Annotated in this window: 100 protein-coding genes, 7 tRNA genes and 5 pseudogenes (2 of these 112 only partly in view); 36 read left to right on the top strand and 76 right to left on the bottom strand. The window is 72.1% G+C overall.

The window, feature by feature from the left end; translation table 11 throughout:
- Both ACGF2V_RS10345 and ACGF2V_RS10340 read left to right on the top strand, forming a co-directional pair.
- Positions 1-1651, top strand: the 3' portion of a protein-coding gene (locus ACGF2V_RS10345; protein WP_362704946.1) for an elongation factor G-like protein EF-G2. Its footprint begins 575 nt before the window's first position; the window shows 1651 of its 2226 coding nt (coding positions 576-2226); the start codon falls outside the window, past its left edge; its stop codon occupies positions 1649-1651.
- Between the two features lie 159 nt (positions 1652-1810).
- A complete protein-coding gene (locus ACGF2V_RS10340) occupies positions 1811-3481 on the top strand; it encodes a hypothetical protein (RefSeq protein ID WP_362625929.1) in 1671 nt (556 codons plus the stop codon).
- Positions 3482-3767: 286 nt separating this feature from the next.
- Here ACGF2V_RS10340 and ACGF2V_RS10335 read toward each other — a convergent pair whose 3' ends face one another.
- A complete protein-coding gene (locus ACGF2V_RS10335; protein ID WP_362625932.1) occupies positions 3768-4328 on the bottom strand; it encodes an HIT domain-containing protein in 561 nt (186 codons plus the stop codon).
- Between the two features lie 84 nt (positions 4329-4412).
- Between ACGF2V_RS10335 and ACGF2V_RS10330 the strand changes: the two genes are divergently transcribed.
- Entirely contained in the window at positions 4413-5090 is a 678-nt protein-coding gene (locus tag ACGF2V_RS10330) for a potassium channel family protein (protein ID WP_362625935.1), read from the top strand.
- 135 nt (positions 5091-5225) lie between these two features.
- On the opposite strand, the gene thrS is transcribed toward ACGF2V_RS10330, so the two are convergent.
- Positions 5226-7211, bottom strand: coding sequence for a threonine--tRNA ligase (gene thrS / locus ACGF2V_RS10325; protein ID WP_362704949.1), 1986 nt, complete (start codon positions 7209-7211; stop codon positions 5226-5228).
- A 963-nt stretch (positions 7212-8174) separates the two neighbouring features.
- On the opposite strand from thrS, the gene ACGF2V_RS10320 reads away from it, so the two are divergent.
- A complete protein-coding gene (locus ACGF2V_RS10320) occupies positions 8175-8900 on the top strand; it encodes a 3'-5' exonuclease (RefSeq protein WP_362625944.1) in 726 nt (241 codons plus the stop codon).
- A gap of 106 nt (positions 8901-9006) precedes the next feature.
- Here the strand turns inward: ACGF2V_RS10320 and ACGF2V_RS10315 are convergent.
- A tRNA-Val gene (locus tag ACGF2V_RS10315) sits at positions 9007-9078 on the bottom strand.
- Positions 9079-9117: 39 nt separating this feature from the next.
- Positions 9118-9564 carry an SRPBCC family protein gene (locus tag ACGF2V_RS10310; protein ID WP_362625947.1) on the bottom strand — a complete coding sequence of 149 codons (447 nt, stop codon included), beginning with the start codon at positions 9562-9564 and terminating at the stop codon, positions 9118-9120.
- 67 nt (positions 9565-9631) lie between these two features.
- Here ACGF2V_RS10310 and ACGF2V_RS10305 point away from each other — a divergent pair, with 67 nt between their 5' ends.
- The gene (locus ACGF2V_RS10305) at positions 9632-12214 is read left to right on the top strand and encodes an SCO7613 C-terminal domain-containing membrane protein (RefSeq protein WP_362704951.1); all 2583 of its coding nucleotides are present in this window, start codon (positions 9632-9634) and stop codon (positions 12212-12214) included.
- Positions 12215-12686: 472 nt separating this feature from the next.
- Here ACGF2V_RS10305 and ACGF2V_RS10300 read toward each other — a convergent pair.
- Together ACGF2V_RS10300 and ACGF2V_RS10295 are read right to left on the bottom strand one after the other, a co-directional pair.
- Positions 12687-12758 (bottom strand) — tRNA-Val (locus ACGF2V_RS10300).
- A 54-nt stretch (positions 12759-12812) separates the two neighbouring features.
- Entirely contained in the window at positions 12813-13304 is a 492-nt protein-coding gene (locus tag ACGF2V_RS10295; protein WP_362704954.1) for a TIGR02611 family protein, read from the bottom strand.
- Positions 13305-13494: 190 nt separating this feature from the next.
- Between ACGF2V_RS10295 and ACGF2V_RS10290 the strand changes: the two genes are divergently transcribed.
- Positions 13495-13908 carry an SsgA family sporulation/cell division regulator gene (locus tag ACGF2V_RS10290; RefSeq protein WP_003959770.1) on the top strand — a complete coding sequence of 138 codons (414 nt, stop codon included), beginning with the start codon at positions 13495-13497 and terminating at the stop codon, positions 13906-13908.
- Positions 13909-14268: 360 nt separating this feature from the next.
- Positions 14269-14841 (top strand): CGNR zinc finger domain-containing protein, encoded by a 573-nt coding sequence (locus ACGF2V_RS10285; protein WP_362704957.1) that lies wholly within the window; start codon positions 14269-14271, stop codon positions 14839-14841.
- 4 nt (positions 14842-14845) lie between these two features.
- Here the strand turns inward: ACGF2V_RS10285 and ACGF2V_RS10280 are convergent, their stop codons facing one another.
- The 3 genes and pseudogenes from ACGF2V_RS10280 to ACGF2V_RS10270 form a co-directional block, all read right to left on the bottom strand.
- Positions 14846-15001, bottom strand: coding sequence for a hypothetical protein (locus ACGF2V_RS10280; RefSeq protein ID WP_362625958.1), 156 nt, complete (start codon positions 14999-15001; stop codon positions 14846-14848).
- A 343-nt stretch (positions 15002-15344) separates the two neighbouring features.
- Positions 15345-15490: pseudogene (locus tag ACGF2V_RS10275) on the bottom strand (LacI family DNA-binding transcriptional regulator); the annotation flags it as partial.
- 159 nt (positions 15491-15649) lie between these two features.
- Positions 15650-16108, bottom strand: coding sequence for a hypothetical protein (locus tag ACGF2V_RS10270; RefSeq protein ID WP_362704960.1), 459 nt, complete (start codon positions 16106-16108; stop codon positions 15650-15652).
- A gap of 287 nt (positions 16109-16395) precedes the next feature.
- Here ACGF2V_RS10270 and ACGF2V_RS10265 point away from each other — a divergent pair, with 287 nt between their 5' ends.
- Positions 16396-16920, top strand: coding sequence for a DsbA family protein (locus tag ACGF2V_RS10265; protein ID WP_362704963.1), 525 nt, complete (start codon positions 16396-16398; stop codon positions 16918-16920).
- 356 nt (positions 16921-17276) lie between these two features.
- Here ACGF2V_RS10265 and ACGF2V_RS10260 read toward each other — a convergent pair whose 3' ends face one another.
- The 3 genes from ACGF2V_RS10260 to ACGF2V_RS10250 form a co-directional block, all read right to left on the bottom strand.
- Positions 17277-18116: a GNAT family N-acetyltransferase gene (locus ACGF2V_RS10260; RefSeq protein WP_362704966.1), complete on the bottom strand. Its 840-nt coding sequence runs from the start codon at positions 18114-18116 to the stop codon at positions 17277-17279.
- 84 nt (positions 18117-18200) lie between these two features.
- Positions 18201-19022, bottom strand: a complete 822-nt coding sequence (locus ACGF2V_RS10255; RefSeq protein ID WP_362625969.1) for an aminodeoxychorismate lyase — start codon at positions 19020-19022, stop codon at positions 18201-18203.
- The gene (locus ACGF2V_RS10250; protein ID WP_362705174.1) at positions 19022-20056 is read right to left on the bottom strand and encodes a chorismate-binding protein; all 1035 of its coding nucleotides are present in this window, start codon (positions 20054-20056) and stop codon (positions 19022-19024) included. The genes ACGF2V_RS10255 and ACGF2V_RS10250 overlap by 1 nt, the downstream gene beginning before the upstream one ends.
- A gap of 162 nt (positions 20057-20218) precedes the next feature.
- Between ACGF2V_RS10250 and ACGF2V_RS10245 the strand changes: the two genes are divergently transcribed.
- The 5 genes from ACGF2V_RS10245 (at position 20219) to ACGF2V_RS10225 (ending at position 20666) form a co-directional block, all read left to right on the top strand.
- Positions 20219-20291 (top strand) — tRNA-Gly (locus ACGF2V_RS10245).
- Between the two features lie 38 nt (positions 20292-20329).
- Positions 20330-20403 (top strand) — tRNA-Cys (locus ACGF2V_RS10240).
- A gap of 1 nt (position 20404) precedes the next feature.
- Positions 20405-20476: transfer RNA gene (locus tag ACGF2V_RS10235), tRNA-Val, on the top strand.
- Positions 20477-20496: 20 nt separating this feature from the next.
- A tRNA-Val gene (locus ACGF2V_RS10230) sits at positions 20497-20568 on the top strand.
- A 23-nt stretch (positions 20569-20591) separates the two neighbouring features.
- Positions 20592-20666, top strand: a tRNA-Val gene (locus ACGF2V_RS10225).
- 197 nt (positions 20667-20863) lie between these two features.
- Here the strand turns inward: ACGF2V_RS10225 and ACGF2V_RS10220 are convergent.
- The 3 genes from ACGF2V_RS10220 to ACGF2V_RS10210 form a co-directional block, all read right to left on the bottom strand.
- Positions 20864-21109, bottom strand: a complete 246-nt coding sequence (locus ACGF2V_RS10220; protein WP_362625972.1) for a zf-TFIIB domain-containing protein — start codon at positions 21107-21109, stop codon at positions 20864-20866.
- Positions 21110-21180: 71 nt separating this feature from the next.
- Positions 21181-22152 (bottom strand): aminoglycoside phosphotransferase family protein, encoded by a 972-nt coding sequence (locus tag ACGF2V_RS10215; RefSeq protein WP_362704969.1) that lies wholly within the window; start codon positions 22150-22152, stop codon positions 21181-21183.
- 234 nt (positions 22153-22386) lie between these two features.
- The gene (locus ACGF2V_RS10210) at positions 22387-22596 is read right to left on the bottom strand and encodes a hypothetical protein (protein ID WP_362625977.1); all 210 of its coding nucleotides are present in this window, start codon (positions 22594-22596) and stop codon (positions 22387-22389) included.
- Positions 22597-23171: 575 nt separating this feature from the next.
- On the opposite strand from ACGF2V_RS10210, the gene ACGF2V_RS10205 reads away from it, so the two are divergent.
- On the top strand, positions 23172-24512 hold the full coding sequence (locus tag ACGF2V_RS10205) for a serine/threonine-protein kinase (RefSeq protein ID WP_362625980.1): 1341 nt from the start codon (positions 23172-23174) through the stop codon (positions 24510-24512).
- Between the two features lie 136 nt (positions 24513-24648).
- Here ACGF2V_RS10205 and ACGF2V_RS10200 read toward each other — a convergent pair whose 3' ends face one another.
- From ACGF2V_RS10200 to ACGF2V_RS10165, 8 genes are all read right to left on the bottom strand, one after another.
- Positions 24649-25467 carry an RNA methyltransferase gene (locus ACGF2V_RS10200; RefSeq protein WP_362704973.1) on the bottom strand — a complete coding sequence of 273 codons (819 nt, stop codon included), beginning with the start codon at positions 25465-25467 and terminating at the stop codon, positions 24649-24651.
- Between the two features lie 98 nt (positions 25468-25565).
- Complete coding sequence (gene cobA / locus ACGF2V_RS10195; RefSeq protein ID WP_362625987.1) at positions 25566-26828, bottom strand: uroporphyrinogen-III C-methyltransferase; 1263 nt, start codon at positions 26826-26828, stop codon at positions 25566-25568.
- 187 nt (positions 26829-27015) lie between these two features.
- Entirely contained in the window at positions 27016-30834 is a 3819-nt protein-coding gene (gene cobT / locus ACGF2V_RS10190; protein ID WP_362704976.1) for a nicotinate-nucleotide--dimethylbenzimidazole phosphoribosyltransferase, read from the bottom strand.
- A gap of 334 nt (positions 30835-31168) precedes the next feature.
- Positions 31169-32398 (bottom strand): precorrin-6y C5,15-methyltransferase (decarboxylating) subunit CbiE, encoded by a 1230-nt coding sequence (cbiE, locus tag ACGF2V_RS10185; protein WP_362704979.1) that lies wholly within the window; start codon positions 32396-32398, stop codon positions 31169-31171.
- 103 nt (positions 32399-32501) lie between these two features.
- Complete coding sequence (locus ACGF2V_RS10180; RefSeq protein WP_362704981.1) at positions 32502-33179, bottom strand: GNAT family N-acetyltransferase; 678 nt, start codon at positions 33177-33179, stop codon at positions 32502-32504.
- 115 nt (positions 33180-33294) lie between these two features.
- Positions 33295-34155 carry a MetQ/NlpA family ABC transporter substrate-binding protein gene (locus ACGF2V_RS10175; protein WP_362704984.1) on the bottom strand — a complete coding sequence of 287 codons (861 nt, stop codon included), beginning with the start codon at positions 34153-34155 and terminating at the stop codon, positions 33295-33297.
- Between the two features lie 102 nt (positions 34156-34257).
- Positions 34258-34929, bottom strand: coding sequence for a methionine ABC transporter permease (locus ACGF2V_RS10170; protein ID WP_362626002.1), 672 nt, complete (start codon positions 34927-34929; stop codon positions 34258-34260).
- Positions 34926-35999 (bottom strand): ATP-binding cassette domain-containing protein, encoded by a 1074-nt coding sequence (locus ACGF2V_RS10165; RefSeq protein WP_362704988.1) that lies wholly within the window; start codon positions 35997-35999, stop codon positions 34926-34928. The genes ACGF2V_RS10170 and ACGF2V_RS10165 overlap by 4 nt, the downstream gene beginning before the upstream one ends.
- 586 nt (positions 36000-36585) lie before the next feature.
- Between ACGF2V_RS10165 and ACGF2V_RS10160 the strand changes: the two genes are divergently transcribed.
- Entirely contained in the window at positions 36586-36945 is a 360-nt protein-coding gene (locus ACGF2V_RS10160; protein WP_362626009.1) for a hypothetical protein, read from the top strand.
- A 25-nt stretch (positions 36946-36970) separates the two neighbouring features.
- A complete protein-coding gene (locus ACGF2V_RS10155; RefSeq protein WP_362626012.1) occupies positions 36971-37408 on the top strand; it encodes a hypothetical protein in 438 nt (145 codons plus the stop codon).
- A gap of 207 nt (positions 37409-37615) precedes the next feature.
- Here the strand turns inward: ACGF2V_RS10155 and ACGF2V_RS10150 are convergent, their stop codons facing one another.
- From ACGF2V_RS10150 to ACGF2V_RS10140, 3 genes and pseudogenes are all read right to left on the bottom strand, one after another.
- Positions 37616-38119 carry a GNAT family N-acetyltransferase gene (locus ACGF2V_RS10150; RefSeq protein WP_362626034.1) on the bottom strand — a complete coding sequence of 168 codons (504 nt, stop codon included), beginning with the start codon at positions 38117-38119 and terminating at the stop codon, positions 37616-37618.
- Positions 38120-38167: 48 nt separating this feature from the next.
- Positions 38168-38722: pseudogene (locus ACGF2V_RS10145) on the bottom strand (sigma-70 family RNA polymerase sigma factor); the annotation flags it as partial.
- A 110-nt stretch (positions 38723-38832) separates the two neighbouring features.
- Positions 38833-40023 (bottom strand): glycerophosphodiester phosphodiesterase, encoded by a 1191-nt coding sequence (locus ACGF2V_RS10140; RefSeq protein WP_362704990.1) that lies wholly within the window; start codon positions 40021-40023, stop codon positions 38833-38835.
- A 234-nt stretch (positions 40024-40257) separates the two neighbouring features.
- Here ACGF2V_RS10140 and ACGF2V_RS10135 point away from each other — a divergent pair, with 234 nt between their 5' ends.
- Positions 40258-40929 carry a lysophospholipid acyltransferase family protein gene (locus tag ACGF2V_RS10135; protein ID WP_362626017.1) on the top strand — a complete coding sequence of 224 codons (672 nt, stop codon included), beginning with the start codon at positions 40258-40260 and terminating at the stop codon, positions 40927-40929.
- A gap of 113 nt (positions 40930-41042) precedes the next feature.
- Here ACGF2V_RS10135 and ACGF2V_RS10130 read toward each other — a convergent pair whose 3' ends face one another.
- Positions 41043-42587, bottom strand: coding sequence for an MFS transporter (locus ACGF2V_RS10130; RefSeq protein WP_362626019.1), 1545 nt, complete (start codon positions 42585-42587; stop codon positions 41043-41045).
- Positions 42584-43135 carry a helix-turn-helix domain-containing protein gene (locus ACGF2V_RS10125; protein ID WP_362704993.1) on the bottom strand — a complete coding sequence of 184 codons (552 nt, stop codon included), beginning with the start codon at positions 43133-43135 and terminating at the stop codon, positions 42584-42586. Before ACGF2V_RS10125 ends, ACGF2V_RS10130 begins: the two co-directional genes overlap by 4 nt.
- A 156-nt stretch (positions 43136-43291) precedes the next feature.
- Between ACGF2V_RS10125 and ACGF2V_RS10120 the strand changes: the two are divergent.
- Positions 43292-43809, top strand: a pseudogene (locus ACGF2V_RS10120) (hypothetical protein).
- 112 nt (positions 43810-43921) lie between these two features.
- On the opposite strand, the gene ACGF2V_RS10115 reads toward ACGF2V_RS10120, so the two are convergent.
- The 3 genes from ACGF2V_RS10115 to ACGF2V_RS10105 form a co-directional block, all read right to left on the bottom strand.
- Positions 43922-44893 carry an aldo/keto reductase gene (locus ACGF2V_RS10115; protein ID WP_362704997.1) on the bottom strand — a complete coding sequence of 324 codons (972 nt, stop codon included), beginning with the start codon at positions 44891-44893 and terminating at the stop codon, positions 43922-43924.
- Positions 44894-45006: 113 nt separating this feature from the next.
- Entirely contained in the window at positions 45007-46443 is a 1437-nt protein-coding gene (argH, locus tag ACGF2V_RS10110; protein ID WP_362705000.1) for an argininosuccinate lyase, read from the bottom strand.
- Positions 46444-46532: 89 nt separating this feature from the next.
- Positions 46533-47726, bottom strand: a complete 1194-nt coding sequence (locus ACGF2V_RS10105) for an argininosuccinate synthase (protein WP_362705003.1) — start codon at positions 47724-47726, stop codon at positions 46533-46535.
- Between the two features lie 296 nt (positions 47727-48022).
- Between ACGF2V_RS10105 and ACGF2V_RS10100 the strand changes: the two are divergent.
- Positions 48023-48181 (top strand): annotated as a pseudogene (locus ACGF2V_RS10100) (pyridoxamine 5'-phosphate oxidase family protein); the annotation flags it as partial.
- Positions 48182-48276: 95 nt separating this feature from the next.
- Here ACGF2V_RS10100 and ACGF2V_RS10095 read toward each other — a convergent pair.
- The 7 genes from ACGF2V_RS10095 to ACGF2V_RS10065 form a co-directional block, all read right to left on the bottom strand.
- Positions 48277-48813 carry an arginine repressor gene (locus tag ACGF2V_RS10095; RefSeq protein ID WP_362630589.1) on the bottom strand — a complete coding sequence of 179 codons (537 nt, stop codon included), beginning with the start codon at positions 48811-48813 and terminating at the stop codon, positions 48277-48279.
- Positions 48814-48823: 10 nt separating this feature from the next.
- Positions 48824-50020, bottom strand: coding sequence for an acetylornithine transaminase (locus ACGF2V_RS10090; RefSeq protein ID WP_362630587.1), 1197 nt, complete (start codon positions 50018-50020; stop codon positions 48824-48826).
- On the bottom strand, positions 50017-50931 hold the full coding sequence (gene argB / locus ACGF2V_RS10085) for an acetylglutamate kinase (protein ID WP_362630584.1): 915 nt from the start codon (positions 50929-50931) through the stop codon (positions 50017-50019). Before argB ends, ACGF2V_RS10090 begins: the two co-directional genes overlap by 4 nt.
- Entirely contained in the window at positions 50928-52082 is a 1155-nt protein-coding gene (gene argJ, locus ACGF2V_RS10080; protein ID WP_362705006.1) for a bifunctional glutamate N-acetyltransferase/amino-acid acetyltransferase ArgJ, read from the bottom strand. Before argJ ends, argB begins: the two co-directional genes overlap by 4 nt.
- The gene (gene argC, locus ACGF2V_RS10075; protein ID WP_362630578.1) at positions 52079-53107 is read right to left on the bottom strand and encodes an N-acetyl-gamma-glutamyl-phosphate reductase; all 1029 of its coding nucleotides are present in this window, start codon (positions 53105-53107) and stop codon (positions 52079-52081) included. Before argC ends, argJ begins: the two co-directional genes overlap by 4 nt.
- 174 nt (positions 53108-53281) lie before the next feature.
- A complete protein-coding gene (locus tag ACGF2V_RS10070) occupies positions 53282-54481 on the bottom strand; it encodes a homoserine O-acetyltransferase (RefSeq protein ID WP_362705177.1) in 1200 nt (399 codons plus the stop codon).
- Positions 54478-55830: a bifunctional o-acetylhomoserine/o-acetylserine sulfhydrylase gene (locus ACGF2V_RS10065; RefSeq protein ID WP_362630575.1), complete on the bottom strand. Its 1353-nt coding sequence runs from the start codon at positions 55828-55830 to the stop codon at positions 54478-54480. The genes ACGF2V_RS10070 and ACGF2V_RS10065 overlap by 4 nt, the downstream gene beginning before the upstream one ends.
- Before the next feature lie 386 nt (positions 55831-56216).
- Here ACGF2V_RS10065 and ACGF2V_RS10060 point away from each other — a divergent pair, with 386 nt between their 5' ends.
- The 3 genes from ACGF2V_RS10060 (at position 56217) to ACGF2V_RS10050 (ending at position 58199) form a co-directional block, all read left to right on the top strand.
- Complete coding sequence (locus ACGF2V_RS10060; protein WP_362630572.1) at positions 56217-56714, top strand: peptidylprolyl isomerase; 498 nt, start codon at positions 56217-56219, stop codon at positions 56712-56714.
- A 186-nt stretch (positions 56715-56900) separates the two neighbouring features.
- A complete protein-coding gene (locus ACGF2V_RS10055) occupies positions 56901-57671 on the top strand; it encodes a Clp protease N-terminal domain-containing protein (protein ID WP_362630570.1) in 771 nt (256 codons plus the stop codon).
- Between the two features lie 315 nt (positions 57672-57986).
- Complete coding sequence (locus tag ACGF2V_RS10050; protein ID WP_362630744.1) at positions 57987-58199, top strand: DUF1918 domain-containing protein; 213 nt, start codon at positions 57987-57989, stop codon at positions 58197-58199.
- A 93-nt stretch (positions 58200-58292) separates the two neighbouring features.
- Here ACGF2V_RS10050 and ACGF2V_RS10045 read toward each other — a convergent pair whose 3' ends face one another.
- Positions 58293-59576, bottom strand: coding sequence for a family 10 glycosylhydrolase (locus ACGF2V_RS10045; RefSeq protein WP_362630747.1), 1284 nt, complete (start codon positions 59574-59576; stop codon positions 58293-58295).
- 250 nt (positions 59577-59826) lie between these two features.
- Between ACGF2V_RS10045 and ACGF2V_RS10040 the strand changes: the two genes are divergently transcribed.
- Entirely contained in the window at positions 59827-60687 is an 861-nt protein-coding gene (locus ACGF2V_RS10040) for a 3-hydroxybutyryl-CoA dehydrogenase (protein WP_362630742.1), read from the top strand.
- Between the two features lie 198 nt (positions 60688-60885).
- Here ACGF2V_RS10040 and pheT read toward each other — a convergent pair whose 3' ends face one another.
- The 7 genes from pheT to infC form a co-directional block, all read right to left on the bottom strand.
- On the bottom strand, positions 60886-63399 hold the full coding sequence (gene pheT / locus ACGF2V_RS10035; protein WP_362630740.1) for a phenylalanine--tRNA ligase subunit beta: 2514 nt from the start codon (positions 63397-63399) through the stop codon (positions 60886-60888).
- Positions 63399-64526 carry a phenylalanine--tRNA ligase subunit alpha gene (pheS, locus tag ACGF2V_RS10030; RefSeq protein WP_362705008.1) on the bottom strand — a complete coding sequence of 376 codons (1128 nt, stop codon included), beginning with the start codon at positions 64524-64526 and terminating at the stop codon, positions 63399-63401. Before pheS ends, pheT begins: the two co-directional genes overlap by 1 nt.
- A 202-nt stretch (positions 64527-64728) precedes the next feature.
- Positions 64729-65922, bottom strand: coding sequence for an ATP-binding protein (locus tag ACGF2V_RS10025; RefSeq protein WP_362705011.1), 1194 nt, complete (start codon positions 65920-65922; stop codon positions 64729-64731).
- Between the two features lie 178 nt (positions 65923-66100).
- Positions 66101-66934, bottom strand: a complete 834-nt coding sequence (locus tag ACGF2V_RS10020) for an RNA methyltransferase (RefSeq protein WP_362705014.1) — start codon at positions 66932-66934, stop codon at positions 66101-66103.
- Between the two features lie 143 nt (positions 66935-67077).
- Positions 67078-67464 carry a 50S ribosomal protein L20 gene (gene rplT / locus ACGF2V_RS10015; RefSeq protein WP_073787782.1) on the bottom strand — a complete coding sequence of 129 codons (387 nt, stop codon included), beginning with the start codon at positions 67462-67464 and terminating at the stop codon, positions 67078-67080.
- Positions 67465-67572: 108 nt separating this feature from the next.
- Complete coding sequence (rpmI, locus tag ACGF2V_RS10010; protein ID WP_362627802.1) at positions 67573-67767, bottom strand: 50S ribosomal protein L35; 195 nt, start codon at positions 67765-67767, stop codon at positions 67573-67575.
- A gap of 120 nt (positions 67768-67887) precedes the next feature.
- The gene (gene infC, locus ACGF2V_RS10005) at positions 67888-68592 is read right to left on the bottom strand and encodes a translation initiation factor IF-3 (protein ID WP_362705179.1); all 705 of its coding nucleotides are present in this window, start codon (positions 68590-68592) and stop codon (positions 67888-67890) included.
- Between the two features lie 328 nt (positions 68593-68920).
- On the opposite strand from infC, the gene ACGF2V_RS10000 reads away from it, so the two are divergent.
- Positions 68921-69283, top strand: a complete 363-nt coding sequence (locus tag ACGF2V_RS10000) for a DUF1844 domain-containing protein (protein ID WP_362627799.1) — start codon at positions 68921-68923, stop codon at positions 69281-69283.
- A gap of 112 nt (positions 69284-69395) precedes the next feature.
- Here ACGF2V_RS10000 and ACGF2V_RS09995 read toward each other — a convergent pair whose 3' ends face one another.
- From ACGF2V_RS09995 to ACGF2V_RS09985, 3 genes are all read right to left on the bottom strand, one after another.
- Positions 69396-70124, bottom strand: a complete 729-nt coding sequence (locus ACGF2V_RS09995; protein WP_362627797.1) for an SseB family protein — start codon at positions 70122-70124, stop codon at positions 69396-69398.
- 67 nt (positions 70125-70191) lie between these two features.
- On the bottom strand, positions 70192-71397 hold the full coding sequence (mycP, locus tag ACGF2V_RS09990; RefSeq protein ID WP_362627794.1) for a type VII secretion-associated serine protease mycosin: 1206 nt from the start codon (positions 71395-71397) through the stop codon (positions 70192-70194).
- Entirely contained in the window at positions 71394-72119 is a 726-nt protein-coding gene (locus ACGF2V_RS09985) for a hypothetical protein (RefSeq protein ID WP_362627791.1), read from the bottom strand. Before ACGF2V_RS09985 ends, mycP begins: the two co-directional genes overlap by 4 nt.
- 513 nt (positions 72120-72632) lie before the next feature.
- Here ACGF2V_RS09985 and ACGF2V_RS09980 point away from each other — a divergent pair.
- A complete protein-coding gene (locus tag ACGF2V_RS09980) occupies positions 72633-73835 on the top strand; it encodes an amino acid deaminase/aldolase (RefSeq protein WP_362627788.1) in 1203 nt (400 codons plus the stop codon).
- 26 nt (positions 73836-73861) lie between these two features.
- Here the strand turns inward: ACGF2V_RS09980 and ACGF2V_RS09975 are convergent.
- A pseudogene (locus tag ACGF2V_RS09975) lies at positions 73862-74210 on the bottom strand (SDR family oxidoreductase); the annotation flags it as partial.
- 151 nt (positions 74211-74361) lie between these two features.
- Between ACGF2V_RS09975 and ACGF2V_RS09970 the strand changes: the two are divergent.
- Positions 74362-75126 (top strand): gamma-glutamyl-gamma-aminobutyrate hydrolase family protein, encoded by a 765-nt coding sequence (locus tag ACGF2V_RS09970; protein ID WP_362627785.1) that lies wholly within the window; start codon positions 74362-74364, stop codon positions 75124-75126.
- Between the two features lie 114 nt (positions 75127-75240).
- Here the strand turns inward: ACGF2V_RS09970 and ACGF2V_RS09965 are convergent, their stop codons facing one another.
- Entirely contained in the window at positions 75241-76170 is a 930-nt protein-coding gene (locus ACGF2V_RS09965; protein WP_362627782.1) for a LysR family transcriptional regulator, read from the bottom strand.
- 70 nt (positions 76171-76240) lie between these two features.
- Here ACGF2V_RS09965 and ACGF2V_RS09960 point away from each other — a divergent pair, with 70 nt between their 5' ends.
- Positions 76241-77419, top strand: coding sequence for a TDT family transporter (locus ACGF2V_RS09960; RefSeq protein ID WP_362627779.1), 1179 nt, complete (start codon positions 76241-76243; stop codon positions 77417-77419).
- Here the strand turns inward: ACGF2V_RS09960 and ACGF2V_RS09955 are convergent.
- From ACGF2V_RS09955 to ACGF2V_RS09940, 4 genes are all read right to left on the bottom strand, one after another.
- The gene (locus tag ACGF2V_RS09955) at positions 77358-78065 is read right to left on the bottom strand and encodes a helical backbone metal receptor (RefSeq protein ID WP_362705017.1); all 708 of its coding nucleotides are present in this window, start codon (positions 78063-78065) and stop codon (positions 77358-77360) included. The two genes, ACGF2V_RS09960 and ACGF2V_RS09955, sit on opposite strands and share 62 nt — an antisense overlap.
- Before the next feature lie 13 nt (positions 78066-78078).
- Positions 78079-78705 (bottom strand): XRE family transcriptional regulator, encoded by a 627-nt coding sequence (locus ACGF2V_RS09950; protein WP_362705020.1) that lies wholly within the window; start codon positions 78703-78705, stop codon positions 78079-78081.
- Between the two features lie 267 nt (positions 78706-78972).
- The gene (locus ACGF2V_RS09945; RefSeq protein WP_362705022.1) at positions 78973-80979 is read right to left on the bottom strand and encodes an ABC transporter permease/substrate binding protein; all 2007 of its coding nucleotides are present in this window, start codon (positions 80977-80979) and stop codon (positions 78973-78975) included.
- Positions 80972-82072 carry a glycine betaine/L-proline ABC transporter ATP-binding protein gene (locus ACGF2V_RS09940; RefSeq protein ID WP_389044775.1) on the bottom strand — a complete coding sequence of 367 codons (1101 nt, stop codon included), beginning with the start codon at positions 82070-82072 and terminating at the stop codon, positions 80972-80974. Before ACGF2V_RS09940 ends, ACGF2V_RS09945 begins: the two co-directional genes overlap by 8 nt.
- Before the next feature lie 383 nt (positions 82073-82455).
- Here ACGF2V_RS09940 and ACGF2V_RS09935 point away from each other — a divergent pair, with 383 nt between their 5' ends.
- The 5 genes from ACGF2V_RS09935 to ACGF2V_RS09915 all read left to right on the top strand — a co-directional run bounded on the left by ACGF2V_RS09935 (position 82456) and on the right by ACGF2V_RS09915 (position 87668).
- The gene (locus ACGF2V_RS09935) at positions 82456-83364 is read left to right on the top strand and encodes a 5'-3' exonuclease (RefSeq protein WP_362627812.1); all 909 of its coding nucleotides are present in this window, start codon (positions 82456-82458) and stop codon (positions 83362-83364) included.
- 48 nt (positions 83365-83412) lie between these two features.
- Positions 83413-84258 (top strand): siderophore-interacting protein, encoded by an 846-nt coding sequence (locus ACGF2V_RS09930; protein WP_362705025.1) that lies wholly within the window; start codon positions 83413-83415, stop codon positions 84256-84258.
- A 349-nt stretch (positions 84259-84607) separates the two neighbouring features.
- A complete protein-coding gene (locus ACGF2V_RS09925; RefSeq protein WP_362705028.1) occupies positions 84608-85969 on the top strand; it encodes a deoxyribodipyrimidine photo-lyase in 1362 nt (453 codons plus the stop codon).
- A gap of 121 nt (positions 85970-86090) precedes the next feature.
- Positions 86091-87089, top strand: a complete 999-nt coding sequence (locus ACGF2V_RS09920) for an ADP-ribosylglycohydrolase family protein (RefSeq protein WP_362705031.1) — start codon at positions 86091-86093, stop codon at positions 87087-87089.
- A gap of 84 nt (positions 87090-87173) precedes the next feature.
- Complete coding sequence (locus ACGF2V_RS09915) at positions 87174-87668, top strand: SPW repeat protein (protein ID WP_362627755.1); 495 nt, start codon at positions 87174-87176, stop codon at positions 87666-87668.
- Between the two features lie 253 nt (positions 87669-87921).
- Here the strand turns inward: ACGF2V_RS09915 and ACGF2V_RS09910 are convergent, their stop codons facing one another.
- From ACGF2V_RS09910 to ACGF2V_RS09855, 12 genes are all read right to left on the bottom strand, one after another.
- The gene (locus tag ACGF2V_RS09910) at positions 87922-90750 is read right to left on the bottom strand and encodes a DEAD/DEAH box helicase (RefSeq protein ID WP_362705033.1); all 2829 of its coding nucleotides are present in this window, start codon (positions 90748-90750) and stop codon (positions 87922-87924) included.
- Between the two features lie 44 nt (positions 90751-90794).
- Positions 90795-91703, bottom strand: coding sequence for a diacylglycerol kinase (locus tag ACGF2V_RS09905; RefSeq protein ID WP_362705036.1), 909 nt, complete (start codon positions 91701-91703; stop codon positions 90795-90797).
- Positions 91704-91746: 43 nt separating this feature from the next.
- Positions 91747-92697: a twin-arginine translocase subunit TatC gene (gene tatC, locus ACGF2V_RS09900; RefSeq protein ID WP_362627746.1), complete on the bottom strand. Its 951-nt coding sequence runs from the start codon at positions 92695-92697 to the stop codon at positions 91747-91749.
- Positions 92698-92762: 65 nt separating this feature from the next.
- Positions 92763-93044, bottom strand: coding sequence for a Sec-independent protein translocase subunit TatA (gene tatA, locus ACGF2V_RS09895; RefSeq protein WP_362627743.1), 282 nt, complete (start codon positions 93042-93044; stop codon positions 92763-92765).
- Between the two features lie 252 nt (positions 93045-93296).
- A complete protein-coding gene (locus tag ACGF2V_RS09890) occupies positions 93297-93494 on the bottom strand; it encodes a hypothetical protein (protein ID WP_362627740.1) in 198 nt (65 codons plus the stop codon).
- Positions 93495-93639: 145 nt separating this feature from the next.
- Positions 93640-93909: a hypothetical protein gene (locus tag ACGF2V_RS09885; RefSeq protein WP_362627737.1), complete on the bottom strand. Its 270-nt coding sequence runs from the start codon at positions 93907-93909 to the stop codon at positions 93640-93642.
- Between the two features lie 19 nt (positions 93910-93928).
- Positions 93929-94885, bottom strand: a complete 957-nt coding sequence (locus ACGF2V_RS09880) for a WYL domain-containing protein (protein WP_362627734.1) — start codon at positions 94883-94885, stop codon at positions 93929-93931.
- Positions 94886-94897: 12 nt separating this feature from the next.
- Positions 94898-95854 (bottom strand): WYL domain-containing protein, encoded by a 957-nt coding sequence (locus ACGF2V_RS09875; RefSeq protein WP_362627731.1) that lies wholly within the window; start codon positions 95852-95854, stop codon positions 94898-94900.
- Between the two features lie 113 nt (positions 95855-95967).
- Complete coding sequence (locus ACGF2V_RS09870) at positions 95968-96342, bottom strand: FKBP-type peptidyl-prolyl cis-trans isomerase (RefSeq protein ID WP_362627728.1); 375 nt, start codon at positions 96340-96342, stop codon at positions 95968-95970.
- Between the two features lie 43 nt (positions 96343-96385).
- A complete protein-coding gene (locus tag ACGF2V_RS09865) occupies positions 96386-97300 on the bottom strand; it encodes an FKBP-type peptidyl-prolyl cis-trans isomerase (protein ID WP_362627724.1) in 915 nt (304 codons plus the stop codon).
- Between the two features lie 289 nt (positions 97301-97589).
- Positions 97590-98951 carry a Pup--protein ligase gene (gene pafA / locus ACGF2V_RS09860; protein WP_362627721.1) on the bottom strand — a complete coding sequence of 454 codons (1362 nt, stop codon included), beginning with the start codon at positions 98949-98951 and terminating at the stop codon, positions 97590-97592.
- Between the two features lie 9 nt (positions 98952-98960).
- Entirely contained in the window at positions 98961-100220 is a 1260-nt protein-coding gene (locus ACGF2V_RS09855; RefSeq protein WP_362627718.1) for an MFS transporter, read from the bottom strand.
- 130 nt (positions 100221-100350) lie between these two features.
- On the opposite strand from ACGF2V_RS09855, the gene ACGF2V_RS09850 reads away from it, so the two are divergent.
- Positions 100351-101391, top strand: coding sequence for a LacI family DNA-binding transcriptional regulator (locus tag ACGF2V_RS09850; protein WP_362627716.1), 1041 nt, complete (start codon positions 100351-100353; stop codon positions 101389-101391).
- 49 nt (positions 101392-101440) lie between these two features.
- Here ACGF2V_RS09850 and prcA read toward each other — a convergent pair whose 3' ends face one another.
- The 5 genes from prcA to arc all read right to left on the bottom strand — a co-directional run bounded on the left by prcA (position 101441) and on the right by arc (position 107242).
- Complete coding sequence (gene prcA, locus ACGF2V_RS09845) at positions 101441-102256, bottom strand: proteasome subunit alpha (RefSeq protein WP_362627714.1); 816 nt, start codon at positions 102254-102256, stop codon at positions 101441-101443.
- 58 nt (positions 102257-102314) lie between these two features.
- Entirely contained in the window at positions 102315-103160 is an 846-nt protein-coding gene (gene prcB, locus ACGF2V_RS09840) for a proteasome subunit beta (protein WP_389044768.1), read from the bottom strand.
- A 245-nt stretch (positions 103161-103405) separates the two neighbouring features.
- Entirely contained in the window at positions 103406-103624 is a 219-nt protein-coding gene (locus ACGF2V_RS09835; protein WP_073787958.1) for a ubiquitin-like protein Pup, read from the bottom strand.
- Positions 103625-103744: 120 nt separating this feature from the next.
- Entirely contained in the window at positions 103745-105256 is a 1512-nt protein-coding gene (dop, locus tag ACGF2V_RS09830; RefSeq protein ID WP_362627711.1) for a depupylase/deamidase Dop, read from the bottom strand.
- 216 nt (positions 105257-105472) lie between these two features.
- Entirely contained in the window at positions 105473-107242 is a 1770-nt protein-coding gene (gene arc / locus ACGF2V_RS09825) for a proteasome ATPase (RefSeq protein WP_362705040.1), read from the bottom strand.
- A gap of 247 nt (positions 107243-107489) precedes the next feature.
- Here arc and ACGF2V_RS09820 point away from each other — a divergent pair, with 247 nt between their 5' ends.
- On the top strand, positions 107490-107795 hold the full coding sequence (locus ACGF2V_RS09820; protein WP_362623221.1) for a ferredoxin: 306 nt from the start codon (positions 107490-107492) through the stop codon (positions 107793-107795).
- 63 nt (positions 107796-107858) lie between these two features.
- Here ACGF2V_RS09820 and ACGF2V_RS09815 read toward each other — a convergent pair whose 3' ends face one another.
- The 3 genes from ACGF2V_RS09815 to ACGF2V_RS09805 form a co-directional block, all read right to left on the bottom strand.
- Positions 107859-108434 (bottom strand): hypothetical protein, encoded by a 576-nt coding sequence (locus ACGF2V_RS09815; RefSeq protein WP_362623223.1) that lies wholly within the window; start codon positions 108432-108434, stop codon positions 107859-107861.
- A gap of 257 nt (positions 108435-108691) precedes the next feature.
- Positions 108692-109600 (bottom strand): tRNA (adenine-N1)-methyltransferase, encoded by a 909-nt coding sequence (locus ACGF2V_RS09810; RefSeq protein WP_362623225.1) that lies wholly within the window; start codon positions 109598-109600, stop codon positions 108692-108694.
- A 76-nt stretch (positions 109601-109676) separates the two neighbouring features.
- A complete protein-coding gene (locus tag ACGF2V_RS09805; protein ID WP_362623433.1) occupies positions 109677-110927 on the bottom strand; it encodes a site-2 protease family protein in 1251 nt (416 codons plus the stop codon).
- A gap of 170 nt (positions 110928-111097) precedes the next feature.
- On the opposite strand from ACGF2V_RS09805, the gene ACGF2V_RS09800 reads away from it, so the two are divergent.
- On the top strand, positions 111098-111943 hold the full coding sequence (locus ACGF2V_RS09800; RefSeq protein ID WP_362623436.1) for a PD-(D/E)XK nuclease family protein: 846 nt from the start codon (positions 111098-111100) through the stop codon (positions 111941-111943).
- A gap of 9 nt (positions 111944-111952) precedes the next feature.
- The gene (locus tag ACGF2V_RS09795; RefSeq protein ID WP_362623227.1) at positions 111953-112624 is read left to right on the top strand and encodes a response regulator transcription factor; all 672 of its coding nucleotides are present in this window, start codon (positions 111953-111955) and stop codon (positions 112622-112624) included.
- 83 nt (positions 112625-112707) lie between these two features.
- Here the strand turns inward: ACGF2V_RS09795 and ACGF2V_RS09790 are convergent, their stop codons facing one another.
- Positions 112708-112792: the end of an ABC transporter substrate-binding protein gene (locus ACGF2V_RS09790; RefSeq protein WP_362705043.1), read on the bottom strand. 1514 nt of this gene lie beyond the right edge of the window; only the last 85 of its 1599 coding nucleotides appear in the window; its start codon lies beyond the right edge, outside the window; the stop codon is at positions 112708-112710.

Below are 112792 nucleotides of genomic sequence, written 5' to 3'. Positions count from 1 at the left end.
CGCCGACGGGCACGCCCCGCTCACCGGACTCACCGGGCTCCTCACCCGGCGTGTCCTCGACTACTCCTCGGGCGAGCGCCGGGAGGAGTCCCCCGACGAGAACGGGCAGGCCCCGCTCCGCGAGGCCCGGAACCGGCTCATCGAGGGGATCATCGCGCAGAGCGAGGACGAGACCCTGATGGACCGCTATCTGGCCGGCGCCGACATCGACGTCGAGACGCTCCTCGGCGACCTGGAACGCGCCGTCGCGCGCGGCGGGTTCCACCCGGTCCTCGCCGCGGCCCCGGCCGCCGAAGGGGCCCGCCAGGGCGTCGGCACCGTCGAACTCCTGGACCTGATCACCGGCGGTCTCCCCGCCCCGCGGGAACGCCCCCTTCCCAGGGTCACCCCGCTGCACGGCGCCCGGCCGCCGGCCCTGACCTGCGACCCGGACGGCCCGCTGCTCGCCGAGGTGGTCAAGACGTCCTCCGACCCGTACGTCGGCCGGATGTCTCTGGTGCGCGTCTTCTCCGGCACGCTGCGCCCGGACGACACGGTCCACGTCTTCGGCCACGGACTCGACGAACCCGGCCGGGAGACCTTGCCCTTCCACGAGTCCGAGGTACGCGTCGGGGCGCTTTCCTCGCCCTTCGGCGCGCAGCAGCGCCCGCTCACCGCGTGCGTCGCCGGTGATCTGGCCTGTGTCGCCAAGCTGGGCGACGCCGGGACCGGGGACACCCTTTCCGGCAGCGACCTGCCGCTGCTGATGGAGCCCTGGGCGGCGCCGGAGGCACTGCTGCCACTGGCCGTCCGGGCGCACGGCAAGGCGGACGAGGACAAGCTCTCCCAGGGGCTCGCGCGGCTCGTCGCCGAGGACCCGACCCTGCGTCTCGAACAGAACCAGGACACCCATCAGGTGGTCCTGTGGTGTCTCGGCGAGGCCCATCAGGACGTCGCCCTGGACCGGCTGCGCAGCCACTACGGCGTCCGGGTCGACGCCGTGCCGCACAAGGTGGCGCTGCGCGAGACCTTCGCCGCGCCCGCCGGCGGACGCGGCAGGCACGTGAAACAGTCCGGCGGACACGGCCAGTACGCCATCTGCGAGATCGACGTGGAGCCGCTGCCACCCGGATCGGGCGTCGAGTTCGTCGACAAGGTCGTCGGGGGGGCGGTGCCCCGCCAGTTCGTCCCGTCCGTGGAGAAGGGGGTTCGCGCCCAGGCATCCCGCGGAGTGGCGGCCGGGTATCCGCTGGTCGACGTACGCGTCACGCTGCGGGACGGGAAGTCCCACTCGGTGGATTCCTCCGATGCCGCGTTCCAGACCGCGGGCGCGCTGGCCCTGCGCGAGGCGGCGGCGGGGACCCGCATCCAGCTCCTCGAACCGGTCGCCGAGGTACGGGTCCTGGTGCCCGACGAGTACGTGGGGCCGGTGATGAGCGATCTGTCAGGGCGGCGCGGCCGGGTCGTCGGCACCGAACAGTCCGGCCCGGGGCGCACGCTCGTGCGGGCCGAGGTCCCGGAGCTGGAGATCGGACGGTACGCCGTCGACCTGCGCTCCCTCACGCACGGCACCGGCCGGTTCGACCGGGCGTACGCCCGGCACGAACCGATGCCCCCGCGGCTCGCGGAACGCATCCGCGAACAGCAGGAAACCAGCCCCGTTGGCGTGTAATCGCCTACGCTGCCCTTCCTCGTCCCGCGTTTGTCCACAGGGGGCGGACGGCACGGCGATCCGGACGTTACCCTGTGGTCCCAGCTCAGAAGGTGTGCGGGACACGGCAGTTGGGAAACAGCCGCAGGAGTGGTTCCTCGGCGGTGAGTGGGGGCGACGGTGGCCAACGAAGGATTCGATTTCTCTCCCGGAGCACAGATCCCGATCCAGGGTTCGGGCGGAGCGGCGGTGGCGACGAACGCCCTCGCCTCCGCCGCGTACCGCGACAGCCCCGTGGAGACGATCCTCGACGCCAACAGCGAGTGGCACAAATCCGAGGTGAAGGCGGGGCGTTCGAAGTTCTTCAAGTCCGACTACTTCAAGCCCAACCTCGGTGAGGCGTTCTCCCGCGCCGTACAGGAACGCACGCTGGGCGGTGCCCGCAAGGCACTCATCCAGTCCTTCGGGAGCGACCCGCGGATGGTCGTCGAGCACTGCCTGTCCGCGACGCGCCTGCGCAGGACCCGCGACATCAAACTGACCGCCGTCACCGTCCTGTTCGGCATTCTCTTCCTGCCCGGAATGCTCCTGTGGATCATCGCCTTCCGGCTGCGTGACGGGCTCGGCAGGACGAAGGACAAAGCCCTCTCCTCGCTGGGCAACATCCTGCTGCCGATCGTCGGCATCGTGGCGCTGCTCCTTCTGCTCAAACTCCCCCTCACCGGTTTTCTGGCGATCTACGCACGGGCGATGATCGTCGCGCCCGTCATCGGCTGGTTCATCGCCAAACGGATCGCCGAGTCCTCCGCCAAGGATCTGCGCGCCCGGTGGGAGGGGCTGCTCTCCGGCGGCGGCGTCGTCGCCAAGATCCCCGAGGCATCGCCGAAGAACCCCAGCGAGACCTCCCGTGAGGCGCTGCGCCAGAGCCTCGAAAAGCTCGCCGCGGAGCAGCAGTCGAACTCGGTGTTCTACGCCGGCCCCAAGGGGATCCTCGGCATGGGCACCCGCTGGGGAAGCTGGCAGCTCGCAGAGGAGCTCGTCTCCAAGGACCCCGACAAGGAGTTCAACCGGTTCCGGAGCTGGGACCTGGTACGAGCCATTCACGACCAGCTCAAGGTGCTGGAGCGCGGCCCGCTGAACACCGGAGGTTTCCCCACACCGTCGGTCACCCACTGGATCGTCTCGCCCGTCGGTGAGAACGCCGACTCGGTGTCCCGTCCCGATGGCGAGGACGTCGCCACCTTCCAGGTCAAGCCGCACGAGATACAGCGGATCTGCAACCACCAGCAGTTCGGGGGCGGCGACCGGCACTACCTGGGCGTCCAGTTCACCCTCTGGGACGGCCAGTTGGTCATCACCATGATGATCACGGTCACGGTGCTCTACGAGACCCTGCGCATCGAGGTCACCGGTCATGCGCTGGGCCCGGTCCATTCGCTCTTCACCAGCAAGCCCTCGGCGAAGACGAAGACGGTCAACAAGACAGTCCGGTTCTGGGAGACGCGCGACATCTCCCTTCCGCTGGTCGACGCCTCGGAGGTCGTGCGTCTCGCTCTGCGCGCCCCGCTGACCTGGTATCCGCCGCTGCTCGACTACCTGGGCGGCAAGATCGCCCTGCCCGAACCGTTCGGTCTGCGCCACGCCTGGGCCGAGAAGCCGTGGCGTCACCGCTTCATGGCGGACGACGCGATGCGCGCGGCCACTCCCGTGCTGCGCGCCGTGCACAGCGCCGCCCTGCGCGTCCTGGAGGAGAACGGCGTCGACACGGAGCGCTTCGACAACCGCTCGATGGTGCTGAGCGGACTGGTGCAGGACCCGACCCCGCGCAAGGCCGATCTGTACGACGCGTGATTCCCCGTGCGGATCGCGTCGGGTGCCCGCGGCCCGGCGTCGGGTCGCGGGCACCGATGCCACCCCTCGGGCCCGGTCCGCACTGCGGGTCCGAACGCGGACGAACGCCCCCGGCCGGACGGCTCATGGCCGAACGGCACGCGGGGCGGCCTGCCGCATGGATCACGACCGGACTCGCACCGCGGACCGCGTCCGGTCCACCGGCGGACGGGCCGGGCCCGGCATCCCACCCGGGCCCGGCCGGCGGGCCCGGGCAGGCCGACCGGGACCGGCCCGTCCGCCGGAATCAGTCCGTCGGCCAGACTCCGGCCAGCATCGCGCGCGTGTCGGCGAGCAGCTGCGGCAGCACCTTCGTGTGCCCGATCACCGGCATGAAGTTGGTGTCACCGCCCCAGCGCGGCACCAGGTGCTGGTGGAGATGCGCGGCGATACCGGCCCCCGCGGAAGCCCCCTGGTTGAGACCGATGTTGAACCCGTGCGCCCCGGACGCCGCCCGCAGGGCGACCATCGCCCGCTTGGTGAAGTCCGCCAGCTCCATGGTCTCGGGACCGTCCAGCTCCGTGTAGTCGGCCACGTGCCGGTACGGCACCACCATGAGGTGCCCGCCGTTGTACGGATACAGGTTCAGAACGGCGTAGACGCTTCTGCCGCGCGCGACGACGAGCCCGTCCTCGTCCGATTTCGACGGGATCGCGCAGAACGGACAACCGTCACCGGCCTCCGAACCGGTCGGCTTGTTCTCGCCCTGGATGTACGCCATCCGGTGGGGCGTCCACAGGCGCTGAAAGGCGTCGGGCGTCCCCACTCCGATCTGCTGCTCCGGCTCACTCGTCATGCCGATCAGCATATTGCTTCGCTCCGGGGCAGCGTATCGCCGGGGCCGCGCCCGCCCGCGCGCAGCGATGCCGAGGCCATGAGCGATGCTGGGGCCATGAGCGACCAGTCGGCACCTTCGCCCCCTCCCCGTCTCCGGCGCTGGGAGCAGCGCACGGAGGTGCTGCTCCTTTGCGCCTCGCTGCTCTTCCTGGCCGGCTACGCGGTCCGGGTCCTCGCCCCGCACGACGCCCAAATGTGGCGCGACTTGGCGCTTGCGCTGGTCTGCGCCACCTGGCTGCTCTTCGTCGTGGACTACGCCGCACGGCTCCGTCTCAGCGGCCTCGGCCACCGCTTCGTCCGGGTCCACTGGCTGGACACCGTGGTCCTGGTCCTGCCGCTGCTTCGGCCACTGCGTCTGATCCGCCTGTACGCCGCGGTCCAGCGCCGCCGGGAGCGGCCGCGGATGAGCCTGTACGCCCGGGTGATCGCCTACGCCGGCACCAGCGCGCTGCTCCTCGGGCTCTCCGCCGCGCTCGCCGTCCTCCACCTGGAGCGCGGCGATCCGGACGCCTCGATCCGGACGTTCGGTGACGCGCTGTGGTGGGCGTGCGCAGCGCTGACGACGACGGGGTACGGAGACGCGGCGCCGGTCACCCCGGGCGGCCGGCTCGTGGGGTCGGGCCTGATGGTCTGCGGGCTGGCGCTGCTGGGGGCGGTGACGGGTTCGTTCTCGTCGTGGCTGTTGCAGGTGTTCCGGCACGAGAGCGAGAAGCGGCCCCCCGAGGGCGGTTAGGCCGTGTCTTCGCATCGGCGTCTGCTCGTACGCCGCCGATGCGAAGACGCGGCCCGGCTCCCGGGGGGCCGTACTGTCGGCGTTCTCCCGCGCGGACCGGACCGTGTCCGATGGTCCGCTCCCGGACACGGGTGGTCACACCTGCACGCGACGCTCCACCACGTCGACGAGCTTGGCGATCGCCTCGTCGCGGGCGATGCCGTTCTCCTGCGAGCCGTCGCGGTACCGGAACGACACCGTGCCCGCGTTCATGTCCTCGTCACCGACGATGATCATGAAGGGAGTCTTCGCCTTCTGCGCGTTGCGGATCTTCTTCTGCATCCGGTCGGACGAGGCGTCCACCTCGACCCGCAGGCCCCGCTTGCGGGCCTGGGCCGCGAACTCCTGGAGGTACGGGATGTGGGCGTCACCGATCGGGACACCGACGGCCTGCACCGGGGCCAGCCACACCGGGAACGCACCCGCGTAGTGCTCCAGGAGCACCGCGAAGAAGCGCTCGATGGAGCCGAACAGGGCGCGGTGGATCATGACCGGGCGCTGCTTGGAGCCGTCCGGGCCGGTGTACTCCAGGTCGAAGCGCTCGGGCAGGTTGAAGTCGAGCTGCACGGTCGACATCTGCCAGGTGCGGCCGATCGCGTCCCGGGCCTGCACGGAGATCTTCGGGCCGTAGAACGCGGCGCCGCCCGGGTCCGGGACCAACGGGAGGCCCTGCTTCTCGGCCACCTGGCGCAGCGTCTCGGTGGCCTCCTCCCACACCTCGTCGGAGCCGACGAACTTCTCCGGGTCCTTGGTGGAGAGCTCCAGGTAGAAGTCGGTCAGACCGTAGTCGCGCAGCAGGTTCAGCACGAAGGTGAGGGTGCGGTCGAGCTCGTCCGCCATCTGCTCCTTGGTGCAGTAGATGTGCGCGTCGTCCTGCGTGAAGCCGCGTGAACGGGTCAGACCGTGCACCACGCCGGACTTCTCGTACCGGTACACCGTGCCGAACTCGAAGAGTCTAAGCGGCAGTTCGCGGTACGAACGCCCCCGCGCGTCGAAGATCAGGTTGTGCATGGGGCAGTTCATCGGCTTGAGGTAGTAGTCCACCCCGTCGTCGAGCTGCATGGGCGGGTACATGCCCTCGGCGTACCAGTCCAGGTGACCGGACTTCTCGAAGAGCTTGCCCTTGGTGGCGTGCGGGGAGTAGACGAACTCGTAGCCCTCCTCCTCGTGGCGCCGCCGCGAGTAGTCCTCCATCGCCCGCCGGACGACGCCGCCCTTGGGGTGGAAGACCGCGAGGCCGGGGCCGATCTCGTCCGGGAAGGAGAACAGGTCCAGCTCGTTGCCGAGCTTGCGGTGGTCGCGCTTGGCGGCCTCCTCCAGGAACTCCAGGTGGGCCTTCAGCTCGTCCTTGGTGGGCCAGGCGGTGCCGTAGATGCGCTGGAGCATGGGGTTCTTCTCGCTGCCCCGCCAGTACGCCGCGGCGTTCCGCATCAGCTTGAACGCCGGGATGAACCGGGTGGTCGGCAGGTGCGGACCGCGGCAGAGGTCCTTCCAGCACAGCTCGCCGGTCTTCGGGTCGAGGTTGTCGTAGATGGTCAGCTCGCCGCCGCCCACCTCGACATCCGCGCCGTCGCCCGCGGTCTCGACGGAACCGGAGCCCTTGATGCCGATGAGTTCCAGCTTGTACGGCTCGTCGGCAAGCTCGTCGCGGGCCGCGTCGTCGGTCACGACCCGGCGGGAGAACCGCTGCCCCCGCTTCTGGATCTCCTGCATCTTCTTCTCGATGGCCTTGAGATCCTCGGGCGTGAACGGCTTCTCGACGTCGAAGTCGTAGTAGAAGCCGTCCTTGACCGGCGGGCCGATGCCCAGCTTGGCCTCGGGGAAGAGCTGCTGCACGGCCTGCGCCATGACGTGCGCGGTCGAGTGCCGCAGGATGTTCAGGCCGTCCTCGGAGGAGATCTCGACGGGCTCGACGACCTCGCCGTCGGCGACGGCGTACGCGAGGTCCTTCAGCTCACCGGCGACCCGGGCGGCGACGACGGTGCGCTCGCCGGAGAAGAGCTCGGCGGCCATAGTGCCCGTCGTCACCACGCGCTCTTCCCGCTCGGAATCGCGTTGGATGATCACACGGACGTCTGACACCGGTCTCTCCTGACTCAGGGGGAACGCACGCTCTCGTCATGGACGTGCGTTACGAATCGTACCGAGCCGCGGGCCCCCTCTGCTAAACGGTTTGGCGGCGAGGCCCACCGCTTCCCGCCGGGCGCCCTCCCGACCGGGTCCGCGCGGGCGACGGGCGGACGGGCGGCGGGAGCGACGGGCGGCGGGAGCGACGGGCGGCGGGAGCGACGGGCGGCGGGAGCGACGGGCGACGCTGTTCGCCCGCGCGCTCCTCCGCTCCCCTCCCGCGCGCAGCTCCTCGACGGAGCCGACGCCGCCCTGGAGCGATCTCATGAGCCGGTCGCGTTCCGCCTCGTCGACCCGCACGGGCGCCGGACGGGAGAACCGAGTGAGGCGCCGGAATCCGCACCCGGCTCTCCCGCCCGCCCTCCACTCGGACCGGCAGCCCGCCGGATGGACGTGGTCCGCGATCCGGTGCGCCCCTCGTCCGGCTCCGGCCGCACCTGGTTCGCCTCGGCACCGGTCCGCACCCCCGGCCGCACGATCCCCGCACCACGCGGCCGCGGACGGCGCGGCCGGACGGCGGTATCGGTGATCGTCGGGCACCGGTCCGGCGCAGGGCGGGGAGATCGCCGGGGAGAAGGGCTGCGACAGGGAGCATCCGGCCGCGGCGGGAGCGGGATCCGCCTGCAGGTGACCCACCCGAAAGGACTCCAGGCAGGGATGGCGGCGAATGCGGCGGGCGGCGGTGCGTCCGCCGCAGCACCAGCCCGCTCGGTCCTCAGTGCGCGAGCGCCACGCCTGCGGGCGCCTTCCGGGCCATGAGGGTGGCTCTCTTCGAGGGGCCGAGGACAACTTCCTTTCTCATCACCCGGTTTGCTACCGCTCTGAGCGCACAGCAGACGGCGTACGGGACCACGGACGCGGGTATCAGCGTTGCGGGCGCGGACCGCCATCCGCCTTACGGATGCGAGGAGTTCGGGGATGACTCACTGGTACGAGGGGCCATTGGCCGCTTTCGACACGGAGACGACGGGAGTGGACGTCGAGGAGGACCGGATCGTCTCGGCCGCCCTCGTCGTCCAGGAGGCGGCGGGCGGCCGGGTGCACGTCACCCGATGGCTGGTGAATCCGGGGGTTCCGGTACCGGCCGTGGCCACCGAGATCCATGGACTGACGGACGATCACCTCCAGCGCAACGGCCGTTGGCCGTCACCGGTGATGGACGAACTGGCCCGTGCGCTGGCCGAGCAGTGCGCGGCCGGGCGGCCGCTCGTCGTGATGAACGCTCCGTTCGACCTGACGTTGCTGGACCGCGAGTTGAGGAGGCACCGGGCGTCGTCGCTGTCCGGACGCCTGCGGAACGTGCCGCTGTGCGTGCTGGATCCGCGCGTGCTCGACAAGCATCTGGACCGTTACCGCAAGGGGCGGCGGACGCTCACCGATCTCTGCGCGCTGTACGGCGTGGCGCTGGACGGCGCGCATGACGCCGCGGCCGACGCGACGGCCTCGCTGGAGCTGGTACGGGCGGTCGGGCGGCGCTTCTCGTCCCGTCTGGAGCGGCTCACGCCGGCGGAACTGCACACCTTGCAGGCGGTGTGGCACGCGGGGCAGGCGCGTGGCCTGCAGGCGTGGTTCGCGAAGAGCGGCACGGAGGACGTGGTGGATCCCGCGTGGCCACTGCGCCCGGAGCTCCCCACCGCGGTGTGACTCCGCCGATGCGCGTCACGGGCACGTGGCAGAACAAGGCACGGGTGTGGGTGGCAGAACGCAGAAGGCCGGTCCGTCGTTTCGCTGACGGACCGGCCTCTCCCGGTGGGCGATACTGGGTTCGAACCAGTGACCTCTTCGGTGTGAACGAAGCGCTCTCCCACTGAGCTAATCGCCCGGGAACGGGTTGAACCATACAGGGCTCGGCGGGTCCGGTTCAAACCGCTTCCAGCCGGGCCGTGAGACCCCGGCGTCCGGCACGCATCATCAGGGCGTGGTTGGCCCGGAACACGGCGCGGCCTGGCACCGCGAGAATCCGCATCAGCCGCCTGCGCACCTCCACCTCCTGCTCGTAGACGACGCGGCTGCCCGTGCCCTGCACGGTGACCGTCCACCGGGCCCAGCCGTCCAGGTCGCCGTCGAGCACCGCCTCCAGGACCCCGGCGCGGGGGTCTCGGCGACGTTCGCGCATGGTCACGACGAGGTCGTACGGGAGGACGGAGCGGATGCGGGTGGCGCGGGTGACGGCGTCGAGCGGGGTGACCTCGCGGACCTGCCGCCACCAGCGCGGGTAGTCGTCGGCCTGTTCGAGGACCGCGTAGACGGCCGTGGGCGGGGCGGGCAGGTCCCAGCTGCTCGTGAAGTGGTAGCGGTTCCAGTCCATGCCCCCAAGTCTCCGCTTGCCTCCGCACGTCTGCGCGTACTCATCCGGGAACTGAGTATGCGCACGCATGTCCGAAGCCGTGGCCGCGGCCACACTCCCGTTCATGGAACACGTGCCGCCGCCCGCGGAGGAATTGGCGCTCCTCGATCACGAACTGGCCCGCCTGGACGCCCGCCGGTCCCAGTTGCTCGTCCGCCGTGCCTGGCTGGTGGGCGTGCTGTCGCAGCCCGCCGTGCCGCCCGCGGCGCCGTACGCCCCTGCGTCCGCGCCGCCTCGGGGCCGGCCTCCGGTCCCGTTCGCGGCTCCGCCGGGTGCACCGGGCGCGCCGGCCGGGCAGCGCGGCGCGCGGAACGTACTGCTCACCCTGGGCGGTCTGCTGCTGACGGTCGCGGCGATCGCGTTCACCCTGGTCAGTTGGGGCGAGATGGGCATCGCAGGCCGTTCGGCGGTGCTGGCGGTGGTGACGGTCACGGCGCTGGGCGTGCCCGCCGTGCTGCTGCGGCGCGGCCTGCCCGCGACGGCGGAGTCGGTCGCGGCCCTGGCGTCGGTGCTGATGGTGCTGGACGCGTACGCGCTGCATCGGGTGGCGGTGCCGGACGCCGACGGTCCCGGCTTCGCCGCGGTGGCCTCGGCGGTGCTGGCCGCCCTCTGGGCCGGGTACGGCCTGTTGCTCGGCCGGCTGCGGCTGCCGCTCCCTCTGGCGGTGGTGAGCGCGCAGTTGCCGCTCCCTCTGTGGGCGTGGTCGGCGGGGGCCGGGGCCTCGGCGTTCGGCTGGGCGCTCCTGGTGACGGCGGCGGTGCACGGCGCGATCGCTTTGCGGAGCACAGGTCTCGAAGTGCGGGTGACGGCCGGCGCGGGGTGCTGGGTGATGGGCCCGGTGGGGCTGCTGATCGGCCTCACGTTGTCGCTGACGTCCGATACGGCGGGGGCCGCGCTGGCCCCGGCGGCGCTGCTGCTCGCGGGGGCGGCGGTCGCGGTGTCGGCGGCGTGGCGCGCTCCGGCCGGGTTCGCGGTCGCCGGTGGTGTGGTGGCCGGGTGGTGCGCCGTGGCCGCGGTGGGCGGCGTGCTGCGCGCCGGGCAGCCCTGGGGGTGGTCGGTGCTCGCCTATCTGCTGTGCGGGCTGGCGCTGTCGACCGTGGTGCGGGCCCCGCTGCCGCGCCGGGTCGGACAGGGCGTGGTGTGGTCCTCCGCGTCGGTGGTCGCGGCGGCGGTGCTGGCCTCGCTGCCGCCGGTCGTGCTGTCGCTGACGGGCGCCGTGTCGCAACTGGCACGGGTGTGGGCCGGTGCGCCGGACGGAGGGGCCCGGGGCGCGGTGGGCGCGGCGGACCTGGCGTGGTCCCAGATGGCCTCGGCTCCGGTGGTGCTCGTGCTGGTGGCAGTCGCGGCGGGGGCGGCGCACCGGTGGTGGACGCGCTCGGTGCGGGTCGCCGGTGTGGCGCCGCGCGCGGCGTGGCGGCGGGCGGCGGGGGCCGTGGCGGTGGTGCTCGGCTGGGCGGGGCTCACCGTGACGCCGGCGGTGCTCGGGCTGTCGTACGCGGCGGCGGTGTCGGTGTGGCTGGTGCTGGTCGTCGCGCTGTTCGCGGGGGCGGTGCGTGCGCTGCGTCGCGGGAACGACGCGGTGGGACGGGCCGCGCTGGTGTGCGGTCTGGTCGGGGCCGGGGGTACGGGCTTGCTGTCGCTCGCGGCGGAAGCGGCGACGTACACGGTGTTCGGGGTGCTGCTGGTGGTGGCGGGCGCGGCAGCGGTCATGATCGGCGACGGTGCTGCGTCGGCGGCCCGGGAGCTGCCCGCGGAACCTGCCGCTCGGGCGGCGCGACGGGTGGACGTCCTGCGGGTCGCGCAGGCGGTGGTGGCGTGCGGGGCGGTGGCGTGCGCGACGGTGCTGGCGCTCGCGGCCGGGGCGTCGCTGGGGCTCGACGGGCATCGGGCGGCCCCGGTGGTGCTCGTCGTCCCCGCGCTGACGGTGCTGGTCGGGGCGCGGCTGCGGGGCCGGCCGCCGGGGCTCGCGGTCGAGGCGTCCGGGGCCCTGGCCGCGGTGGTGGCGGTCGGCATCGCGGTGCCGGACCAGGCGTTCCTGGCGCTGGTGCTGGCGCTGTGCGGGGTGCTGGCGGCGGGCACGGCCCTGCGGCCCGAGCGGCGCCCGGTGGCCGGGTACGCGGCGACGACGCTGTTCGTCCTCGCGGCCTGGCTGAGGCTGTCGGCCTCCGGTGTCTCGGCCCCCGAGGCGTACACCCTGCCGGTGACGTTGCCCGCGCTGGTGATCGGCGTGCTGCGCCGCCGCCGTGATCCGGAGGCGTCGTCGTGGACCGCGTACGGGGCGGGCCTCGCGGCCACGCTGGTGCCGAGTCTCCTCGCGGCGTGGACCGATCCGCACTGGCAGCGCCCGCTGCTGCTGGGCACGGCGGCGCTGGTGATCACGCTGGTGGGTGCGCGGCTGCGGCTCCAGGCCCTGCTGCTGCTCGGCGGTGCGGTGCTGGCCCTGGACGCCGTGCACGAACTCGCACCGTACGTCGTCCAGGTCGTCGGCGCACTGCCGCGCTGGGTGCCGCTCGCGCTGGCCGGGGTGCTGCTGCTGGCGGTCGGTGCCACGTACGAGCAGCGGCTGCGCGACGCACGGCGCCTCAAGGAGGCTCTGGGCCGCATGCGCTGACGGTCCCCGTACGGGCCGGTCCGGTCGCCCCCACGGGCCACGGGCCGGCCCGCTTCCCGTCCGTACGCCATCGACGCCCGCGCACGGTGCCGGCCCGACGAGAAGACCGCCCGGCCGAACTGCCAGCGGTCCAAACCGAATTCAGTGAATTCAGACGCACCGCCGGGGAATGCGGCGGAGTTCGGGAAGCCATCGGGGAACTCCCGCTCAAACGGTCCCGTACGCCGGACTTCAGGAATTCCGCTCGACCCGGAAGACCGTTCCCTCAGCATTGCGCGAGGGAAGTGCGGATGAGGCGCGCCGGAAGCCGTATCGGCCCGGCGCTCGAACAATAGTTCTCGGGCAATGAATTCCGCCGTCACGCACCTCGATGACGGCGCAGCGTTCTTCAGCCCCGCCCGGCGCCCGGCATTCCGTTACGACGCGGAGGGGCCCATGAGACTCTTCCGTCTCATGGGCCCCTCCATCCCGGTGGGCGATACTGGGTTCGAACCAGTGACCTCTTCGGTGTGAACGAAGCGCTCTCCCACTGAGCTAATCGCCCGGGCGCAGGCCAAACATTACCGCATGTCAGTGGCACCCCATGACCACCCCTGGGTCACTCGTGGATCTTCCAGGGCATGGTGATGCCGAACTTCCAGACGTAGACCGCCACCAGCACCGCGGCGATCACCAGGCCGACCACCGTGAGGATGACGTTGCGCCGCCGCACCTTGGGGTCCAGGGCCCGCTGGGCGGCCTCGGTGACCTTCCGCCTGGTCCAGCGCAGCACCAACTGCGCCCAGACGAACTCGGTCGCCCAGATCGCCATGCCACCGAAGATCACCAGCCAGCCGGGACCCGGCAGCGGCAGCATGACGACCCCGGCCACGACCACCGCGAGGCCGACCACGAAGACACCGACCTGCCAGCTCAGGTGCAAGGCCCTGGACGCCTTGATGAAGCCGGGCGCCCGGGAGCCGAGCACGCGGCCCTCCTCCGTCACGTCCTCCGAGGCACTTCCCGGCGCCCGCTCGACCATGTCCCCCGTGGCGGGTCCGGGCTTCGCCGATGCGGCGTCGCCGCCCCGCTTGTCGCGCTGCACATTCACGCCGACCAACCTACCGGAACGGCCTTCATCACCGGAATGGCCGTATGACTCGAAGTTACACAGCGCCGTACGAGCGACCCGAAGGAACACAAAAAGGTCAGAGGGGTTTACAACGCCACCGTAGGTGGCATGTCGATTTCGCCGACGTGCGAATCCCCGAGCGCACACTGAGCGAAAGGCCCTGGCGCTTATGAACACCACGGTCAGCTGCGAGCTGCACCTGCGCCTCGTTGTGTCGAGCGAGTCATCACTGCCTGTACCTGCGGGCCTGCGGTATGACACGGCCGATCCTTATGCCGTGCACGCCACCTTCCACACCGGAGCGGAGGAAACGGTCGAATGGGTATTCGCCCGCGACCTCCTCGCCGAGGGGCTGCACCGGCCCACCGGCACCGGAGACGTCCGCGTCTGGCCATCGCGTAGTCACGGCCAGGGCGTCGTCTGCATCGCGTTGAGCTCCCCGGAGGGCGAAGCCCTTCTCGAGGCCCCGGCACGAGCCCTGGAGTCGTTTCTGAAGAGGACCGACGCCGCGGTTCCACCGGGCACCGAGCATCGTCACTTCGACCTCGACACGGAGCTCTCACACATCCTGGCCGAGAGCTGAGCCAGGCCGAGAGCTGCACGGCGCCGTCCGACTCGGGGAGACGGCGCCGCGCGGAAAACCACACAGGTGACACCGACGCCGTCATCACGGAATCCACCGTGGTGACGGCGTCGGCGCATGCCCCGCCGCTCCGCAGCCCGCCGCCCGGCCACCGCCCGCCGCCGCACGATCCCTCCTCCTCGCCGGCCCGTCCCGGGCCCTGACGGGCGCCGCCGTTCCCGGACCGCCCCGGCATGGCCGGTATGCGCTCATCGGGCGCTTCGCGGGCCCTCTCGGCCCTCTGTACGCCGGGACCGAGCCAGTAGAGTCAGCCGGCATCGACTGCGGGCGACCGCCCGCCGGAGGCCAGGGAGCGGAAGCGTGCTGATCCCCCACGACACCCGGATCGCCCTCGACACGGTGGTCGATCTGCTGAACACCGCACCGGCGAGCGGGCGGCCGGAGGGCGGCCAGGCCGACGGCCTCCCCGACGTCGCGGCGCTCTACGACTTCGCGCGGCGCCATCGCATCAGCGGCGTGGGAGAGCTGCACGAGAAGGACCTGCGGGCCGTACAGGACGTGCGGACACGCTTCGCCGCGGTCTTCGCGACGGACGACGGGCAGACCGCCGCCACGCTCGTCAACGCCCTCGTGGCCGCTGCCGGCACCACACCGCAACTCAGCAACCACGACGGCTACGACTGGCACGTGCACTACTTCGCGCCGGACGCCTCGATCGCCGACCACCTCGCGGCCGACTGCGGCATGGCGCTGGCCTTCATCGTGGTGGCGGGCGAGCAGGAGCGGCTGCGCCGATGCGAGGCCCCGGACTGCCGGCACGCCTTCGTCGATCTCTCCCGCAACCGCTCACGCCGCTACTGCTCGAGCCGCACCTGCGGTAACCGTCTGCACGTGGCCGCGTACCGGGCGCGCCGCAAGGAAGCGGCCGGCTGACCGCTCACAGCATGAACAGATCATGCAACGCGGCCATCAGCAGCAGGCTGCCGACCACCCCGAGGAAGATCATCAGAGGCGGCTGGGACAGCGCGAAGAGGCAACCACGCGGCTCTTCGGCAGGGCTTGCGGGGGCATCGCCCCGGGAAGTGTCGACCATCTCGGAACGATCATGACTCACACCTGAGTCTGCTCATGGCCAACCGACCTGCCCGGAAGGGGAGTTCACCCGCTTCGGGGACACGCGCGTTCGCTTCTCCGTCCGATCTTCCCCCAGTCATTCGGGGCCGCCGCCCCTCCGACGGCCTGCTGTTGACGCTCGTTACGCTCAACTTGGCCTGCTCAGAGCCGGATTGAAGGACGCCGGAAAGATGACCGGCCGAGGAGGGAAAGGCCGGTTTCCGGCCCGGTCAGCTCGGCAGTGTGCTGGTGGAGGGGCGCACCACGAGCTCCGGCCGCAGCGCCACGCTGCGGTGCTCGTGCGTGCCGTCGCCGTCGTCGGGCTCGCTGCGCACGTGGCCGAGTTCCTCGACGGCGGCCAGGACCCGGGCCCGGGTGTCCGGCGACACCGCCTCGGGCCGGTTGATCACATGCGACACGGTGCCGACGCACGCCCGGCCTGCCGGGCCACATCCTTGATCCCTGCCACGCCCGCCGCTCGCCCTGCCCCACTGATGCCCTGGCCGCACCGGTCCACGGCGCCCCCCATCGCAGGGAGCGGGCGCACGGACCCCCGCGCCGCGGCTTCGGCAGGCCGTCCACCGGGCGTGCGCCGCCCCACCGGGTGGAGGGTGGGACGGCGCGCCGTTCAGATGCCGTGCTTTCTCAGAATGGCCTCGATGTCGCTGAAGTCGTCCTCGGCGGACGTGGACGACCGCCTGGTCTTCGCCCCCGGAACCGGCTGCGTACGCGTACCCGAGGCCCCGGACCCGAGCGAGGGGGCCGACCCGGCGGCGACGGCTCCGCCGCGCGCCGCCCGTTCGGCCGCCTTGCGTTCCTTGCGGGTGCCGGACCCTCTCCGTTCGACGGCGCGGGTCGTCGTGAACAGCACCCAGGCCACGGCGAGGAGCCCGAAGCCGAGCCAGACGGTCGGCCTGAAGGCGATTCCGGCGACCCACCCCACGACACCAGTCAGGACCAGGCCGATCGGGACCAGCGAGTAGGCGGCGATCCGCGTCGCGGCGAGGAAGCGCTTCCGGTACCCGGTGACGGCGGCGATGCCCAGGCCCGCCGCGGACACCGCGGAGCAGATGGTCTCGGCAAGCATCGGTGCCTCCAGGTACGAGGGAAACGTCTGACGCCCAGGGGATACGTCCCTTCCATCCTGCACCGGCCGACGGCCGGGCGGCCACGGTCCCGGATCACTTCAGGGTGTTCTCAGGGCCGCAATCCTCCCCAGGTGCCGATCCGGGCACGCCCCGGGGAGGTTCGGCGACGGCCCCGAGGGGTCCTCCGCCCGGTCGGGCACCCGGTCCGTCAGCCCGTCGGCTCCCGGTACGCATCCGGCCCCGGAGCCGATTGGGCCGTCGCAGCGGGCCCTGCGAGACTGGCCGCATGAGCGATTCGACCCCCGCGACCCCACTCGTCCTCGATGTCTGGTGCGAACTCCAGTGCCCCGACTGCCATCGGGCCCTCTGCGATGTACAAGCCCTTCGGGCCCGGTACGGAGACCGGCTGGAGGTGCGACTGCGGCACTTCCCACTGGAGAAGCACAAGCACGCCCACGCCGCCGCGCAGGCCGCCGAGGAGGCCGCGGCCCAGGGCAGCGGCTGGCCGTACGTCGAGGCGGTCCTGGACCGTTGCGGCGACCTGGACCGCGCCGGTGAGCCGCTGCTGATCGAGGTGGCGCGCGAACTCGGCCTGGACGCCGAGGAGATGGACACCGCGCTGATCGACGGACGCCACATGCTGATCGTCGACGCCGACCAGGCCGAGGGCAAGGCGATCGGGGTCACCGGTACGCCGACGTATGTGATCGGTGGCGAGCGGCTGGACGGCGGCAAGAGCCAGGACGGGCTCCGCGAGCGGATCGAGGAGATCGCCGACCGGCTGCTCGCCGAAGGGGCCGAGCAGGGCTGACCCTCCCGGACACACCATCTCCGAGCCGCCGGCGGTCTCTCCGGAGGGATGCCCGGCCCTGTCTTCGAACTGTCGTCGTTCGGCCGGAGGCCGGGCCGCACGGCGTCCGACACCGTGCGATCTCGGAGTGGAGGACCGTCCTCGTACGGGGAGGTACGCGGATGGCTCCGGCAAAAAACGCCACGAGGGATGGGGCTCCCCCGCTCGAACGGAGCTGAGAGCTCGGGGAAGTGCGCCGGGCAGCGCGACGGCGCAAACGCTGCCGGGAGGGTCACCAGGGCGTGTTTCGAAAGCAGCGTCGTCCGCCCGAAGGGCGGGGCCCGGACGAGACTTTCGAAACACGCCCTAGAGATGCCCTAGAGAGGCTTGGCCAGGTGGTACCGCGTGGTGCGGTAGCCGAGCGATTCGTACAGCCGCAGCGCCGGTGTGTTCTCGGCGAAGACGTGCAGCCCGAGGCTGCGGGCGCCCGCGCCCAGGGCGATGCGTTCCGCCTGCAGCATCAGGGCGCGTCCGAAGCCGTGGCCCCGGCTGCCCTCGCTCACCTCGACGTCGAAGACGTACCCGGCCGGTTCGCCCCGGCCGGTCTCCCGCACCGTCACCCAGACGTGCCCGACGACCTCGCCGCCGTGGACGAGGACATGGAAGTGCGCGCCCGCGGTGCTCAGGCCGTTCGGCAGGTCCCGGGTGTGGTCGGACCGGGACTTGCGCATCGCCTGCTCGGGCGGGACGCCCCGGTCGGACCAGGACCGCGCGTACCGATCGACGGCGGCCTCGCTCCAGCGCGCGAACTCCTCGGGCGTCATCGGCCGTGCGGCGACGCCCTCGGGGAGCGGCGGCGCCGTCGGGCCCAGGTCCTTGATCATGTTGCGGCCGCGTTCGACGTAGCCGAGGGCCGCCGCCAGCCGCGCGGCCGGCTCGTTGTCCGCGGGCACCTCGACGGACACCCGGGCGCAGCCCCACGCCCGCAGCGCCTCCTCGGCGGCGAGGACGGCGATGGTGCCGCGCCCGCGCCGCCGCCACGCCGACTCGGCGATGCTCAGCGAGCGCAGCACACCGGCCGTGGTGCCGAACGCCGGATCCGTGCCGATCTCGACGGTCCCGACGGGCCGTCCGTTGTCGCACACGTCGTACGCGCGGCTCTTCGCACCGTCGGTGCCTTCCTGAATCGGCCCGGTCGGCCGGAGGGTGGTGGTCATCGACGTTGTTCTATCCACCCGCGACCGGCTCGTCACCCCGTTTCACGGATTCGCTGCCATGGACCCGGCCCGCGGGGCACACGGCTACGGGTCGAGGTCGTTCCCGGCCCGCTCATCGAAGATGCGCATGGCCTTCGCGGTCACCGGCCCCGGAGCGCCCGGCAGTTCCCGGCCGTCCACCCGGTGGACGGCCTGTACGTCGCGCAGGGTGGACGTCAGGAAGATCTCCTCCGCCCGTTCCAGGACGTCGAACGGCAGGTCGGTCTCCTGGGCCCCCGTCCACTCCACGGCCAGCGCGCGGGTGATCCCGGCGAGGCAGCCGGAGGCGACGGGCGGGGTGTGCAGCTGCCCGTCGAGCACGACGAAGACGTTGGACCCCGTTCCCTCGCAGAGCCGTCCGGCCGTGTTGGCGAAGAGGGCCTCCGAGGCACCGTGCTCGTGGGCCCGGGCCAGTGCCACGACGTTCTCCGCGTACGACGTGGTCTTGAGCCCGACCAGCGCGCCGCGCTCGTTCCGCGTCCAGGGGACCGTGATCACGGCCGTGCTGTCGGGGCGGCGGGTTGCCTCCCCCAGGGCGACGAAGAGGCCCGGACCGGCGTCGCCGCGGTCGGAGCCGAGCGGCGAGACTCCTCCGGTGTACGTGATGCGCAGGCGGCCCAGCGGCATCGGGTTGGCGTCGAGGACGGCGGCGCAGGCGCGGCGCACCTCGTCGAGGTCGGGCTCGGGCAGGCCGAGGCCGCGGGCCGAGCGGGCCAGCCGGTGGAGGTGACGGGTGAGGGCGAAGGGCCTGCCGTCGGCGGCCCTGACCGTCTCGAAGACACCGTCCCCCACGGTCAGCCCGTGGTCGAGCACGGACACCCGGGCCTCGTCGGCGTCCCTCAGTCCGCCGTCGACCCACATCCTCATCACGCGATTCCTCCAGTCGCTTCATGTTCGCCCGACGCCACGGCGAGCAGCCGTGACGCCTTGAGTTCGGTCTCGTCCCATTCGCGCTCGGGGTCCGAGCCCCAGGTGATGCCGGCTCCGGTACCGAACCGGAGGACCGGCGCCCTCTGCGTCCGGTCGATCCAGAAGGTCCGTATGCCGACGGCCAGGGAGGCGGTACGGCGGTCGGCGTCGACCCAGCCGATGCCGCCGCAGTAGGGGCCGCGCGGAGCGGTCTCCAGCTCCTCGATGATGCCGAGGGCGCTGGACTTGGGTGCCCCGGTGACGGAGCCGGGCGGGAACGCTGCGTCGAGGAGCTCTGGCCACCCGGAACCTTCGGCCAGCTCTCCGCGCACGGTGGAGACGAGGTGGACGAGACCCGGGTGCTTCTCCACCACGCACAGGTCGGGGACCGTGACCGATCCGGTGGCGCAGACCCGGCCGAGGTCGTTGCGGACCAGGTCGACGATCATCACGTTCTCGGCGTGGTCCTTTGCCAGGAGGTCGTCCTCGGTCCGCCCGGTGCCCTTGATGGGCCCCGACTCGACGGTCCGCCCCACCCGGCGCAGGAACAGCTCGGGGGACGCGGTGGCGATCTCCACGCCGTGCGCGGGCAGCCGGATCGTTCCGGCGTGGGGAGCGGGGTTGCCGCGTGCCAGGAGCGCGGTGAGCCCGTCCACGTCCGCCGCGGCCGGTTCGGGCAGTGCCGCGGTCAGCACCCGGCAGAGGTTGGCCTGGTAGACCTCGCCCGCCGCTATGTACGCGCGGATCCGGCGTACCCCCTCGATGTACGCGGCGCGGTCCAGGGACGAGGTCCAGGCGTCGGCGGCAGGCCCTCGCCAGGCCCCGTGCACCGGGGCGGGCACCTCCTGCGTGCGCACGGTGTCGAAGCGCGCGCAGACGAGGCGGCCCTCGAAGTCGGCGGAAACGGCCCAGAAGCCGGACGATTCGAGGGCCGCTGGATCACTGGTCACGTCCCGCAGGTCGGACGCGACGAGACCGCCGAAGCGGGCCATGGGAGCGAGGTGGTGCACGTCGCCGAGTCTAGAACGGCGCACCGGAAGGGTTCCGGGACGGACGCGCCCCAGCACGCTGCACAAACGCGTTTTTGTACTGGCCCGGGAATCCGCTAGAGTTCAACACGTCGCCGGGACGCGGAAGCGGACCGGGAAAGACAAGCGGACGTAGCTCAGTTGGTAGAGCGCAACCTTGCCAAGGTTGAGGTCGCCAGTTCGAACCTGGTCGTCCGCTCGCAGAAAGGTGGGGGCTCTTCCCGAACCCTCACTCCGGGTGGAGTGGCCGAGAGGCGAGGCAACGGCCTGCAAAGCCGTCTACACGGGTTCAAATCCCGTCTCCACCTCCAAGGACGATTAGCTCAGCGGGAGAGCGCTTCCCTGACACGGAAGAGGTCACTGGTTCAATCCCAGTATCGTCCACTGGTCCGCAAGGATCCCCCGCGCGATTAGCTCAGCGGGAGAGCGCTTCCCTGACACGGAAGAGGTCACTGGTTCAATCCCAGTATCGCGCACGCAGTACACGCGGGTTCACCCTGCGCGATTAGCTCAGCGGGAGAGCGCTTCCCTGACACGGAAGAGGTCACTGGTTCAATCCCAGTATCGCGCACCACCGAAAACCCCCGGTCGTCTCGGCGACCGGGGGTTTTCCGTCTCCACGTCGCGCCCGTGGACGACGACCGCGCGTGGTCGGAACGCACCGCAGGCCGGAACGGGCGGGCGTCCGGGCCTGCGGTGGCGCGTCGGCCGGTGTCCTCCGCCGGGGAGAACCCGGTGTCCCCCCGCTCGGGAGAACGGGGGGACGTCCGTTCAGGACGAGAAGAGCATGCGGCCGAAGCTCCTGTGACGGTAGTGACCGCCGTGGTGCTGCGGCGCACCCCAGGCGGGGGCCTGCGGGGCGGGCGGAGCCTGCTGCGCCCACTGCGCCTCGATGCGGGTCAGGGCCTCCAGCTCGCCGTAATCGAGGAAGATCCCCCGGCAGCCGCTGCACTGTTCGATCTGTATGCCGTTGCGGTTGTACGTGTGCATGGGTGCGTGGCACTTGGGACACTGCATGATTCGACTCTCATCTCCTCGCCGTCGGGTGGCCGCCGCCGGACGGCGTGTCCGCCGACGGTCGGTTCAGCCTACGACGAGTGCCCGGCCGTCAACCGGGGCGGGAGGGAGGAGATCCGGGCACAGGCGTCGATCATCGTCCGCTCCACCTCGTCCGGAGCACGGCCCTCCGCCGCGGACTTGGCGTACGCGAGCGCGGCGGTCTGCACGGTCAGGGCCCGGGCCGGGACGTCCAGTTCGGGCCAGGGGTCGCCGTCGGCGGGCACGGCGGGTCCGCCCGCCGCCCGGTAGGCGTCCAGGAAGCGCAGCCAGACGTCGGGGGGCAGCAGCCCGGCCGCGTACCAGGCGGCGGGGCGGGCGAGGTCCCAGGCGGGGTCGCCGAGTCCGGCGTCGTCGATGTCGATGAGCGTCCAGGGGCCGTGCGGCGCGGGGTGGCGGACGAGTTGGCCGAGGTGCAGATCGCCGTGGCAGAGGAAGCGAGAGCGGTGCTCGGGCGGCGGGGCCTCGCCCCGGGCCCAGGCGGGCAGGCCGCGCCAGGCCGCGAGTACGGGGGCGGTGGCCGGGTCGTCGGGCCGGGCGGCGCGCATCCGGGCGACGGCGAGCGCCGCCTTGGCGGGGCCCCGCATGGGCGGGAGGGCGAGGGAGGGAGGGGCCGGGGTGCGGTGCAGCCCGGCGAGGAGCGTGGCCGCCTCCGTCCAGGGGGCCGCGTCGGGGTCGTCGGGGTCGACGGGCTCGCCGTGCGGCCACAGGGTGACGGGGCGGCCGTGGAGGGCGGCGGACGGGGCGAGGGGCCGGGGCCGCAGGGGGGCGAGCAGGATGCCGGTCAGCCGGGAGTGGTCCGCGAGAGCGATGCGGGTCAGCAGGTCGGGGACGGGCGTGCCGGGGGCGTGGGCCTTGGCGACCACCGGTCCGCTGCGGACCACCGTTGCGTCCGCCCGGTCCGCGAGCGTCACGGGTGGCGGGCAGACGCAGGCCGTCCTGGACGGCGGGTGGGCGGCCCGGTGGGCGAGGGCGCCCAGCGCGCGTACGACTGCGGTGGTCACGGTCTCCCCCGGTGGCGGACTGACACGGGCCGGCCCGTGCGGGGCCCGGTGGCCCGGTGCGTCGTACCGGGCCCGGCGACGAGCGTACGCGGCCGGAACGGGCCCGGGCAGCGCGATGTCCGGTCAGCTCCCCAGCTGACCGGACAAACGCTGCCGTCCGCCGCACCCCCGTCCCCACGGGGCTGATGGTCGGATGTCCCGGTCCGGACCGCTCTTCCGGACCCGGGGCGCCGCTCAGCGCCCCAGCATCACGCCCACGGACGACGCCTGTGTGACCACCGCTTCCCAGCCGCCGAAGACGACCACGAGCAGGGCCGCCAGGGGAAGAACCATCGCCGTCGCCACCAGCGGGTGACGGTGGCCGGACGACGGGCGACGACGGAGCGAGGCGTGGAGCCTGCTTCCCCGCGCACGGATCATGGCCCGCGTTGCCGTGTCCGCCATGTTTCCTCTCCTGACCGATGTGGGGCGGCGGGCGTGTGACCTCGGGGGACGAGTGCCGCCCACCGCTTGACCTCAACATTAGGGACGCGGGAGGGGAAGGGCGTCATGCCCGCGTACCGAATGCCGGGCATCCCGGAGGAGGAGCCGCGGGCGGTCGTTGTCCTCCCCTGGGTGGAGATCGGCCGCCCGGTCCCCCGGGGGGCGTCCCGGGGACGTGCTCGCAGGGTGCGGCGGTGACCGGTCCCGCGGGCGTGACGTCACTCACTCGTCGCGGCCCGGGGTCGTCGGGGCCGCCGGTACGCCGCGCGGTCCTCGCGAGCCCCGGCCGCACCGGGCCGGGGTGCGGCGACCCGCTCGTCCGGGCGGCGGCCACGGCGTCAACGACCCGCCCGGACACCTTCTTTGATGTCCCGTTCCGTGTCTCGCGGCAACCGGCGCACGACCACACACCGTCATGGACCGTGCCACGCACCCGTAAACGATCGGCGGGCGAGGGCGCGGCCTCTGAGCGCCCCGGGCGCCGGATACGTAAGCTGTGCTCGTCAGGCGTACCAGGCAGCGGGGATGGGCAGAACATGGCGATGATGCGGCTCCGGCGCGAGGACCCGCGTGTCGTCGGCTCGTTCAGGTTGCACCGTCGGCTCGGGGCGGGCGGCATGGGTGTCGTCTACCTCGGTTCGGACCGGCGGGGGCAGCGGGTGGCGCTCAAGGTGATCCGGCCGGATCTGGCGGAGGACCAGGAGTTCCGTTCGCGGTTCGCGCGCGAGGTGTCCGCCGCGCGGCGGATCCGGGGCGGCTGCACGGCCCGCCTGGTGGCCGCCGATCTGGAGGCGGACCGTCCGTGGTTCGCCACGCAGTACGTGCCGGGGCCCTCGCTCCACGACAAGGTGGCCGAGGAGGGCCCGTTGTCGGCGGCCGAGGTGGCCTCGATCGGGGCGGCGCTCTCCGAGGGACTGGTGGCGGTGCACGAGGCCGGGGTCGTCCACCGCGACCTGAAGCCTTCGAACATCCTCCTCTCCCCCAAGGGCCCGCGGATCATCGACTTCGGAATCGCCTGGGCGACCGGGGCGTCGACGCTCACGCATGTCGGTACGGCCGTCGGCTCGCCCGGGTTCCTCGCTCCCGAGCAGGTGCGCGGCGCGGCCGTGACACCGGCGACGGACGTGTTCTCGCTCGGTGCCACGCTGGCGTACGCGGCGACGGCCGACTCGCCCTTCGGGCACGGCAGTTCCGAGGTGATGCTGTACCGCGTGGTGCACGAGGAACCGCAGTTGTACGACGTGCACGACGCGCTGGCGCCATTGGTGAGCGCCTGTCTGGCGAAGGACCCGCAGGATCGCCCGAGCACGCTCCAACTCTCCATGCGACTCAAGGAGATCGCCGCGCGGGAGGCGCAGGGGCTGCACGAGAGCCGCCCGCCGGTGCAGCGTTCGGCGCGGGAGCCGGACCGGCCGACGAGCCGGACCGGGGGCCCGTACACCGAGCAGTGGACCCGCCGGACGGCTCCGCCTGCGCCCCGTCGGCGACAACAACCGCAGAGGCAGCCGCAGAGCGGCCGGCAGGTGACGCCGTCGCGTCCCGGGGCGCCCCGCACGGGCGGTTCGCGTCCTCAGCGGCCTCAGCAGGCGCGCGACACCACACGGTCCGGCAGGCGCCCGCAGGGCACGTACGGGACGAACGGCCGGCCGGGCACACGGCCCGGGACCCGCACGACCTCGACGGGCCGTCGCCCCGCCAATCCACGGCTGCTGCGCCAGCGCCTCGTCGTCTTCGTCGTGGTGACGCTGCTGGTGGCGCTGGGCATCGCGGTGGCGCAGGGCTGCCAGGGACCGGCCCGGGGGCTGGGCACGGACCGGACACAGGTCGAGCCCCAGCGGCACGACCGGAACGGAATCCAGGAGCAGGGACTCGGCTAGGCCGGGTCCGGGGCACGCCGCCCGGGACGGGCCGGGCTCGCGGGGCCGGAGGCCGCGGTTCAGGGAGGAACGAATCCCGGGACGCGGTTCCGGGACGGGGCCGGAGGGGCTCCGGCGGGTCCGCTCCAGTGGCCGCTCAGGGCTGCGGGCGGCCCGATGCCACGGCGTAGAACGCGACGGCGGCGGCCGCTCCCACGTTCAGCGAGTCGACACCGTGCGCCATGGGGATGCGTACCCATCGGTCGGCGGCGACGAGGGCCCGGGTGGACAGTCCTTCACCCTCGGCGCCGAGCATCAGTGCCACCTTGTCCATCCGGTGCGGGGCCGCCCGGTCGATGCTGTCGGCCTTTTCGTCCGGGGTCAGCGCGAGGAGTTCGAAGCCGGCTTCCCGTACCGTCTCCAGGCCCTTGGGCCAGGAGTCGAGACGGGCGTACGGGACGGAGAAGACCGCACCCATCGATACCTTGACGGAGCGCCGGTAGAGGGGATCGGCACAGTCCGGGGAGAGCAGGACGGCGTCCATGCCGAGGGCGGCGGCGCTGCGGAAGATCGCCCCGATGTTGGTGTGGTCGTTGACGGCTTCCATGACGGCCACCCGGCGGGCCTTCGCCAGCAGTTCCGCGGCGTCCGGCAGCGGCTTGCGCTGCATCGAGGCGAGGGCGCCGCGGTGGACGTGGTAGCCGGTGACCCGTTCGGCGAGTTCGGGGCTGACCGCGTACACCGGGGCGGGGACCTCGTCGATGACGTCGCGCATCAGGTCGACCCACTTCGCGGAGAGCAGCATCGACCGCATCTCGTAACCGGCGTGCCTGGCGCGCCGGATCACCTTCTCGCCCTCGGCGATGAAGAGGCCCTCGGCGGGCTCCCGTCTGCGCCGGAGTTCGACATCGGTGAGTCCGGTGTAATCGCGCAGACGGGGGTCGTCGGGGTCGTCGACGGTGATGAGGTCAGCCATGGGTTCGATACTGCCTTGTCCGGTGTGTGGTGCCAACGGCTTGACGGAAGTTGCGTTACCGCCGGTTACTTCATCAGGGCGGGAGGTGCGGGCGCCGGTCATTGCGCGCGGGGCGGCGCGGTGTCCGTGCCGACCGCCACGACGTCACCGATGACGATGACGGCCGGGGGGCGTATGCCCTCGGCGGCTGCGCGTTCGGCGGCGGTCGCGAGCGTCGCGTCGACCCGGCGCTGGGCGGCGGTGGTGCCCTCCTGGACCAGGGCGACGGGGGTCTCGGGGGCCTTGCCGTGGGCGATGAGGGTACGGGCGATGGCGCCGATCTTGTCGACGGCCATCAGCAGCACGAGCGTGCCGCGCAGCCTGGCGAGGGCCTGCCAGTCGACCAATGAGCGTGCGTCGTCGGGGGCGACATGGCCGCTCACGACGGTGAACTCATGGGCGACGCCCCGGTGGGTGACGGGGATTCCGGCCGCGCCGGGCACGGAGATGGAGCTGGAGATGCCGGGGACGACCGTGCAGGCGATGCCCTCCGCGGCCAGCGCCTGGGCCTCCTCCATGCCGCGGCCGAAGACGAACGGGTCGCCGCCCTTGAGCCGTACGACGGTCTTGCCGGCCTTGGCGTACTCGATGAGCGCCTGATTGATCGCGTCCTGGGCCATGGAGCGGCCGTACGGGATCTTCGCGGCGTCGATCACCTCGACGTGCGGGGGGAGTTCGTCGAGCAGGTCGCGCGGGCCGAGGCGGTCGGCGACGACGACGTCCGCCTCGGCGAGGAGGCGGCGTCCGCGCACCGTGATCAGATCGGGGTCGCCGGGGCCGCCGCCGACCAGGGCGACGCCGGGGGTGCGGGTGCGGTGGTGGGGTGCGGCGATGCTGCCGTCGCGCAGTCCTTCGACGATGGCGTCGCGGACGGCGGCGCAGTGGCGCGGGTCGCGGCCGTGGGTGTCGGTGGTGAGGACGGCGACGGTGACCCCCTCGCTGCGGCCGGTGGCCGGGGTCCAGGCGGTGGCGGCGTCGGCGTCGTCGCTGCGGACGCACCAGACACGGTGGCGTTCGGCCTCGGCGGAGGCGGCGTCGTTCGCCGCGGTGTCGTCGGAGGCGATCAGGACGTACCAGGCGTCGGCCAAATCCCCGTCGGCGTACCGGCGGCGCTCCCAGCGGATCTCACCGGCGTCCGCCATGGCCTCGACGGCCGGAGTCGCGGCCGGCGAGACGAGGACGATGTCGGCGCCTGCCGCGACGAGCGCGGGGAGGCGGCGCTGGGCGACCTGGCCGCCGCCGACCACGACGACGCGGCGCCCGCCGAGCCGCAGTCCGACGGGGTACGCGGGGGGAACGGCGCGGTCTGCGTGCTCGGCCATGGCGGTGCGGGCTCCTCGTACGGGGTCGGAGTGCGGCCGCTGCGGCGGTGGAGCGGCTGTGACGTGGGGTGATGTGGGGATTCGCGGGTGGGTCCACGATACGCGGCGGGCGCGGGCCGGAGTGGTACGGCGGGAGCCCCCGGCACGGATCGGCGGGCCTCCCCGGCACCAGGGAAGGCCCTGCGCACTACTTCTCCGTGACGCCCGCCGCGTCGAACGTCGCCACCTCGTGCATCACCCGGGCCGCGCTCTGCACGATCGGCAGCGCCAGCAACGCCCCCGTGCCCTCGCCGAGGCGGAGGTCGAGGTCGACGAGCGGGCGCAGCCCCAGCTTGTTGAGCGCGGCGACATGGCCGGGCTCGGCGCTGCGGTGGCCTGCGATGCAGGCGGCCAGGGCCTCGGGGGCGATCGCCCGGGCGACCAGGGCCGCGGCCCCCGCGCTGACGCCGTCGAGGACGACAGGCGTACGGAGCGAGGCGCCGCCCAGCAGGAAACCGGCCATCGCCGCGTGCTCGAGGCCGCCGACCGCGGCCAGGACGCCGATCGGGTCGGCCGGGTCGGGCTCGTGGAGTTCCAGGGCGCGGCGGACGACGTCGACCTTGCGGGCGTGCATCTCGTCGTTGATGCCGGTGCCCCGGCCGGTGACCTCGGCCGGGTCCAGACCCGTGTACACGCAGATGAGCGCGGCCGAGGCGGTGGTGTTGGCGATGCCCATCTCGCCGATCAGCAGGCCCTTGTTGCCCGCCGCGACCAGATCGCGGGCGGTCTCGATGCCGACCTCGACGGCGGCGAGGACCTCTTCGCGGGTGAGGGCGGGACCGGTGGTGAAGTCGGCCGTTCCGGCGCGCACCTTGCGCGGGAGGAGGCCGGGCGTCGCGGGCAGGTCCGTGGCCACGCCTACGTCGACCACGCAGACCTCGGCGCCGACCTGTGCCGCGAAGGCGTTGCAGACCGCGCCCCCGCCGAGGAAGTTGGCCACCATCTGGCCGGTGACCTCCTGCGGCCACGCGGTGACGCCCTGGGCGTGCACCCCGTGGTCGCCCGCGAAGATGGCGACGGCCGCGGGTTCCGGAATCGGCGGCGGGCACACCCGGGAGAGACCCGACAACTGCGCAGAAATGATCTCCAGCATGCCGAGCGCACCGGCCGGCTTGGTCATCCGCTTCTGGCGCTCCCACGCCTCGCCGAGCGCCTTGGCGTCCAGTGGGCGGATGTTGGAGATGGTCTCCTGGAGCAGGTCGTGCGGTTCCTCACCGGGCAGGGCACGGCGCCCGTACGTCTCCTCGTGGACCACCCAGGACAGCGGGCGGCGCTTGGACCAGCCCGCCTGCATCAGTTCGGGCTCCTCGGGGAACTCGTCGACGTACCCGACGCACAGATAGGCGACGACTTCGAGGTGCTCGGGCAGGCCCAGGGCACGGACCATCTCGCGCTCGTCGAAGAAGCTCACCCACCCGACGCCCAGGCCCTCGGCGCGGGCGGCGAGCCACAGGTTCTCGACGGCGAGCGCCGACGAGTACGGGGCCATCTGCGGCTGGGTGTGCCGTCCGAGGGTGTGGCGTCCGCCGCGGGTGGGGTCGGCGGTGACGACGATGTTGACCGGCGTGTCGAGGATGGCCTCGATCTTGAGTTCCTTGAACTGCTTGGCCCGGCCCTTGGGCAACGACTTGGCGTAGGCGTCGCGCTGACGCTGCGCCAGTTCGTGCATGGAACGGCGGGTCTCCGCCGAGCGGATGACGACGAAGTCCCAGGGCTGCGAGTGACCGACGCTGGGCGCGGTGTGCGCGGCTTCGAGGACGCGGAGCAGCACCTCGTGCGGGATCGGGTCGCTGCGGAAGCCGTTGCGGACGTCGCGGCGCTCGCGCATGACGCGGAGCACGGCCTCGCGCTCGGCGTCGTCGTAGCCGGGGGCGGGCGGGGTGGCGGGGGCCCCGGTCCCGTCGGACGCGGGCGCCTGGGGGGGCTCCGCCTCCTGGGCGGGGGGCTGCGGGACGGCCTGGGGAGCGGCGTGGCTCTCCGGGTCCGGCTGGGGCCCGGCGGTCGGGACCGCCCCCGCGGGGGCGGTCTCCACGGGCGGCGTGACGTCCGGGGCGGCGACGGCTTGAGGGGCCTTTGGGGCTGCTTCGGGGGCCTGCGGGACCGCTTCGGACCGCGGCGCGGCGGCCGACGGCGTCTCGGCGACGGCTTCGGCTCCCGGGACGGCGGCGGGGGCGGGGGCCTGCTCGGAGGCGTCCTCGGCGGGTGCGACGTTTTCGACGGCCTGGGGGGCATGCGCGGGCTCGGGGGCAGGGGCTTGCACGGGCGGAGGGACCTCGGGAGCCTGCGTGGGCCGGTGTGCCTGGGGAGCCGCTCCGTCCGCGGTGGTCGCGGGCTCCACGATCTCGGCCGCCCCCGGTTCGGCGGCGACCGCCGCGTCCTCGGGCTCCGCCGCGACGGCCTCCTGCGCGACGGGCGCCGGGGCCGGCTGCGTCGGAACCGGGCCCTCCACGGGCGCGGCGCCCGGGACCTCCTCGGCGCTGGGCGTGGGCTCCGCGAGCTCCGGTGCGGCGACGGCTTCGACGACCTCGACCGGTTCGGCCGCCTCGACCACGGGCTCGGGCGACTCGACGACGGCCTCGGGCGCCGGCTTTGACGGCGCCTCGGCCTCCGTCGGCGCGACGGCCCCGGTGCCCGCCTCGGCGGGCAACCCCTCGGCCACCGGAGCGGCGACGGCGTCGACCGGCTGCTCCGCGGAAGCGTCGGTCGGTGCACCGGCCGGGTCCTGAGCCGCCTCGGCCACCGGAACGTTCGCGGGTTCCGGGGCGCTCGCGGCCTCCGGCACCACGGCCTGCTCCGGGGTCGCCGGTACGGGCTGCGCAGCAGGCGCCGGCTCGACGGCGGGCTCGACGGCGGGCTCGACGGCGGGCTCGGCGACCGGCTCGACGGCAGGCTCCTCGGCCGGCTCGACGGCGGCCTGCGGGACCACCGCTTCCGGAGCGCCGGTTTCCGCGACCACCGCTTCCGGAGCAGGGGCTTGCGTGACCGGCGCTTCGGAGGGCGCCGCTTCGGGGGCGACCGCTTCCGGAACGACGGGCTCGGCCGGAACGGGCTCGGCCGGAACGGGCTCCGCGGCCGGTGTTTCGGGAGCGACGGCTTCCGCCGCGACCGGGGCGGCGGCCTGCGGAGGCGTCTGAGGTGCGGGGGCCGACCACGGGCCCGCGCCCTGCGGCAGGATCTGTCCCAGCTGCGGGCCGGGCAGCACGGACGCGTCACCCGACGCCTGGAGGTACTCGGGCCCGCCGGTGGGCAGTCCGGTCTGCGGCGCGGCGGCCGCGGGCTGGGCCTGGGGCTGCGGTGCGCCCGCCGGCCCGCGGTCGGCGAGCGAACGGACCACGCCACCGGTCGGCGTCCCGCCGTAGGACGGTCCGTCCGCCGTGACCGGTCCGCGGTGCAGCGGTCGACGCGACGCGGCCCGGGGCTGTGGCCCTGGCGTCGTCCCCGGGGGCGGGGTGGGCGCGGGAATGCGTGCGCCCCCGAGGTCGGCGGAGCCCGAGTGGTGCCCACCGGCCCCCTCCGTCTGCGCCTCCTGCCCGGCGCCGGGCAGGGGTTCGGTCATCGTCTGCTGTCCGGCGTACGCGTCCGGGACCTGCGCCGGGGCCGGTGCCGACACCGCTGCCTGGGCGGGCTGCTGCGCCTGGGCGGGTTCCTGGACCCGTACGTGCCCCTGCGGGGGCGCGGACGACTCGTCGGCCCCCTGGGCGTGCACCGCCTGCGTCGCGTGGCCGCCCTGCGCGGGCACCGCGGCGTGCGCGGCGGCACCGTCGGGGTACTGGCCGGGGGCCGGCACCGTCTGCGGGTCGCTCCAGGCGCCCTGGGGGCTCGGCATCAGCAGGAGGTCGTCGTCCTCGGGCACGTACTCGGAGGGGGCGAGACCGGCGTAGTCGTCCGGGGCGGCGACGCCCGGCTGCTCCACCGTGCCCGCGTTCTCCGGCAGTCCCTCACCCGGGATCTGGCCGGTGTCACTCATGCGTACCCCTCGCCCATCGTCAGTGCTTGTTCGGCCCTTCGCCCGGGACGCCCGACCACGCCGCGCCGACGCTCGTCAACGAGAACGAGCGGGCGCGCCGCGCGGCACGAGAGAGTCGCGGACATACCGCATTCTCCCGGCCGTTCGCCCACAGCGGCAGCTCATTTCGCCACGGCCCGCTGTGGACTGCGCCACGTCGCGCGTCCCCCGGTTCTGCCGTACCACAACGGGGACCAAAACGGTCCCCTTTTCCGGACATTGACGAACGAAGCGACGAACGCCCAGCCGCGGTGCAACGATCGGCCAGCCTACCTCGCGCCCGGCGCCGGCCTGGTCAGGGGGCGAGGTCCGAACGGACCGCGGAGAGCAGGAAGACGACCGAGCGTTCGCGCTCCGACCAGGCGGCCGTGTCGAGTTCGACGGACTGGAGGAGCGAGCACCGGACGGCGTATCCGTGGCCGGTGAGCGCCGCGCCGAGCGCCTCGGCCTCGTCGCGGTTCGACGCGTGGGTCACGATGCGCTCCGGCCGCCGTTCGGTGACGGCGGTGACGACGGCGGCGCCGCCTCCCCCGATCCGTACGACGTCCGGCTCCGGCAGCCGCTCCAGCACCTGCGGTGCCCGGCCCTCGACGATCTGGACCTGGACCCCGAACGCGCGGGCGGCGGCCACCGTCCGGGCGCAGGCCGCCGGGTCGCTGTCGACCGCGAGCACGGCCGCCCCGAAGCGCGCGGCCTCCACGGCCAGGGCCCCGCCGCCGGAGCCGATGTCCCACAGCAGGTCCCCGGTACGGGGGCCCAGCAGGGCCAGTTGGGCGGCGCGCAGTCCTGGCGACTCACCCTCGCCGCCCGCCCCCCGGGGATCGGCCGGGTACGCGTCGGAGGGCAGCGCCCAGCCGCGTACGCCGCGCGGCCCGCCGGGGTCGTGGCCGGCGATCCAGCCTGCGGCGGCCTGCGGTTCGAAGCCGCCGCCGATGACGACCACCACGTTGGGGTCGCGCCAGACGTGGTCGGCGGCGCGCTCCGAGGTGACGACGCTGACCTGTTCGCGCGCGGTGCCGAGTTCCTCGCAGACGACGAAGGTGCGGTGGACTCCTTCGAGGAGCAGGGCGAGTTCGGCGGGGCCCGCGCCGGGCGAGGTGAGGACGGCGACCTTGTGGTGGGCGCGGCAGACGTTGACGGCGCGGCGCAGGGTGCGGGGGTGGGCGACGACGATCCGGGCGTCCTCCCACGGCATTGCGGCGCGGGCGAACGCGGAGGCGACGGACGACACGGCGGGCACCACTTCCACCTCGAGTCCGTACACGGGCGCGCGGAGGTTGCGCACGACTCCGAAGAAACCGGGGTCGCCGTCGGCGAGGACGACGGCGCTGCCGCGGTGTCCGGCGATGCGGCGGGCGGCCAGGTCGATGGAGCCCAGGCGGATGCGTTCGGCGTGCGCGGGGACTTCGGGGAGGGCGAGGTGGTGGGCGGCTCCGGCGACGAGCGTGGCGGCCGAGAGGGCGGCCGTGGCCGCTCCGGTCAGGGGCGACCCGTCCCAGCCGATCACGGTGACCCGATCGGCCATCTGTCGTCATTCTCCTGGAGTTGTCGCAGGTCGAAAGTGCGCGAAGGTGTGCGAGGGGGCAGGGGGAGCGTACCCGGTGCAAACCCGCGGCCCGGGGGAAGGGTCAGTTCCAGTCGCCGCGGGCTCCGTAGCCGCCCGCGTCGGCGAGTTGTTCGGCGACGCCTTCGAGATCCTCGGGGAGCAGGCCCCACACGATCAGGTCGGTCCTGATGTCGGTCCAGCTCCCGTCCTCCGTCCGGGCGCGGGCTATACGGGCGTTGCGCAGGACGCCCTCGCTGATGGAGCCGACTTTCTGGGCGACCTGCTGGGCGGCGGTGTCTCCCGCGGGGGTGCGCAGTTCCATGCGTTCGAAGCCCTGGTCGCGAAAGAGCCACTGGGAGAGCGCGAGGACGGCTTCGGTGGCATATCCCTCGCCGCGCGCCCAGGGGGCGGTGATGTACGTGGCCTCGGTGGCGAGGGTGCGCCAGTCGGTGCGGTGCAGGCGGACCGAGCCGACGAGCCGCTGGGTGAGGAACTCGGTGACGGCGAGGACGATGCCGTCACCGGTGGTGCGCTGCGCGGGGGCGATCCGGCGCACCCAGCGTTCGGCGTCGACCCGGCCGAAGGGGTGGGGGGCGTCGATCCAGGCGGTGATCAGCTCGTCGTTCATCATCTCGATGTACGCGGGAACGTCCACCATGTCGAACGGGCGCAGCACCAACCGATCCGTGCTGATGGAGATGTCCGGGAAGGTGGAAGTCATGCGCCGCTCCATGCCGAAGACCGTGTAAAGGCACAGCATGGCGCATCGGGTCCCTGTCGCGCATGGTCGGGTCGCTACGACGGAGCCCCGCGCGTCCCGTGGGCCGGGGTGCGCGGGGCTCGTCCGGCCGGTGCGGCGGCCGGGTGCACGAGGATCAGGAGGAGGCGCCGAAGGCGGGGACGACCGAGCCCTGGTAGGTGTCCTCGATGAACTTCTTGACCTCGTCGGAGTGCAGGAGCTTCACGAGCTTCTCGACGCGGGGGTCCTTCTCGTCGCCCTTCTTCACGGCGATGATGTTGGCGTACGGGTTGCCGTCGGCCTTCTCCAGTGCCAGGGAGTCCTTGGAGGGCTTCAGCTTCGCCTCGATGGCGTAGTTGCCGTTGATGACGGCGGCGTCGACGTCGTCGAGGGCGCGGGGCACGGTCGCGGCCTCCAGCTCCTTGAACTCCAGGCCCTTCTTGTCGGTGATGTCGCTCAGCGCGGCGTCGGTGCCGACGCCCGGCTTGAGGGTGATCAGACCGTTCTCGGCGAGGAGGTGGAGGGCGCGGCCCTCGTTGGTGGTGTCGTTGGGCACCGCGATGGTCTGACCGGACTTGGTCGCGTCGAGGGACTTGACCTTCTTGGAGTAGAGGCCGAGGGGCTCCAGGTGGACGGTGCCGACGGAGACCAGGTGGGTGCCGTTCTTCTTGTTGAAGTCGTCGAGGTAGGGCTGGTGCTGGAAGAAGTTGGCGTCGACCTGGCCGTTCTCGGTGGCGGTGTTCGGCAGGACGTAGTCGGTGAACTCCTTGACCTCCAGCTCGAGGCCCTCCTTCTGCGCCAGGTTCTTCTCGACGAAGTCCAGGATGTCGGCGTGCGGAGTCGGGGAGGCGGCGACGACGAGCGCCTTTGAGGTGTCGGCCTTGGCACCGCCGTCGCCCTTGGCGGCGGGGTCGGAGTCCGTGCCGCAGGCGCTGAGGCCGAGGGCCAGGGCGGCGGTGGCTGCGGCAGCTGCGGTGATCTTGATGTTCTTGCGCACGAAAAGTGCCTCTTTCGGTGTGAGGTGATGCGCCCGGACAAGGAGTTCGGGCTTGAGCGGAACGAAGGTCTCGGGTGGAGGTGCCGCGGCGGGCGGTGCCTCTCAGGTGGTGGCGTGTCCGCGCCGGGCCAGCAGCCGTACCGCCAGGTCGCCGATCAGCTGGATCACGGTCACGATGACGACGAGCAGCGCGACGGTGATGAGCATGAACTGGTTGTCGAAGCGCTGGTACCCGTAGGTGACGGCCTTGGAGCCGAGCCCTTCGCCACCGACCGCGCCGGCCATCGCGGAGTAGCCGATCAGCACGATGACGGTGGTGGTGACGCCCGACACGAGCGAGGGCAGCGCCTGCGGCAGCAGTACCTTGCGCACGATCGTCGGGATGGATCCCCCCATCGACTGGACGGCCTCGACGAGCCCGTGGTCGACCTCCCGGACGGCGGTCTCGACGAGCCGCGCGAAGAACGGGATGGCGCCGATGGCGAGCGGCACGATCATCGCGGTGGGGCCGATGAAGGTGCCGACGACCCAGGTGGTGAAGGGGATCAGGGCGATCAGCAGGATGATGAACGGCAGTGAGCGGCCGATATTGACGATCACGCCGACGACCTTGTTCACCGGGGTGTTCTGGAGCAGTCCGCCCTTGTCGGTCAGGACGAGCAGGATGCCCAGCGGCAGTCCGACGAGGACAGTGACGACGGTGGACCAGAGCACCATGTAGAGGGTGTCGACGGTCCCCTGGACCAGCAGCGGCTGCATGTCCGACCAGGTCACTTCGCCACCTCCTTGGTGAGCGGTGCGGGGGTCTGTGCAGGAATGTCCTCGGTGGTTCCCTCGGCGCCGTCGGTGACGACCTCTGCCTGGAGGCCCTGTTCGCGCAGGAAGCCGATCGGGACGACGTTCTCGTCGAAGCCGCCGGGCAGTTCGATGCGCATCCGGCCGATCTGCTTGCCTGCGACGGTGTCCATCGCGGCGCCCAGGATCGAGATGTCGATGTTGTACGTGCGCGAGAGCTGGGAGATGACCGGCTGGGTGGCGGCCTCGCCGTGGAAGGTGACGTCGACGACCGTGCGGCCGGGGCCGGAGGGCGTGCCGCCGACGGGGAACAGTTCACGGGCCAGCTCGGAGCCGGGAGTGGCGAGCAGTTCGCAGACGGTTCCGGACTCGACGACGCGCCCCTTGCGCATCAGCGCGGCGGAGTCGCAGACCGTCTTGACGACGTCCATCTCGTGGGTGATGAGCAGTACGGTCAGGCCGAGCTGCTGGTTGAGGTCGCGCAGCAACTGGAGGATGGAGCGGGTGGTCTCGGGGTCGAGCGCGGACGTGGCCTCGTCGGAGAGCAGCACCTTGGGGTCCCCGGCCAGGGCGCGGGCGATGCCGACGCGCTGCTTCTGGCCGCCGGAGAGCTGGCCGGGGTAAGCCTTGGCCTTGTCGGCGAGACCGACCAGGCCGAGGAGTTCGAGGGCCTTGCGGGAGCGGTCCCTGGCGCCGACGCCGAGGATCTCCAGCGGCAGTTCGACGTTGGCCTGGACGGTGCGGGAGGCCAGCAGGTTGAAGTGCTGGAAGACCATGCCGATGCGGCTGCGTGCCTCGCGCAGTTCCTTCCCGGCCCGCCGTCCCCGGCCGGCGAGGGCGGTGAGGTCCTGCCCGGCCACGGTCACGGTGCCGGACGTGGGGCGTTCCAGGAGGTTGACGCAGCGGATGAGGGACGACTTTCCGGCGCCGCTCTGCCCGATGACGCCGTACACCTCGCCCTCGCGGACGTGCAGGTCGACGCCGTCCAGGGCGGTGACCTCGCGGCCGCGCGCCTGATAGACCTTCGTGAGGCCCGTAGTGGTGATCACAGGGTTTCCGTCACTGTCGAGTGCGCGGCGCGGTGTCCGCCGGGCACGGGGCATTCGTCTGATGAGACCTGTTTCGGACGTTCCGAGCGGGGCCGGGCACGGCTGCGGGGCGGGTGGTGGCCGGGCAGCAGTGCGCGGAAGGGCTCGTTCCGCTGGGTGCGGACGGCGCGGGCTCGGTCTCGCTTCGGGGCGCGAGGATCGGGCGGGGGCCCTCAGAAGGTGCGCATTCGACACATACAACGAGCACCGGGCGTCGTGATCGCCTCGGTCGCAAGGGTGCGGCTGCTCGTCGTGGTCATGCCCCAAGTAAAACAGACGTCACGTTCTGTCCAACCTGCCCGTCCGGATGACGGACAGCCGTGGACACCCTCGCGAGCCTGCTCCCGTGACCACCTCGATTCCCGCTTTCGAGGCTTTGACCTGCACAGATACGGTCGGGTAAGCGTGGTCGGCTCCGCAGGGGCCGGACCCGCGGCAAGCGGGCGCTGTGGTCAAGGCCACGGTCGCGGCGAGCGCCGCCGCTCCGGTCCGCGCCTCCGGCGGGGGCGCACGCGGGGCGTCTCCTCCCCCGTAATACCCTCGCTTCATGCTTGACGCCCTGACGGTCGCGGTCGCCGTGTCCGCGCTCGCCCTCGCCGCCTGGTGCGGACTGGCCGCCTACCGGGACCAGCCGACCAAGGACTGGCACTTCATCGGGATGGCCGTGGTCCTGCTGCTGGCGCTGGCCCAACTGGTGGTGGGCATCGTGCGGCTGGCCCGCGGCGAACGGCCGGAGCAGGGTACGGCGATCTTCGTCGCCTATCTGGCCGGGGCCTTCCTCGCCGTGCCCGCGGCCGGTTTCCTGTCGCTCGGCGAGCGGACCCGGTGGGGTTCGGTGACGGTGTCGGCGGGAGCGGTCGTGCTGGCCGTGCTCGAAGTGCGGCTCTACGACATCTGGGGAAACTGACCGTGGACATGTGGGGAAACCGACCGTGACCGACATCGACCGCACCCCCGCGACAGACACCGGCGAGAAGCAGCCCTTCGAACTCGGCTCCGGTCCCGGCCGGGTTCTGCTCTGGTTCTACGGGGTCTTCACCGTCGCGGCGGCCTCCCGTTCGATCGTGCAGATGATCCTGGACTTCGACAGGGCGCCGCTCGCCTATGTGCTCTCGGCCCTCGCCGCCGCCGTCTACGGGTTCATCACGTACTCGCTGGCGCGGGGCGGCGAGAGAGCGCGCAGGTCGGCGCTGGTGTGCTGCGCCGCCGAACTGCTGGGCGTGCTGGTCGTCGGGACATGGACGATGGTGGCACCCTCGGCGTTCCCGGACGCCACCGTCTGGTCCGACTTCGGCATGGGCTATCTGTTCATTCCGGTGATCCTGCCGGTCACCGGAATCATCTGGCTGCGCCGCGCGAAGACCGCGTGAACGCGGGGTGCGTGCCGGGCGGAACCGGTGCGCACCGCCTCGGCCCCGCCGCACCGCGCACCGTGTCCGGTGTTCCGACCGGAGAGGCCCACCGGCTCGCGACCGGCACGGCGCCTCTCCTCACTGCCGCACCACCCGGGTACACCGGGTGCACAGGTGGTGCTGCGCCTTGCAACGCACCGCACCCGGGCGCATCGTCCCCGTGCTCTACGCGCTGGCCACGTACGCGGGCGCGGTCGCGTCCTTCTCCAGCAGGACCATCCGGACGCCGTCCCGGCCGGTCTCGTTGCCCACGGCGGCATACCCCGCACGCTGGTACAGCCGGAGGTTGTTCTCGCTGCGATGCCCGGTGCACAGCCGGAAGCGGGTGGCCGACCGCTCGTCGACGAGTCCCGATTCGGCCGCCCGCAGCAGCCGGGCACCGAGACCGTGGCCCTGGAGCCGCGGGTGGACGCAGAGCCTGCCGATCCGCCCGGTGCCGTCCTCGTCGGTGAAGCCGCGGACCGAACCGACGACCTCGTCCCCCAGCCGCGCCACGAACACCAGCTGCGTGGCGATCTCGGCACGTACCGAGTCGAGCGTCTGGACGAGCGGATCGATGCGGTAGTTGCCGTACAGCTCCGCCTCGCCCTGGAAGCAGAGGTACTGAAGTTTCAGGATCTCTTCGGCGTCCTGTGCCGTCGCCGCCGAGATGATCACACTCATGCCCATGTGCGCATGCCTCCGCCCACCTGATCCACCGGTTGTCTCACGCTCCCTTCCCCCGGGTCCGGGAGCGACAACCTCCGCCGCGAGCATTCTGCGCAGACATCCAAGGCATCGGGAACGCATCGGGCCCAAACTCCCCTGTGACATACCCAACTTCCCTGCGATTTCCCGGTAGGTCGGGTCATCGGGGGCGAGCATCGCATCCAGCAGCCGGGCGCACCGGCCGGGCAGCCGCCCGATCGCGGCGCGCAGCGCCCGGCGCTCCTCGGCGCCCAGGACGGTCCGTTCGGGGCCTTCGGACGGATCCGCCGAAGCCGCGTCGCGGTAGGGGTGTTCGCGCCGGGCGGCCCGCCGGGCCCGGCGGGCCTCGGCCCGCACGGTGTCGCGCACCCAACGGCCGGTGTCGGCCGGTGGCCGGTCCCGCGCGAGCCGTTCCAGCAGCCGCAGCCAGACGGCCTGTTCGAGGTCCGCGGGTTCGATCGCGGCCCCGGTCGCGGAGGCGGTGGCCTCCGCCGCCGCCTCCGCGTTCACCAGCGGACGCAGGGCGTGGACGACGGCCGAGGGGGTGGCGGTGTTCCCCGCGGGAGCGGGATCGAGAAGGGTCATGCCTCTACCAACTCCCCCGTCCCTGCGGCAGGTCGCCCGGTCCGGCGGTCACCACCCGACCGGGGCATTTCCCGGCCGGGTGGTGACGAGATCCCGCGTGCGGGCCGTCGTCACCTCGCGGTGAACTCCGCCGCGGCGAGAAGGGCGGTGTCCGGGTTGTCGGAGAAGATTCCGTCAATCCCCGTCGCGAAGTACGCCCGGAACGCGCCGAACGCGTCACCGTACGCGGCGGGGTCCGCGCCGTGCCGGAAGTCGGCGGGCAGGAAGGTGTTCTCGTTGCGCAGGGTGTACGGGTGGAGGACCAGGCCCCGGGCGTGGGCGTCCCGCACCAGGGTGGTCGGCTCGGTGAGCCGCCCGGAGGCGTCCTTGGGGATGATCAGTTCCAGGGTGGGCCCGATGCCCCGGGCGTAGGAGGCGATCCACTTCAGCCCCTCGGGCTTCACCAGGTCGGCGACGGTGCGCGGATCGCCCGAGGTGACGAAGTCCCAGGGCCGCTCGGCCGCCCCGGAGAGCAGGACGACGCCCGGCGTGGCGACGAGCCGGGAGAGCCGCTGGATGCTGCTGGGCTCGAAGGACTGGAGGATGAGCGGCGAGTTGCGGCGGTGGCGGTCGTAACGGCGGAGCAGTCTGGCGAGGGGCTCTTCGAGGCCGAGGCCCAGACCTCGGAAGTAGGTGGGGTGCTTGGTCTCGACGTACAGCCAGACCGGCTTTCCGCGTCGACGGCCCTCGCGGTCGGCCCAGCGCAGGACCTCCTCGAAGGTGGGGACCTCCCAACGGCCGTCGTAGAGCGTGTTCTTCTGGCGGGTGCCGGGGATGCGCTCCTTGGCCCGCAGCGTCTTGAGTTCGGCGAGGGTGAAGTCCTCGGTGAACCAGCCGGTGAGGGAGACGCCGTCGACCTTCTTGGTGGTCCTGCGGCTCGCGAACTCGGGGTGTGCGGCGACATCGGTGGTGGCGGTGATGTCGTTCTCGTGACGGCAGACGAGATGGCCGTCCTTGGTCGGCACCAGGTCCTGCTCGATCACGTGCGCCCCCATGTCGAGCGCGAGCTGGTAGGAGCCCAGGGTGTGCTCGGGCCGGTAGCCGCTGGCGCCCCGGTGTCCGATGACGGTGGGCACCGGCAGGTCGAGGCGGAAGCCGGGTCCGGCGCCCGGCCGGCCCGTCCGTGCGGCGGCGTCGCCGCCGGTCCTGTCGGCGGCGTCGGCCGGACCGCCGGCCAGCCCGAGGGCGGCCGTGCCCAGTGCGGCGGCGCCCGCCCCCAGCATCGCTCTGCGACCCGGACCTGCCTGCGCGCGCTCTGTCATGAATGCTCCTCGCGTGTGATGTCTCGCACCTGTCGGACGCGGCCCGAGCGTAGGCAGTCGTACCGTCGAGGGAGCGGCAGCCGGACGAACTTGGCGCAAACACGTGTCAACACCCGGTATCCGTTGGATGAACCCGACGTGCGATCGGCGGGAACCCGCGAGTATCGTCCTCACCTGCATGGACCGTCACGATCCCGCGCCCCGGCCGGCCCGGCCGCTACACCGGAGGAACCGTTGTCCCGACTCGCGCTCATCAAGGCAGTGCTCGGACCGTTTTTGCGCCTGATGTTCCGCCCTCAGGTGGAGGGCGCGGAAAACATCCCCGGGGACGGTCCGGTGATTCTCGCGGGCAACCACCTGACGTTCATCGACTCCATGATCATGCCGCTCTGCTGCGACCGGCCGGTGTTCTACATCGGCAAGGACGAGTACGTGAAGGGCAAGGGGCTCAAAGGCCGCGCGATGGCCTGGTTCTTCACGGGCTGCGGCATGATCCCGGTGGACCGGGACGGCGGCCGGGGCGGCGTCGCGGCGCTCATGACGGGCCGTCGGGTGCTGGAGGAGGGCAAGGCGTTCGCGATCTACCCGGAGGGCACCCGCTCCCCCGACGGCCGCCTCTACCGGGGCCGTACGGGCATCGCGCGGCTGACGCTGATGACGGGCGCGCCCGTGGTGCCGTTCGCGATGATCGGCACGGACAAGCTCCAGCCCACCGGTTCCGGTCTGCCGCGTCCCGGGAAGGTGACGGTCCGTTTCGGCGAGCCGATGGAGTTCTCGCGCTACGAGGGCATGGACCGGGACCGCTATGTGCTGCGGGCGGTGACCGACTCCGTGATGGCCGAGGTGATGCGGCTGTCCGGTCAGGAGTACGTCGACATGTACGCAACGAAGGCCAAGGCCGCGTGAGCTGAGCACAGCGGATCGAAGGGGGCCGTACCCGGTGTGGATACGGCCCCCTTTCGTGTGCCGTCGCGCCGACACGGCCGGGACTTGTGCTGCGCGGCCGGGACGGGGCGCGGCTACTCCTGCACGACGCCCTCCGCCAGTTTCTGGCCGCGCAGCAGGAACCAGGCCGCGACGGCCGTCGCCAGCAAAACCGCCGCGCCCGCGCCGGCCGCGAGCCGCAGCCCCTCGACGAAGGCTTCCTGCGCCGCGACGACCAGCGCGTCGGCCTGCGGCGCCGGAAGGCCCTGGGCCGCTTCGACGGCCCCGCCCAGTGAGTCGTGGGCGGCGGCCGCGACGGCCTCCGGGACGCCCTGCGGGGTGACGAAGTCCTGGTAGACGCCGGTGACGACGGAGCCGAGCAGGGCGATCCCGAGGGCAGCGCCGAGTTCGTACGCCGTCTCGGAGACCGCACCCGCGGCGCCCGCCTGCTCCTTCGGGACGCTGGAGAGGATCACGTCCGCGGTGACCGTGAACGCGAACCCGGCGCCGACGCCGACGACCAGCAGCAGGGCTCCGATCAGCGGGTAGCCGGTCTCCTTGTGGATCGCGGTGACCGCGGCGAGCGCCAGCCCGATCGCCCCGAGACCACCGGACACAACCGCCCGCACCGAGTAATGGCGGGCCACCCGCCCGGCGATCAGACCCGCGACGACGGCGCCCACGGTCGCGGGCAGTTCGGCGAGCCCCGCCTCCAGCGGCCTGCGGTCCTGCACCAGTTGCAGGAACTGGGAGAGGAAGAAGACCAGCCCGGACAGGCCGAGGATGGTCAGGAGGTCCGCGAGGACCGCGGCGGAGAAGCCCCGGTGGTGGAAGAGCCGCATGTCCAGCAGGGGTGCGGGGAGCGTGAGCTGTCTGCGTACGAACCAGCCGAGCGCGGCCAGGCCGCCGAGACCGGCGACGACGGCCCCCCAGCCCACCCCGCGCGCGGCCATCTCCTTGACGGCGTACACGACGCCGATCATGCCGAGGAACGACAGCGCCACACTGCCCAGGTCCCAGGGGCCCGGTGCCGGATTCTTCGATTCCGGGATCATCCTGAGGCCGACCAGGACCAGGACGGCCATGACGGGCAGGTTGATCAGGAAGACCGAGCCCCACCAGAAGTGCTCCAGGAGGAACCCGCCGACGACGGGACCGACGGCCGCACCCGCCGAGGCCATGGCCCCCCAGATACCGATGGCGAGACTGCGCTCGCGCGGATCGTGGAAGAGATTGCGGATCAGGGCGAGCGTGGACGGCATCAAAGTGGCGCCCGCGACACCGAGCAGGGCCCTGGCCGCGATCATCATCTCGGGGGTGCTCGCGTACGCGTTGAGCACGGAGACCGCGCCGAACGCGGTGGCCCCGACCAGCAGCAGCCTCTTGCGGCCGATGCGGTCGCCGAGGCTCCCCATGGAGACCAGGAGACCGGCGATGACGAAGGAGTAGACGTCGCCGATCCAGAGCAGCTGGGTGCCGGACGGCTTGAGGTCCTCGGTGAGGAACGGGGTGGCGAGGCCGAGGACGGTGGCGTCGACGGCCACGAGGAGCACCGCGAGGACGAGGACGGTCAGGGCGATCCACCGCCCCGCTCGGCGCTGTTCCTGAGGGGCTTGTGCGCGCTGGTCGAGGGTGCTCATCGCCCCACGCTCCGGCACGCGCCGCCGAGCAGCAACTCGACGATCATGTACTGGAAGTCCTGCGCGGCGATCCGGCCCGCCTGCACGGCCCAGGCTCCGGTGGAGAAGAGTCCGTAGAGGGACTCGGTCAGCCATGCCGGGGTGAGGTCGATCCGGAATTCGCCCCGCTCCTGGCCGCGCCGGAAGAAGGCGGCGACCCGGGCGTCCAGCCGGTTCCAGCCCTCGTTCACCTCGTCGCCCTCGAAGAGCTGATTCTCCGTGACGAGGAAGGACAGCAGCCCGGCACTCGGCTCGACGGCCGCGACCAGCCGTCGCAACGCCTCCTCGGAGGAGCCCTCGTCGAGCGCGGCGGCGTCGAGCGCGGCTTCGAATTCCCGGATGCCCAGGTCTTCCAACGCCCTGACCAGAGCCTCCCGTCCCGCGAAGTGCCGGTGCAGGGTGGCGCGCCCGATGCCCGCGGCCCGGGCGACCTCTTCCATGGTGGCGGTCGATTTGCGGGTCAGCAGGGCGGCGGCGCTGCGCAGCACCTGTTCACGATCGAGACTCATGAGACAACAATAGCCCAATTGAGGCACGATTGTCTCATCAGGGTCGTTCGCCCGGCCGAAGGAGATCGTCGCCTCGGGCGGAGGGGAGACTCGTGCGGACGGCAGCCCCCGTCCCGAACGGGAGCCCCGTACGGAGCGGGAGAGGACCATGTCGGTATGAAGCCGCTGCTGCTGATCGACATCGACGGCCCGCTCAATACGCGGCACTCATGAACCGACGTGTCCCGGACGGCTACACGCGGCATGGGATGCGGCCGACCGGCTGGGAGTTCGGACCGCCGCTGCCCGTCCTGCTCAACCCGGAGCACGGCCGGGCGCTGCTCGGCCTCGCCGGGCGCTACGAGCTGGTCTGGGCGACGACCTGGATGGACGAGGCCAACGAGTGGATCGGGCCGCGGCTCGGGCTGCCCCCGCTGCCCTGCATCGACTGGCCGTCGATGCCCGTCGACGCGCCGGAGGGCACGTACTGGAAGACGCCGTACGTCGTGGCGTACGCGGTCGGCCGACCGTTCGCGTGGATCGACGACGAGATCACCGAGCGGGACCGGGAGTGGGTCCGCGGGCAGGGGGCGGCGGCGCTGCTGCTGTGGATCGACCCGCGGACGGGACTGCTGCCGAGCGATGTCGAGACGCTCGCCGCATGGGCGGACGGGTACCGGGACGACGCCCGTTGAGCCGCCCGCGGGTACCGGTTCGCCGGGCCGACGGGGGCGCCGGGGCGAACGGGGACGCCAGGCCGGCCGGGCGCACGGCTCGGCCGGGCCGCCGCCGCTCACGCGTCCCGGATCAGCTCCACGGCAGCGCGGCCCGGTTCCGCCAGTACGCCTCGGGTTCCTCCACGAGTGCGCCGAGCCGGGAGCGCCGCTCCTCGTCCAGGTCGACGACGGGCGCGTGCAGGTTCCCGGCGAGCTGGTCGACGGTCGCCGCGCCCGAGAGCACCACGCCGGCCCACGGCTGGTACAGGACGAACGCCAGCGCGACCGCATCGGCCCCCACCCCTGCGTCGGCCGCGATCTCCCGGATCATCGCGGGGGCCTCCGTTCCGGCGAGCCGCCCGTTCGCCATGCCTTCCTTGACGATGACGGTGAGTCCGGCGTCGTGCGCCTCGGCGAGCGCCGCGCCGGCCGATGTCTCCAGGGCGTTGTAGGTGGCCTGGACGGTACGGAAGAGCGGCTCGCCGTCGAACGTGACGCCGAGCGCGGCCCGGATGGCGTCGGCCTGACGGGGGCCGCTGGTGGAGAGGCCGACGGTGACCCCCTCCGCGGCGAGCCCGGCGAGCCGCGCGTGCAGGTCCCGGTCGGCGAGGGCCGGGCTGTCGACCGTGACCGAGTGGATCTGGTAGAGGTCGAGCCGGTCGCCGAGCAGGGCGCCGGTCTCGGCACGCTGGCGCAGGAACGTGGCGAGGCCGTGGTCCTTCACCTCGTGCGCCTCGGCCTCGATCTTCCAGTCGGCGGTGTAGGTGTAGCCCCACTTGCTGCCGACGACGACGTCGTCCGCCTCCGGGTGCGCCTTCAGCCAGTCGGCGAGGAACTCCTCCGAACGGCCGTACGAGCGAGCGACGTCGACATAACGGACGCCCTGCGCGTAGGCGGCGTCCAGCAGTTCGTGGGTGCGCTCGCGCAGCGCCTCGACGCCGCGGTCACCGGGCAGGTCGTGGTCGCGGTGGAGGTTGATGTAGCCGGGCCTGCCGACCGCCGCCAGGCCGAGCCCGATGTGGGCGGTCGGCGTCGTCGCTGTGGCCAGCCGTGCGAAGGGCATCGTGGGCTCCTCGTCGTTCGGGTGCGCTCTCCCGACTCAACGTAACCCGGCCCGGCAGAAGGGGAGGGCGGGAGCGCGCGTGCGCTCCCGCCCTCCGGTTCCCGGCCTCGTCGTCAGTTCTTCTTCGCGGCGGCCCACTCCCGCTGAACCGCGAGGTCGGCCTTCACCTCGGCGAGCTGGACGGCCACCGCCGACGGGGCGGTGCCGCCCCGCCCGCTGCGGGACGCGAGCGCACCGGGCACGTTCAGGACCGTGCGGACCTCGGGGGTCAGATGTCGGGAGATCTTCGCGAACTGCTCGTCGGTCAGTTGGTCGAGCTCGATGCCCCGCCCCTCGCACTCCTTCACGCACGCGCCCGCGACCTCGTGCGCGACGCGGAACGGCACCCCCTGCTTGACCAGCCACTCGGCGACGTCGGTGGCGAGCGAGAACCCGGCCGGGGCCAGCTCCTCCATGCGCTCGCGGTTGACGGTGAGGGTGGCCATCATCCCGGTGAACGCCGGGAGCAGGACCTCCAGCTGGTCGCAGGAGTCGAAGACCGGCTCCTTGTCCTCCTGGAGGTCCCGGTTGTACGCCAGCGGGAGGGCCTTCAGGGTGGCCATCAGGCCCGTCAGATTGCCGATGAGGCGGCCCGACTTGCCGCGCGCCAGCTCGGCGATGTCCGGGTTCTTCTTCTGCGGCATGATCGAGGAGCCGGTGGAGAAGGCGTCGTGCAGGGTGACGAAGGAGAACTCCTTCGTGTTCCAGATGATGACCTCCTCCGCGATCCGGGAGAGGTTCACGCCGATCATCGCGGTGATGAACGCGAACTCGGCGACGAAGTCGCGGGAGGCCGTGCCGTCGATCGAGTTGCCGACGGACCCGTGCTCGAAGCCCAGCTCGGCGGCGACCGCCTCCGGGTCCAGGCCCAGGGACGAACCGGCCAGGGCGCCGGAGCCGTACGGGGAGACGGCCGTCCGCTCGTCCCACTGACGCAGCCGCTCGGCGTCCCGCGACAGGGCATGCGCGTGCGCCAGCACGTGGTGCGCGAAGAGCACCGGCTGGGCGTGCTGGAGGTGCGTACGGCCGGGCATCGCGACGTCCGGGTGGGCCTCGGCGAGGCCGACCAGCGCGCCCTGGAGCTCGGCGATCAGCCCGCCGATGATCCGGGCGTGGTCGCGCAGGTACATCCGCAAGAGCGTGGCGATCTGGTCGTTCCGGGACCGGCCTGCGCGCAGCTTGCCGCCCAGTTCCGGACCGAGGCGTTCCAGCAGACCGCGCTCCAGCGCGGTGTGGACGTCCTCGTCGGCGACGGTGCCGGTGAACGAACCGTCCGCCACATCGGATTCGAGCCGGTCGAGCCCGGCGATCATGCGCTCCAGCTCGTCGCCGGTGAGCAGGCCCGCCTTGTTCAGCACGCGTGCGTGGGCGCGGGAGCCCGCGATGTCGTACGGCGCGAGCCGCCAGTCGAAGTGGACGGAGGCGGACAGCTTGGCCAGGGCCTCGGCGGGACCGTCGGCGAAGCGGGCGCCCCAGAGGCGTACGTCGCCGTTGCTGTTGCCGTTGTTCACTGCGTGCTCCTCGGAAGAACAAGGGGGTGGATGTGCGACCGCCTCCCCGCACGGAGGGTCCGGGGAGGCGGTGACGTAACGGGAGAGGGTCAGGTCAGGTCACGCTTGGCGGCGATCTTCGACGAGAGGCCGAAGATCTCGATGAAACCCTGCGCCTTGGACTGGTCGAAGGTGTCGCCGGTGTCGTAGGTGGCGAGGTTGAAGTCGTACAGCGACTGCTCGGACCTCCGGCCGGTGACGACGGCGCGGCCCGCGTGCATGGTCATCCGGATGTCGCCGGTGACGTGCTGGTTGGCCTCCTCGATGAAGCCGTCCAGGGCGCGCTTGAGAGGCGAGAACCACAGGCCGTCGTAGACCAGCTCGCCCCAGCGCTGCTCCACCTGCCGCTTGCAGCGGGCCAGCTCGCGCTCGACGGTGACGTTCTCCAGTTCCTGGTGGGCGGTGATCAGCGCGATCGCGCCCGGGGCCTCGTACACCTCGCGGGACTTGATGCCGACGAGACGGTCCTCGACCATGTCGATCCGGCCGATTCCCTGGGCACCGGCCCGCTCGTTGAGCTGCTGGATGGCCTGGAGGACGGTGACGGGCTTGCCGTCGATGGCGACCGGGACGCCCTCCTTGAAGGAGATGACGACCTCGTCGGCCTCGCGCGGGACGGCCGGGTTCTGGGTGTACTCGTAGATGTCCTCGATCGGCGCGTTCCAGATGTCCTCCAGGAAGCCCGTCTCGACGGCGCGCCCGAAGACGTTCTGGTCGATGGAGTACGGGGACTTCTTGGTGGTCGCGATCGGGAGGTTCTTCTCCTCGCAGAAGGCGATCGCCTTGTCGCGGGTCATCGCGTAGTCGCGGACCGGGGCGATGCACTTCAGGTCGGGGCCGAGCGCGGCGATGCCGGCCTCGAAGCGGACCTGGTCGTTGCCCTTGCCCGTGCAGCCGTGGGCGACGATGCCCGCGCCGTGCTTCTCGGCGGCGGCGACGAGGTGCTTGACGATGGCCGGCCGGGACAGGGCCGAGACCAGCGGGTAGCGGTCCATGTAGAGAGCGTTGGCCTTGATCGCCGGGAGGCAGTACTCCTCGGCGAACTCGTCCTTCGCGTCCGCGACCTCGGCCTCGACGGCACCGCAGGCGAGCGCGCGCTTGCGGATGACGTCCAGGTCCTCGCCGCCCTGGCCGACGTCCACGGCAACGGCGATGACCTCGGCGCCCGTCTCCTCGGCGATCCAGCCGATGGCGACGGAGGTGTCCAGGCCGCCCGAGTAGGCGAGTACGACGCGCTCGGTCACGGGTTTCTCCTTACGGTGCAATCACTGATGGGTATAACTATGCAGTGCTCCGTATGTTTTGTCAAAAGTGCAGGTGAGCGGCGCGTCACGGACCCCCGGGAAGACGCGGCCCGGTCCGCTCTCGGCCGCCGCGGCGGAGCGGACCGCCGCCCCGCGCCCCGTGCGCGCCGGGCCGCACGCCCGCCCCGCGTGTCCCGCGCAGCGAAACACCCCTTTCCCGGCAGGGGTCCGCGACGACAATGACCGCCACGGGAAGAACGTACGAACGGATCGACGGACGGCTCAGGACCTTCATCGAGGAGGACCGGCCGCTGCACGCCCGGCGCTTCGCCCGCGAGGACGACGCGTCGCTCAGCACGTACGTCGAGAAGAAGGAGCACGTGGCGACGAGTATCGACGGGCTGCCGGGGCTGCCGCTCCCGCTGCCGGCGATGCCGGGGGCGGAACGGGACTGAACCGGCCGGAACGGGCCGGGGGGCGGCGCGGGATCGAACCGGCCGCAATGGGCCGGGGGCGGCGCGGAGTCCGGCGGCGCCGGGCTCCGCGCCGCTCAGCGCTCGTTCTGGGCCAGCCGCAGCAGATGGTCGGCGAGTGCCTGGCCGCCCGCCGGGTCCCGGCTGATGAGCAGCAGCGTGTCGTCGCCCGCGATGGTGCCGAGGATGTCGTGCAGTTCGGCCTGGTCGATGGCCGAGGCGAGGAACTGCGCGGCGCCCGGGGGCGTGCGCAGCACCACGAGGTTGGCCGATGCCTCCGCCGAGATGAGCAGTTCGGCGGAGAGGCGGCGCATCCGCTCCTCCTTCGCGGACCCGCCCAGCGGTGCCTGCGGGGTGCGGAAACCGCCCTCGCTCGGCACCGCGTAGATCAGCTCGCCCCCGGTGTTGCGGATCTTCACCGCGCCCAGCTCGTCGAGGTCGCGGGAGAGCGTCGCCTGGGTGACGCTCAGCCCGTCGTCGGCGAGCAGCCTGGCCAGCTGGCTCTGTGAGCGCACCGGCTGCCGGTTCAGGATGTCCACGATCCGGCGGTGGCGCGCGGTGCGTGTCTGCGGCACGGAGGGGCCGCCGTGCTCGGTCTCCTGCGCCTCGGTCATCGTCGTCGCCTCATTCTCCGGATCGTCCGTCCCCGTGTACCGCGTCGAGGGCGCCGGGAAGTGCCCGCAGGAACGCGTCCGCCTCGGCGTCACCGATGATCAGCGGCGGCATCAGCCGCAGGACGTCCGGGGCGGGGGCGTTCACCAGGATTCCGGCTCCCTGAGCCGCCTGTTGCACCTGGGGTGCGAGGGGCTCGGTGAGCACGATACCCAGCAGCAGGCCAGAGCCGCGGACGTGGGAGACCAGAGGGTGCCCGAGACCTTCCACTCCGTCCCGGATCCTCTCGCCGAGCCGCTTCACCCGGTCCAGGGCCCCGTCGACCGACAGGGTGTCCAGGACGGCCAGGCCGGCGGCGCAGGCGATCGGGTTGCCGCCGAACGTCGTGCCGTGGTGGCCCGGCTTCAACAGCTGCGCCGCCGGGCCGAACGCGACGGCCGCGCCCAGCGGCAGTCCTCCGCCGAGCCCCTTGGCGAGGGTGACGACGTCGGGCTCCACGCCCTGGTGGGCCTGGTGCTCGAACCAGTGGCCGCAGCGGCCGATGCCGGTCTGTACCTCGTCGAGGACGAGCAGGGTGCCCGTGGCCCGGGTGATCTCCCGGGCGGCCTCCAGATATCCCTGGGGCGGCACGACCACACCGTTCTCGCCCTGGATCGGCTCGATGATCACCAGCGCGGTGTCGGTGGTGACGGCGGCGCGCAGGGCCTCGGCATCCCCGTACGGGACGTGGGTGATGTCGCCGGGCAGCGGTGCGAACGGCCCGCGCTTCCCCGGCTGGCCGGTGAGCGCGAGCGCCCCCATGGTCCGGCCGTGGAAGCCGCCGTCGGTGGCGACCATGTGGGTCCGCCCGGTCAGCCGGCCGATCTTGAAGGCGGCCTCGTTGGCCTCGGCGCCGGAGTTGGCGAAGTAGACCCGTCCGTCGCGGCCGAAGAGCTGGAGCAGCCGTTCGGCGAGGGCGACGGGCGGCGGCGCGATGTAGAGGTTGGAGACGTGGCCGAGGGAGGCCACCTGCTGGGAGACGGCCTCGACGACGGCGGGGTGGGCGTGGCCCAGCGCGTTGACCGCGATGCCGCCGACGAAGTCGAGGTACTCGGTGCCGTCGGCGTCCCACAGGCGAGCCCCCTCGCCGCGGACGAGAGAGAGCCGGGGGGTGCCGTAGTTGTCCATGAGCGCGTGCTGCCAGCGCTGCGCGTACTCCTGGTTGCTCATGGCTCCCCCTGGGTGTCGGGTTCCTCGTCGGGCACGACCATCGTGCCGATTCCCTCGTCGGTGAAGATCTCCAGCAGGATCGAGTGCTGGACCCGGCCGTCGATGACCCGGGCGGTCTCGACGCCGCCCCGCACGGCGTGCAGGCAGCCCTGCATCTTGGGCACCATGCCGCTCGACAGCTCGGGCAGCAGCTTCTCCAGCTCGGTCGCGGTGAGGCGGCTGATCACGTCGTCGCTGTTCGGCCAGTCCTCGTACAGGCCCTCGACGTCGGTGAGGACCATCAGCGTCTCGGCGCCCAGCGCGGCGGCGAGGGCTGCGGCGGCCGTGTCGGCGTTGACGTTGTAGACGTGGTGGTCGTCGGCGGAGCGGGCGATGGAGGAGACCACGGGGATGCGGCCGTCGTCCAGCAGCGCCTGGATCGCGCCGGTGTCGATGGCGGTGATCTCGCCGACCCGGCCGATGTCGACGGCTTCCCCGTCGATCAACGGGCGGTGCCGTACGGCGGTGATCGTGTGGGCGTCCTCGCCGGTCAGGCCGACGGCGAGCGGGCCGTGCCGGTTGAGCAGGCCGACGAGCTCGCGCTGGACCTGTCCGGCCAGCACCATCCGTACGACGTCCATCGCCTCGGGCGTGGTGACGCGCAGACCGGCCTTGAACTCGCTGACCAGGCCATGCTTGTCGAGCTGCGCGCTGATCTGGGGGCCGCCGCCGTGCACCACGACGGGCTTGAGGCCGGCCTGGCGCAGGAACACGACGTCCTGGGCGAAGGCCGCCTTCAGCTCGTCGTCGACCATGGCATTGCCGCCGAACTTGATGACGACCGTCTTGCCGTGGTGGCGGGTCAGCCAGGGCAGTGCCTCGACGAGGGTCTGCGCCTTCGGAAGTGCGGTGTGCTTCCGCGCCGTGGTCATGAGCTGTACGCGCTGTTCTCGTGGACGTAGTCCGCGGTGAGGTCGTTGGCCCAGATGACGGCGGACTCCGTGCCGGCGGCCAGGTCGGCGGTGATGGTGACCTCCCGGTAGCGCATGTCGACCTGGTCGCGGTCCTCGCCGAAGCTGCCGTTCCTGCAGACCCAGACGCCGTTGATGGCGACATTCAGCCGGTCGGGCTCGAAGGCCGCCGTCGTGGTGCCGATCGCGGAGAGGACCCGGCCCCAGTTGGGGTCCTCGCCGTGGATGGCGCACTTGAGGAGGTTGTTGCGGGCGATGGAGCGGCCCACCTCGACGGCGTCGCCCTCGGTCGCGGCGTTGATCACCTCGATCCGGATGTCCTTGGAGGCGCCCTCGGCGTCGCCGATGAGCTGCCGGGCGAGGTCGGCGCAGACGTCGTGCACGGCCTTCGCGAACTCGCCCCGGTCCGGGGTGATGCCGCTGGCGCCGGAGGCCAGCAGCAGCACGGTGTCGTTGGTGGACATGCAGCCGTCGGAGTCGACCCGGTCGAAGGTGGTGCGGGTGGCGGCGCGCAGCGCGGAGTCGAGACCGGCCGCGTCCACGTCGGCGTCGGTGGTGAGGACGACCAGCATGGTGGCGAGGCCGGGAGCGAGCATGCCCGCGCCCTTGGCCATGCCGCCGACCGTCCAGCCCTCGCCGCCCGCGACGGCGGTCTTGTGGACGGTGTCGGTGGTCTTGATCGCGATGGCGGCCTTCTCGCCGCCGTGCTCGCTGAGGGCGGCGGCGGCCTTCTCGATGCCGGGCAGCAGCTTGTCCATCGGGAGCAGGGTGCCGATCAGCCCGGTCGAGGCGACCGCGATCTCGCCCGCGCTGTGGCCGGAAAGGGCCTCAGCGGCCTTCTCGGCGGTGGCGTGCGTGTCCTGGAAGCCCTTGGGGCCCGTACAGGCGTTGGCACCACCGGAGTTGAGGACGACGGCACCGACCTCGCCACCCTTGAGCACCTGCTGCGACCACAGGACGGGGGCGGCCTTGACGCGGTTGGAGGTGAAGACGCCCGCGGCGGCGCGGCGCGGGCCGTGGTTGACCACGAGGGCCAGGTCCGGGTTTCCGCTTTCCTTGATCCCGGCGGCGATGCCCGCCGCCGAGAATCCCTGTGCTGCCGTGACGCTCACGGTGCGACTCCGATCGTGGAGAGACCTGTGTCCTCGGGGAGTCCGAGGGCGATGTTCATGCTCTGGAGGGCGCCGCCCGCGGTGCCCTTGGCGAGGTTGTCGATGGCGCAGACGACGACGATCCGGTGCGCCGCCTCGTCGTACGCGACCTGGATCTGCGCGGCGTTGGAGCCGTACACCGACGCGGTGGCGGGCCACTGCCCCTCGGGGAGCAGCTCGGCGAACGGCTCGTCGGCGAACGCCTTCTCGTACGCGTCTCGCACGGCCCCGGCGCCCACCCCCGGCTTCGCCTTCGCGCTGCAGGTGGCGAGGATGCCGCGGGGCATGGGGGCCAGGGTCGGGGTGAAGGAGACGGTGACCGGCTCGCCGGCCGCGGCGCTGAGGTTCTGGACCATCTCGGGCGTGTGCCGGTGGACCCCGCCGACGCCGTACGGGGACATGTTGCCCATCACCTCGGAACCGAGCAGGTGCGGCTTGGCCGCCTTGCCCGCCCCGGAGGTGCCGGACGCGGCGACGATCACGGCCTCGGGCTCGGCCAGCTGGGCCGTATACGCCGGGAAGAGCGCCAGCGAGATGGCCGTCGGGTAGCAGCCGGGCACCGCGACGCGCTTGGACCCGGCCAACGCCGCGCGCCCGCCCGGCAGTTCCGGCAGACCGTACGGCCACGTGCCGGCGTGCGGCGAGCCGTAGAACCTCTCCCAGTCCGCGGCGTCCGCGAGCCGGAAGTCGGCGCCCATGTCGACGACGAGCACCTCGCCACCGAGCTGCTCGGCGACGGCGGCGGACTGGCCGTGCGGCAGGGCGAGGAAGACGACGTCGTGCCCGGCGAGCACCTCGGGCGTGGTCGGCTCCAGCACCCGGTCGGCGAGCGGCCGCAGATGCGGCTGCACCGCGCCGAGCCGGTGCCCGGCGTTGGAATGGGCGGTGAGGGCCCCGATCTCGACCTCGGGGTGGACCAGCAGGAGGCGGAGCAGCTCTCCGCCGGCGTATCCGCTCGCCCCTGCCACCGCTGCACGTACCACCATCGAAAACCCTCCTCGTCGATGGCATGACTATACGCACCCTTGCACTTTTATGCAATCACCTCCCGGGGAGTCGGCGGTCTGGTGGCGCGACCTCCGGCCGAGCCGCTCACCGGACTGCTGACGAACCGGGCTGCCGCCGGAAGGCACCAGGACGGTGGCTCCCGGCGGCGGCACTCACCCGGCGGGGACGGCGGCCGTGTCGCGTACGTCGTCGAGGAGTTCCCGCACCAGCGCGGCCATCTGCGCCGTCTCGATGAGGAATCCGTCGTGGCCGTACGGCGAGGCGACGACCCGGGCCCGGTCGGCCGAGGGGATGCCGGCGGCCAGCTCCTCCTGCTGCGACAACGGGTAGAGGCGGTCGGTGTCGACACCCGCCACCAGGGTCCGCGCCGTCACCCGGGCGAGGGCGGCGCGCGTGCCGCCGCGCCCCCTGCCTATGTCGTGGGCGTTCATCGCCTCGGCCAGCACGGCGTAGCTGGCCGCGTCGAAGCGCCGGACGAGCTTGGCGGCGTGATGGTCGAGATAGGACTCGACCTGGTAGCGGCCGCCGAGCCAGGGGTCCTCGTCATCCTGCGCACGGTTGCCGAAGCGGGCGTCGAGTTCTTCTGCCCCGCGGTAGGTGATGTGGGCGATGCGGCGGGCGATGCCGAGGCCGGCGTGCGGCCCCTGCCCCGGCCCGGCGTCGTGGTAGTCGCCGCCCCGCCAGTGCGGGTCGGCGCGGATCGCGTGGAGCTGGGCGGTGGCCCAGGCGATCTGGTCCGCGCTCGCCACCGCCGTGGAGGCGAGCAGCAGCAGCGACGCGACGCGCTCCGGGTGGGCCACGGCCCACTCCACGGCCCGCATCCCGCCCATGGAGCCGCCGACCACGAGGGCCCAGCGCTCGATGCCCAGCGCGTCTGCGAGCCCGGCCTCGGCGAGCACCTGGTCGCGCTGGGTGAGCCGGGGGAACGACCCGCCCCAGCGGCGGCCGTCGGGGCGCGTCGAGGCCGGGCCCGTACTTCCCTGGCAGCCGCCCAGGACGTTCGGCGCCACCACGAACCAGTGGTCCGTGTCGAGCGCCCGGCCCGGGCCGATCAGCGCGTCCCACCAACCGGGGGTGGGGTGGCCGGGCCCGGCCGGTCCGGCGGCATGGCTGTCGCCGGTGAGCGCGTGCAGGACGAGGACCGCGTTGGAACGGTCGGGCGCGAGCCGCCCCCACGTCTCGTACGCCAGCCGCACGTCCGGGAGGCGGCCACCCGCCTCCAGAGGCAGGGGCTCCGCACGGTGGTACCACCTGCGGCGCCCCGGCGGGTCCCCGTCCTGCCACGCGCCGGTGGCAGGAGGGGGGATCGCCCTCGGGGTGGCCCCGTCGGCGGTGTTGTCGGCGGTGTTCAGGACGCCTCCTTCGCGGCGCGGAAGCCGGCCTCCAGGTCCGCCTTGAGATCGTCCAGGTTCTCGATGCCGACCGACAGGCGCACCAGTCCCGGGGAGGTGCCGGTGGCGACGAGCTGCGCGTCGTCGAGCTGGCTGTGGGTGGTGGACGCGGGGTGGATGACGAGGCTGCGGACGTCACCGATGTTGGCGAGGTGGCTGAAGAGTTCGACGGCGTCCACGAAGCGCTTGCCCGCCTCGATGCCGCCGCGCAGCTCGAAGGAGAGCACGGCCCCGGCGCCGCGCGGGAGGTAGCGGCGACCGGCCTCGTACCAGCGGTTGGAGGGCAGTCCGGCGTAGTGGACGGCCGCGACCTCGTCGCGCTGCTCCAGCCACTGCGCCAGCGCCTGGGCGTTGGACGAGTGGCGCTCCATGCGCAGGCTGAGCGTCTCGACGCCCTGCAGGAGCAGGAAGGCGGAGTGCGGCGCGATGGCCGGTCCGAGGTCGCGCAGCAGCTGGACCCGCAGCTTGATGGCGTACGCGCCGGGGCCGAGGGCGGGCCAGTAGCGCAGCCCGTGGTAGCTGGGGTCGGGCTCGCTGAAGTCGGGGAAGCGCTCGGGGTGCGCGCCGAAGTCGAAGGTCCCGGCGTCGACGACGACGCCGCCGAGGGTGGTGCCGTGACCGCCGAGGAACTTGGTCGCCGAGTGGACGACGACGTCGGCGCCGTGCTCGATGGGGCGCAGGAGGTAAGGGGTGGGCACGGTGTTGTCGACGATCAGCGGGAGCCCGGCCTCGTGCGCGATGTCGGCGAGGGCGCGGATGTCGAGGACGTTGCCGCGCGGGTTGCCGAGGGTCTCCGCGAACAGGGCCTTGGTGCCGGGCCGGATGGCGGCCCGCCAGGCGTCGAGGTCGTCCGGGTCGTCGACGAAGGACACCTCGATGCCGAACCTCCGCAGCGTGTGCCGGAAGAGGTTGTACGTGCCGCCGTAGAGCGAGGCGCTGGAGACGATGTGGTCGCCGGCGCCCGCCACGTTGAGGACGGCGAGGGTCTCCGCGGCCTGCCCGGAGGAGAGCGCCACGGCGGCGACACCGCCCTCCAGGGCGGCGATCCGCTGCTCGAAGACGTCCTGGGTGGGGTTGTGGATGCGGGTGTAGATGTTCCCGGGCTCAGCGAGCGAGAAGAGGTCGGCCGCGTGCTGGGTGTCACGGAAGACGAACGAACTGGTCTGGTAGATCGGGACCGCCCGGGCGCCGGTGGTCGGGTCGGGGACGGCGCCGGCGTGCAGCTGCTTGGTCTCGAACGACCACGCGGGGGTGGCGGCTCCGCTCGGCCCGGCCTCGGGGGTGCGGCCGGCGTCGTTCGGCTGACTCATGCTTCTCCTCGGTACACGTGCGATGCCCGACGGGGCGGGTGGTGCCGGTGTGAGCGGCGGGGTGCAGGAAGCAGGCGTACGGGGCTCCGTTCGGAGCGCGTACGCGGAGGTGTGCGCGGCTACGGCGCGGAAGGGGGCCACCACGGGGCCGCATCAGCGGGCGGTGGGACAACTCATGGTCGTGACACGCGCGTAGTCCACGTGGCGGCGGGTCGTGATCACGATCATGCGCCCAGGTAACCACAGTCGGACAATGCGCACCACCGCCTTCCGCAGTGCGGACAACCGGGGCGTTCCGCATCCGCACCGCGGACGACGGGGCGCCCCGGTGGCGCGGAACCGCTCCCGCCCGGCGGTCCCGGACGCGTCGATGTCAGGATGGTTCCATGACGAGCAAGGTCTACTTCGACATCACCATCAACGACGAGCCCGCCGGGCGGATCACGTTCAAACTGTTCGACGACGTCGTTCCCAAGACCGCGGAGAACTTCCGCGCGCTGGCGACCGGCGAGAAGGGCTTCGGTTACAAGGGATCGTCCTTCCACCGGATCATCCCCGAATTCATGCTCCAGGGCGGCGACTTCACCGCGGGCAACGGCACGGGCGGCAAGAGCATCTACGGGGCGAAGTTCCCCGACGAGAACTTCAAGCTGGCGCACTCCAAGCCCGGCCTGCTGTCCATGGCCAACAGCGGCCCCGACTCCAACGGCTCCCAGTTCTTCATCACGACCATCGTGACGTCGTGGCTGGACGGCAAGCACGTGGTGTTCGGCGAGGTCGACAACGAGGAGAGCATGGGCCTCGTCAAGAAGATCGAGGCCCTCGGCACGCAGAGCGGCCGCCCCCAGGCCAAGATCACCATCGCGGACAGCGGCGTCCTCTGACTCGCGCCCGCGCCCTCGTGCGCGGCGTACGCACCCTTTGCACGACCGCATGACCAGGCGCGTGCGCGACCTCTGAACGAGCGCGCCGTCCGACGGATCCCGTCGGACGGCGCGCTCCGTCGTTCCCGGCATGCACAATGTCAACCCGTGGTTGACACCCCGCAACTGTCAACCTACGGTTGACGCATGGCGAATCCCGTACGCATGACCCATCCCGTGCGCCTCGACGACCTGATCGAGGCCATCAAGAAGACCCACACCGACGCCCTTGACCAGCTCTCCGACGCCGTCATCGCCGCGGACCACCTCGGCGACGTGGCCGACCATCTGATCGGCCACTTCGTGGACCAGGCCCGGCGCTCGGGCGCCTCCTGGACCGAGATCGGCAAGAGCATGGGCGTGACCAGGCAGGCGGCCCAGAAGCGGTTCGTCGCCAAGGACCCCGGCGAACCGTCGGACCTCGACCCGAGCCAGGGATTCGGCCGCTTCACCCCGCGGGCCAAGAACGTCGTCATGGCCGCGCAGAACGAGGCCCGGGCGGCGGGCAACGACCAGGTGGGCACCGCACACCTGGTGCTGGGGCTGCTCAGCGAGCCGGAGGGGCTGGGCATCGCCTTCGTCAAGGCCCAGGGCATCACTCCTGACGCGCTCCGCCGGGCCGCGACCGAGGCCCTGCCCGCCGCCGCGGGCCAGGTGCCGGACCTGATCCCGTACGATGCCGGGGCCCGCAAGGCGCTGGAGCTCACGTTCCGCGAGGCGCTGCGCATGGGACACAACTACGTCGGCACCGAGCACCTCCTGCTCGCCCTGCTGGAGCAGGAGAACGGCGCGGGCGTGCTGTCGGGTCTCGGTATCGACAAGTCGACCGCCGAGACGGCCATCGCCGAGGCCCTCACGTTCCTCTCCGACTCCTCGAACAAGGGCGAGGACGAGGGCGACGACAGCGAGGAGGGCTGACCGGACGGCCCCGCAAGGGACGGCGTTCCGGCTGCGCGCCGGCGCCCCATGTCGCACTCGCGGGCGCGGGCTGGACGAGCGGTGCGTAGCCGAGCGCCCGACCGGCGTCCCGGCTGCGCGCGGCGGGCGAGCGGGGGTTCGCCGCCCGCTTGCCGCCCGCGGCGAGCGGGCGCACCCGGCGCGCTCGGCGAGGCGCTCCCGCGCGAGCCCGGCTTCGGCGTCCGGGCCGCGGTCCCCGCCTTCCCGCCGGGCGAAGTCGCTTTTCGGTCATAGACTTGTCGACAAGGACCGCCACCCGTGAGGAGGTCACTCCCGATGGAGGCACACGCGGGCGACCGGCTGCTGACGCACGGCAGGACCGTGGGACAGCGCGACAAGGTCGCAGAGATCCTCGAAGTGCTCGGCCCCCGAGGCACACCCCCGTACCGCGTCCGGTCCGAGGACGGGCACGAGCACGTGATTTCGCCCGGTCCCGACAGCGTCGTACAGCACACCACCGACAGGAAGCGGACACCGGAGAGCCCGTAGCGGCCTCCGGCGGCGCCCCTCGGTCCCGGGCCACGGGCGGGCGACCGGGTCTCCCGGCCGCCCGCCCCCGGACGCCGCGTCCGCTCCGCTCCCTCAGCGGCGCGGGCGCACCCGGCTCCGGTAGTGGTCGGCCACCACGCGGGACATCGCGCCGATCGGGTCCCGGACGACGTCCTTGCCCGAGAAGTAGACGTGGCCGCGCACCTGGTCGCAGGTGGCGGCGAAGTCGAGGTGGCGGGAGAGTTCGGCCGGATCCTGCCAGGCGGCCGGCTGGGCGGGGTCACCGGCCTTGTACAGCGCCTCGCCGATGTAGAGATCGACACCCGTGCCCCGTACGACCTCGTTCCACCAGGGCACCAGTTCGGCGTAGTCGGCGGCGGCGAAACCGAGGTTCCAGTAGACCTGCGGGCAGATGTAGTCGATCCAGCCCTTCTTGATCCAGCCGCGCGTGTCGGCGTACAGGTCGTCGTAGGTCTGCACGCCCGCCCTCGTGTCGGAGCCGAGCGGGTCGGTCGCGGCGTTGCGCCACACCGCGAACGGGCTGATGCCGAACTGGACGTTCTTCTTGATCTTCTTGATCCGCTCACCGGTCTCGCGCACCAGCCGGTCGGTGTTGTCACGCCGCCAGGCGGCCTTGTCGGGGAACCCCGCACCGTACTTCGCGTACGCGGCGTCGTCGGCGAACTCCTGCCCGGCCACCGGGTACGGGTAGAAGTAGTCGTCCCAGTGCACGGCGTCGATGTCGTAGCGGCGGACCGCGTCCAGCATCGCGTCCTGGACGAAGCGGCGGACCTCGGGGATCCCCGGGTTGTAGTAGAGCTTCCCGCCGTACGGCAGGACCCAGTCCGGGTGCCGCCTGGCGGGGTGGGCGGCTACCAGCCGGGACGGGTCGGTGTGATTGGCGACCCGGTACGGGTTGAACCAGGCGTGCAGTTCCAGCCCGCGGTCGTGCGCCTCGCGCACCGCCGTGCCCAGCGGGTCCCAGCCGGGGTCCTTGCCCTGGACGCCGGTGAGGTACTGGGCCCATGGCTCGTACGGCGAGGGCCACAGGGCGTCGGCGGTCGGCCGGACCTGGAGGATCACGGCGTTCAGCCGCCGGTCGACGGCCTCGTCCAGGTGGTCGATCAGCTCCGCCCGCTGCGCGGCGGCCGTCAGTCCGGGCTTCGAAGGCCAGTCGAGGTTGGCGACGGTGGCGACCCACATGCCGCGCAGTGCGCGTCGCGCGGCCCGGTGTCCGCCCCGGTGCGGCGCCTCCGCCCGCCCGGGGCCGCCCGTCCTCCAGGAGGTGGAACCCTGCCGGGAAGGAGCCGCGACGGCGTCACCCGCCAGGGCGGCCCCGCCCATCGCCCCGGCGACCGCTCCGGCCGCTCCCGCCACAAAGCCTCTTCGGGCCATCTGCCGCATCTCGTCTCGCACCTGCCGTCTCTCCGTCGTCGTGATCGTCGTCGTCGCCGGTGTCCGCCGGCTGTCCGTCGCCTCCGTGTCCGGGCGTACGGCAGAGCATGCCCGCCCCGGCCCGCGATGACCCCTGGGCGGCGGAGTAACGTCGGGGGGTCGGGGCGGGCACCGGAACGAAACGGGAACCTGCGACTCGGAGATCAGGGAAAGGCACGAGGTGACGGACTCTATGGCCGATATTTCACGCGTCGGAGTGGTGGGCTGTGGCCAGATGGGCGCGGGCATCGCGGAGGTGTGCGCCCGCAGCGGTCTCGAGGTCAAGGTGGCCGAGACCACCGGAGAGGCGCTGGAGATCGGCCGCACCAGGCTCCACAACTCCCTCTCCAAGGCCGCCGACCGCGGCAAGATCACATCGGAGGAACGGGACGAGGCACTCGCCCGGCTGACCTTCACGACCGACCTCGGGGAGTTCGCCGACCGCGATCTCGTCATCGAGGCCGTCGTCGAGAACGAGCAGGTCAAGACCGAGATCTTCCAGGTGCTCGACCAGGTGGTGACCCGGGCGGACGCGATCTTGGCCTCGAACACCTCCTCCATCCCGCTGGTGAAGCTGGCCGTGGCGACCTCCCGCCCGGACCAGGTCATCGGGATCCACTTCTTCAACCCGGCACCCGTGCAGAAGCTCGTCGAGCTGATCCCCGCGCTGACGACGTCCGACGAGACGGTGAAGCGCTCGGAGGCCCTGGTGCAGGACGTCCTCGGCAAGCACCCGATCCATGCCCAGGACCGGTCCGGCTTCGTCGTCAACGCGCTGCTGATCCCGTACCTCCTCTCCGCGATCCGGATGTTCGAGTCGGGGATCGCCAGCCGTGAGGACATCGACAACGGCATGGAGCTCGGCTGCGCCCACCCCATGGGTCCGCTCAAGCTCTCCGACCTGATCGGGCTGGACACCGTGGCATCGGTCGCCGATTCGATGTACGCGGAGTTCAAGGAGCCGCTGTACGCCGCTCCCCCGCTGCTCCAGCGCATGGTGGACGCGGGACGGCTCGGCCGCAAGACGGGTTCGGGCTTCTACGTGTACTCCTGATCCCGATCCCGCACCGCGCCCGTCCCGGGGCCGGCCCGAGGATGCCCCCGGCCGGCCCCGTTCGCGTTCCCGCCCCGTGACGGTGCGGGAACGGTGCGGGCCACGCCCACGAACACACCGCCCGTCGAACGCGAAGGGGCGTGTCCGATGTCCGGACACGCCCCTTCCCCGTCACTGCGCGCGATGCGCGGTGCGCCGTTACGCGCCCCTCAGCACCGCGCCCGTCCGCTCGGCGGCCAGCGCCACCGCGGCGTCACGGGCGGCCGTGGCCTCGTCGACGGTCAGCGTGCGGTCCGCGGCGCGGAAGCGCAGCGCGTACGCCAGGGACTTGCGGCCGGCGCCGATCTGGTCGCCGGTGAAGACGTCGAACAGCCGCAGCGATTCGAGGAGTTCACCCGCGCCCTCGCGCAGCGCCCGCTCCACCTCGGCGGCCGGGACGTTCTCCGCGACGACCAGCGCGACATCCTGGGTCGCCACCGGGAAGGCGGAGATCCTGGGCGCCCGGACCGGTCCGTCGGCGGCCCGCTCCAGGACGTCCAGTTCGACCTCCATGGCGCAGGTGCGCTCCGGGAGGTGGAGCGCCTTGACGACGCGCGGGTGCAGTTCACCGGCGTGCCCGAGGAGGGTCTCCTCGCCGTCCACCGTGACGTACAGCGCGGCGCACCGGCCCGGGTGCCAGGGCGCCTGCCGGCCGCCGAGGACGGTCACCTCGACACCCGCCTCGCGGGCGACCGTGCGGGCGGCCTCGACGGCGTCCGCCCAGTCCGCCGGGCGGCCCGCACCCCACCAGCCGGCCTGCTCACGGGCGCCCGCGAGGACGACCGCGGCGTGGCGGGGCTGGTGCGGCAGCGCGCCGTCGAGGGCGGCGATCTCCTCGTCGGTGGGACGCCGGTCGACGGGCAGCCGGACGGCCTTCGCGGCGCCGTCCGCGGGCCGGAAGACCAGCCCGGTCTCAAAAAGCGCCAGGTCGTGGCCGCCGCGGCCGTCGTTGCGCCGCAGCGCGCCGAGGAGCCCCGGCAGCAGCGTGGTGCGCAGGGACGGTTCCTCGTCCGACAGCGGGTTGACGAGGTCGACGGTGCGGCGACGGGCGTCGTCGGCTTCGAGCCCGAGCTGGTCGAACACGGTGGCGCCGACGAACGGGTAGTTCAGCGCCTCGACGTACCCGGCCCCGGCGAGCGCCCGGCCGATCCGGCGGTGCAGCCGCTGGCGCTCGGTGAGCCCGCGCCCGGACGGGGGCGTCGGGAGCGTGGACGGAAGGTTCTCGTAGCCCTCCAGCCGGATGACCTCCTCGGCGAGGTCGTTCGGCTCGCCGAGGTCGGGGCGCCAGGACGGCACGGTGACGATCAGCTCGTCCTGCCCGTAGACGTCGCAGCCGACCTCCTGGAGGCGGCGTACGACGGTCTCGCGCCCGTACTCGACGCCGGCCACCCGGTCGGGGTGGGACGCGGGCATCGCGATGGTGCGGGGCGCGGACGGGGCGCAGACCTCGGTGACCCCGGCCTCGGCGGTACCGCCCGCGAGCAGCACCAGCAGGTCGACGGTGCGCTGCGCGGCGGCTGCCGCGGCCTGCGGGTCGGTGCCGCGCTCGAAGCGCTTGGACGCCTCGGAGGACAGCTTGTGGCGGCGCGCGGTGCGGGCGATCGAGATGGGGTCGAAGTGCGCCGCCTCGATGACGACCTCGGTGGTGGCGTGGGCGCCCTCCTGGGCGTCCGCGATCTCGGTGTTGGCGCCGCCCATGACGCCCGCGAGGCCGATCGGGCCGCGGTCGTCGGTGATGACCAGGTCCTCGGCGTCCAGGACGCGGACCGTGCCGTCGAGGGTGGTGAGCTTCTCGCCCTGCTGGGCGCGGCGCACCCCGATCGGCCCGTCGAGACGGGTGCGGTCGTAGGCGTGCAGGGGCTGGCCGAGCTCCAGCATCACGTAGTTGGTGACGTCGACGGCGAGCGAGATCGGACGCATCCCGGCCTTCTGCAACCGGCGCCGCATCCAGATCGGGGAGCGTGCCTCGGGCTGGAGGCCGACGACGGTCCGCGCGGTGAACCGGTCGCAGCCGATCGGGTCGGCGACCTCGACCGGGTGGCCGAACGCGTTCGGCGCGGGCACGTCGAGGAGCGCCGGGTCGCGCAGCGGCAGGCCGTACGCGATGGCCGTCTCGCGGGCGACGCCGCGCATGGACAGGCAGTAGCCGCGGTCGGGCGTGACGGCGATGTCCAGGACCTCGTCGACGAGCTGGAGCAGCTCGATGGCGTCGGTGCCGACCTCGTGCTCCGGCGGGAGCACGATGATGCCGTGCGTGCCGTCGTCGCCCATGCCGAGCTCGTCGGCGGAGCAGATCATGCCGTGCGAGGTCCGGCCGTACGTCTTGCGCGCGGAGATCGCGAAGTCGCCGGGCAGGACGGCGCCGGGGAGAACCACGACGACCTTGTCGCCGACGGCGAAGTTACGGGCTCCGCAGACGATCTCCTGCGGCTCGCCGGTGCCGTTGGCGTCGCCGACGTCGACGGTGCAGAAGCGGATGGGCTTCTTGAAGCCCTCCAGTTCCTCGATGGTCAGGACCTGTCCGACGACCAGGGGGCCCTTGAGGCCCGCGCCGATCTGCTCGACGGTCTCGACCTCCAGGCCGACGGCGACGAGCTTGGCCTGTACGTCACGGCCGGTCTCCGTCGCCGGCAGGTCGACGTACTCCCGCAGCCAGGAAAGCGGGACACGCATCAGATCTCCATCCCGAACGGCCGGGTGAAACGGACGTCACCCTCGACCATGTCTCGCATGTCTTCGACGTTGTGGCGGAACATCAGCATCCGTTCGATGCCGAACCCGAAGGCGAATCCGCTGTACTTCTGGGGGTCGACGCCGCAGGCGATGAGCACCTTGGGATTGACCATGCCGCAGCCGCCGAGCTCGATCCAGCCCTCGCTGCCGCAGGTGCGGCAGGGGCGGTCCGGGTTGCCGACGGAAGCGCCGCGGCAGACGTAGCAGACCATGTCCATCTCGGCGGACGGCTCGGTGAACGGGAAGAAGTTCGGCCGCAGCCGGGTCTTCATGTCCTGGCCGAAGAGCGCCTGGACCATGTGGTCGAGGGTGCCCTTGAGGTCGGCCATGGTCAGGCCCTCGTCGACGGCCAGCAGCTCGATCTGGTGGAAGACCGGGGTGTGCGTCGCGTCGAGCTCGTCGGTGCGGTAGACGCGGCCGGGGCAGACGACGTAGACGGGGGGCTCGCGGTCGAGCAGGGTGCGGGCCTGGACCGGCGAGGTGTGGGTGCGCAGCACGACCCCGGACTCGTCGGTGTCCGCGCCGTCTGCGCCGCGGACGAAGAAGGTGTCCTGCATCTGCCGGGCCGGGTGGTCGGGCACGAAGTTCAGCGCGTCGAAGTTGAACCACTCGGCCTCCGCCTCGGGGCCCTCCGCGATCTCGTAGCCCATGGCCACGAAGACGTCCGCGACGCGCTCCATGAGGGTCGTCAGCGGGTGGCGGGAACCGGCCGGGACACGGTCGTACGGCAGCGTGACGTCCACCGCCTCCTCGACCAGCACGCGGGCGTCCCGCTCGGCCTCCAGCTCCGCCTGACGGGCGGCGAGGGCCTTGTTCACGGCGCCTCGGGCCTGGCCCACGCGCTTGCCCGCCTCGGCCTTGGCCTGCGGCGGCAGCGCGCCGATCTCCCGGTTGGCGAGCGCCAGCGGCGAGGTGCCGCCGGTGTGCGCGGTCTTCGCCCGGGCGAGCGCGTCGAGGTCACCGGCGGCGGCGAAGGCGGCGAACGCCTCGTCCCGCATGCGCTCGATCTCTTCCGGTTTCAGTGCCTCGACCTCGACTGGGTCGTACGACTTGTTCGGTGCCGACATCTCTTCCCGTGCTTCCGATTGGCTGGTACTGCTCTGAACCGGGGACGCCCCGGACCCCGGCGGCCCCGCCCGACGGCTGGAGGACGCAAAGGTGCCAAAGGACGAGTCTAAAGGGCGCCGGGCGTGCACAGGGTCCGCGGGCGGCGCGGGCGGCCTCCCGACGCCCCTGCCGCCGGCTCGTCCGGGCGCCGCGCGAGCGCCGCTACCCGAGATGGGCGGGAGCGCTCACGGGCAGGACGAACCGGAATTCGGCGCCTCCGCCGCGGCCGCGGCCGACCGTGATCGTTCCGCCGTGGGCCTCCACGATGCCCTTGACGATGTAGAGGCCCAGGCCCGTGCCGCCGCGCTTGCTGCCCCGCCAGAAGCGGGTGAAGACGCGGGCCATCGACTCCTCGGGGATACCGGGTCCTTCGTCGCTCACGGTGACGACTGTCCCCTCCTCCTCGCTCTGCGCCGGTGCGGGCGCGACTTCGATGGTGACGGTTCCCTCGCCGTGGCGCACCGCGTTTTCCAGGAGGTTGCCGAGCACCTGGTCGACCTTGTCCGGATCGGCCCAGACCACGGGCAGCGGCTGGCAGGTGCGGACGAGGAAGCGGTCGGGGTCCTGGCCCTTGGCGGTGAGGGCCTGGACGTGGCGTTCGACGGCGGCGGAGAGGTCGACCGGCTGCCGACGCAACTCCAGTCGGCCGGAGTCGATCCGGGAGATGTCGAGCAGCTCGGCGATGAGCCGGGTGATGCGGCCCGCGTCGGCGTCGACGGTCTCCAGCATCAGGCGCTTCTGGTCGTCGGTGAACCGTTCCCATTTGGCCAGGAGCGTCGCGGTGAACCCCTTGACGGAGGTCAGTGGGGAGCGCAGTTCGTGGGCGACGGTCGCGATCAGTTCGGCGTGGCTGCGTTCGTTGCGGCGGCGGGCCTCGGTGCCGCGCAGGGAGACCACCACGCGGCGCACGGGACCGGTCGGGCGCTCGCGCACGTATCGTGCGGAGACCAGGACCTCGCGGCCCCCGGGCAGCAGCAGGTGGCGCTCGGGCTGGCCGGTGCGGGTGGCGAGGCCGCCGTACGGATCTGTCAGGGCCCACCAGCGGTGGCCCTTGAGGTCCTCCAGCGGCAGCGCCCGCTCCAGGGGGCGCCCGAGGGCGAAGTCCCGGGGCACGGCGGTGATGCGGACCGCCGCGGCGTTGAAGTGGACGATCCGGCCGGACTCGTCGGCGACGACCAGGCCGTCGGGAAGGTCGTCGGGATCGATGCCCGGGTGGGGGCCCCCCGGGGCGGCGTCCGGGCGGGGATCGGGGGCGGGGCGCGGGTCGTCGGGCGGCCCGTCCGCTGCGTCGGGTTCCTCGCAGGCGTGCACGGCGGCGGTGCGTGTCCCGCGCGGCCTGTTCATGCCGACGCCCATATCCCTTATCCCACCTCTCGCATGCAGACCGGTGCAGTGGGCCCCCGGGTCCGTCACCCTACTAGTCGTCGGTGACGGTGCGACACCCTGCGGGGGCGCACCGTCGCCGTGCTCCGTGCGCGGTCCGGCGGCTCGCGGTCACGGCGCCGTCGCGGACCCCGGTCCGGCCCGGCGGGGCTCAGGAGCGGGACCGCTGGGCCCGTGCGGAGGCGTACAGGCAGACGGCCGCCGCGGTCGCCAGGTTGAGGCTCTCCGCCTTGCCGTGGATCGGCACCCGTACGACGGCGTCGGCCAGTGCCCGGGTCTCCTCCGGCAGCCCCCACGCCTCGTTGCCGAAGACCCAGGCGGTCGGGCCGCCCATGGTCCCGGCGTCGAGCTCGTCGTCGAGGTCGTCATCGCCCGCGCCGTCGGCGGCGAGGATGCGTACGCCCGCCTCCCTCAGCCCTCGTACGGCCTGCTCGACCGGGACGCCCACCGCGACCGGCAGGTGGAAGAGCGAGCCGACCGAGGCCCGGACGGACTTGGGATTGTAGAGGTCCACCGAGGCGTCCGTGAGCACGACGGCGTCGGCGCCCGCGGCATCGGCGCAGCGCAGCACCGTGCCCGCGTTGCCGGGGTCGCGTACGTGGGCGAGCACGGCGACCAGGTTCGGCCGCGCGGCGAGGATGGCGTCGAACGGGGAGTCGAGGAAGCGGCAGACGCCGATCAGACCCTGCGGGGTGACGGTCTGCGACACGTCGGCGAGGACACCGGCGTCCGCGAGGTGTACCAGGGCACCGGCCTCGTGGGCGGCGTCGACGATGTCGGCGTACCGCTCGGCGGCCTCGACGGTGGCGAAGAGCTCGATCAGCGTCGGTTCGCCGTCGGCGCCGCGGTGTCCGGCGGCCTCGCGCACGGCCTGCGGCCCCTCGGCGATGAACCTGCGCTCCTTGCCGCGGAAGTTGCGCTTGGCCAGCCGCCGGGCGGCGGTGATGCGCGGCGATCGCGGGGAGATCAGTTCGGGGGTGCCCATGGTCGGCGGCGAGCCTCTCTGCGTACGGAGGTGACGGACGTACGGAACGGAACGAGAACGGAACGGAACCGGGTGCAACGCACCGGACCCGCAGACGACGAGCGCCTGCGGGTCCGGCTCAGCGAACGGAAGGTGCGCCTGGATCAGGCGGCGGCCTTCGGGGCGTTGACGTCGCTCGGAAGGGCCTTCTGGGCGACCTCGACGAGCGCGGCGAACGCGTTGGCGTCGTTGACCGCGAGCTCGGCCAGCATCTTGCGGTCCACCTCGATGTTGGCGGCCTTCAGACCCTGGATGAGGCGGTTGTACGTCATGCCGTTCTGACGGGCGGCAGCGTTGATGCGCTGGATCCACAGCTGGCGGAAGTCGCCCTTGCGCTTCTTGCGGTCGTTGTAGTTGTAGACGAGGGAGTGGGTGACCTGCTCCTTCGCCTTGCGGTACAGCCGCGAGCGCTGGCCGCGGTAACCGCTGGCCTGCTCCAGGATCGCCCGGCGCTTCTTGTGGGCGTTTACTGCGCGCTTGACGCGTGCCACTTGTCAACTCCTTGCAGCGGGGCCGTGGTTGGACTCACACGGCCCGGAAACGAATGGGTCCCGGTCTCAGTCGAGGTCGCGCCCGCGGTGTCACCCGGGGCGGCGGACTCACTTGCCGAGAAGCTTCTTGACCTTCTTGGCGTCGGCCGGGGCCAGCACAACCGTGCCGGTCAGCGAGCGGGTCTTCTTGGACGACTTGTGCTCAAGAAGGTGGCGCTTGCCGGCGCGCTCGCGGATCACCTTGCCGGAGCCGGTGACCTTGAAACGCTTGCTGGCACCGCTGTGCGTCTTGTTCTTCGGCATCGCGCCGTTCTCTCCTCGTCAGTGGCGCCCCTCTCGGTGCGGGCACCGGACAGCAGGGGCGTCAGATCTTGGTGGGGATTCCGGGGTGTCCGGGGCCGCCTGGATGGCGGCCCCCTGGGATCACGCCTCGGAAGGTGTCTCGCCCGAAGCCTGGACGTTCCCGCCCTCGGCGCCGGCGCCGGAGCCGGAGCCCTGACGTCCCGCCTTGCGGGCGGCCTGGGCCTCGCGGGCCTCGGCCATGGCTTCGGTCTTCTTCTTGTGCGGGCCAAGAACCATGATCATGTTCCGGCCGTCCTGCTTCGGGTTGGACTCGATGAAACCGAGGTCCTCCACGTCCGAAGCCAGACGCTGGAGCAGTCGGAAGCCCAGCTCGGGGCGGGACTGCTCACGACCACGGAACATGATCGTGATCTTGACCTTGTCGCCCTGCTTGAGGAACCGGACGACGTGACCCTTCTTGGTGTCGTAGTCGTGCGGGTCGATCTTCGGCCGGAGCTTCATCTCCTTGATGACCGTGTGCGCCTGGTTCTTGCGCGCCTCACGGGCCTTCATGGCCGACTCGTACTTGAACTTCCCGTAGTCCATGAGCTTGCACACGGGCGGACGGGCGGTCGCCGCCACCTCGACCAGGTCGAGGTCGTACTCCTGCGCGAGTTCCAGGGCCTTGGCAAGCGGAACAATCCCGACCTGCTCGCCGCTGGGACCGACAAGTCGCACCTCGGGAACGCGAATCCGGTCGTTGATGCGGGGCTCGGCGCTGATGGATCCTCCTCGGTAGCACCACGCGACCGCCTGGCGGACAGCCGCGTAACGTCTGTTTTCGATCAGACCAACCGCACAGGGACAAGAAAAATGCCCCGGACGGGACACAGGCGGGGCTCCTGGAACAACCGGAACACCGCCGCGGTCTGCCGCGGGGCGCATCGGGCGGCTCCATCGTCCGTACGGAACGATGGGCACCGCCTGACCGGGTGACCCGCCGCCCCGAAGGGCAGCCAGGTGGGAGATCGGAGCCTCCACTTGCGGGCCGGGCACATAGCTGCCCAGCCGGTCGTGACACAAGGCTAGCAGCTCCGCGGGGCGTGCGCTAACCCGGCGTCTCGCGCCGCTCCCGCCCACGGCACGGTGTTCACGTGCGCCTATCGTAGGACGCATGAGTGACGCGACACCCGTGAACGATTCCCCCGGCTTCGACGAGATGGCCCGCGACATCGCGGAGGTGCCCGCGGTCGAGGTGATCGTGACGGTCGCGGTCAATCTGATGAGCGCCGCCGCCGTGAAGCTCGGCCTGACCGAGGACGGCGACGAGCACAAGGACCTCGACGAGGCCCGCAAGCTGGTCCACGCCCTGGCCGGCCTGCTGGACGCCGGCACGACGGAGATCAGTTCCTTCCACGCGGCTCCGCTGCGTGACGGGCTGAAGTCGCTCCAGCTCGCCTTCCGCGAGGCGTCGCTCGTGCCGGACGAGCCCGGCACCGGCCCCGGCGAGAAGTACACCGGCCCGATCTTCGGCTGACCCACCCTCCCCCTTCCCTTTTCCGCCCTTCCTTCCTTCTTCCGGACACGCATGAGCCCACCGCCCCCGGGCGGTGGGCTCATGCGTGTCGTACGGGGCCGGCGCCCCGGGCTCAGCGCGTGAACAGGGCCTCGCCCGGTGCCGCCGCGTCGGCCGGGAGCACCGCCAGGTCCAGGCCGCGCACCAGACGGGCGCGCAGGACCTCGTCGGCCGCCAGCCGCTCGGCGACCCGGCGGGCCGCGTGGGCGTGGTCCGTGTCGGCGTCGAGGACGAGGGCGAGGGTGCCGTCGGACCGGCCGGGGCCGAGGTGGGCGCGGAGCACGGCCGGCTCGGCGGCGACCGCGTCGCGCACCGCCGACGTGACCGCGGGGTCGTCCAGCGGATCGGCGCTGGTACGGCCCTCGGCGAGGGCGAGCAGCGCGGGGCCGGTCAGTTCGAATGCGACCGGTCCGGCGAGGTCGAGGACGACGGTGTCCGCCTTCTCGTGCGCGGCGGCGCGCAGGGCCTGGTGCAGCGGGACGGCGACGGGGCGGGCCTTCGGGTCCCAGAGGGCCAGCGAATCGGTCGAGGTGAAGGCGGGCAGGGCGCGGCGATCCCCGGCCACGAGGGTGGGAACCGCCATGTCGCTGGTCTTTTCGCGCCGCAGCCCCTTCTCGTCCACCTCCACCTCGCCGAGCACGGCGACGACGGGGACCAGGAGCCGCGTCCCCTGGAGTGCTTCGAGTACCGGGCCGACGGCCTTCCGGTCCTCGGCCCAGGCGGCGAGCGCCGCCGCGAGGGCCGGGTCGGCCGAGCCGTCGTCGTCGGAGTAACCGGGGTCCGGGATGTTCTTCAGCTCCACGGGGCGAGCGTAGCCCCTGCGCCCGCGTGCCCTCCCGGCAGGTCGGCGCGGTCGCCGGCGGGCCGGCTCAGACCCGGCGCCGTGCTCCGGCCCAGCCGCCGCTCCCGCCGCGCCACAGCACCACGGCCAGGGCCAGCAGGACGGCTCCGAGACCGCCCGCGGCGAGGGCGAGCCGGCCGGTGGGCCTGGTGGCGTGGTGCTCGGGAGCGGGGCCGGGTCCGAAGTACCGCTTGCGGTACCCGACATCCGCGGACTCGGCCCGCAGACCGGCGGGGCGCAGTCCCGAACCCGCCTCGATCGCGGCGGCGGGGTCCACGACGCCGTATCCCCGGGCGTCGTCGTGGCCGGAGCCGGAACCGCTGCGGGCCGTGTCCGTGAGCAGCCGCTTGATCTGTGCCGGTGTCAGCCCGGGGTGCGCGGCGCGCACCAGGGCGACCGCGCCGGAGACGAACGCGGCCGCGGCGGAGGTGCCCCACTCCACGTAGTACTGACGGTCGGGGGCGGGGACGACGATGTCGACCCCGGGCGCGCTGACGGTGGTGTACCAGCGGCGGGTGGAGAAGGCGGCGTGGGTGCCGTACCGGTCGACCGCGGCGACGGCGATCACCCCCGGGTAGGCGGCGGGGTAGGAGACGTGGTCGCCCTTCTCGCCGCCGTTGCCCGACGAGGCGACGACGACGGCCCCCTTCCCCAGCGCGTATTGAATGGCTGCGTCCTCGCTCGCCTCGGGGTGGGCCGACTCGCTGTCGTCGCCGAGCGAGAGATTGATGACGTCGGCGCCGTGGTCGGCGGCCCAGCGGATGCCGTCGGCGAGGGCCGTGCCGCGGGACTCCCGGGCCCTGGCGCGGGCCGGGTCGGAGGCTTCGAGGATCACCCGGACCGGGAGGATCTTCGCCTCGGGGGCCACGCCGAGCACCCCGTCGGTGCCACCGGTGCCGTGGCCGCGGCCCGCGATGATGCCCGCCATCGCCGTGCCGTGCCGTGCCCAGGCGTGGTCACCGCGGCGGGCTCCGAAGCCGATCATGTCCTTGCCGGGCAGGACCTGGCCGGCCAGGTCGGGGAGGCTGCCGTCGACCCCGGTGTCGACGACGGCGACGGTGATGCCCCGGCCCTTGGTGGTCCGCCACGCCTGGTCGGTGTGGAGCGCCCGGAGCCCCCACTGCTGGTCCCGGATGGCGTCGGCGCGGGCCGGGACCGCGGGCAGCAGCGCGAACGCGGTGGCGGCGCAGACCGCTCCCACCACGCGGCGGCGGTGGCGGGCGCGGCGGCTCATCGCGGCTTCTTCGTGAGGTCGGTGACGGCCCGGCGCAGACCCCGCTCGATCCGTTCGGCGATGCCCCCGGCCTCGTGGCCGAGCCCGGCCTCGGTGACCGTGCCCTTCGCGCCGGGGGCGGTGGCCCGGTCCGCGGGGCGCGGGTCGGTGACGGGGCGCCCGTCGGCGAATCCGGACACGGCGAACACGACGACGGGCATCCCGGTCGACACGCGGATGGACCAGGCTGCACGCTGCCGGTCGCCGAACGCGGCGGCGACCGTGCCGTCGACGGGGTACGTGCGGGGCATCAGATCGGCGCGGCGGCCGAGGTGCTGCTCAAAGAAGCGGTCGCGCAGCGCCGTCATGGCCCGGGCGTCCCCCTCGGTGAAGATCACCCCGACCGTGGTGACGGAGCTCGTGGTGGCGTCGGTGTACGTGGCCCGCACCAGCCGGTCGCAGCCGACCGGGCGCAGGGCCCGGGCCAGCAGCGGGTCCAGGGCGGGCGCGCAGCCGCCGTCGGGGGCCACGGCGAGCCGGGTCCAGACCCGGTCGGCGCCGCCGGGCCCCGCTCCCCGGCCGTCGAGCGTGCGCGGGAAGAGCGTGTCCACGGGGACGCTGTGCCAGGCGGAGCGCCCGACGGTGTAGGGGCTGCGGGCGGCGGGGTCGGCGGAGGACGCACTGGTCAGCCAGGCGCCGGTGGCGGCGCCCCCGATCAGTCCGAGCCCGAGCACGACGCACACCGCGGCGACCGCGGTACGGGCGGGGCGACGGGTCCGGACGGGGCGGAGCCGGGTGGTGGTCTCGGCAGGGGTCTCGGGGAACGGCCGCCGGTACGTGTACGTGTGTGGGTGCGGGGCGGGAACCGGCCCCGGCTGCGGGGCCGTTACGGGTGCCGGTGCTGGGGTGGGGCGATGCGGCGGGGCGGGCGCCGTCGTGGGCGCGTGGGTCTGCGCGCGCGGCGGGGCGGGGACCGGGGCGGGGTTCGGCAGGCGCCGTGCGGCTCCCGGGGGCGAGGGGGTGGGCCGTGGCGGGACGGGAGGACGCTGCGCCTCGGTACTCATCCGCCCCCCTGATCCCATTCCGTACCGTGCGCGGATCGAGGCCGCAGGCAGGCCCTTTGGTTCGCCGCGTGCCGTCACTCTACGGGGTGGCGGGGTCCGGGTGGGAGCGGGACGCCGGGCCGGCGGCGGCGATCTGTGCGGATCAGCGATCAGCCCCTACCCAGCGGTACGGACGTCTGGCAAGCTGCGGCCATGACTGCGCGCGCCGCCGACCGGACCCGTTACGACCGGGCCACCGCCCACCTGGACGCCCCGCTCGCGGTCGTCGACCTGGACGCGTTCGACGCCAACGCCGACGACCTGGTGCGCCGGGCCGGCGGCAAACCGATCCGGGTGGCGAGCAAGTCCGTGCGCTGCCGGGCCCTGTTGGAACGGGTGCTGGCGCGACCCGGGTTCGCCGGGATCATGTCGTTCACGCTGGCCGAGTCGCTGTGGCTGGCACGGGCCGGTTTCGACGATGTGCTGCTGGCCTATCCGTCGGCCGACCGGGCGGGTTTCGCGGAGCTGGCCGCCGATCCCGAGCTCGCCGCGACCGTCACGGTGATGGTGGACGACCACGCGCAGCTGGAGCTGATCGACGCGGCGCGGGCCGGCGGCCGGGAGGAGATCCGGGTCTGTCTGGAGCTGGACACCTCGCTGCGTCTGCTGGGCGGCCGGGTCCGGATCGGTTCCCGGCGCTCGCCGCTGCGCACGCCCGCCCGACTGGCCGAGCTGGCGCGTTCGGTGGTGCGTCGGCCCGGCTTCCGGCTGGTGGGTCTGATGGCGTACGAGGGGCACATCGCCGGGGTCGGGGACGCGGTCGCGGGACATCCGCTGCGCTCGCGGGCGGTCCGGCTGATGCAGGCCACGAGCCGCAGGGAGCTGGTCGTACGGCGGGCCGAGTCGGTGCGGGCGGTGCGGGCGGTCGCCCCGGACCTGGAGTTCGTGAACGGCGGCGGCACCGGCAGTGTGCAGCACACGGCGGCGGAGCGGGCGGTGACCGAGATCGCGGCCGGGTCGGGGCTGTTCGTTCCCCGGCTGTTCGACAACTACACGTCGTTCACGGCGCGTCCGGCGGCGCTGTTCGCCCAGCCGGTGGTGCGCCGCCCGGGGGCCGGGGTGGTGACCGTGCTCGGCGGGGGCTACCCGGCGTCCGGTGCCGCGGGGGCGGACCGGCTTCCGGTCCCGTATCTGCCTCAGGGGCTGCGCTACGACCCGCAGGAGGGGCCCGGCGAGGTGCAGACGCCGCTGCTGGGTGCACCGGCCGACGATCTGCTGATCGGCGACAAGGTGTGGTTCCGGCACGCCAAGGCCGGTGAACTGTGCGAGCGCTTCGACGCGTTGCGGCTGATCGAGGGCGACCGGGTGACGGCGACGGTGCCGACGTACCGGGGCGAGGGCCGTACGTTCCTCTGAGCGCGGCTGCGTTCCGCTCGGGTGCGGGGTGACACGTAGGCGTCGCAGACGCCCCGTCGACGAGGGAGTCGCTAGCCGTCGACGCACGAGGCGTCGTCGGCGAGGAACGCGACGGCCGCCGCGATGCCGGCGGCGCGGGCGAACCGCCCGGCCGGGATGTGGACGGTCCTGCGAGCTGCGCGTTCCGGGTCCTTGGCGAACAGCTCCTGGAGCAGCGGGGTGTCGACCGGTCCCCGGACAGCGCGCTGCCCCGGATGCCCTCGCGGGCGAACTGGACGCCGAGTTCGCGGGACACGCACAGGACGCCACCCTTGGACGCGGGTACGAGATCTGGCTGGTTGCCGCCCCCATGACCGCGACGAAGAACGCCGTGTGGCGTCACCGCGCGCGGCCTGCGCGCCACGGCCGGTGCCGCTACCGGCCCCGCCCGAGGGGCTCTCAACCGATCGCAAAGGTATCCTCTGCCGCCATTGGCATTGGAACCGAGCCCGCCCGCCCAGCGGCGGCCGACCGGAGGGACCGTCCCGTGTCCGAACCTCTCATCGGCGTCTCCACCTATCTGGAACCCGCGGCCCGCTGGGGCGTCTGGGAACTGCCCGCCGCGCTCCTCCCGGCCGCCTACCCGCGCATGATCCAGCGGTCCGGCGGCCTGGCCGTGCTCCTCCCGCCGGACGCCCCGGCACGGGCCCGGGCCGCCGTGGCCCGGCTGGACGGCCTCGTCATCGCGGGCGGTGCGGACGTGGAGCCGGCGCTGTACGGCGCGGAGCGCGACTTCAGGACGGGCCCTCCCTCCGAGGAGCGCGACGCCTGGGAGACGGCCCTCATCCGGGCCGCGCTGGAGTGCGGCACCCCGCTGCTCGGCGTCTGCCGCGGCATGCAGCTGCTCAACGTGACGCTCGGCGGCACCCTGACCCAGCACCTCGACGGGCACGGCGGACCGCTGGGGGCGGCCGGTGTCCTCGGTTCGCACCCGGTCGTCCCCGTACCGGGGACGCTCTACGCGTCGATCGTGCCGGAGGAGAGCGCCGTCCCCACCTACCACCACCAGTGCGTGCAGCGGCTCGCCCCGGGCCTGGTGGCCTCGGCGCACGCGGCGGACGGCACGGTCGAGGCGGTCGAGCTGCCCGGGTCCCCCTGGGCGCTGGGGGTGCAGTGGCATCCGGAGATGGGCGACGACCTGCGGCTGGCACGGGCACTGGTGGCGGCGGCCTCGGCGTCCGGCCCGGCCCCGGCCCGTGCGCCGCTGGAGGGTCTCGCCCCCGCCTCGGCGCACGCGGGGCTGACCGGCTGACGGGGGCGCGCCACCGGCGCCCGCGGGCGTGGCCCGCCCGTCCTCACCGCAGCCGCACGAGGGCCTGAGCTGCCCGTCCTCACCGCAGCCGCACGAGGACCTGGCCTGCCCTCACTACGGCCGGGTTTCCCGCGCCGTCAGCGACAGCAGATCGCGCGCCGGACCCGTCGGGCGGTGGCCGGCGGGCCATACCGCGCGCAACTGGCGCCGCAGCCGCATGCCGCCGATCGGGACCTTCACCAGGCGCCGGGCGGACAGTTCGTCGCCCACCGCCAGTTCGCTGAGCACGCACGGCCCCGCCCCGCTCTGGGCCGCGCCCTTCACCGCGGTCGTCGAGGACAGTTCGAGCAGCGGCACGGCGAGCCCGCCGTGCGCAGCCAGGGCGGCGTCCAGGACCTGGCGTGTGCCCGAGCCCGGCTCCCGCAGCACCAGGGGGGTCGCGGCCAGTTCGTACGGGGTCAGCGGTGTGCGGCGGTGGGCCCAGGCGTGGGACGGGGCGACCGCGACGACGAGGCGGTCGTGCGCGATGACCGTGCCGTCGAGGCCCTCCGGCGCCGACAGGCCCTCCACGAACCCGAGATCGGCCTCCCCCGCGAGCAGCCGCCCCGCGACCGTCGCCGAGTTCCCGGCGAGCAGCGAGACCGCGGTGTCCGGCCGCTCGGCGCGCAGCGCCATCAGCCAGCCCGGCAGCAGGTACTCGGCGATGGTCATGGAGGCGGCGATCCGCAGCCGGGAGTCCCGCCGGTCGCGCAGCGCCTGCGTACCGGCGTCGAACGCCTCGGCCGCCTCGACGACGCGGCGCGCCCAGTCGGTGACCAGCGCGCCCGCGTCGGTGAGCCGCGAGCCGCGCGGCGAACGGTCCAGCAAGGCCAGACCGAGCTGCCGTTCCATGGATCGGATGCGGCTGCTGGCCGCGGGCTGAGTGACCCCGATGTCGCGGGCCGCGCGCCCCAGGCTGCCGTGCCGGGCGACGGCGAGCAGCAGCTCCAGCGCGCCGAGGTCGGGAACCCGGTGGGAGAGCGGAACATGCACGTCAACGGTCATAAATTCAGCTTATGGCCTCATAGGCACGAAGCCCCTGGTGGCATTCCGCGCGCCTTTCGAGAATCGTGGCATGGCCACCTTCTCGCAGCCCAGACAGTCCCACGCGCCACAGCAGGCCGTGCCGTCCCCCGCCCCGCAACCGGTCGCCCCGACCCTGCCCCTCCTGCGGCACATCGGTCCCAACTGGTACGCGAGTGTCATGGGCACCTCGATCGTGGCGAGCGCGGGGGTCGCGCTGCCGGTGCACGTTCCGGGACTGCGGGGCGCCTGCACGGTGGTGTGGGCGCTCGCGGTGGTCATGCTGGCCGTCGTGCTCGTGGCCCGCGCCGGGCACTGGGCCGCCCACCGCGACCAGGCCCGCCGCCATCTGCTGGACCCCGCCGTCGCCCCGTTCTACGGCTGTCTGTCGATGGCGCTGCTGGCCGTCGGGGGTTCGACGATGGTGGTCGGCCGGGACGTCATCGGGCACGGGGCGGCCGTGGCCCTGGACGCGGTGCTGTACACGGCGGGCACGGTAATCGGGCTGGCCGCCGCCGTCGCGATCCCGTACCTGATGGTGGCGCGCCACCGGATCGATGCCGGCACCGCCTCACCGGTGTGGCTGCTCCCGGTGGTGGCCCCGATGGTCTCCGCGGCGCTCGGCCCGCTGCTGATCCCCGAGCTGCCCGCCGGTCAGTGGCGGGAGGCTGCGCTGCTGGCCTGCTACGCGATGTTCGGCCTGAGCCTGCTGGCCACGCTGGTGATGCTGCCGCTGGTCTTCGCCCGCCTGGTCCACCAGGGCCCGCTGCCGCTCGCGCTGACGCCCACGCTGTTCCTGGTCCTCGGGCCGCTGGGCCAGTCGACGACGGCGGTCGGCCAGCTCGCCGATGTGGCGGAGGCGGCCGTCCCGGAGCCGTACGTCGCGGGCTTCGAGGCGTTCGCGGTGCTCTACGGGGTGCCGGTGATGGGTTTCGCGCTGATGTGGCTGGCCCTGGCCTCCGCCCTGGTGGTGCGTGCCATGCGGGGCGGCATGCCCTTCGCCATGACGTGGTGGGGCTTCACCTTCCCGGTCGGCACGTGCGTCACGGGTGCAGCGGGTCTGGCCCGGCACACCGGCCTCGACGCGTACACCTGGCTGGCCGTCGCGCTGTACGTGCTGCTGGTGACGGCGTGGGCGGTGGCCGGGGTGCGGACGCTGCGCGGACTGCTCAGCGGAGCGCTGCTCGCAGCTCCGAAGGCGCCCGCACCAGCGACGGCCCGTACCACGTGAGGTATCGCCCGTCGACGAGTGCGGCGGGCAGCCCGGGGAACGCCTCGGGTCCGTCGTCCGCCGTGAAGCGGTACGGCTCGTCGGGCAGGACCACGAGGTCGGCGCCGGCCGCGTTGAGCCGGTCGAGCGGTATCCGGGGGTAGCGATCGGCGTGGCCGGCGTAGACGTTGTCGACGCCCAGCCTGGACAGCAGGTCACCGGCGAAGGTGTCGCGCCCCAGCACCGTCCAGGGCCTGCGCCAGACGGGCACGACCGCACGGCGCGGGGCCCGGGGCGGCGGCAGCGCGGCCCAGGCGGCCTCGGCCTCGTCCAGCCAGAGCGGCCGGGGCGGGCCACAGGCGGCGGCCAGGACCCGCTCCAGCTCCTCGAACGCCTGGTCGAGGGTGCGGATCTCGGTCACGAGCACCTCGACACCGGCGGCCCGGAGCCCCGCAAGGTCCGGGGCGCGGTTCTCCTCCTCGTTGGCGAGGACGAGGTCGGGCCGCAGCGCGACGATCGCGGCCACGTCGGGGTTCTTGGTGCCGCCGACACGGGCGGCGGTCAGCCCGGCGGGATGGGTGCACCAGTCGGTGACGCCGACGAGCCGGCCGGGGGTGGTGACGGCGACGGCCTCGGTGAGCGAGGGCACCAGGGAGACGACGCGCACCGCGGCCACCCCCTCAGCGGCGCGGGTCGACCGTGGCGTCGATGTGCTCGGCGACCGCGACGACCAGCAGCCGCGTGCCGGGCGTCGTGGCCCGCCAACGGTGCCGCACCCCGCCGGACAGGAACAGCGTGTCGCCCTCCTCCAGCCGGTACGCCCGCCCCTCGGCCTCCACCTCCGCGGCGCCCCGCACCACGTACATCACCTCGTCGTTGCGGTGCTGGAACTCACGCCCGAGGTCGAGTTCGCCGGTGAACTCCAGGGCGCTGAGCTGGTGGCGTCCGCGCACCACCCTGCGCACCCCGTCGGCCGCGCCGCTCCCGTGACGCCCGGCGGCCTCCTCGCTCCCGTGGCACCCGGCGACCGCATCGATCCCGGCATGCGCCCGGCTTCCGGCCGCCCGTACGACGTCGACGGCGCGTGCCGAGTCGGCGGCGGCGCGCAGCCGTGCCGGAGTGGTCTCCAGGGCTCCGGCGACCCGGTCCAGGGACCGGGCGCTGGGCCGTGCCCGTTCGTTCTCGATCTGGCTGAGGAACGGCACGGACAGACCGCTGCGCGTCGCGACCGCGGCCAGTGTGAGCCCCAGGGACCTGCGCCTTCGGCGGATCGCGGCGCCCACGCGGAGTGTTTCCTTCTCGTCCATGTGCGGCTCCCTCCCGACTCGTCATCCTTCCGGTTGTCGGCGCATTCCGCACACGGTTGCGCGAGATCGGCCGGTTAGGGCCCCTCCGGGCGGTTCCGCACGGAGGGGGCGTGCGGCTTCCGCACGGCCCGCGTACGCCCTCCGGACGGGACGGGAGGACGGCTTGCGGACCGCTGGTCCCCCGGCCCGCGGACAACGCGGAAGGGGTGGGCCCGCCCCTGGCGGTGCCCACCCCTTCTCCGGTGTCCCGGAGGTGCGGTCCGGACGCTACAGCGGGGCCATCGTGTCGACGACGCCCGGGTTCTTCCGCATCCGGGCGTCGACGGCCTCCTCGTGACCGGCGCCACGCTCCTCCAGAGCCGCCTTCCACAGGTAGGTGGCGGCGATGTCCTCCTCCCGGGGGGACCAGGCGACGTCGAGGGGGCGGGAGCGCTCGTCCTTGCCGCTCGCGCCCTTGGCCGCTCCGGTCTCCGCCACGGGGGTCCACTGGTCGGCGAGGCCGGGGTTGGCTTCCAGCCAGGTGCGGACGGCCTCCTGCTCGTTGCCGGAGCCGGCCTTCTGGATCTCCGCCTCCAGGCTGGTGAGCTGGTCCTCGCTCATCTTGAAGTCCTTGAGCCAGCGGCCGACCTCGGGGTTGTCGGCGGAGAAGCCCTTGCGGGCCAGGGTGTGGACGCCGTCGCCCTTGCCCCACAGGCCCTTGGGGTCCTCGAGCTTGGTGAGCTCGAACTGGTTGTACGCCCAGTGCGGCGACCAGAGCGGGACGACGATCGGTTCCTTCTTGGCGTAGGCGCGCTTCAGCTCGGCCAGCATGGACGGCGTGGAACCGTCGACGACCTCGTACTCCTTGTCCAGGCCGTAGCCCGGCAGGATCTTCTCCTTGAGCAGGCCCATCTCACCGGCGCTCGGTTCGATGCCGACGATCCGGCCCTTGAACTGCGGCGCCTTGCCCTTGAGGTCCTCCAGGGACCGGACGTCCTTCATGTAGGCGGGAACGGCCAGCTCCAGCGAGGTGGGACCGTACCAGGCACCCAGGTCCTCGAGCTGGTCCCGGTACTTCTCCCAGTACTGGGCGTGGGTGACCGGGAGCCAGGAGTCGGTCTCGAAGTCGATCTGGCCGCCCGCCATGCCGGTGTACAGCGCCCCGGCCTCGTACTGCTTGACGTCGACCTCGTAGCCGCGCCGTTCCAGCATCTCCTTCCAGAGGAACGTGGAGGCGATGCCCTCGTCCCACGGAATGTAGCCCATGCTGATCTTCTTGCCGGTGCCCGGCTTCGCGGCATCGGCGCCCGTGCTGCCCGTGTCCGCGCCGCCGGAGGCGAAGAGCCCCATGCCGCCCGCGACGAGCGCGAGGACGACGACACCGACGACCGCGACGACGGGCTGCGGACGGTGGTTCCAGATCTTCCCGCCGGCCATGGCCTGCGCCTTGGCGACGGCCCGGCGGGCGAGCGGGGAAACCTCGCGGCCGAGCGCGCCGGTCATCCGGTCCAGGTACATGGCCACGATGACGATGGAGATGCCCGCCTCGAAGCCGAGGCCGACGTCGACGTTGCCGATGGCGCGGTAGACGGCGCCGCCGAGGCCGCCGCCGCCGACCATGCCGGCGATGACCACCATGGACAGGCCCAGCATGATGACCTGGTTGACGCCCGCCATGATCGTGGGCAGCGCGAGCGGCAGTTGCACCCGCAGCAGGATGTTGCGCCGGGTGGTGCCGAACGCCTCGGCCGCCTCGACCAGCTCGCTGTCGACCTGGCGGATGCCGAGTTCGGTCATCCGGACGCCCGGGGGCAGCGAGAAGATGATGGTGGCGATGATCCCGGGGACCACACCGACGCCGAAGAAGATGACGCCGGGGATCAGATAGACCATGGCGGGCATGGTCTGCATGAAGTCCAGGACGGGCCGGGTCACCGCGCTCACGGTCTTCGAGCGCGAGGCCCAGATGCCCAGCGGCACGGCCAGCACCAGCGAGATGATCGTGGCGACGAGCACCAGCGTGACGGTGTCCATCGCCTCGTCCCACAACTCGACGGAGTCGATGAGGGCGAAGCCCACGAAGGCGAGCACACCGGCGAGCAGACCGCGCAGCCACCAGGCGATGACGGCGACGATGCCCGCGAAGAGCAGCGGGGCGGGGGCGGAGAGCACGGCGGCTATGCCGTCGAACATGCCGCTGACGACCGAGCTGATCGCGTCGAACAGCCAGGAGAGATGGGTCTGGAGCCAGCCGACGACGGAATCGACCCAGTCGCCGAGGGGGAGCCTAAACACTGGCCACCTTCTTCGCGTCGGCGGCCGGCGTCCGGACGTCCCGGGGAACCTCCGTGGGGCTCATCGGTTCACCGAGAACCGCGAGCAGCCGGGCACGCGGCACGACACCGACGAGTTCGCCCTTCGTGTCGGTGACGGCGACGGCGACCCCGCTGCGGGAGCAGGGGGTGAAGAGCTCGATGATCGGCGTGGACTCGGTGACGGTGGCCGGGGCCTCGCGCAGGACGTCGTCCGGGGTACGCAGTTCCTTGCCGTCGTCCGTGCTGGTGCCCAGGACGGTGTGCGGCTCGGCCATGATGGCGCCCGCGGTGAGCACCCGGGCGCGGTCGACGTCCTGGGTGAAGGAGGCGACGTAGTCGTTGGCCGGGGTGACGAGGATGTCCTCGGCGGTGCCGAGCTGGACGATTCTGCCGTCGCGCATCACAGCGATGCGGTCGCCGAGCCGCATGGCCTCGTTGAGGTCATGGGTGATGAAGACGATGGTCTTCTTCAGGCGCTTCTGCAGTTCGAGCAGCTGGTCCTGCATGTCGCGGCGGATCAGCGGGTCGAGCGCGCTGAAGGACTCGTCCATCAGCAGCAGATCGGCGTCGGTGGCCAGGGCGCGGGCCAGGCCGACACGCTGCTGCATGCCGCCGGACAGCTCGTCGGGCCAGGACTTCTCCCAGCCCGCGAGGCCGGTCAGCTCCAGCGCCTCGGCGGCGCGCTTCTCGCGCTCGGCTCGCGGCACGCCCTGCACTTCGAGGCCGTACGCGGCATTCTCCAGCACGCTCCGGTGAGGGAAGAGCGCGAAGTGCTGGAACACCATGCTGATCTTGGAGGACCGGACGTGGCGCAGTTCGGCGGGGCTCAGGGCGGTCAGATCCTGGCCGTCGAACAGTACGCGTCCGGCTGTGGGCTCCAGCAGCCCGTTGAGCATGCGCAGCAACGTGGACTTGCCGGACCCGGACAGACCCATCACGACGAAGATCTGTCCCGGTTCCACGGTGAACGAGGCATCGATCACCGCTGCAGTCGTTCCGTCGGCGCGCAGCTCGTCGCGGTCGGCGCCGCCTTCGAGCCTTCGCACTGCTTGATCGGGTCGTCTACCGAACACCTTGTACAAGTGTTCGGCTTGCAGCCTTGACACATACACCTCGCGCGTCGAACCGAAAAACGGTCTGCCACCCCCTCCGGCAGACCGTGGAGCGGCGCGGATTCGGTCCGCATGGCACGTATACCGGTTGAAATCGTTACGTGTTCCGCTCCGGCTGCGCGCCTGCCCCCACACAAACGGACCAAACACAAGAGTGATTCAGGTCACATTCGAGTGATATGTGCACGCTGCTGCCGCCTCGCGAGTGAGCGGTGCATGCCACGCGAGGGGGCGCCACGCACCCCTCTCCCGACGCCCCGGCACCGCCCCCCTCGCCCGTCGCCCCGCGGCCGACGGGCCGTGTCGGCGGGGTGCGGCATCATCGGGGTGTGACGCGACGACTCATGCTCCTGGACACCGCCTCCCTCTACTTCCGCGCCTACTTCGGGGTCCCCGATTCGGTGCGCGCGCCGGACGGGACGCCGGTCAACGCCGTGCGCGGGCTGCTCGACTTCATCGCGCGCCTGGTGCAGGACCACCGCCCGGACGACCTGGTCGCCTGCATGGACGCGGACTGGCGGCCGCACTGGCGGGTGGAGCTGATCCCCTCGTACAAGGCGCACCGCGTGGCGGTGGAGACCGCCGAGGGACTGCCCGACGAGGAGGAGACCCCCGACGCCCTGGCCCCGCAGGTGCCGGTGATCGAAGACGTGCTGGACGCCCTGGGCATCGCCCGGGTCGGCGTCGCGGGCTACGAGGCGGACGACGTGATCGGCACGCTCACCCGCCTGGCCGGCGGGCCGGTGGACATCGTCACCGGCGACCGCGACCTCTATCAGCTCGTCGACGACGCCCGCGGTGTGCGGGTGCTGTACCCCCTGAAGGGGGTCGGCTCGCTCCAGCTCACCGACGAGACCTGGCTGCGGGAGAAGTACGGGGTGGACGGCTCCGGCTACGCCGATCTGGCGCTGCTGCGCGGCGACCCGAGCGATGGCCTGCCCGGGGTTGCGGGCATCGGCGAGAAGACCGCGGCGAAGCTGCTGGACACCTTCGGCGACCTGGCCGGGATCATGGCCGCCGTCGACGATCCGGCCTCCCGGCTGACGCCCTCGCAGCGCAAGCGGCTCGACGAGGCCCGGGACTACGTGGCCGTCGCCCCGCGGGTGGTCCGCGTCGCCGGCGACGTACCGCTGCCCCGGTTCGACCCCGCGCTGCCCGCCGGGCCGCGTGACCCCGTCGCCCTGGAGGCCCTGGCGAAGCGGTGGGGGCTGGGCGGCGCCCTGCAGCGCCTGCTCTCCACACTGCGCGCCTGAGATGTTAGCTTAGGTAAGCCTAAGCACATCGGATCAGGGGAGAACCTCGTGGCAGAGCGACCGGCACGGCAGGCACCCAAGGCGCAGCGGGCCGAGGTCCTGCGCACCGAGCGGATCACCCCGCACATGGTGCGCGTCGTGTTCGGCGGTGAGGGGCTCGCCGAGTTCGAGCTCGCCGGGTTCACCGACCACTACATCAAGATCTGTTTCGCCCCCGAGGGCGTGGACTACCCGCACCCGTTCGACATGGCCCGCATCCGCGAGGAGCAGCCCCGGGAGCTGTGGCCCTCCTCCCGCACCTACACCGTGCGCTCCTGGGACCCGGACGCCCGGGAGCTGGCCGTCGACTTCGTGGTCCACGGCGACGAGGGCCTCGCCGGCCCCTGGGCGCTGCGCGCGGTCCCGGGCGAGCAGGTGACGATACTCGGGCCCGGTGGGGCCTACGCTCCTGCCGCCTCGGCCGACTGGCACCTCCTGGCGGGCGACGAGAGCGCCCTCCCGGCCATCGCCGCCTCCTTGGAGCAGATGCCGCCGGGCGCGGTGGTGCACGCCTTCGTGGAGATCGCGGACGCCTCCGAGGAGCAGAAGATCATGACGCCCGACGGGGTCGACGTGACCTGGCTGCACCGCGGGGAGCGCCCGGTCGGTGAGGCGCTGGTCGCCGCGGTCACGGAGCTGGAGTTCCCCGAGGGCGACATCCAGGCGTTCGTCCACGGCGAGGCGGGCTTCGTGAAGCAGCTCCGCCGCCACCTGCGCCTGGAGCGCGGGATCCCGCTCTCCCGGCTGTCGATCTCCGGGTACTGGAGGCTCGGCCAGGACGACGACGCCTGGCGCGCGGTCAAGCGCGAATGGAACGCCCAGGTGGAGCGCGAACAGGAGGGCGCGGCTGCGTGACACCGCCCGCCCCGTGTGCCCCCGGCCCCGGCCGGGGGCACACGCGTTTGCGGGGCCGTCCGGCGCGGGGTCCCCCTCGGGCCGGCGCCGTGGGGCACGACGGCTTGCGTCGAACGGACCTCCGGTACGGCCGCGAGGGGGATACGGCGGGCGGCCGGCGGGCGGAGGGCCCGGCCGCGTGGCAGGATCGCGCGCACGCCCGGCCCCGGACCGACACGCCCCGACCCTGCTACCGCCGGGTTCCCGCGCCGCGCCCGCGCCCTGGTCCACCGGGCCGGCGTTCCTCAGCCTCCGTGCACGTGTTACTCGGCCTTCGGGCGTGCGGCCGACGACGGAAAGGCGTACGTCCATGCCGGTGTCCGTGGCACTCTTCACCTCCGACCTGCGGCTGCACGACAACCCGGTGCTGCGCGCGGCGGTACGCGACTCGGACGCCGTCGTTCCGCTGTTCGTGCGTGACACGGGGATCCGGTCGGCCGGTTTCGACGCCCCCAACCGCCGGGCGTTCCTCGCCGACTGCCTCCACGACCTCGACGCGGGACTGCGCCGCCGCGGCGGCCGCCTGGTCGTCCGGAGCGGTGACGCGGTGGCGGCCGCCCGTGCCGTGGTCGTGGAGAACAGCGCGCGCGAGCTGCACATCGCGGCGGGAGTCAGCGGATACGCGCTGCGCCGCGAGGAGCGGCTACGGACCGCGCTGGCAGCGGTCGGCTGCGCGCTGCACGTCCATGACGCGGTGGTCACCGCGCTCGCGCCGGGCCGGGTCGTTCCGGCGGGCCGCGACCATTTCGCGGTGTTCACGCCCTACTTCCGCCGCTGGGAGGCGGCGGGTGTGCGGGGCGTGCTGGCCCCTCCCCGCGCGGTGCGGGTGCCGGAGGGGGTGCGGGGCGATGCGTTGCCGGAGCGGAAGGAGGTGGCCGGGGTGTCGCCCGGACTCGCCGCGGGAGGTGAGTCGGTGGCGCGCCGACTGCTCCGCGCCTGGGTGAACGGTCCGATGGACGCCTATGCGAGTCTTCATGACGACCTGTCGGCTGACGCGACGTCACGGCTCTCGCCCTACATCCACTTCGGCTGCCTCTCCGCGGCCGAGACGGTCCACCGGGCGCGGCGGCGGGGCGGCCCCGGAGCCGAGGCGTTCGTGCGGCAGCTGGCCTGGCGCGACTTCCACCACCAGGTGCTTGCCGCCCGCCCCGACGCCGCTCATGACGACTACCGCCCGCGCGGCGACCACTGGCGTGCGGACCAGGACGGGATCGCCGCCTGGCGGGCCGGGCGCACGGGCTGCCCGCCCGTGGACGCGGGGATGCGGCAACTGGCGTACGAGGGCTGGATGCACAACCGCGCGCGCCTGCTGACGGCGAGCTTTCTGACCAAGACGCTGTACGTGGACTGGCGGGTCGGGGCAGCGCACTTCCTGGACCTGCTGGTCGACGGCGATGTGGCGAACAATCAGCTGAACTGGCAGTGGGTGGCGGGCACCGGCACGGACACCCGGCCGAACCGCGTCCTCAACCCCGTGGTCCAGGGGAAGCGGTTCGACCCTCGGGGTGACTACGTGCGCCGCTGGGTCCCGGAACTCGCCGGGCTGAAGGGCGGCACCGTCCACGAGCCGTGGAAACCCGCCGCCCGGGGGGCGGCGCCGGACTACCCGGAGCCGATCGTGGATCTCGGCGAGGCACGGACCCGCTTCGAACGGGCCCGCGGCCTCCGCTGAGCCCCGTCGGCGCCGGAGCGGAGCGGGACGCCGGCGCCCGGGCTCGCGGCCGTGACCGCGCGCGGACAGGGCGCGGGGAAAGGTCGCGCGCGAGGAAGCCCGTCCCCCGTACGCTCCCCGCATGGACCCACGGAATCGACCGGACCGACCGGACCGGGTCGCGGGCGCCGTGGTCGGGTCGGCGGTCGGCGACGCCCTGGGCGCGCCGTTCGAGTACGGCCCCGCCGGTGCGTACACGGCCCGCTTCCCCAACGGCGTCGGCACGATGTGCGGAGGCGGCGGCTGGGAGCCCGGCGAGGCCACGGACGATACGCAGATGGCCGTGCTGGTCGCCGAGTCCCTGCTGGAGCGGGCCGGTCTCGATCCGCCCGACCTGTTCGACCGGTTCCGCCGCTGGGCTGCCGGTGGGCCGAAGGACATCGGCCTGCAGACCGAGGCCGTACTGACGAGCGGCGACCCCTGGGACCTCGCGGCGGCCCTGCACTTCCAGGTCGAGGGGCGTGCCGCGGGCAACGGTTCACTGATGCGGGCCGCCACGTCGGCGGTGTACTTCGCCCGGGCGGGGCGGACGGCCACGATGGACGCCGCCCGCCGGGTCGCCGCACTCACCCACGGCGACCGGGCCGCCTGGGAGGGCACCGCCGTACTGCACGAACTGATCCGGGTGGCGCTGGACGGCGGCCATGCGCTCACCGCCGTACCGGACGCACTCGACCGCGTGCACGCAGATCACCGCGAGCGGTGGGCGACCGTTCTGGCCCCCGACTGGCATCCGGACGCGGCGACGGAGTTCAACGGGGCGGTGTGGCCGTGCCTGGGCACCGCGCTCTGGGCGCTGCGCACCACGCGTACGTTCGAGGAGGCACTGGCCGCCGCGGTCGACGTGGGCGGGGATACGGACACGGTCGCGGCGGTGACCGGCGCACTGGCGGGTGCCGTGCACGGCTACGCCGCGATTCCGGTGCGCTGGACCGAACCGTTGCACGTGCCGCTTCCGGGATACGGGGACCGGGTGCTGCGAGCGGCCCACCTGGTGGCCCTGGCGGAGCGGCTGGACTGCTCCTCGCCCACCGGGGGTTCCGCTTCTCCGGACGCCCACATACCCCAGAACTACACATAAGTGGCATATAAGAGCAGAATGGCAGAGCAGGCCGCTATCGCTCCGAAGGCGGCCAGGTCTGCAGAAGCGAAGGAGACGAACCCCATGTCGAACCTCTCGCACGCCGGCCGTGAGATGGCCGGTCACCCCGATGTCTCCGAGATGCGCGACCGCTACGCCCGCGTGTTGGGCGGGCGGGACGTGGTGCTCGTGGACGCACCGGTGTTCCTCGTCGGTCTCTACTGCGCCATCTCGCCCTGGGTGGTCAAATTCCTGGGGTCCCAGCCCACGCTGGCGACGCACAACCTGATCATGGGCATCGCGATCGCGGTACTGGGCCTGGGCTTCACGGCCATGCCTGAGCGGATGTACGGCCTGAGCTGGGCCATCTGTGCCATGGGCATCTGGATGATCATCACGCCCTGGGTCGTCGGCACCGCCCCGAGCCTCGGTGTGATCCTGAACAACGTCATCATCGGCGGACTGACCCTGCTGCTCGGGCTGGTCTGCGCGGGCGCGTCCATGAAGGGCGGCAGGCGCACGACCGGCAGGCGAGCGGCCCGGGTCGACCGCTCGGCCCGAGCCGACCACCCGGCCTGAGAAAGGGCGTCGGCCCGAACCGACGATCGGCCGGTCCGCGCGAGGCGGACCGGCCGATCGCGCGCGGAGGGTACCTCGGCCGCAGGTCCGGACGGCGACATCCGGCTCGCGGCCGCCCCGGCCCGGCCACGCGGGGGCGGCGGTGCGCGCCGTGCCGGCGCCGGCGGCCGTCGCGGGGGCGGGCGGCAGGCACGGCGACGTCCCCGCGCGTTCCCGGGGAACCCCCGGAGCCTCGGGCCCCGGGAACGTCGGGTCACCCCAGGGAGCTGTAGGCCACGACCCCGCGCAGCACCGCGTCCACCGCCTTACGGGCGCTGCGCGCGACCGTACTGCCGTCCCGAGGTGCCGCGGCCTCGATCTGGCCCAGCACGTCGATCACCTGCTTGCACCACCGGACGAAGTCTCCCGCCGGCATCTCCGCCTCGTTCAGCACCTCGTCCAGCGTGCGTCCCGACGCCCACAGGTAGACGGCCCAGGCGAATCCCAGATCGGGCTCGCGTTGCCCGACCCCCTCCGCCTGGTTGATCTTGAACTCCTCCTCCAGGGCGTCGAGCCGACCCCAGATCCGGACCATCTCCCCCATCGCCGTCCGCGCGGGCCCCGACGGCAGCTTGGGCGCCACCGCGTCGTCGGCCTGCCGGGCCTCGTACACCAACGCCGAGACGCATGCCGCGAGTTCGGCCGGGTTCAGGCCCTCCCACACGCCGTCCCGCAGGCATTCGCTGGCCAGCAGGTCCAGTTCTCCGTAGAGGCGGGCGAGCCGCCGTCCGTGCTCGGTGACCTCGTCGCCCCGGAGGTAGTCGAGCTCGGTGAGCAGGGCGACGATGCGGTCGAAGGTGCGGGCGATCGTGTTCGTGCGGCCCTCGATACGGTGCTCCAACTGCTTGGTGTCGCGCCGGAGACGGTGGTAGCGCTCGGCCCACCGGGCGTGGTCCTCGCGCTCGTCGCAGCCGTGGCAGGGGTGGGCGCGCAGGGCCGCCCGCAGGCGGGCTATCTCCCGGTCGTCGGCGGCCGGGGACCGGCCCTTGCGGTGCCGCTCCGGCACGATGTGCCCGGCCTTCGTCCGGAGGGCGGAGGCCAGATCGCGGCGTGACTGCGGCGAGCGTGCGTTGAAGGACTTCGGCACCCGCATCCGCTCAAGCGCCTGCACCGGAACCGGGAAGTCGATGGGTGCGAGCCGCTTCACCTGCCGTTCGGCGGTCAGCACCAACGGCCGTGGGCCGTCATGGTATTCGAGCCCGCGATGCCCGTTGGTCCGGCCGGCCGGCAGCCCGGGGTCGAGGACCAGGGCCAGCCCGGCGAACTTGCCGGTGGGCACGTGGATGACGTCGCCGGGCCGCAGCTTCTCCAGGGAGGCCGCTGCCTCGGCCCGCCGCTGGGTCGCGCCCCGCTTGGCCAGTTCGTTCTCCCGCTCCTTGAGCTCGCGGCGCAGCCGCGCGTACTCCTCGAAGTCGCCGAGGTGGCAGGTCATGCCCTCGCGGTAGCCCGCGAGTCCTTCCTCGTTGCGCTGGACCTGCCGGGAGATCCCGACCACGGACCGGTCGGCCTGAAACTGCGCGAAGGAGGTCTCCAGCAGCTCGCGCGAGCGGTGCCGCCCGTACTGGTGCACCAGGTTGACGGCCATGTTGTAGGAGGGCCGGAAGCTGGACCTCAACGGGTAGGTGCGGGTGCCCGCGAGTCCGGCCAGGTGGGCCGGGTCCATGCCGCGCTGCCAGAGGACCACGGCGTGGCCCTCGACGTCGATGCCCCGCCGGCCGGCCCGCCCGGTCAGCTGGGTGTACTCGCCGGGTGTGACATCGGCGTGCTGTTCGCCGTTCCACTTGACGAGCTTCTCCAGCACGACCGAGCGCGCGGGCATGTTGATACCGAGGGCGAGGGTCTCGGTCGCGAAGACCGCCTTGACGAGGCCGCGGACGAACAGTTCCTCGACGACCTCCTTGAACGTGGGCAGCATGCCGGCGTGATGTGCGGCGATGCCCCGCTCCAGCCCTTCGAGCCACTCGTAGTAGCCCAGGACGTGGAGGTCCTCGCCGGGAAGGGACGCGGTCCGCTCCTCGACGATCTCGCGGACCAGGCGGCGCCCCGCCTCGTCGTTGAGTCGCAGTCCGGCGTGCAGACACTGCTGCACCGCCGCCTCGCAGCCCGCCCGGCTGAAGATGAACGTGATGGCGGGAAGCAACCCCTCGGCGTCCAGCCGGTCGATGACCTCGGGCCTGGCCGGGGTCCAGATCCGGCCGCGCTCACGGCGCTCGCGCTCCCGGTCCGCCTCGCGGACCATCTTGCCCCGACGGCGATCGCGGGGGTTGTACGTCCGCTGGTTCTCCATCCGGGCGAGCCGGACGAGGTCGGGGTTGACCTCGCGGCGCGCGGTGCCGCGTCCGCCGTGATCGCTCTCCTCCTCGAAGAGGTCGTACATCCGGCGGCCCGCGAGCACGTGCTGCCAGAGCGGCACCGGGCGGTGCTCGGAGACGATGACCTCGGTGTCGCCGCGCACGGTGTCCAGCCAGTCGCCGAACTCCTCCGCGTTGGACACGGTCGCCGAGAGCGACACGAGCGTCACGGACTCCGGGAGGTGGATGATCACTTCCTCCCAGACGGCGCCCCGGAACCGGTCGGAGAGGTAATGCACCTCGTCCATCACCACGTAGCCGAGGCCGCGCAGCGCCTGCGAGCCCGCGTACAGCATGTTCCGCAGGACCTCGGTGGTCATGACGACCACGGGGGCGTCGCCGTTGACGCTGTTGTCACCGGTCAGCAGGCCGACCTTGTCCGGCCCGTAGCGTTTGACCAGATCGACGAACTTCTGGTTGGAGAGGGCCTTGATCGGGGTGGTGTAGAAGCACTTGCGCCCCTGCTGGAGGGCGAGGTGCACGGCGAACTCGCCGACGATCGTCTTGCCCGAGCCGGTCGGGGCGGCGACGAGCACGCCCTTGCCGGCCTCCAGTGCCTGGCATGCCTCGATCTGGTATGGGTCCAGATCGAATTGGTACAGCTCCCGGAAGGGCGCGAGTGCGGTGGCCAGCTCGGCGGCACGGATCCGAGAAGCCTGGTATCGCTCGGCGGGTGAGAGGTCCTCTGTCATCTTGCCTACGAGCGTACCCGCCGCCTCTGACAGCGGCTCGATCTTTAAAGTCCACCGGGAGAACCGGGCGCGAGCACTCCGACCGCGCCCGCTACGCACGTGGCCGTCAGCGGCAGCGCCCCCAGTGGTTCGCCGTCCGCGTACGCGGTGACTCCGGCCGCGGCCAGTTCGACCGAGGAGGCCCGGTACACGGTCACCGCGGGGTGACCGAGGTGCGTTCCCCGGTAGACCCGGGGGAAGACCTTGAGGAGCGTGGCGCGGCTGCAGTTTCCGACCACGGTCACGTCGAACAGCCCGTCGTCCAGGACGGCCTGCGCGCAGATCCGCATGCCGCCGCCGTACGACGTTCCGTTGCCGACGGCGACGAGCGTCGCCTCGATCTCCCGCACCGGCCCGCCGTCCAGCCGCAGGCGGTACGGGATGGGCCGGAACGCGGCGAGTTCGGCGAGGATGGCGAGGTCGTACGTGAACCGTCCGCCCACGAAGCGCATGCGGTTGCCGCGGTCGTTGACCCGGGAGTCGAAGCCGGAGGCGAGCACGGACCCGAACCACCGGTCCCCGACCCTGCCGAGATCGATCTCGCGGACGCCGCCGCTCTTGAGCGCCTCGGCGGCCAACCATCCGGCAGCGGCCGGGTCCTGGACCGGCACCCCCAGCGCGCGGGCGAAGTCGTTCCCCGTGCCCGCGGCGACGACGCCGAGCGGGGTCGTCGTCCCGGCGACGGCCTGGAGGGCGAGGGACATCATGCCGTCCCCGCCGACGGCGATCAGCGCGCCGGTGCCCCCCGCGACGGCCGCGCGGGCCCGTCGCAGCGCGTCGTCAGCGCCCTCGCCGACGACGGTGCGCACGGAGAATCCCGCGTCCCGCAACGCGGAAGCGGCCGGCTGCGCGGCCCGCGCGCCCCGGCCGCGTCCCGCGGTGGGATTGACGAAAAGGGTGATCTCGCTGGTCACCCGGGGACCCTACAGGTCCCTGGCCACCCGGGGACCCTACAGGTCAGGTGATGTCGTCGTAGCCGTTCACGCGGTCACGGTCCGGGTGCGCCTGGTGCGGCAGGGCGCCGCGGGACGAGACCGGTTCGATCTCACCGATGTCCGCGGGAGTCAGGTCCAGCTCGGACGCCTCGTCGTCGCCCGGGCCCGCCGCCTCGCGCCGCGCCTTGCGCCGGTCGTTGACGAGGGAGATGCCCGTGGCCAGGAAGTACAGGGCCCAGATCGGTCCGGCGAGCAGCAGCATGCTGACCGGGTCCGTGCTGGGAGTGGCCACCGCCGCGAAGACCGTGATCCCCATGATCATGCCCTGCCACCAGCCGAGCATCCGCTTGCCGGTGATGACCCCTCCGAAGTTGAGCATCACGAGCAGCAGGGGCAGTTCGAAGGCGAGCCCGAAGACCACGACCATGCGCGTGATCAGATCCAGCAGTTCGTCCAGAGGCAGCTGGTTGTCGAGATCGGCCGGAGAGAAGTCCAGGAGGACTCGCGCCATCGTGGGCAGGGTCTTGTACGCGAAGAAAGCCCCGGCGAGGAACAGCGGGAAGCCCGCGCCCACGAAGAGGAGGGAGTACTTCTTCTCGTGTCTGTGCAGGCCCGGCGCGACGAAGGCCCACAGCTGGTAGAGCCAGACCGGCGAGGAGACGACGATGCCCGCTGTCAGGGAGACTTTGAGGGCCAGGGTGAATGGGGTGATCAGACCGTTCAGGACGATGCGGGCGCAGGTGCCGTCGTCCCTCTTGGCGAGTTCGGCGAAGCTCGACTCGCAACCGACCGACTTCAGAATCGGGTCGGTGAAGAACTCGATGATCCCCTTGTAGAAGAAGGCGGCGACGATCGTCACGACGACGACCCCCAGCAGCCCCTTCGCCAACCGGTTACGCAGCTCGCGCAGGTGCTCCACCAGGGGCATGCGGCCCTCTGGGTCCCTCTCCTGCTTGCGGGAAGACTTGAGCAACCCACGTCCTCATCTCGTGCAGCAGGCCGTCACCGATCCCCGGCGCCTGCGTCGGCCCGTTACTGTCAGCGCTTGGTCGAGTCGGTCGGCTCGGCGACCGGGCGGGAGCTGGTCACGTCACCCGGCGCGGCCTTGATGGTGCGCGGGGCGGCCTGGTCGTTGGCCGCCGGCTCGGCAGGGGTGGCCGACGGGCCGCTCTCGGACTTCATCGCCTTGGCCTCGCTCTTCAGGATGCGGGCCGACTTGCCGAGCGAGCGAGCCATGTCAGGAAGCTTCTTCGCGCCGAACAGCAGAACGATGACGACGAGGATCAGGATGATCTCGGGAGCGCCGATTTTTCCGAACATAAGCGTGTACCTTCTCACCGAGGCAGCCGGGGTGGGGCGGATCGGACAACGGGCGTCCGATCGTCGTACTGTCAGCGATCGTATCCCGCAGGAGTGAACACGGGGCAATACCCGTGCGTCCCCGCGGTGACAGCCCACGCCTCGCTCTGCGGGGCGCCTGAGCAGCGTACCCCCCGAGTCCGGGAAACAGGAGGCCACGACCTGACCGGCCGATCGGCCCTGGTCACCGCCTCACCTCACAGGGCCATACGACTAGCGCAGCGCCTCTCCCGTGGCGGCGAGTTCCGTCGCCGCCCGTTCGAGGTCCTCCGCGGCGCGGTTGATGCGCTGGGTGGTCCGCGTCACCTGCCGTCCCAGACGCTTCACCTCGATGAAGACCCTGACGGCCAGCACGCCGAGAACGGCGATCCCGAGGAAACCCAGGGCGATGGCGAGCATGGGCCAGAACATGCGTGGATCCTCGATGTGTCTGCGCCCCGGAGAATTCCGGGGACGGGTGAGGTGAGGGACGACGGATTGCGGGCTGGGGACTGCGGAGAAGGCGGGTGCCCGGAACGGCGCCAGTGCCTCTCCCGGCAACAGTTGCCCCCTGGCCCTAGAGACTGCTGTGGAGGCGCAGCGTCCGTACACCGCCGTGGGTGAGGAGCTCGACTATCCGCTCCCCCGCGGGCTTGCGGACGGCCGAACCGCACTCCGGGCATGTGAAGGAGTAGAACGTGGTCCGGCGGCTGGCGCCCACGGCGAGCCGGATGGCCCCCGCCGTCAGCTCGAACCGCTCCCGGCAGTCCGGACACGCCGCCCTGAAGCGGACGGAGTCCGGGACCACCACGGTCGGCATACCTGACATCACAGACATGTCGCTCATATCTCCCTCGAATGTCCGCTCAGACCGGGTCGTCATAGGCGGCGAGTGCGGCACGGGCCGCCTCCTGGGCGCTCCGCGCCAGCTCCGGCGGGGAGACGATGCGGCCCTCCCCGCCGAGCCGCAGCGCGAGTCTGCGCAGCGAGGCCGGATCGGGGGTGCGCAGGGTGATCCGCAGCCCGCCGTCCGGCAGTTCCCGGGCGGTGTCGTGCGGGTAGTACTCGGCGACCCACCGCCCGCCGGGGCCGACGTCGACCACGACCTCCGGATCCTCGGCCGACGGCTGGACCAGCCCCTCGGACAGGTCCCGCAGTTCGAGCTCCGGCGGTGCGGCCGGTTCGTCCAGCAGCCGGATCTCGGCGACCCGGTCGAGGCGGAAGGTGCGCCGGTCCTCCGAGGACCTGCACCACGCCTCCATGTACGTGTGGCCCACGGCGAACAGCCGGATCGGGTCCACCTCGCGCTCGGTGAGCTCGTCGCGCGCGGGCGAGTAGTAGCGCAGCCACAGCCGCCGCCGCTCCGAGATCGCCCGGTCGACCTCCGCGAAGACGCCGCCCTCGGACTCGAAGGTGACGGAGAGCCGGGAACTGGCCGCCCCCACCTCACCCGCCGCCGTCTCCAGTTTCGCGGTGGCCCGCAGCAGCGCCTGCCGGTCGCTCTCGCGCAGTCCCGGCAGCGTGGCCACGGCGCGGGCGGCGACCAGGAGTGCCGTCGCCTCGTCGGCCGCGAGCCGCAGCGGCTCGGCGACGTCGTCGGGGTTGTGCCACCAGATCCGGTCGCCGTCGGTGTCGATGTCCAGCAGGTCGCCGCCGCGGAAGCTCGTCCCGCACATGGGCAGCACGTCGAGGTCCGAGATCAGTTCGTCCTCGGTGATCCCGAAGGCGCGGGCGACGTCCTGGACATGGGCGCCGGGGCGCTCGCGCAGGTAGGTGACCAGGGAGAGCATCCGGCGGGTCTGGTCGATCGCGTTCGTGGCCATGAACGGGCCCCCTCAGTCCTTGGCCACGGCACGCAGCCGGTCCACCACGTCGGCCCGCAGATCCGCGGGCTCCTCCACGACGACGTCCGGGCCGAACTCGACGAGCCAGGCGTCCAGTCCGTGCCCGTACGGAATCTCCAACTCGTCCCACCCGTTCCCGAGTTCCCGGACCGACACGGCGCGCGAGCGCAGCGGGTACCCGGCGCCGGTCCGCAGCCTGATCAGCGCGGTCCGGGTGGCCGTCTCACCCGCCCAGCTCTCCACGGTCTCGCGGACGGTCACGACGTCGGGCACCTCGGCGGTGAACGTGCCTGCCGCCCGGGAACGCACCTTGCCGGTGATCCGGGAGAGGCGGAAGACCCGCTCGGCACAGCGGTCCCGGTCCCAGCCGGCCAGGTACCAGTGGCCGCGCCAGCACTCCAGTGTCCATGGCTCGACGTGACGCGTCCCGGGCCGGGCGGCGTTGGACTTGCGGTAGTCGAAGGTCACCGGACGGCGGTCCCGGCAGGCGAGCATCAGCGGCTCGAACGCGGCCTCGTGCACGGGGATCCGGGTTTCGAGAGCGCTGTGCACCTCGTACGCGTCCTCGGCCTCCGGCATGCCGGCCGCCCGCAGCTTCTGCAGCGCGCCACTGGCGGCACCGGCCAGCCGCGCCTGCTGCCAGACCCGCGCGGCCAGCCCGAGCGCGGCGGCCTCCTCGGCGTCCAGCGTGATCGGTGGAAGGCGGTTGCTGTCGCGGCGGGCGAGGTACCCGGTGTCGCCGTCCAGGTTCTCCACGGTCTCGATGACCAGACCGAGTTCGCGCAGATCGTCCTTGTCGCGCTCGAACATCCGGTTGAAGGCATCGTCGGAGCCCGCCTCCAGGTACGCCTCGATGGACCCCCGGAGCTCACGCTTGCTCAGCGGGCGCCTGGTTCCCAGCAGGCACAGGGCCAGATTCATCAGCCGCTCGGCCTTGGCGATCGCCATGGGCGCCCTTTCTTCTCCGCGCTACGATCGTCGACCGTACCGCTCCCCGCTTCCGGGACAAAAGCGAGGGCCCGCACCTTGCGGCACGGGCCCTCGTCGCGTAGAGGCGCGGATCAGGCGGCGACCAGGTCGCAGACGAAGATCAGCGTCTCACCGGGACCGATGAGGCCGCCACCGGCGCCGCGGTCGCCGTACGCGAGGTGTGCGGGGATGGTCAGCTGGCGACGCCCGCCGACCTTCATGCCCTGCACGCCCCGGTCCCACCCGGAGATGACCTGTCCGGCACCGAGCTGGAACCGCAGCGGGGTGCCGCGGTTCCAGGAGGCGTCGAACTCCTCGCCGGTGGAGAAGGCCACGCCCACGTAGTGGACCGAGACGGTGTCGCCCGCCTTGGCCACCGCGCCGTCGCCCTCCCAGATGTCCTTGATCTCCAGGTCGGCCGGCGGCTCGCCGCCCGGGAAGTCGATCTCGGGCTTCTCGATGCTCACTGAGGTGCTCCTCTTGATGATGAACTGCGCAACCGGGACAGTTTTACATCTTCGCCAGCAGGTCCACGGCGAAGACCAGCGTGGACTTCGGGGGGATGGTCTGCTGCGCCTGGTCGCCGAACCCCTGGTCCGGCGGGACGACGAGGAGCACGCGGCTGCCGATCTTCTTGCCGACCAGACCGTTCTTGAGGCCCTTCAGGGTGACCTGGGAAAGTGGGAAGGTCTGCGTCCGGCCCGTGGCGTAGGTGCTGTCGAACGTCTTGCCGTCCTTCCACACCATGCCCACGTAGTGCACGATGACGCTGTCGGTGTCCTTCACGACCTCGCCCGTGGACTCCAGGACGTAGTTGGAGACCAGCTTCGACGGCGGGGTGCTCTTGGACGGGATGGTGACCTTCGGGGCCTTGCCGTCGGTGTTGGTGCCGACCTTCGGCAGGTCGACGTTGTCCTGGGCGACCTCGGTGCCCTTGGCGGAGGCCGGGATCTTTGTCGCCTTCAGGATGTCGACGACGAATACGAGGGTGGAGTTGGGCTTGATGTCGCCCTGGCCCTGCGCCCCGTAACCGAGCTCAGGCGGGATGACCAACTGGACCCGGCTGCCGACCTTCTTGCCGACGAGCCCCTTGTCCCAGCCCTGGATGACCATGCCGGCACCGAGGGTCAGATCGAACGGCTTGCGGTCGAAGCTGTTGTCGAAGGGCTTGTCGGAGTCCCAGGACTGGCCGAGGTAATTGACCTGGATCGCCTCGCCGTTCTTGGTCTCGGCACCGTCGCCCTCACTGAGGACCTTCGTCTTCAGTTCCTTGGGCGGGTTACCGGAGCCCTTGGACAGGGTGGGTTTCTCCCCGAACTTCGCCCCCGCGGTGATCGCGGGAAACTCGGAGGCGGAGCCATTGTCGTTGCCACAGGCTGTCAACAGCAGCAGGGGGACGACGAGAAGGCCGGCAAGTCGGCGCACGTGTTCCTCAGATCTCAGACGGCACGGTCGATTGGGTCCCCGCCACTCTAAAGGCTGCTCCCTGATCCCTCGGCGGGCACGCGGCGACGGCTGCGGCGCCTCGCCGCGTTGCCGGAACATCCGCATACATCTGGTATGCGGACACCCCTCTGCCTTGCGACGCACCACGTCCGACGCCGTACGCCGATCCACCACGGAGCACGGAACAGCCTTGGGACGTGCACGGGCCCCGTACGGGAAACGTACGGGGCCCGCGTCCCGCCACGGTCCGGGACGGTGCCGTGCCGGATCACATCCCCGCGATCAACTTCTCCACCCGGTCGTCCACCGAGCGGAACGGGTCCTTGCACAACACCGTGCGCTGTGCCTGGTCGTTGAGCTTGAGGTGGACCCAGTCGACGGTGAAGTCCCGCCGCTGCTCCTGGGCCCTGCGGATGAAGTCGCCGCGCAGCCGCGCCCTGGTGGTCTGCGGGGGCACGGACTTGCCCTCGAAGATCTTCAGGTCGTTGCAGACACGGTCGGCCTGGCCCTTGCGCTCCAGCAGGTAGTACAGGCCGCGACGGCGGTGGATGTCGTGGTACGCGAGGTCTATCTGGGCGACCCTCGGGTGCGACATCGTCATGTTGTGCTTGGCCCGGTACCGGTCGATGAGCTTGTACTTCATCACCCAGTCGATCTCGGTGTCGATCCGGTCGAGGTCCTGGGTCTCGACCGCGTCGAGCGTGCGGCCCCACAGGTCCAGGACGCGGGCGACCGTTCCGGTGCGGATGCCGCGGCGGTCGACGAAGTCGACGGCCTTCTCGTAGTACTCGCGCTGCACCTCGATGGCGGACGCCTCACGGCCGCTGGCCAGCCGCACCTTGCGCTGCCCGGTGGTGTCGTGACTGACCTCGCGGATGGCCCGGATGGGGTTCTCCAGCGTCAGGTCACGCATCACCGTGCCCGCCTCGATCATGCGGAGCACCAGGTCGGTCGCGCCGACCTTGAGCAGCATCGTCGTCTCGGACATGTTGGAGTCGCCGACGATGACGTGGAGGCGGCGGTACCGCTCCGCGTCGGCGTGGGGCTCGTCACGTGTGTTGATGATCGGGCGGGACCGGGTCGTTGCGGAACTGACGCCCTCCCAGATGTGCTCGGCACGCTGGCTGACGCAGTAGACCGCGCCGCGCGGCGTCTGGAGCACCTTGCCCGCGCCGCAGATCAGTTGCCTCGTGACGAGGAAGGGAATCAGGATGTCCGCGAGCCGGGAGAATTCTCCGTGCCGGGCCACGAGATAGTTCTCGTGGCACCCGTAGGAGTTTCCCGCCGAGTCGGTGTTGTTCTTGAAGAGGTAGACGTCGCCCGCGATTCCCTCCTCGTGCAGGCGGCGTTCGGCATCGACGAGCAGACCTTCGAGAATGCGCTCACCGGCCTTGTCGTGGGTGACCAGTTCGGTCAGGTTGTCGCATTCGGGGGTTGCATATTCCGGATGCGATCCCACGTCGAGGTAGAGGCGGGCGCCGTTCCGCAGGAAGACATTGCTGCTGCGGCCCCATGAAACGACACGGCGGAAGAGGTAGCGCGCCACTTCGTCAGGGGACAGTCGGCGCTGTCCCCTGAACGTGCACGTGACGCCGTACTCGTTCTCCAGCCCGAAAATGCGGCGGTCCATGACTGAACATTACGCCTTGTGGCCTGAGCTGAAACCGGGTTCGACAGCACCGTTTCGATCATTTTCCGATCTCCGCACCGCGACGCCCGTGCTCGCGGGAACTGCGAGCACCTTTTTCGTGGCCAGGAGAACGAGCAGGGCCGCCACCCCACTGGCCCCGGTCACGGCGAAGCCCCACGCCGTCCCGCCCCGTTCGACGGCCGGCCCAGCAACGGCCGTGCCCACCGCCGCGCCCACCCCGAACGTCGTCACCAGCCAGGAGAACGCCTCGGTCACCGTGCCGCGCGGCGCGTGCCGGTCGACGACGATGAACGAGCAGGCGATCGAGGGCGCCAGGAAGACCCCGGCGAGGGCCGCCAGAGCGGTCATGGCGACCACCCCCGGGGTCAGCGTCAGGGGCAGGTAGCCCAACGCCAACAGCGCCACCAGGAACCGCAGCCTGCGTTCCGGGGCCTGGGCCCACTGCCGCGCCCCGTACACCGCGCCGCCTGCCAGGGCGCCCAGTCCGAGCGCGGCCATCAGCCAGCCGTACACCGACTCCCGGCCCTGGTCGTCGGCGTACGCCACCGCGGCGACGGTGATCGACCCCAGAGCGAGCCCCACGAAGAAGAACGCGCCGAGCAGTGCCAGCAGCCCGGGCGAGCGCAGCGCGCCCAGCCAGTGCGCCTCACGGGGTGCGGAGCGCCAGGCCCGGGAGGGTTCGGAGAGGACAACGGAGAGCGCCCCCAGGACCCCCATCCCGTTGATGACGAGCAGGGCCGCGGCGGGCGACCAGAGGGAGACGAGCAGCGTCACCAGCAGCGGCCCCAGGGTGAACATGACCTCCTGGGCGACGGCGTCCATCGCGTACGCCCGGTGCACCCGTTCCTCACCGCCCAGCACGGACGGCCACAGGGCCCGTAGGCCGCCTTCCAGCGGTGGGGTGAACACCCCCGCCACGACCACCGCCAGGAAGGCCGCCGTCAGCGACCGGGGGCCCGTCAGCGCCAGCATCACCATGCCGAGCGCCGACACCACGGCGGCCGGCAACTGGACGCGCGGCTGGCCGTACAGGTCCACGGCGCGGCCCAGCAGCGGCTGGCCGATCGCGGTGGACAGCCCGTACACGGCCGCGAGCGCGCCGGCGAGGGTGTAGCTCCCGCCCTCGGCCCGGGTGAACAGCACAATCGCGATGTGCGCGGTGCCGCTGGGCAGCCGGCCCACCAGGGTCCCTGCCAGCAGCCTGGCGGCATGCCGCGTCCGGAGGATGTCCAGATATCCGGCGGCCATGTCCCGCCCTTCTCCTCGAGCGCCTTCCGGCACTATGGGTTTTACGTATAACGACGAGGGTCATACGTACCATGTGCCCAGTCCGCAGGTCCACCGCACGGCGCCTGCCCCGACCGGCCCGGAGGCCCGAGTGACCAGCGCACCACAGCCCGCATCCGCCCGGCCCACCAGCCGGGACGTCGCACGGGCCGCGGGCGTCTCGCAGGCCACCGTCTCCCTGGTGCTCGGTGACAAGTGGCGCGGCCGGGTCTCCGAGGCGACCGCCGCGCGGGTGCGGCACGCCGCCGACGGTCTCGGCTACCTGCCCAACCTGGCCGCCCGCCAGCTGCGCCTCGGCCGTACCAGGACCGCGCTGCTGGTCGTGCCGGCGCTCACCAACGAGTTCTTCGCACGCGTCCATACGGGTGCCGCCGCCGTCGCCGCCGAACACGACTTCGGGGTGGTCCTCTACCCGTCCCCGGAAGGGGTCGGGCCGGCCAAGGACCCCTTCGCCTCGGCGCGCGCCTCCCTGGACGGGGTGATCGCCTCGTCGATGGCCGCGGGTGCGCTCGACGCGCTGCGCGGCGCCGACCTGCCGCTGGTCATGCTCGACAGCGATCCGGCGGACACCGATGTCGCGGCCCGGGTCAACCTGGACATCGCGGACGGCATGCGGCAGGCCGCGGAGCATCTGCTCGCGCTCGGTCACCGCCGCTTCGTCCACCTGGCGTCGGCGGTCGACTCCTGGACCTTCACCGTCCGCGCCCGGGCGCTGCACGACGCCGTCGGGGCGGTGCCCGGCACCTCCGTACGGACCGCGGAGGCGGCGCTCGACGTCCATGCCGGGCGCGAGGCGGCGCATCGGGCGCTCGCCGCCCCGGGGCCACGGCCCACGGCGGTCGTGTGCGACGACGACGTCCTCGCCGCGGGCGCCTGCAAGACCGCCCGCAGGCTCGGTCTCCGCGTCCCGGACGACCTCTCGGTCACCGGCTTCGGCGATCTGGCCCTCGCGACCGCCGTCGAGCCGGAGCTCACCACCGTGCGGCTGCCCGCGGAGCAGGTGGGCGAACGGGGCATGGCCGCCCTGCTCGCGGTCCTGGACGGCCGCCCCGCCGAGCCGGGGAGCCTGCCCGTGAGCCTGGTGGCACGCGGCTCCTCGGCGCCGCCGCCAAGGAGCGACGGCCACACGTGACGGTGCCCCGGCCCGCCGGGAGGGGCGGACCGGGGCACCGGACGGCTGTCTACTGCGCGTCCCCGCCGGAGTCGGCGGGCCCGGCGGTGTCCGTCGTGCTCGCGGGCGGTTCGGCCGCCCCACCGGATTCGTCGTCGGAGGGGGCGTCGGTCGGCGCGGATCCGCCGTCCGCCTCCAGCAGACGGGCCAGCTGCCGGCCCACGATCCGCTTGAACTTCCGCTGCTGCGGCCGCGTACGGTCCAGGACCGCCACCTCCAGCCGCTCGGCGGGGATCTCCCGCTCGCTGCCGTTGGGGTCCCGGGACAGCGCCTGCACGGCCAGCTTGAGCGCCTCGGCGAGCGTCATGCCGTCGCGGTGGCGCTGGTCGAGGAAACCGCTGATCTGCTCGGCGTTGCCGCCGACCGCTACCGAGCCGTGCTCGTCGACGATCGAGCCGTCGTGCGGCAGCCGGTAGATCTGGTCGCCCTCGGGCTCGGTGCCGACCTCGGCGACCACCAGCTCCACCTCGTACGGCTTCTCGGCCGCGCTGGAGAAAATGGTGCCCAGCGTCTGGGCGTAGACGTTGGCCAGACCCCGGGCCGTCACGTCGTCGCGGTCGTAGGTGTATCCGCGCAGGTCGGCGTAGCGCACCCCGCCGATGCGGAGATTCTCGTACTCGTTGTATTTGCCGGCGGCGGCGAAACCGATCCGGTCGTAGATCTCGCTGAACTTGTGCAGCGCGCGGGACGGGTTCTCGCCGACGAACACAATGCCGTCGGCGTACTGCAGCACCACAAGGCTGCGTCCACGGGCGATGCCCTTCCGGGCGTATTCCGCCCGGTCGGCCATGGCCTGCTGGGGTGAGACATAGAACGGCGTCGACACCGGTTATCCGTCCCTTTCTGTCAGTGACGAGAGTGTCGGGGAAGCAGGGGAACGGCGGTCAGAGCAGCGCGGCGCGCGGGCCGTCGGGCTGCTCCATCCGGTGTTCCACGATCGAGTGGGCGATATCGGAGGATTCCGCGCCGGACAGCTTCCGGAAGCCCTCGTCGGTGATGACGGTGACGATCGGGTAGATCCGCCGGGCCATGTCGGGGCCACCGGTCGCCGAGTCGTCGTCCGCGGCGTCGTACAGCGCCTGGACGACCAGGGTGAGGGCCTGCTGCTCCGTGAGGTCCTCGCGGTAGAGCTTCTTCATCGAGCCGCGGGCGAAGATGGACCCGGAGCCGGTTGCCGCGTACCCGACCTCCTCGGACCGGCCGCCGGTGACGTCGTACGAGAAGATCCGGCCCTTCTCACGGTCGACGTCGTAGCCGGCGAAGATCGGCACGACGGCCAGGCCCTGCATGGCCATCGCCAGATTGCCGCGGATCATGGTGGAGAGCCGGTTGGCCTTGCCCTCCAGGGACAGCTGGGTGCCCTCGACCTTCTCGAAGTGCTCCAGCTCCAACTGGAAGAGCTTGACCATCTCGACGGCCAGTCCGGCCGTGCCGGCGATGCCCACCGCCGAGTACTCGTCGGCCGGGAAGACCTTTTCGATGTCGCGCTGGGCGATCATGTTACCCATGGTCGCCCGCCGGTCACCGGCCAGGACCACGCCCCCGGGGAACGTCGCCGCGACGATGGTCGTGCCGTGCGGCGCCTCGACGGCCCCCTGCACGGGCGGCAGGTTCCGGTTGCCCGGGAGCATCCCGGGCGCCTGGGCGGACAGGAACTCCATGAAAGAAGAGGATCCCGGCGTCAGGAAGGCAGCCGGTAGACGCCCGGTGCTACGAGTGTTGGCTTCCACGCGTTTCCCTCCAGGTATGCGACGGCCCGCGCAGGGTGTCAGGAGTCCTTCCCGACGTGCCGGTGGCCGAATTGCAGTCGATGCGGTATGTGCCACGGACCCTACCGGGCCCGCGGAAGTGATCCACAAGAAACGGGAGGGGCGGCCCGCACGCCGCTCGGCGCCACGTGCGACCGCGCGGTACGGGCCGACTCGGCCCGTACCGCGCGCGTCTCGATCCACTCCCCCGAGTTCACGGCCGTGAACTACTGTCCGCCCTTTTGCACGAAGGAGCGCACGAAGTCCTCCGCGTTCTCCTCAAGCACGTCATCGATCTCGTCCAGAACCGAATCGACATCGTCGCTCAGCTTCTCCTGGCGCTCCTTGAGGTCGTCGGACGCCTGCGCGTCCTGCGCCTGCTCCTCGACCTCCTCGGTGGAACGCGTCGCCCTCTGCTGTCCGCCGCCGGTGTCCTTGGTCGCCATATCGCTCACCCCGCTCGGTTCGAAGCACTTGATCAGACCCTACCCACGGGGTCCGACATCGGCCCGGTACTTGCCGGGACGCCCGGGGGTCATCTCCATGATTCCCCTGTCGTGGCCCTTTCAGCCGCCCGACAGCACCTGGACCAGCTCCTCCGCCGTACGGCACCGGTCCAGGAGCTCCTTGACGTGGTCACGAGTGCCCCGCAGCGGCTCCAGGGTGGGCACCCGCTGCAACGAGTCGTGACCCGGCAGGTCGAAGATGACCGAGTCCCAGGACGCCGCGGCCACGTCGTCGGCGAACTGCTCCAGGCAGCGGCCGCGGAAATAGGCCCTGGTGTCCTCCGGAGGTGCCGTACGGGCCTTCTCGACCGCGCCCTCGTCCAGCAACCTCTGCATCTTCCCGCGGGCCGCCAGACGGTTGTACAGGCCCTTCTCGGCCCGCACGTCGGCGTACTGGAGATCCACCAGATGCAGCCGGGCGGCGTCCCAGTCCAGGCTGTCGCGACGGCGGTAGCCCTCCATCAGCTCCCGCTTGGCCACCCAGTCGAGCTCGCCGGACAGGCTCATCGGATCGTTCTCCAGCCGGCCCAGGACGTCCTCCCAGCGGCTCAGCACGTCCTTGGTCTGCACGTCGGCGTCCACCCCGTAGCGGTCCTCGACGTACTTGCGGCTCAGCTCGAAGTACTCCATCTGGAGCTGCACCGCCGTGAGGGTCCGGCCGTTGCGCAACGTGATCAGCTGCTTCAGTGTCGGATCGTGGGAGACGTGGTGCAGGGTGCGCACCGGCTGGTCGACCGCGAGATCGACGTTGATGAAGCCGTCCTCGATCATGGAGAGGACCAGCGCGGTGGTGCCGAGCTTGAGGTACGTCGAGATCTCCGACAGGTTCGCGTCGCCGATGATCACGTGGAGCCGGCGGTACTTCTCCGCGTCGGAGTGCGGTTCGTCGCGAGTATTGATGATGGGGCGCTTGAGTGTGGTCTCCAGTCCGACCTCGACCTCGAAGTAGTCCGCGCGCTGGCTGATCTGGAAGCCGTGCTCGTGGCCGTCCTGGCCGATGCCCACGCGGCCCGCTCCCGTGACCACCTGGCGGGAGACGAAGAACGGGGTCAGGTGACGCACGATGTCCGAGAAGGGGGTCTCCCGCTTCATCAGGTAGTTCTCGTGCGTGCCGTACGAGGCGCCCTTGTTGTCGGTGTTGTTCTTGTAGAGGTGGATCGGCTGGGCGCCCGGGAGCTGCGCGGCGCGCTCGGCCGCTTCGGCCATGATGCGCTCGCCGGCCTTGTCCCAGAGGACCGCGTCCCGCGGGTTGGTGACCTCCGGGGAGCTGTACTCGGGGTGCGCATGGTCGACGTAGAGGCGGGCACCGTTGGTGAGGATGACGTTGGCCAGGCCGATGTCCTCGTCGGTGAGCTGGCTGGAGTCCGCGGCCTCGCGGGCGAGGTCGAAACCTCGCGCGTCCCGCAGCGGGTTCTCCTCCTCGAAGTCCCATCGGGCGCGGCGCGCCCGGTGCATCGCCGCCGCGTAGGCGTTGACGATCTGGGACGAGGTGAGCATGGCATTGGCGTTCGGGTGGCCGGGGACGGAGATCCCGTACTCCGTCTCGATGCCCATTACTCGCCGTACGGTCATGCGGCCCTCCTTGCCCGGCGGCGCTCCCCTCGGGGGCGGCGCTCACATACCGCTGCTGGTCCGGTGCCTCTGTGCGGTGCCCGTTCCCGCACTGCGCGACCGGGCGGTACGCAAGAGCCTAGAGCGACTCCGCTCCGGTCGGGCGCCGTCGGGCGAGCTGTCCGGAAAGCGACCGGCTGCGGATGCCCGGCCGGGCATCCGCAGCCGGTCCGTGTTCTAAAGGTACTGTCCGGTATTCGCCACTGTGTCGATCGAGCGACCGGTGTCTGCGCCCTGCTTTCCGGTGACAAGGGTACGGATGAATACGATCCGCTCGCCCTTCTTGCCGGAGATACGGGCCCAGTCGTCCGGGTTGGTGGTGTTCGGCAGGTCCTCGTTCTCCTTGAACTCGTCCACACATGCCTGGAGGAGATGGGAGACGCGCAGACCCTTCTGACCCTGCTCGAGGAATGCCTTGATGGCCATTTTCTTGGCCCGGTCGACGATGTTCTGAATCATCGCGCCGGAATTGAAGTCCTTGAAATAGAGGACTTCCTTGTCGCCGTTGGCGTACGTGACTTCGAGGAAGCGGTTCTCCTCGGACTCCATGTACATCCGCTCGACGACGGACTGGATCATGGCGTGCGCCGCGGATTCCTTGGAGCCCGAGTGCTCCGTGATGTCGTCCGCGTGCAGCGGCAGCGAAGGGGTGAGGTACTTCGCGAAGATGTCCTTCGCCGCCTCCGCGTCGGGGCGCTCGATCTTGATCTTCACATCGAGACGTCCGGGCCGCAGGATCGCGGGGTCGATCATGTCCTCCCGGTTGGAGGCACCGATGACGATCACGTTCTCCAGGCCCTCGACCCCGTCGATCTCGGCGAGCAGCTGGGGGACGATGGTGTTCTCCACGTCCGAGCTGACGCCCGATCCGCGGGTGCGGAAGAGGGACTCCATCTCGTCGAAGAAGACGATGACGGGAGTGCCCTCGCCCGCCTTCTCGCGGGCGCGCTGGAAGACCAGGCGGATGTGCCGCTCGGTCTCGCCCACGTACTTGTTGAGGAGCTCCGGGCCCTTGATGTTGAGGAAGTAGCTCTTTCCCGCGGGCTGGCCGGTGACCTCGGCGACCTTCTTGGCAAGGGAGTTGGCCACGGCCTTCGCGATGAGCGTCTTGCCGCAACCGGGCGGGCCGTAGAGCAGGATGCCCTTCGGCGGCCGCAGTTCGTGCTCCTTGAAGAGGTCGGGGTGCAGGTAGGGCAGTTCGACCGCGTCCCTGATCAGCTCGATCTGGTCGCCCAGGCCGCCGATCCGGCCGTAGTCGATGTCCGGGACCTCTTCGAGGACGAGTTCCTCGACCTCGCTCTTGGGGACCACTTCGTAGACGTAGCCGGCCCTGGGTTCGAGCAGCAGGGCGTCGCCGGGGCGGATGGTGGTGTCCAGCAGGGGCTCGGCGAGCCGTACCACCCTTTCCTCGTCCGTGTGCCCGATGACCAGGGCCCGCTCGCCGTCCTCGAGGATCTCCTTGAGGGTGACGATGTCCCCGGCCCGCTCGAATTCCATGGCGTCTACCACGTTGAGCGCTTCGTTGAGCATGACTTCCTGGCCGCGCCGGAGGTCGTCGAGCTCGACACTGGGGCTGACGTTCACCCGGAGCTTGCGGCCACCGGTGAAGATGTCGCAGGTGCCGTCCTCGTTTCCCTGGAGAAACACACCGAAACCGGCCGGCGGCTGCGCGAGCCGGTCGACTTCTTCCTTGAGGGCCACGATCTGGTCGCGGGCCTCACGGAGCGTGTTGGCGAGCCGCTCGTTCTGTGCGGTCACACCCGCCAGGTTGGTCTGCAACTCGACGATCCGCTCTTCGAGAATCCTCGTATGGCGCGGAGAGTCGGCGAGCTTACGTCGCAGGACGGCGATTTCCTGCTCGAGATAGGCGACCTGGCCGGCTGGGTCTTCGGACCCCCGCCCGGGCCGGATGCCGCGGTTGATGTCGTCGTCGTCGTGGGCTGCCACGGTCCTCACCTCCTCCAAGGGGAGCTGGACGCTTCCTGACCCTACCTGGGTCGGTGATGATTGAAACCCCTAGATCACAAAGACTGCGGGGCGTGTCCGATCGTCACCCTTGCGTTCCCCCTCGTCCCTGGGGAATACCCGCCCTTCAACATCGGAAAGCGGCCGGTTGTATCGTCGAACCGATCAACACCCGTCAGGTCCGACCGCTTCCGGTTCGGAAAAGCAGGGAACGACAGGAGAGACGACCGTGCAGCAGGACGCTCCGACCGGCGGCGACGCGCAGGATCTGGAGGTGTGGATCGACCAGGACCTCTGCACGGGGGACGGCATCTGCGTGCAGTACGCGCCCGAGGTGTTCGAGCTGGACATCGATGGTCTGGCGTATGTGAAGAGCGCCGACGACGAGCTGCTCCAGGACAGCGGGGCGACAACCCCCGTGCCGCTGCCGCTGCTCCAGGACATCGTCGATTCGGCCAAGGAATGCCCCGGCGAGTGCATTCATGTGCGTCGCGTCTCGGACAAGGTCGAGGTGTACGGCCCCGAGGCCGCCTGACCACCGGGTGCGGCCGGTTCCGTGCCGTGGCCGGCCGCGGTGACCCGGTCCGGCCGTGACCGGTCAGGCGCGGACCGGGGCGGTCCCGGTGGTACGGACGAAGGCGCCGCCCTGCCAGCGCCAGCTGACCTGTTCGCGCTGGTCGGGGCAGCAGCGGGGCACGTCCTCGGAGGAGTAGCCGAGCAGGGTGGCGAGGACGACTCCGTCACGCACCGCGAGATCACCGACGCTCGTCCGCTGGGCGGGGTCCACCAGGGTCGCCACAACCCGGGGGGCGGCCCCGCTTCCCTGTGTGAGGACGTAGACGCCGCTGGGCGGGGTGCCCGAACCGGCCGCGCAGTGGACCACGGCGACGGTCTCGGGGCGGCCGTCCCCGTCCAGGTCGCCCGGGGCCTGGCGGGCGACGATGTGCTCCACGCCGCCGCAGTCCAGGGGGTATGTCGCCCGCTGCGGATCGGGGGCGGCGACGGGAGCCGGTCCCTGCCCCGCGGTGGGCCGGTGGGGCGACGCGGACGCCGCGGGCTCCGGCTGGAGCATGCCCGCGACGGCGACGACGGCCGCCATGGCCGCCGCGGTGGCGAGCCAGTGCAGCGGCCTGGTGTCGGTGTGCGCGAGGTCCGGGAGTTCGGAGGTCTGCACGCGGGATGTCTCCTGTGGTTCCTGTGGACGAGGATGCCCTGCGGTGGGGCCGCGGCCTGCGGGAGGCATCCGCGGTGGCGTGGGAGTGGCCAGCATCGTGCCACACCGGGCGGAGCGGGGGAACGGTGGGGTCGGTACGGATGACATCCGTACCGACAACGAAGGGGCGCCGCCGCCGAGTTCCCGGGGCGGTCCGGTAACTCGGCGGCGGCGCCGGTCCATTGCGCGGTCCGGCCGCGCTCGGGTGTGCGGAGGACTCAGCCTCGCGAGGAGGAGCCGCTCTGGCTTCCGGGACCGTCGTAGTCCTCGCCGTAGGCGCCCTTGGCGGGCCGACGGCGGCGCAGCGGGGGCTCCACACCGTCGGCCAGACGGCGGGCGGTGACGAGGAAGCCGGTGTGGCCGATCATGCGGTGGTCCGGGCGGACGGCCAGGCCCTCGACGTGCCAGTTGCGGATCATCGACTCCCACGGCTGCGGTTCGGCGAAGCAGCCGGTCTCGCGGATGGACTCGACGGTCCGCGCGAGCTGGGTGGTGGTCGCGACGTACGCGCAGAGGATGCCGCCGGGCACCAGCGCCTTGGAGACGGCCTCCAGGCACTCCCAGGGGGCCAGCATGTCGAGGACGACCCGGTCGACGTCGGTGTCCGAGAGGTTGTCCTGGAGGTCACCGACGGTCAGCTGCCAGGCGGGGTGGGGTTCGCCGAAGTAGCGCTCCACGTTCTGCCGGGCGATCTCGGCGAAGTCCTCACGGCGCTCGTAGGAGTGCAGCATGCCCTGCTCGCCGATGGCGCGGAGCAGGAAGGTGGACAGCGAGCCGGAACCGACGCCGGCCTCCACGACGCGGGCGCCGGGGAAGATGTCGGCGAAGGCCAGGATCTGCCCCGCGTCCTTGGGGTAGACCACGGCGGCGCCGCGGGGCATGGACAGGACGTAGTCGGGGAGCAGGGGGCGCAGCGCGAGGTAGGCGACGTTTCCCGTGGTTCGGACAACACTGCCCTCGGGGGCACCGATCAGCTCGTCGTGCGGGAAGGAACCCTTGTGGGTGTGGAAGTTCTTTCCGGCTTCGAGCGTGAAGGTGTAGTGGCGTCCCTTGGGATCGGTGAGCTGGACCTGGTCCCCGACCTTGAAGGGCCCGCGTCGGCGGGCGGCACCGGTCGGTTCAGACATGTGACCAGCGTACCGGTGATTCGCGGTGCTCCGGCCGCGAGCCCGGACGTGCGCGGGGCCCCGGCCGGTCCGGTGGTCAGGCTGCGGGCCTGGCCAGGGCGGCGACGAACGCCCGCTCGACGTCGGCGGTGGAGAGTACTCCGTAGATCTCCCCGCTCTCCTCGACGACGAGGTACTCGGTGGCGGGGTTGGCCCTGAGCCGGTCCAGGAGCGCCTCGCCGACCAGTTCGGCAGAGAGCTTCATGCCCTCGGTGAGGTCCTGGGAGAGTCCGCTCACGGCGACCCAGGGGCGGCGGTGCTGGGGAACGGAGACGATGGCCGTCTCGCGGACGATGCCTGTGGGTTCGCCGTGCCCGTCGACGACGACGAGGGCGCGGGCGCCCGCCTCGTTGGCCCGGCGCAGGGCCTCGGACAGCGGTGTGTCCGCCTCCACGGGGACGGCGCGCCGGGTGAGGGTGCGGGCGCGCAGGTCGGGGAGGTGTTCGCGCAGCCGTGCCATGCGCAGGCTGTTGCCGGCCCCGGTCCAGATGATGGCGGCGAGGATGGCGGCGAGCAGCGCGTCGGTGACGGTGTCCGTGCCGGTGAGGTCGCGGGGGTCGTTCCCGAAGAAGCCGGTGTGGGTGAGCAGCGGGAGGCCGATGAGGGTGACGACGGCGAGGGCGCGGCCGACCCAGGCGGCGGCGACGGTGCCGCTCATCGGACGGCCGGTGATCTTCCAGACGACGGCGCGGAGCATGCGTCCGCCGTCGAGGGGCAGCCCGGGGAGCAGGTTGAACACGGCCACCAGGAGGTTGGAGATCATCAGGCCGGCGAGGACGACGCCGGGGACGGTGCCGCGCTCGACCAGCCCCATCCCGGCGTAGAACAGACCGGCGAGCACCAGGGAGAGCAGCGGGCCGACGAAGGCGAGCATGAATTCGCGGCCGGGCGTCTCGGTCTCCTTCTCGATCTCGGAGACGCCGCCGAAGAACTGGAGCTGGATGCGGCGGACCGGCAGCTTGTAGCGCAGCGCCACGACCGTGTGGGCGAGTTCGTGGACGAGCACGGAGGCGTAGAAGGCGATCGCGAAGAAGAGGGAGACCACGTACCGGGCCACGCCGAGTTCGGGCAGCACCTGTTCGAGCTGGCCGCCGAAGACCCAGGTGATCAGTGCGGCCACGACGAACCAGCTGGGCGCGACGTACACGGGCACGCCGAACAGACGGCCCATGAGGAGGCCGCCTCCGGGCTCTTCGGGGCGCCGCGGTCCGCCCTTGTCCGTGCCGGTCCCGGGGGCCTGTCCCCCCGCGCCGGGCTGCGGGCGCCCGCTGTCGCCGCTCTCGTCCACGAGGTCCCTTCGGTCGGTGCCCTGTTTCACGATCATGCCGTGTCCGGGGGTGTGTGGTCGATGGTATGCCGACGGATGTCGGTGGCGGGCCGTAGGGTCTTCGCATGACGTCCCTGCCGCGGCCGGCCCAGCCGCCTTCGTCCCTCTCGCCGTCGCGGGCCGGCGATTTCATGCAGTGTCCTCTGCTGTACCGCTTCCGGGTCATCGACCGGCTGCCGGAGAAGCCGAGCGAGGCGGCCACCCGGGGCACGCTGGTGCACGCGGTCCTGGAGCGGCTCTTCGACGCCCCGGCGGCGGAGCGCACGGCCCGCCGGGCCGCGGCACTGATCCCCGGTCAGTGGGACCGGCTGCTGGAGTCGAGGCCGGAGTTGTCGGAGCTGTTCGCCGAGGACGCCGGGGGCGAGCGTCTGGCGCGCTGGCTCTCGGAGGCGGAACGCCTGGTGGAGCGGTGGTTCTCGCTGGAGGATCCGACGCGTCTGGAGCCCGCCGAGCGGGAGCTGTTCGTCGAGACGGAGCTGGAGTCGGGGCTCCGGCTGCGCGGGGTGATCGACCGGATCGACGTGGCGCCGACGGGCGAGGTCCGGATCGTCGACTACAAGACGGGGAAGGCTCCGCGTCCGGAATACGCGGAGGGCGCGCTCTTCCAGATGAAGTTCTACGCCCTGGTGGTCTGGCGGCTGAAGGGTGTGGTGCCGCGTCGGCTCCAACTGGTCTACCTCGGCAGCGGGGACGTCGTGACGTACGACCCGGTGGTGGGGGATCTGGAGCGGGTCGAGCGCAAGCTGCTGGCGCTGTGGGAGGCGATCCGGGTCGCGACGGAGACGGGTCGGTGGCGGCCGCGGCCGACGAAGCTCTGCGGCTGGTGCGATCACCAGGCGGTCTGCCCCGAATTCGGCGGGACTCCCCCGGTGTATCCGCTGTCGGTACGCCCGGCGGGGTCCGAGCAGGATGTCCAGGGCAGAATGGACCCGGCCCGCGCCGAGGCCGCCGGGCCCGTGACCGTCGAGGGACCCTGAGGAGACCTTGTGGCAATCCGCGTCCTGCTGGTCGACGACCAGCCGCTGCTGCGCACCGGCTTCCGGATGATCCTGGAGGCGGAGAGAGACATCGCGGTGGTGGGCGAGGCCGGTGACGGCCTGCAGGCTCTCGACCAGGTGCGGGCTCTCCAGCCCGATGTGGTGCTGATGGACATCCGCATGCCGCGGATGGACGGTGTGGAGGCGACACGGCAGATCACCGGTCCGGACCGGGACGGTCCGGCCAAGGTGCTGGTACTGACCACGTTCGACCTCGACGAGTACGTGGTCGAGGCGTTGCGCGCCGGCGCCAGCGGCTTCCTGCTGAAGGACGCCCCGGCCGATGAGCTGGTGCAGGCGATCCGTGTCGTCGCGGCGGGCGAGGCGATGCTGGCGCCGAGCGTCACCCGCAGGCTGCTCGACAAGTACGCCGACCACCTTCCCTCGGGCGAGGAGCCGCTGCCGGACACGCTGCACACGCTGACGGACCGCGAGGTCGAGGTGCTGAAGCTGGTGGCGCGCGGCCTGTCGAACGCGGAGATCGCCGCGGACCTGTTCGTCAGCGAGACGACGGTCAAGACGCATGTCGGCCATGTGCTGACCAAGCTCGGTCTGCGCGACCGGGTGCAGGCGGCCGTGTACGCGTACGAGAGCGGTCTGGTGCGTCCCGGCGCCCAGTGAGCCGGTGTGCGCTCCAGCGCCCGGTGAGCGGCCGGAGCCGGGGCGCGTCGTAGGGTCGGGGCGGGACCGCGTGCCGCCGTGTCTCAGCCGGCGTCGCGGCCGAGTTCCCACAGTCGGATCTCGGCGGAGGAGTTGACCGCCCGTTCGACGCCGTTGAGCCCCATTCGG

The organism is Streptomyces sp. NPDC047982, from assembly GCF_043204165.1.
GTDB lineage: Bacteria > Actinomycetota > Actinomycetes > Streptomycetales > Streptomycetaceae > Streptomyces.
Note: the sequence above shows the minus strand (reverse complement) of the source record. Positions and strands in the feature narration are given on the sequence as shown.

Coding starts and splice junctions, on each gene's coding strand:
- ACGF2V_RS10335 (WP_362625932.1), bottom strand. CDS start 4,328: ATGCTGATCGGCATGACGAGTGAGCCGGAGCAGCAGATCGGAGTGGGG.
- ACGF2V_RS10330 (WP_362625935.1), top strand. CDS start 4,413: ATGAGCGACCAGTCGGCACCTTCGCCCCCTCCCCGTCTCCGGCGCTGG.
- ACGF2V_RS10320 (WP_362625944.1), top strand. CDS start 8,175: ATGACTCACTGGTACGAGGGGCCATTGGCCGCTTTCGACACGGAGACG.
- ACGF2V_RS10310 (WP_362625947.1), bottom strand. CDS start 9,564: ATGGACTGGAACCGCTACCACTTCACGAGCAGCTGGGACCTGCCCGCC.
- ACGF2V_RS10305 (WP_362704951.1), top strand. CDS start 9,632: ATGTCCGAAGCCGTGGCCGCGGCCACACTCCCGTTCATGGAACACGTG.
- ACGF2V_RS10290 (WP_003959770.1), top strand. CDS start 13,495: ATGAACACCACGGTCAGCTGCGAGCTGCACCTGCGCCTCGTTGTGTCG.
- ACGF2V_RS10280 (WP_362625958.1), bottom strand. CDS start 15,001: ATGGTCGACACTTCCCGGGGCGATGCCCCCGCAAGCCCTGCCGAAGAG.
- ACGF2V_RS10270 (WP_362704960.1), bottom strand. CDS start 16,108: ATGCTTGCCGAGACCATCTGCTCCGCGGTGTCCGCGGCGGGCCTGGGC.
- ACGF2V_RS10265 (WP_362704963.1), top strand. CDS start 16,396: ATGAGCGATTCGACCCCCGCGACCCCACTCGTCCTCGATGTCTGGTGC.
- ACGF2V_RS10260 (WP_362704966.1), bottom strand. CDS start 18,116: ATGACCACCACCCTCCGGCCGACCGGGCCGATTCAGGAAGGCACCGAC.
- ACGF2V_RS10255 (WP_362625969.1), bottom strand. CDS start 19,022: ATGAGGATGTGGGTCGACGGCGGACTGAGGGACGCCGACGAGGCCCGG.
- ACGF2V_RS10250 (WP_362705174.1), bottom strand. CDS start 20,056: ATGGCCCGCTTCGGCGGTCTCGTCGCGTCCGACCTGCGGGACGTGACC.
- ACGF2V_RS10220 (WP_362625972.1), bottom strand. CDS start 21,109: ATGCAGTGTCCCAAGTGCCACGCACCCATGCACACGTACAACCGCAAC.
- ACGF2V_RS10210 (WP_362625977.1), bottom strand. CDS start 22,596: ATGGCGGACACGGCAACGCGGGCCATGATCCGTGCGCGGGGAAGCAGG.
- ACGF2V_RS10205 (WP_362625980.1), top strand. CDS start 23,172: ATGGCGATGATGCGGCTCCGGCGCGAGGACCCGCGTGTCGTCGGCTCG.
- ACGF2V_RS10200 (WP_362704973.1), bottom strand. CDS start 25,467: ATGGCTGACCTCATCACCGTCGACGACCCCGACGACCCCCGTCTGCGC.
- cobA (WP_362625987.1), bottom strand. CDS start 26,828: ATGGCCGAGCACGCAGACCGCGCCGTTCCCCCCGCGTACCCCGTCGGA.
- cobT (WP_362704976.1), bottom strand. CDS start 30,834: ATGAGTGACACCGGCCAGATCCCGGGTGAGGGACTGCCGGAGAACGCG.
- cbiE (WP_362704979.1), bottom strand. CDS start 32,398: ATGGCCGATCGGGTCACCGTGATCGGCTGGGACGGGTCGCCCCTGACC.
- ACGF2V_RS10180 (WP_362704981.1), bottom strand. CDS start 33,179: ATGCTGTGCCTTTACACGGTCTTCGGCATGGAGCGGCGCATGACTTCC.
- ACGF2V_RS10160 (WP_362626009.1), top strand. CDS start 36,586: ATGCTTGACGCCCTGACGGTCGCGGTCGCCGTGTCCGCGCTCGCCCTC.
- ACGF2V_RS10150 (WP_362626034.1), bottom strand. CDS start 38,119: ATGGGCATGAGTGTGATCATCTCGGCGGCGACGGCACAGGACGCCGAA.
- ACGF2V_RS10140 (WP_362704990.1), bottom strand. CDS start 40,023: ATGACAGAGCGCGCGCAGGCAGGTCCGGGTCGCAGAGCGATGCTGGGG.
- ACGF2V_RS10130 (WP_362626019.1), bottom strand. CDS start 42,587: ATGAGCACCCTCGACCAGCGCGCACAAGCCCCTCAGGAACAGCGCCGA.
- ACGF2V_RS10125 (WP_362704993.1), bottom strand. CDS start 43,135: ATGAGTCTCGATCGTGAACAGGTGCTGCGCAGCGCCGCCGCCCTGCTG.
- ACGF2V_RS10115 (WP_362704997.1), bottom strand. CDS start 44,893: ATGCCCTTCGCACGGCTGGCCACAGCGACGACGCCGACCGCCCACATC.
- ACGF2V_RS10095 (WP_362630589.1), bottom strand. CDS start 48,813: ATGACCGAGGCGCAGGAGACCGAGCACGGCGGCCCCTCCGTGCCGCAG.
- ACGF2V_RS10090 (WP_362630587.1), bottom strand. CDS start 50,020: ATGAGCAACCAGGAGTACGCGCAGCGCTGGCAGCACGCGCTCATGGAC.
- argB (WP_362630584.1), bottom strand. CDS start 50,931: ATGACCACGGCGCGGAAGCACACCGCACTTCCGAAGGCGCAGACCCTC.
- argC (WP_362630578.1), bottom strand. CDS start 53,107: ATGGTGGTACGTGCAGCGGTGGCAGGGGCGAGCGGATACGCCGGCGGA.
- ACGF2V_RS10065 (WP_362630575.1), bottom strand. CDS start 55,830: ATGAGTCAGCCGAACGACGCCGGCCGCACCCCCGAGGCCGGGCCGAGC.
- ACGF2V_RS10060 (WP_362630572.1), top strand. CDS start 56,217: ATGACGAGCAAGGTCTACTTCGACATCACCATCAACGACGAGCCCGCC.
- ACGF2V_RS10055 (WP_362630570.1), top strand. CDS start 56,901: ATGGCGAATCCCGTACGCATGACCCATCCCGTGCGCCTCGACGACCTG.
- ACGF2V_RS10050 (WP_362630744.1), top strand. CDS start 57,987: ATGGAGGCACACGCGGGCGACCGGCTGCTGACGCACGGCAGGACCGTG.
- ACGF2V_RS10040 (WP_362630742.1), top strand. CDS start 59,827: ATGGCCGATATTTCACGCGTCGGAGTGGTGGGCTGTGGCCAGATGGGC.
- pheT (WP_362630740.1), bottom strand. CDS start 63,399: ATGCGTGTCCCGCTTTCCTGGCTGCGGGAGTACGTCGACCTGCCGGCG.
- pheS (WP_362705008.1), bottom strand. CDS start 64,526: ATGTCGGCACCGAACAAGTCGTACGACCCAGTCGAGGTCGAGGCACTG.
- ACGF2V_RS10025 (WP_362705011.1), bottom strand. CDS start 65,922: ATGGGCGTCGGCATGAACAGGCCGCGCGGGACACGCACCGCCGCCGTG.
- ACGF2V_RS10020 (WP_362705014.1), bottom strand. CDS start 66,934: ATGGGCACCCCCGAACTGATCTCCCCGCGATCGCCGCGCATCACCGCC.
- rpmI (WP_362627802.1), bottom strand. CDS start 67,767: ATGCCGAAGAACAAGACGCACAGCGGTGCCAGCAAGCGTTTCAAGGTC.
- ACGF2V_RS10000 (WP_362627799.1), top strand. CDS start 68,921: ATGAGTGACGCGACACCCGTGAACGATTCCCCCGGCTTCGACGAGATG.
- mycP (WP_362627794.1), bottom strand. CDS start 71,397: ATGAGCCGCCGCGCCCGCCACCGCCGCCGCGTGGTGGGAGCGGTCTGC.
- ACGF2V_RS09980 (WP_362627788.1), top strand. CDS start 72,633: ATGACTGCGCGCGCCGCCGACCGGACCCGTTACGACCGGGCCACCGCC.
- ACGF2V_RS09965 (WP_362627782.1), bottom strand. CDS start 76,170: ATGACCGTTGACGTGCATGTTCCGCTCTCCCACCGGGTTCCCGACCTC.
- ACGF2V_RS09960 (WP_362627779.1), top strand. CDS start 76,241: ATGGCCACCTTCTCGCAGCCCAGACAGTCCCACGCGCCACAGCAGGCC.
- ACGF2V_RS09950 (WP_362705020.1), bottom strand. CDS start 78,705: ATGGACGAGAAGGAAACACTCCGCGTGGGCGCCGCGATCCGCCGAAGG.
- ACGF2V_RS09935 (WP_362627812.1), top strand. CDS start 82,456: ATGCTCCTGGACACCGCCTCCCTCTACTTCCGCGCCTACTTCGGGGTC.
- ACGF2V_RS09925 (WP_362705028.1), top strand. CDS start 84,608: ATGCCGGTGTCCGTGGCACTCTTCACCTCCGACCTGCGGCTGCACGAC.
- ACGF2V_RS09920 (WP_362705031.1), top strand. CDS start 86,091: ATGGACCCACGGAATCGACCGGACCGACCGGACCGGGTCGCGGGCGCC.
- ACGF2V_RS09915 (WP_362627755.1), top strand. CDS start 87,174: ATGTCGAACCTCTCGCACGCCGGCCGTGAGATGGCCGGTCACCCCGAT.
- ACGF2V_RS09910 (WP_362705033.1), bottom strand. CDS start 90,750: ATGACAGAGGACCTCTCACCCGCCGAGCGATACCAGGCTTCTCGGATC.
- tatA (WP_362627743.1), bottom strand. CDS start 93,044: ATGTTCGGAAAAATCGGCGCTCCCGAGATCATCCTGATCCTCGTCGTC.
- ACGF2V_RS09890 (WP_362627740.1), bottom strand. CDS start 93,494: ATGTTCTGGCCCATGCTCGCCATCGCCCTGGGTTTCCTCGGGATCGCC.
- ACGF2V_RS09885 (WP_362627737.1), bottom strand. CDS start 93,909: ATGAGCGACATGTCTGTGATGTCAGGTATGCCGACCGTGGTGGTCCCG.
- ACGF2V_RS09880 (WP_362627734.1), bottom strand. CDS start 94,885: ATGGCCACGAACGCGATCGACCAGACCCGCCGGATGCTCTCCCTGGTC.
- ACGF2V_RS09875 (WP_362627731.1), bottom strand. CDS start 95,854: ATGGCGATCGCCAAGGCCGAGCGGCTGATGAATCTGGCCCTGTGCCTG.
- pafA (WP_362627721.1), bottom strand. CDS start 98,951: ATGGACCGCCGCATTTTCGGGCTGGAGAACGAGTACGGCGTCACGTGC.
- ACGF2V_RS09855 (WP_362627718.1), bottom strand. CDS start 100,220: ATGGCCGCCGGATATCTGGACATCCTCCGGACGCGGCATGCCGCCAGG.
- ACGF2V_RS09835 (WP_073787958.1), bottom strand. CDS start 103,624: ATGGCGACCAAGGACACCGGCGGCGGACAGCAGAGGGCGACGCGTTCC.
- dop (WP_362627711.1), bottom strand. CDS start 105,256: ATGACCGTACGGCGAGTAATGGGCATCGAGACGGAGTACGGGATCTCC.
- ACGF2V_RS09810 (WP_362623225.1), bottom strand. CDS start 109,600: ATGTCTGAACCGACCGGTGCCGCCCGCCGACGCGGGCCCTTCAAGGTC.
- ACGF2V_RS09800 (WP_362623436.1), top strand. CDS start 111,098: ATGCAGTGTCCTCTGCTGTACCGCTTCCGGGTCATCGACCGGCTGCCG.